Source organism: uncultured Erythrobacter sp., assembly GCF_947502395.1.
GTDB lineage: Bacteria > Pseudomonadota > Alphaproteobacteria > Sphingomonadales > Sphingomonadaceae > Erythrobacter.
Genome location: NZ_CANMZM010000001.1, coordinates 459967 through 574005, shown reverse-complemented (window position 1 = coordinate 574005; position 114039 = coordinate 459967). Strand labels below are relative to the sequence as shown.

The 114039-nt window shown below is 56.3% G+C and carries 112 protein-coding genes (1 of these 112 only partly in view); 85 read left to right on the top strand and 27 right to left on the bottom strand.

The features are described 5' to 3' along the window. Positions 1 to 23 precede the first annotated feature (23 nt). From Q0778_RS02675 to Q0778_RS02645, 7 genes are all read left to right on the top strand, one after another. Positions 24 to 776: a 3-hydroxybutyrate dehydrogenase gene (locus Q0778_RS02675; protein WP_298304738.1), complete on the top strand. Its 753-nt coding sequence runs from the start codon at positions 24 to 26 to the stop codon at positions 774 to 776. Between the two features lie 62 nt (positions 777 to 838). After that, positions 839 to 2257: a M20/M25/M40 family metallo-hydrolase gene (locus Q0778_RS02670; RefSeq protein WP_298333804.1), complete on the top strand. Its 1419-nt coding sequence runs from the start codon at positions 839 to 841 to the stop codon at positions 2255 to 2257. A 97-nt stretch (positions 2258 to 2354) separates the two neighbouring features. Further along, positions 2355 to 3809 (top strand): IMP dehydrogenase, encoded by a 1455-nt coding sequence (gene guaB / locus Q0778_RS02665; RefSeq protein WP_298333802.1) that lies wholly within the window; start codon positions 2355 to 2357, stop codon positions 3807 to 3809. An 11-nt stretch (positions 3810 to 3820) separates the two neighbouring features. Continuing rightward, positions 3821 to 4093 (top strand): hypothetical protein, encoded by a 273-nt coding sequence (locus tag Q0778_RS02660; RefSeq protein ID WP_298304746.1) that lies wholly within the window; start codon positions 3821 to 3823, stop codon positions 4091 to 4093. Beyond that, positions 4090 to 5271: an RsmB/NOP family class I SAM-dependent RNA methyltransferase gene (locus tag Q0778_RS02655; protein WP_298333800.1), complete on the top strand. Its 1182-nt coding sequence runs from the start codon at positions 4090 to 4092 to the stop codon at positions 5269 to 5271. The genes Q0778_RS02660 and Q0778_RS02655 overlap by 4 nt, the downstream gene beginning before the upstream one ends. A gap of 74 nt (positions 5272 to 5345) precedes the next feature. Next, positions 5346 to 5852 (top strand): tetratricopeptide repeat protein, encoded by a 507-nt coding sequence (locus tag Q0778_RS02650; RefSeq protein ID WP_298304750.1) that lies wholly within the window; start codon positions 5346 to 5348, stop codon positions 5850 to 5852. A 23-nt stretch (positions 5853 to 5875) separates the two neighbouring features. Continuing rightward, positions 5876 to 6550, top strand: a complete 675-nt coding sequence (locus Q0778_RS02645; RefSeq protein ID WP_298333798.1) for a glutathione S-transferase family protein — start codon at positions 5876 to 5878, stop codon at positions 6548 to 6550. Positions 6551 to 6556: 6 nt separating this feature from the next. Here the strand turns inward: Q0778_RS02645 and Q0778_RS02640 are convergent, their stop codons facing one another. Next, entirely contained in the window at positions 6557 to 7030 is a 474-nt protein-coding gene (locus Q0778_RS02640; protein ID WP_298333796.1) for an RNA pyrophosphohydrolase, read from the bottom strand. After that, positions 7031 to 7975 (bottom strand): alpha/beta hydrolase, encoded by a 945-nt coding sequence (locus Q0778_RS02635; RefSeq protein WP_298333794.1) that lies wholly within the window; start codon positions 7973 to 7975, stop codon positions 7031 to 7033. Positions 7976 to 8049: 74 nt separating this feature from the next. Here Q0778_RS02635 and Q0778_RS02630 point away from each other — a divergent pair, with 74 nt between their 5' ends. From Q0778_RS02630 to Q0778_RS02610, 5 genes are all read left to right on the top strand, one after another. After that, complete coding sequence (locus Q0778_RS02630; protein WP_298333792.1) at positions 8050 to 9006, top strand: metal-dependent hydrolase; 957 nt, start codon at positions 8050 to 8052, stop codon at positions 9004 to 9006. A 15-nt stretch (positions 9007 to 9021) separates the two neighbouring features. Next, positions 9022 to 10416, top strand: coding sequence for a deoxyribodipyrimidine photo-lyase (locus Q0778_RS02625; protein ID WP_298333790.1), 1395 nt, complete (start codon positions 9022 to 9024; stop codon positions 10414 to 10416). A 69-nt stretch (positions 10417 to 10485) separates the two neighbouring features. Then, complete coding sequence (locus Q0778_RS02620) at positions 10486 to 11736, top strand: cyclopropane-fatty-acyl-phospholipid synthase family protein (RefSeq protein ID WP_298304768.1); 1251 nt, start codon at positions 10486 to 10488, stop codon at positions 11734 to 11736. 22 nt (positions 11737 to 11758) lie between these two features. Continuing rightward, the gene (locus Q0778_RS02615) at positions 11759 to 12982 is read left to right on the top strand and encodes a serine hydrolase (protein WP_298333788.1); all 1224 of its coding nucleotides are present in this window, start codon (positions 11759 to 11761) and stop codon (positions 12980 to 12982) included. A gap of 26 nt (positions 12983 to 13008) precedes the next feature. Continuing rightward, entirely contained in the window at positions 13009 to 14202 is a 1194-nt protein-coding gene (locus tag Q0778_RS02610) for a serine hydrolase domain-containing protein (RefSeq protein WP_298333786.1), read from the top strand. A 33-nt stretch (positions 14203 to 14235) separates the two neighbouring features. On the opposite strand, the gene Q0778_RS02605 is transcribed toward Q0778_RS02610, so the two are convergent. From Q0778_RS02605 to purF, 3 genes are all read right to left on the bottom strand, one after another. Beyond that, on the bottom strand, positions 14236 to 14583 hold the full coding sequence (locus Q0778_RS02605) for a PilZ domain-containing protein (RefSeq protein WP_298304776.1): 348 nt from the start codon (positions 14581 to 14583) through the stop codon (positions 14236 to 14238). Positions 14584 to 14723: 140 nt separating this feature from the next. After that, positions 14724 to 15437, bottom strand: coding sequence for an SDR family NAD(P)-dependent oxidoreductase (locus tag Q0778_RS02600; RefSeq protein ID WP_298333783.1), 714 nt, complete (start codon positions 15435 to 15437; stop codon positions 14724 to 14726). Positions 15438 to 15449: 12 nt separating this feature from the next. Continuing rightward, positions 15450 to 16967, bottom strand: a complete 1518-nt coding sequence (gene purF, locus Q0778_RS02595) for an amidophosphoribosyltransferase (protein ID WP_298304782.1) — start codon at positions 16965 to 16967, stop codon at positions 15450 to 15452. Positions 16968 to 17201: 234 nt separating this feature from the next. On the opposite strand from purF, the gene Q0778_RS02590 reads away from it, so the two are divergent. From Q0778_RS02590 to Q0778_RS02575, 4 genes are all read left to right on the top strand, one after another. Further along, on the top strand, positions 17202 to 18440 hold the full coding sequence (locus Q0778_RS02590; protein ID WP_298304785.1) for a lipoprotein-releasing ABC transporter permease subunit: 1239 nt from the start codon (positions 17202 to 17204) through the stop codon (positions 18438 to 18440). Beyond that, positions 18433 to 19107: an ABC transporter ATP-binding protein gene (locus Q0778_RS02585; RefSeq protein WP_298304789.1), complete on the top strand. Its 675-nt coding sequence runs from the start codon at positions 18433 to 18435 to the stop codon at positions 19105 to 19107. The genes Q0778_RS02590 and Q0778_RS02585 overlap by 8 nt, the downstream gene beginning before the upstream one ends. Before the next feature lie 94 nt (positions 19108 to 19201). Continuing rightward, positions 19202 to 19744, top strand: a complete 543-nt coding sequence (locus tag Q0778_RS02580; protein ID WP_298333781.1) for a hypothetical protein — start codon at positions 19202 to 19204, stop codon at positions 19742 to 19744. Continuing rightward, the gene (locus tag Q0778_RS02575; protein WP_298333779.1) at positions 19741 to 20220 is read left to right on the top strand and encodes a glutathione peroxidase; all 480 of its coding nucleotides are present in this window, start codon (positions 19741 to 19743) and stop codon (positions 20218 to 20220) included. The genes Q0778_RS02580 and Q0778_RS02575 overlap by 4 nt, the downstream gene beginning before the upstream one ends. 6 nt (positions 20221 to 20226) lie before the next feature. Here Q0778_RS02575 and Q0778_RS02570 read toward each other — a convergent pair whose 3' ends face one another. Further along, positions 20227 to 20517: a hypothetical protein gene (locus Q0778_RS02570; protein ID WP_298333777.1), complete on the bottom strand. Its 291-nt coding sequence runs from the start codon at positions 20515 to 20517 to the stop codon at positions 20227 to 20229. Between the two features lie 100 nt (positions 20518 to 20617). On the opposite strand from Q0778_RS02570, the gene dnaE reads away from it, so the two are divergent. Next, entirely contained in the window at positions 20618 to 24118 is a 3501-nt protein-coding gene (dnaE, locus tag Q0778_RS02565) for a DNA polymerase III subunit alpha (RefSeq protein WP_298333774.1), read from the top strand. After that, positions 24118 to 24927 (top strand): DUF4019 domain-containing protein, encoded by an 810-nt coding sequence (locus Q0778_RS02560; RefSeq protein WP_298333772.1) that lies wholly within the window; start codon positions 24118 to 24120, stop codon positions 24925 to 24927. The genes dnaE and Q0778_RS02560 overlap by 1 nt, the downstream gene beginning before the upstream one ends. A gap of 67 nt (positions 24928 to 24994) precedes the next feature. On the opposite strand, the gene Q0778_RS02555 is transcribed toward Q0778_RS02560, so the two are convergent. Continuing rightward, positions 24995 to 25153, bottom strand: a complete 159-nt coding sequence (locus Q0778_RS02555; protein WP_298333770.1) for a hypothetical protein — start codon at positions 25151 to 25153, stop codon at positions 24995 to 24997. 136 nt (positions 25154 to 25289) lie between these two features. Here Q0778_RS02555 and Q0778_RS02550 point away from each other — a divergent pair, with 136 nt between their 5' ends. Next, positions 25290 to 26075: a DUF4019 domain-containing protein gene (locus Q0778_RS02550; protein WP_298333768.1), complete on the top strand. Its 786-nt coding sequence runs from the start codon at positions 25290 to 25292 to the stop codon at positions 26073 to 26075. A 79-nt stretch (positions 26076 to 26154) separates the two neighbouring features. On the opposite strand, the gene Q0778_RS02545 is transcribed toward Q0778_RS02550, so the two are convergent. Next, on the bottom strand, positions 26155 to 27282 hold the full coding sequence (locus Q0778_RS02545; RefSeq protein ID WP_298333766.1) for an outer membrane beta-barrel protein: 1128 nt from the start codon (positions 27280 to 27282) through the stop codon (positions 26155 to 26157). 354 nt (positions 27283 to 27636) lie between these two features. On the opposite strand from Q0778_RS02545, the gene Q0778_RS02540 reads away from it, so the two are divergent. From Q0778_RS02540 to Q0778_RS02530, 3 genes are all read left to right on the top strand, one after another. Continuing rightward, a complete protein-coding gene (locus Q0778_RS02540; RefSeq protein ID WP_298304824.1) occupies positions 27637 to 29247 on the top strand; it encodes a long-chain fatty acid--CoA ligase in 1611 nt (536 codons plus the stop codon). Between the two features lie 3 nt (positions 29248 to 29250). After that, on the top strand, positions 29251 to 29691 hold the full coding sequence (locus Q0778_RS02535) for a DUF1330 domain-containing protein (RefSeq protein ID WP_298333764.1): 441 nt from the start codon (positions 29251 to 29253) through the stop codon (positions 29689 to 29691). 128 nt (positions 29692 to 29819) lie between these two features. Next, positions 29820 to 30377, top strand: coding sequence for a hypothetical protein (locus Q0778_RS02530; protein WP_298333762.1), 558 nt, complete (start codon positions 29820 to 29822; stop codon positions 30375 to 30377). Between the two features lie 85 nt (positions 30378 to 30462). On the opposite strand, the gene Q0778_RS02525 is transcribed toward Q0778_RS02530, so the two are convergent. The 6 genes from Q0778_RS02525 to Q0778_RS02500 form a co-directional block, all read right to left on the bottom strand. Beyond that, positions 30463 to 30624, bottom strand: a complete 162-nt coding sequence (locus tag Q0778_RS02525) for a hypothetical protein (protein WP_298304833.1) — start codon at positions 30622 to 30624, stop codon at positions 30463 to 30465. Between the two features lie 276 nt (positions 30625 to 30900). Further along, positions 30901 to 32013, bottom strand: coding sequence for a hypothetical protein (locus Q0778_RS02520; protein WP_298333760.1), 1113 nt, complete (start codon positions 32011 to 32013; stop codon positions 30901 to 30903). 143 nt (positions 32014 to 32156) lie between these two features. Further along, positions 32157 to 33269 (bottom strand): PA0069 family radical SAM protein, encoded by a 1113-nt coding sequence (locus Q0778_RS02515; RefSeq protein WP_298333758.1) that lies wholly within the window; start codon positions 33267 to 33269, stop codon positions 32157 to 32159. Between the two features lie 30 nt (positions 33270 to 33299). After that, on the bottom strand, positions 33300 to 33830 hold the full coding sequence (gene moaB, locus Q0778_RS02510; protein WP_298304845.1) for a molybdenum cofactor biosynthesis protein B: 531 nt from the start codon (positions 33828 to 33830) through the stop codon (positions 33300 to 33302). 11 nt (positions 33831 to 33841) lie between these two features. Next, a complete protein-coding gene (locus Q0778_RS02505) occupies positions 33842 to 35593 on the bottom strand; it encodes a lytic transglycosylase domain-containing protein (protein ID WP_298333756.1) in 1752 nt (583 codons plus the stop codon). 11 nt (positions 35594 to 35604) lie between these two features. After that, a complete protein-coding gene (locus Q0778_RS02500; protein WP_298333754.1) occupies positions 35605 to 36390 on the bottom strand; it encodes a hypothetical protein in 786 nt (261 codons plus the stop codon). Between the two features lie 106 nt (positions 36391 to 36496). On the opposite strand from Q0778_RS02500, the gene Q0778_RS02495 reads away from it, so the two are divergent. The 8 genes from Q0778_RS02495 (at position 36497) to Q0778_RS02460 (ending at position 44707) form a co-directional block, all read left to right on the top strand. Next, positions 36497 to 38143, top strand: coding sequence for an electron transfer flavoprotein-ubiquinone oxidoreductase (locus tag Q0778_RS02495; RefSeq protein WP_298304853.1), 1647 nt, complete (start codon positions 36497 to 36499; stop codon positions 38141 to 38143). Between the two features lie 114 nt (positions 38144 to 38257). Then, positions 38258 to 38479 carry a hypothetical protein gene (locus Q0778_RS02490; RefSeq protein WP_298333752.1) on the top strand — a complete coding sequence of 74 codons (222 nt, stop codon included), beginning with the start codon at positions 38258 to 38260 and terminating at the stop codon, positions 38477 to 38479. Then, complete coding sequence (locus tag Q0778_RS02485) at positions 38479 to 39303, top strand: 4-(cytidine 5'-diphospho)-2-C-methyl-D-erythritol kinase (protein ID WP_298334862.1); 825 nt, start codon at positions 38479 to 38481, stop codon at positions 39301 to 39303. Before Q0778_RS02490 ends, Q0778_RS02485 begins: the two co-directional genes overlap by 1 nt. Continuing rightward, positions 39300 to 40016: an N-formylglutamate amidohydrolase gene (locus Q0778_RS02480; protein ID WP_298333750.1), complete on the top strand. Its 717-nt coding sequence runs from the start codon at positions 39300 to 39302 to the stop codon at positions 40014 to 40016. Before Q0778_RS02485 ends, Q0778_RS02480 begins: the two co-directional genes overlap by 4 nt. Positions 40017 to 40058: 42 nt before the next feature. Beyond that, positions 40059 to 41774: a dihydroxy-acid dehydratase gene (gene ilvD, locus Q0778_RS02475; RefSeq protein ID WP_298333748.1), complete on the top strand. Its 1716-nt coding sequence runs from the start codon at positions 40059 to 40061 to the stop codon at positions 41772 to 41774. Continuing rightward, complete coding sequence (locus Q0778_RS02470) at positions 41755 to 42111, top strand: hypothetical protein (RefSeq protein ID WP_298333747.1); 357 nt, start codon at positions 41755 to 41757, stop codon at positions 42109 to 42111. The genes ilvD and Q0778_RS02470 overlap by 20 nt, the downstream gene beginning before the upstream one ends. Next, positions 42048 to 43502 (top strand): NAD(P)H-hydrate dehydratase, encoded by a 1455-nt coding sequence (locus Q0778_RS02465; protein ID WP_366519509.1) that lies wholly within the window; start codon positions 42048 to 42050, stop codon positions 43500 to 43502. Before Q0778_RS02470 ends, Q0778_RS02465 begins: the two co-directional genes overlap by 64 nt. Beyond that, the gene (locus tag Q0778_RS02460; protein WP_298333745.1) at positions 43499 to 44707 is read left to right on the top strand and encodes a class I SAM-dependent RNA methyltransferase; all 1209 of its coding nucleotides are present in this window, start codon (positions 43499 to 43501) and stop codon (positions 44705 to 44707) included. The genes Q0778_RS02465 and Q0778_RS02460 overlap by 4 nt, the downstream gene beginning before the upstream one ends. A 6-nt stretch (positions 44708 to 44713) precedes the next feature. Here the strand turns inward: Q0778_RS02460 and Q0778_RS02455 are convergent, their stop codons facing one another. The 4 genes from Q0778_RS02455 to Q0778_RS02440 all read right to left on the bottom strand — a co-directional run bounded on the left by Q0778_RS02455 (position 44714) and on the right by Q0778_RS02440 (position 47650). Next, positions 44714 to 45499 carry a hydrolase 1, exosortase A system-associated gene (locus tag Q0778_RS02455; protein ID WP_298333743.1) on the bottom strand — a complete coding sequence of 262 codons (786 nt, stop codon included), beginning with the start codon at positions 45497 to 45499 and terminating at the stop codon, positions 44714 to 44716. Further along, complete coding sequence (locus Q0778_RS02450) at positions 45496 to 46200, bottom strand: hypothetical protein (RefSeq protein ID WP_298333741.1); 705 nt, start codon at positions 46198 to 46200, stop codon at positions 45496 to 45498. Before Q0778_RS02450 ends, Q0778_RS02455 begins: the two co-directional genes overlap by 4 nt. Before the next feature lie 5 nt (positions 46201 to 46205). Further along, on the bottom strand, positions 46206 to 46472 hold the full coding sequence (locus Q0778_RS02445) for an acyl carrier protein (RefSeq protein ID WP_298334858.1): 267 nt from the start codon (positions 46470 to 46472) through the stop codon (positions 46206 to 46208). Between the two features lie 80 nt (positions 46473 to 46552). Continuing rightward, positions 46553 to 47650 carry a GNAT family N-acetyltransferase gene (locus Q0778_RS02440; protein ID WP_298333739.1) on the bottom strand — a complete coding sequence of 366 codons (1098 nt, stop codon included), beginning with the start codon at positions 47648 to 47650 and terminating at the stop codon, positions 46553 to 46555. On the opposite strand from Q0778_RS02440, the gene Q0778_RS02435 reads away from it, so the two are divergent. The 13 genes from Q0778_RS02435 (at position 47628) to Q0778_RS02375 (ending at position 63951) form a co-directional block, all read left to right on the top strand. Beyond that, positions 47628 to 49175 carry an acyl-CoA ligase (AMP-forming), exosortase A system-associated gene (locus Q0778_RS02435; RefSeq protein ID WP_298333737.1) on the top strand — a complete coding sequence of 516 codons (1548 nt, stop codon included), beginning with the start codon at positions 47628 to 47630 and terminating at the stop codon, positions 49173 to 49175. The genes Q0778_RS02440 and Q0778_RS02435 overlap by 23 nt on opposite strands. Before the next feature lie 2 nt (positions 49176 to 49177). Then, positions 49178 to 50404, top strand: a complete 1227-nt coding sequence (locus Q0778_RS02430) for a pyridoxal-dependent decarboxylase, exosortase A system-associated (RefSeq protein WP_298334856.1) — start codon at positions 49178 to 49180, stop codon at positions 50402 to 50404. 180 nt (positions 50405 to 50584) lie between these two features. Then, a complete protein-coding gene (locus Q0778_RS02425) occupies positions 50585 to 51226 on the top strand; it encodes an XrtA/PEP-CTERM system exopolysaccharide export protein (protein WP_298333735.1) in 642 nt (213 codons plus the stop codon). A 17-nt stretch (positions 51227 to 51243) separates the two neighbouring features. Continuing rightward, positions 51244 to 52767 (top strand): XrtA system polysaccharide chain length determinant, encoded by a 1524-nt coding sequence (locus Q0778_RS02420; RefSeq protein ID WP_298304887.1) that lies wholly within the window; start codon positions 51244 to 51246, stop codon positions 52765 to 52767. 10 nt (positions 52768 to 52777) lie between these two features. After that, positions 52778 to 53761, top strand: a complete 984-nt coding sequence (locus Q0778_RS02415) for a P-loop NTPase (protein ID WP_298333733.1) — start codon at positions 52778 to 52780, stop codon at positions 53759 to 53761. Between the two features lie 2 nt (positions 53762 to 53763). After that, positions 53764 to 55377, top strand: coding sequence for a preprotein translocase subunit YajC (locus Q0778_RS02410; protein WP_298333731.1), 1614 nt, complete (start codon positions 53764 to 53766; stop codon positions 55375 to 55377). A gap of 24 nt (positions 55378 to 55401) precedes the next feature. Next, a complete protein-coding gene (locus tag Q0778_RS02405) occupies positions 55402 to 56634 on the top strand; it encodes an XrtA/PEP-CTERM system-associated ATPase (protein ID WP_298333729.1) in 1233 nt (410 codons plus the stop codon). Between the two features lie 3 nt (positions 56635 to 56637). Continuing rightward, a complete protein-coding gene (locus Q0778_RS02400) occupies positions 56638 to 57570 on the top strand; it encodes an XrtA system polysaccharide deacetylase (protein WP_298333727.1) in 933 nt (310 codons plus the stop codon). Then, the gene (locus Q0778_RS02395) at positions 57567 to 58628 is read left to right on the top strand and encodes a FemAB family XrtA/PEP-CTERM system-associated protein (RefSeq protein WP_298333725.1); all 1062 of its coding nucleotides are present in this window, start codon (positions 57567 to 57569) and stop codon (positions 58626 to 58628) included. The genes Q0778_RS02400 and Q0778_RS02395 overlap by 4 nt, the downstream gene beginning before the upstream one ends. A 10-nt stretch (positions 58629 to 58638) precedes the next feature. Beyond that, the gene (locus Q0778_RS02390; RefSeq protein ID WP_298333723.1) at positions 58639 to 59865 is read left to right on the top strand and encodes a TIGR03087 family PEP-CTERM/XrtA system glycosyltransferase; all 1227 of its coding nucleotides are present in this window, start codon (positions 58639 to 58641) and stop codon (positions 59863 to 59865) included. Next, complete coding sequence (gene xrtA / locus Q0778_RS02385; RefSeq protein ID WP_298333721.1) at positions 59855 to 60886, top strand: exosortase A; 1032 nt, start codon at positions 59855 to 59857, stop codon at positions 60884 to 60886. The genes Q0778_RS02390 and xrtA overlap by 11 nt, the downstream gene beginning before the upstream one ends. A gap of 14 nt (positions 60887 to 60900) precedes the next feature. Then, positions 60901 to 62799 (top strand): XrtA/PEP-CTERM system amidotransferase, encoded by a 1899-nt coding sequence (locus Q0778_RS02380; protein WP_298333719.1) that lies wholly within the window; start codon positions 60901 to 60903, stop codon positions 62797 to 62799. 228 nt (positions 62800 to 63027) lie between these two features. Next, the gene (locus tag Q0778_RS02375; protein WP_298333717.1) at positions 63028 to 63951 is read left to right on the top strand and encodes a crotonase/enoyl-CoA hydratase family protein; all 924 of its coding nucleotides are present in this window, start codon (positions 63028 to 63030) and stop codon (positions 63949 to 63951) included. Positions 63952 to 63970: 19 nt separating this feature from the next. On the opposite strand, the gene zapE is transcribed toward Q0778_RS02375, so the two are convergent. Genes zapE through Q0778_RS02360 form a run of 3 tightly spaced genes read right to left on the bottom strand, consistent with a single transcriptional unit; the run spans position 63971 to position 66368 of the window. Further along, positions 63971 to 65101, bottom strand: a complete 1131-nt coding sequence (gene zapE, locus Q0778_RS02370) for a cell division protein ZapE (RefSeq protein ID WP_298333715.1) — start codon at positions 65099 to 65101, stop codon at positions 63971 to 63973. Further along, positions 65098 to 65574, bottom strand: a complete 477-nt coding sequence (locus Q0778_RS02365; protein ID WP_298333713.1) for a PaaI family thioesterase — start codon at positions 65572 to 65574, stop codon at positions 65098 to 65100. The genes zapE and Q0778_RS02365 overlap by 4 nt, the downstream gene beginning before the upstream one ends. Before the next feature lie 11 nt (positions 65575 to 65585). Next, positions 65586 to 66368, bottom strand: coding sequence for a succinate dehydrogenase iron-sulfur subunit (locus tag Q0778_RS02360; protein WP_298304926.1), 783 nt, complete (start codon positions 66366 to 66368; stop codon positions 65586 to 65588). Between the two features lie 273 nt (positions 66369 to 66641). On the opposite strand from Q0778_RS02360, the gene Q0778_RS02355 reads away from it, so the two are divergent. Both Q0778_RS02355 and Q0778_RS02350 read left to right on the top strand, forming a co-directional pair. Continuing rightward, positions 66642 to 67409 (top strand): SDR family NAD(P)-dependent oxidoreductase, encoded by a 768-nt coding sequence (locus Q0778_RS02355; protein WP_298333711.1) that lies wholly within the window; start codon positions 66642 to 66644, stop codon positions 67407 to 67409. Between the two features lie 62 nt (positions 67410 to 67471). Further along, positions 67472 to 68107, top strand: a complete 636-nt coding sequence (locus Q0778_RS02350; RefSeq protein WP_298333709.1) for a class I SAM-dependent methyltransferase — start codon at positions 67472 to 67474, stop codon at positions 68105 to 68107. Between the two features lie 54 nt (positions 68108 to 68161). Here the strand turns inward: Q0778_RS02350 and Q0778_RS02345 are convergent, their stop codons facing one another. Next, on the bottom strand, positions 68162 to 70807 hold the full coding sequence (locus tag Q0778_RS02345) for an Rne/Rng family ribonuclease (RefSeq protein ID WP_298304936.1): 2646 nt from the start codon (positions 70805 to 70807) through the stop codon (positions 68162 to 68164). 468 nt (positions 70808 to 71275) lie between these two features. On the opposite strand from Q0778_RS02345, the gene Q0778_RS02340 reads away from it, so the two are divergent. The 11 genes from Q0778_RS02340 to Q0778_RS02290 all read left to right on the top strand — a co-directional run bounded on the left by Q0778_RS02340 (position 71276) and on the right by Q0778_RS02290 (position 82151). Continuing rightward, complete coding sequence (locus Q0778_RS02340) at positions 71276 to 72160, top strand: N-acetylmuramoyl-L-alanine amidase (RefSeq protein ID WP_298333708.1); 885 nt, start codon at positions 71276 to 71278, stop codon at positions 72158 to 72160. A 69-nt stretch (positions 72161 to 72229) separates the two neighbouring features. Then, positions 72230 to 74752 carry a transglycosylase domain-containing protein gene (locus tag Q0778_RS02335; RefSeq protein WP_298333706.1) on the top strand — a complete coding sequence of 841 codons (2523 nt, stop codon included), beginning with the start codon at positions 72230 to 72232 and terminating at the stop codon, positions 74750 to 74752. Continuing rightward, positions 74752 to 75282, top strand: a complete 531-nt coding sequence (locus Q0778_RS02330; protein WP_298333704.1) for a peroxiredoxin — start codon at positions 74752 to 74754, stop codon at positions 75280 to 75282. The genes Q0778_RS02335 and Q0778_RS02330 overlap by 1 nt, the downstream gene beginning before the upstream one ends. A gap of 82 nt (positions 75283 to 75364) precedes the next feature. Then, the gene (gene prfB, locus Q0778_RS02325; RefSeq protein ID WP_298304947.1) at positions 75365 to 76492 is read left to right on the top strand and encodes a peptide chain release factor 2; all 1128 of its coding nucleotides are present in this window, start codon (positions 75365 to 75367) and stop codon (positions 76490 to 76492) included. Continuing rightward, positions 76482 to 77507 carry a hypothetical protein gene (locus tag Q0778_RS02320; protein WP_298333702.1) on the top strand — a complete coding sequence of 342 codons (1026 nt, stop codon included), beginning with the start codon at positions 76482 to 76484 and terminating at the stop codon, positions 77505 to 77507. Before prfB ends, Q0778_RS02320 begins: the two co-directional genes overlap by 11 nt. 8 nt (positions 77508 to 77515) lie before the next feature. Continuing rightward, positions 77516 to 78334, top strand: a complete 819-nt coding sequence (locus Q0778_RS02315; protein WP_298334854.1) for a caspase family protein — start codon at positions 77516 to 77518, stop codon at positions 78332 to 78334. Continuing rightward, positions 78331 to 79059: a class I SAM-dependent methyltransferase gene (locus Q0778_RS02310; RefSeq protein ID WP_298304956.1), complete on the top strand. Its 729-nt coding sequence runs from the start codon at positions 78331 to 78333 to the stop codon at positions 79057 to 79059. Before Q0778_RS02315 ends, Q0778_RS02310 begins: the two co-directional genes overlap by 4 nt. A 119-nt stretch (positions 79060 to 79178) precedes the next feature. Beyond that, positions 79179 to 79685, top strand: a complete 507-nt coding sequence (gene fabA / locus Q0778_RS02305) for a bifunctional 3-hydroxydecanoyl-ACP dehydratase/trans-2-decenoyl-ACP isomerase (protein WP_366519520.1) — start codon at positions 79179 to 79181, stop codon at positions 79683 to 79685. Between the two features lie 47 nt (positions 79686 to 79732). Further along, positions 79733 to 80962, top strand: coding sequence for a beta-ketoacyl synthase N-terminal-like domain-containing protein (locus tag Q0778_RS02300; RefSeq protein WP_298333697.1), 1230 nt, complete (start codon positions 79733 to 79735; stop codon positions 80960 to 80962). Between the two features lie 8 nt (positions 80963 to 80970). After that, positions 80971 to 81423 (top strand): GNAT family N-acetyltransferase, encoded by a 453-nt coding sequence (locus Q0778_RS02295; RefSeq protein WP_298333695.1) that lies wholly within the window; start codon positions 80971 to 80973, stop codon positions 81421 to 81423. Next, the gene (locus tag Q0778_RS02290) at positions 81423 to 82151 is read left to right on the top strand and encodes an alpha/beta fold hydrolase (protein WP_298304967.1); all 729 of its coding nucleotides are present in this window, start codon (positions 81423 to 81425) and stop codon (positions 82149 to 82151) included. Before Q0778_RS02295 ends, Q0778_RS02290 begins: the two co-directional genes overlap by 1 nt. 14 nt (positions 82152 to 82165) lie before the next feature. Here the strand turns inward: Q0778_RS02290 and Q0778_RS02285 are convergent, their stop codons facing one another. Then, positions 82166 to 83185: a D-glycerate dehydrogenase gene (locus Q0778_RS02285; protein ID WP_298333693.1), complete on the bottom strand. Its 1020-nt coding sequence runs from the start codon at positions 83183 to 83185 to the stop codon at positions 82166 to 82168. Positions 83186 to 83277: 92 nt separating this feature from the next. Between Q0778_RS02285 and Q0778_RS02280 the strand changes: the two genes are divergently transcribed. Further along, positions 83278 to 83799: an SH3 domain-containing protein gene (locus Q0778_RS02280; RefSeq protein WP_298304973.1), complete on the top strand. Its 522-nt coding sequence runs from the start codon at positions 83278 to 83280 to the stop codon at positions 83797 to 83799. A 41-nt stretch (positions 83800 to 83840) separates the two neighbouring features. On the opposite strand, the gene Q0778_RS02275 is transcribed toward Q0778_RS02280, so the two are convergent. Beyond that, complete coding sequence (locus tag Q0778_RS02275; RefSeq protein WP_298304975.1) at positions 83841 to 85037, bottom strand: acetyl-CoA C-acyltransferase; 1197 nt, start codon at positions 85035 to 85037, stop codon at positions 83841 to 83843. Positions 85038 to 85205: 168 nt separating this feature from the next. On the opposite strand from Q0778_RS02275, the gene Q0778_RS02270 reads away from it, so the two are divergent. Continuing rightward, positions 85206 to 86636 (top strand): coniferyl aldehyde dehydrogenase, encoded by a 1431-nt coding sequence (locus Q0778_RS02270; protein WP_298333691.1) that lies wholly within the window; start codon positions 85206 to 85208, stop codon positions 86634 to 86636. 21 nt (positions 86637 to 86657) lie between these two features. On the opposite strand, the gene Q0778_RS02265 is transcribed toward Q0778_RS02270, so the two are convergent. Beyond that, positions 86658 to 87431 carry a glutathione S-transferase family protein gene (locus tag Q0778_RS02265; protein WP_298333689.1) on the bottom strand — a complete coding sequence of 258 codons (774 nt, stop codon included), beginning with the start codon at positions 87429 to 87431 and terminating at the stop codon, positions 86658 to 86660. 201 nt (positions 87432 to 87632) lie between these two features. Between Q0778_RS02265 and Q0778_RS02260 the strand changes: the two genes are divergently transcribed. The 23 genes from Q0778_RS02260 to Q0778_RS02150 all read left to right on the top strand — a co-directional run bounded on the left by Q0778_RS02260 (position 87633) and on the right by Q0778_RS02150 (position 106779). Next, positions 87633 to 88019 carry an NADH-quinone oxidoreductase subunit A gene (locus tag Q0778_RS02260; RefSeq protein ID WP_298333687.1) on the top strand — a complete coding sequence of 129 codons (387 nt, stop codon included), beginning with the start codon at positions 87633 to 87635 and terminating at the stop codon, positions 88017 to 88019. Between the two features lie 10 nt (positions 88020 to 88029). Then, the gene (locus Q0778_RS02255) at positions 88030 to 88605 is read left to right on the top strand and encodes an NADH-quinone oxidoreductase subunit B (RefSeq protein ID WP_298304986.1); all 576 of its coding nucleotides are present in this window, start codon (positions 88030 to 88032) and stop codon (positions 88603 to 88605) included. A gap of 11 nt (positions 88606 to 88616) precedes the next feature. Further along, a complete protein-coding gene (locus tag Q0778_RS02250; RefSeq protein ID WP_298333685.1) occupies positions 88617 to 89321 on the top strand; it encodes an NADH-quinone oxidoreductase subunit C in 705 nt (234 codons plus the stop codon). Beyond that, positions 89318 to 90529 carry an NADH-quinone oxidoreductase subunit D gene (locus Q0778_RS02245; protein ID WP_298304991.1) on the top strand — a complete coding sequence of 404 codons (1212 nt, stop codon included), beginning with the start codon at positions 89318 to 89320 and terminating at the stop codon, positions 90527 to 90529. The genes Q0778_RS02250 and Q0778_RS02245 overlap by 4 nt, the downstream gene beginning before the upstream one ends. Then, positions 90526 to 90732 carry a hypothetical protein gene (locus Q0778_RS02240; RefSeq protein WP_298333683.1) on the top strand — a complete coding sequence of 69 codons (207 nt, stop codon included), beginning with the start codon at positions 90526 to 90528 and terminating at the stop codon, positions 90730 to 90732. Before Q0778_RS02245 ends, Q0778_RS02240 begins: the two co-directional genes overlap by 4 nt. Further along, positions 90725 to 91393: an NAD(P)H-dependent oxidoreductase subunit E gene (locus Q0778_RS02235; protein WP_298333681.1), complete on the top strand. Its 669-nt coding sequence runs from the start codon at positions 90725 to 90727 to the stop codon at positions 91391 to 91393. The genes Q0778_RS02240 and Q0778_RS02235 overlap by 8 nt, the downstream gene beginning before the upstream one ends. 6 nt (positions 91394 to 91399) lie before the next feature. Next, positions 91400 to 91540: a hypothetical protein gene (locus Q0778_RS02230; protein WP_298333679.1), complete on the top strand. Its 141-nt coding sequence runs from the start codon at positions 91400 to 91402 to the stop codon at positions 91538 to 91540. 88 nt (positions 91541 to 91628) lie between these two features. Beyond that, on the top strand, positions 91629 to 91805 hold the full coding sequence (locus Q0778_RS02225) for a hypothetical protein (RefSeq protein ID WP_298333677.1): 177 nt from the start codon (positions 91629 to 91631) through the stop codon (positions 91803 to 91805). Then, positions 91802 to 91987, top strand: coding sequence for a hypothetical protein (locus Q0778_RS02220; RefSeq protein WP_298333675.1), 186 nt, complete (start codon positions 91802 to 91804; stop codon positions 91985 to 91987). The genes Q0778_RS02225 and Q0778_RS02220 overlap by 4 nt, the downstream gene beginning before the upstream one ends. Continuing rightward, positions 91974 to 93269, top strand: coding sequence for an NADH-quinone oxidoreductase subunit NuoF (gene nuoF / locus Q0778_RS02215; protein ID WP_298333673.1), 1296 nt, complete (start codon positions 91974 to 91976; stop codon positions 93267 to 93269). Before Q0778_RS02220 ends, nuoF begins: the two co-directional genes overlap by 14 nt. Further along, positions 93266 to 93481: a hypothetical protein gene (locus tag Q0778_RS02210; protein ID WP_298333671.1), complete on the top strand. Its 216-nt coding sequence runs from the start codon at positions 93266 to 93268 to the stop codon at positions 93479 to 93481. The genes nuoF and Q0778_RS02210 overlap by 4 nt, the downstream gene beginning before the upstream one ends. Beyond that, positions 93474 to 95489 (top strand): NADH-quinone oxidoreductase subunit NuoG, encoded by a 2016-nt coding sequence (gene nuoG / locus Q0778_RS02205; protein ID WP_298333669.1) that lies wholly within the window; start codon positions 93474 to 93476, stop codon positions 95487 to 95489. Before Q0778_RS02210 ends, nuoG begins: the two co-directional genes overlap by 8 nt. Before the next feature lie 112 nt (positions 95490 to 95601). Beyond that, a complete protein-coding gene (gene nuoH, locus Q0778_RS02200) occupies positions 95602 to 96741 on the top strand; it encodes an NADH-quinone oxidoreductase subunit NuoH (protein WP_298333667.1) in 1140 nt (379 codons plus the stop codon). Continuing rightward, positions 96738 to 97226 (top strand): NADH-quinone oxidoreductase subunit NuoI, encoded by a 489-nt coding sequence (gene nuoI / locus Q0778_RS02195; RefSeq protein WP_298305021.1) that lies wholly within the window; start codon positions 96738 to 96740, stop codon positions 97224 to 97226. The genes nuoH and nuoI overlap by 4 nt, the downstream gene beginning before the upstream one ends. Positions 97227 to 97265: 39 nt before the next feature. Next, positions 97266 to 97889: an NADH-quinone oxidoreductase subunit J gene (locus Q0778_RS02190; protein ID WP_298333665.1), complete on the top strand. Its 624-nt coding sequence runs from the start codon at positions 97266 to 97268 to the stop codon at positions 97887 to 97889. Beyond that, positions 97889 to 98200: an NADH-quinone oxidoreductase subunit NuoK gene (gene nuoK / locus Q0778_RS02185; protein ID WP_298333662.1), complete on the top strand. Its 312-nt coding sequence runs from the start codon at positions 97889 to 97891 to the stop codon at positions 98198 to 98200. Before Q0778_RS02190 ends, nuoK begins: the two co-directional genes overlap by 1 nt. Before the next feature lie 7 nt (positions 98201 to 98207). Further along, positions 98208 to 100202 (top strand): NADH-quinone oxidoreductase subunit L, encoded by a 1995-nt coding sequence (nuoL, locus tag Q0778_RS02180; protein WP_298333661.1) that lies wholly within the window; start codon positions 98208 to 98210, stop codon positions 100200 to 100202. Positions 100203 to 100217: 15 nt separating this feature from the next. Next, complete coding sequence (locus Q0778_RS02175) at positions 100218 to 101762, top strand: NADH-quinone oxidoreductase subunit M (RefSeq protein ID WP_298333659.1); 1545 nt, start codon at positions 100218 to 100220, stop codon at positions 101760 to 101762. 2 nt (positions 101763 to 101764) lie between these two features. Next, positions 101765 to 103243, top strand: coding sequence for an NADH-quinone oxidoreductase subunit NuoN (gene nuoN, locus Q0778_RS02170; protein WP_298334851.1), 1479 nt, complete (start codon positions 101765 to 101767; stop codon positions 103241 to 103243). Further along, entirely contained in the window at positions 103240 to 103986 is a 747-nt protein-coding gene (locus tag Q0778_RS02165; protein ID WP_298333657.1) for a biotin--[acetyl-CoA-carboxylase] ligase, read from the top strand. The genes nuoN and Q0778_RS02165 overlap by 4 nt, the downstream gene beginning before the upstream one ends. A 5-nt stretch (positions 103987 to 103991) precedes the next feature. After that, positions 103992 to 104789, top strand: coding sequence for a type III pantothenate kinase (locus Q0778_RS02160; protein WP_298305039.1), 798 nt, complete (start codon positions 103992 to 103994; stop codon positions 104787 to 104789). Positions 104790 to 104824: 35 nt separating this feature from the next. Further along, positions 104825 to 106489: a ribonuclease J gene (locus tag Q0778_RS02155; RefSeq protein ID WP_298305042.1), complete on the top strand. Its 1665-nt coding sequence runs from the start codon at positions 104825 to 104827 to the stop codon at positions 106487 to 106489. Continuing rightward, entirely contained in the window at positions 106489 to 106779 is a 291-nt protein-coding gene (locus tag Q0778_RS02150; RefSeq protein WP_298305044.1) for a DUF1467 family protein, read from the top strand. Before Q0778_RS02155 ends, Q0778_RS02150 begins: the two co-directional genes overlap by 1 nt. Before the next feature lie 8 nt (positions 106780 to 106787). Here Q0778_RS02150 and Q0778_RS02145 read toward each other — a convergent pair whose 3' ends face one another. Continuing rightward, the gene (locus tag Q0778_RS02145; protein WP_298333655.1) at positions 106788 to 109379 is read right to left on the bottom strand and encodes an ATPase; all 2592 of its coding nucleotides are present in this window, start codon (positions 109377 to 109379) and stop codon (positions 106788 to 106790) included. A gap of 53 nt (positions 109380 to 109432) precedes the next feature. Between Q0778_RS02145 and Q0778_RS02140 the strand changes: the two genes are divergently transcribed. The 4 genes from Q0778_RS02140 to Q0778_RS02125 all read left to right on the top strand — a co-directional run bounded on the left by Q0778_RS02140 (position 109433) and on the right by Q0778_RS02125 (position 113500). Beyond that, positions 109433 to 109750, top strand: a complete 318-nt coding sequence (locus tag Q0778_RS02140) for an Hpt domain-containing protein (RefSeq protein WP_298305048.1) — start codon at positions 109433 to 109435, stop codon at positions 109748 to 109750. A 107-nt stretch (positions 109751 to 109857) separates the two neighbouring features. Further along, positions 109858 to 111072, top strand: coding sequence for a hypothetical protein (locus tag Q0778_RS02135; RefSeq protein ID WP_298333652.1), 1215 nt, complete (start codon positions 109858 to 109860; stop codon positions 111070 to 111072). Between the two features lie 35 nt (positions 111073 to 111107). Further along, positions 111108 to 112067: a hypothetical protein gene (locus Q0778_RS02130; RefSeq protein WP_298333651.1), complete on the top strand. Its 960-nt coding sequence runs from the start codon at positions 111108 to 111110 to the stop codon at positions 112065 to 112067. Continuing rightward, on the top strand, positions 112064 to 113500 hold the full coding sequence (locus Q0778_RS02125; RefSeq protein WP_298333649.1) for a HAMP domain-containing sensor histidine kinase: 1437 nt from the start codon (positions 112064 to 112066) through the stop codon (positions 113498 to 113500). The genes Q0778_RS02130 and Q0778_RS02125 overlap by 4 nt, the downstream gene beginning before the upstream one ends. A gap of 61 nt (positions 113501 to 113561) precedes the next feature. On the opposite strand, the gene Q0778_RS02120 is transcribed toward Q0778_RS02125, so the two are convergent. Then, positions 113562 to 114039: the final stretch of a citrate synthase gene (locus tag Q0778_RS02120; RefSeq protein WP_298333648.1), read on the bottom strand. Its footprint extends 809 nt past the window's final position; 478 of the gene's 1287 nt are visible here — the last part of the coding sequence; its start codon lies beyond the right edge, outside the window — the gene reads right to left on this strand; the stop codon is at positions 113562 to 113564.

Here is a 114039-nt window from a genome sequence, read left to right as displayed (position 1 = left end):
TATGAACGTTGGGAAAAACAGTAATGCTTGAAGGTAAGACTGCATTGATCACTGGATCAACTTCCGGGATTGGCCTCGCGATTGCGCGCGCATTGCGAGCGGAAGGGGCTGAAGTGATCCTCAACGGATTTGGCGAAGAGGCTGAGATTGCGCGCCTGTGTGAAGAGCTTGGCGCAAGTCATCAAGGAGCAAACCTGCTTGACCCGGCCGCTATTGAAACGATGATGGCGGAGGTCGGACCGATCGATATCCTCGTTAACAATGCGGGGATGCAGCATGTTTCGCCTGTAGAGGACTTTCCGGTACAGAAATGGGATCAGATTATCGGGCTTAACATCAACGCAGTCTTTCACACCACACGGCTCGCCGTTCCGCAGATGAAAGAGAAGGGCTGGGGGCGCATCATCAACACGGCGAGCGCTCACTCAAAAACGGCGTCGCCATTCAAGAGCGCTTATAATGCGAGCAAACACGCGGTTGATGGCTTTACCAAGACTATCGCGCTTGAACTTGCTCAGACCGGCGTGACAGCGAATTGCATATCGCCTGGCTACGTCTGGACACCGCTGATTGAAGGGCAGATACCGGATACAATGGCAGCGCGAGGCCTCTCGCGAGAAGCCGTGATCAATGATGTGTTGCTCGCGAAACAACCAACCAAGAAGTTCGTGCAACCGGATGAGGTCGGTGCGCTTGCGCTGTTCTTGTGCCGCGAAGAGGCGGGGAATGTGACGGGCGCGAATTGGAGCATTGATGGAGGCTGGACAGCCGAATGATTGCGCGGGGGCGTATATTTCTTGTTGGTGTGATTTGCGTATGCCTTGCGGCCTGCGCAACCGTGCCACGTGGGCCCGATCCGCAAGCTGTACGCGACGCCATCGCCGCACGGATGATGCGCGATATCGAGGTGTTAGCAAGCGACGAATTCGGCGGACGAAAGCCTGGCACACCGGGCGGTGAGAAGACGATTGCGTATATTGTCGACCGGATGCAGCAGATCGGCCTTCAATCGGGCACCAATGATCCTGGCAGCGCATGGCGTGCGCCAGTCGAACTGGTGAGCACAAAGCCGCTCAACCATGAAATCACGGTGCGCACGGCCAAAGGGGCCAGCGTTCTCCCAATTGCCAGCAGTGCAGCGTTCTCGCTCAGCAGCCGGGTCCTTATTGACGGGGTCGAAGTAGTCTTCGTGGGTGACGGCAAAGGCCAACTCGTGGACACCGAACTTGTTGGCCGGATCGTCGTTGTGACCCAATCGAACAGTGATCCGGACGTGCGCGAAACGCTCTTCGCAGCAAGGCCCGCGGCCGTTCTGACTGTCGTTGCCGATTCGGTCGCATTGGAACGAGAGCGGGGCCAGTTTCAACGCGAGCGATTGCTTCTGACAAGTGAGGATTCAAACAATCTCTCTGCCTTTGTTACAAACGAAGCTTTTTCGAACACACTACCGGATGGTGAATGGAACAGGCTCTTGGAGAAGGCATCCCGCGAGAATTTCAGCCACGAAATGCTCGCAGCTACGATTGCGATCGACGTTCATTCGACCCGACGCGAGTTCACGAGTTCGAACGTAATCGGAATGATTCCCGGTCAACTGCCGGGTTCTGGCGCTGTTTTGTTGATGGCGCATTGGGATCATTTTGGGGAATGCGCGCCAGGTACGCCTGACCCAATCTGCAATGGCGCTGTCGACAATGCTTCTGGAATTGCGCTGATGCTTGAGCTGGCTGCCAAACTTCAGCTGAACGGCCCCCATGACCGTGACATCTATCTGCTTGCGACCAGCGCCGAAGAATCCGGTCTGCTGGGTGCGAAGTCCTTTGTGGATGCGCCGCCAATCCCGCTTGAGAGTATTGTCGCGGCCTTTAACTTCGACACGGTTGCCGTCGCACCCGCAGGCGGCCCGTTTGGTTTCATCGGAGAGGGACAAACGCCGCTTGATGACGTGGTGCGAGAGGCTTTGCGAGAACAGGGCGCAGAACTGGGCAGCCGTGAATATGCACAGAGCTTTCTGCGCCGCCATGATGGCTGGACGTTGCTCCAAGAGGGTGTGCCATCCGTTTTGGTCTCGACCGCATTTGCTTCGGAAATAGTTCTTGGGCCTTATTTGGCGACGAACTATCACCGCCCGACTGATCAAATCGAGGGCCTCGAATTGGGCGGCGCTATCGATGACCTTTTGCTGCACGAAACGTTGGTGAAACGGATCGCGAACACCCAAAGCTATCCCGCGTCCGCAACGCTCCCGTCACAATAGTCGGCGATTACCTGCGCTCCTACTCTAGCGCGGCGAGCAATCCCGTCCTACAGGGGCGTGCACGATTCGCTCACCTCAATGAAAGATGCACGTGCATATGGAAATCCCCCTCGGCCTTACATTTGATGATGTCCTTCTCCGACCCGCGGAGAGCAATGTTCTGCCGAGTATGGCAAATACGGCAACGCGGCTGACTCGCGATATTGCACTCAATATTCCCGTTCTGTCCTCTGCGATGGATACTGTGACAGAGGCCGATATGGGCATTGTTATGGCGCAGCTTGGCGGCATCGGTGTCCTTCACCGCAATCTGACAGTCGACGAGCAAGTGGCCGCTGTGCGCGTGGTCAAACGCTTTGAAAGCGGCATGGTGGTGAACCCGATCACAATCGGCCCTGATGCTGTGCTGGGCGATGCACAGGCGCTTATGGATCAGCATAGGATTAGCGGTATTCCTGTGACAGATGACGCAGGCAAGCTCGTTGGCATCGTCACAAACCGCGACGTGCGTTTTGCCGAAAATCCTGCTCAGCCCGTTCGCGAGTTGATGACCACTGAAGACCTAGCCACCGTCCCCCTTGGCACCAGCCAGGAGGATGCGCGGCGTCTTCTGCATCAACGCAGAATCGAGAAGCTTCTGGTGGTGGATGATGATTACAAATGCATCGGCCTGATCACAGTGAAAGACATTGAGAAGGCCGTAACCTACCCAGATGCCACCAAAGACAGCGCAGGCCGACTTCGCGTAGCAGCAGCGAGTACGGTTGGTGACAAGGGCTTTGAGCGCACCGAAGCTCTGGTTGACGCAGAAGTCGATGTGGTCGTGATCGACACCGCACATGGCCACAATCAAGATGTCAGCCGCGCGGTCGAGCGGGTGAAGGCCCTCTCCAATTCGGTTCAGGTGATTGCTGGCAATGTTGCGACAGCCGAAGCCACTCGCGCGCTGATTGATGCAGGCGCAGATGCAGTGAAGGTCGGCATTGGCCCCGGCTCAATCTGCACTACGCGCGTTGTTGCCGGTGTTGGCGTCCCGCAGCTGACCGCCGTGATGGAAAGCGCTGAGGAAGCGGCCAAGTCTGGCGTACCCGTGATTGCAGACGGCGGCCTTCGCACCTCCGGTGATGCTGCTAAAGCGCTCGCTGCAGGCGCGTCATCCATTATGGTTGGCTCGATGCTCGCAGGTACAACAGAGAGTCCGGGCGAGGTATTCCTTTACCAAGGGCGATCTTACAAAGCCTATCGCGGCATGGGCAGCGTTGGCGCAATGGCGCGAGGTTCGGCTGATCGATACTTCCAACAAGATGTCTCAGCGCTTAAATTGGTGCCAGAGGGGATTGAAGGACAGGTGCCGTTCAAGGGCCCTGCGGCCGATGTGGTTCATCAACTTGTGGGCGGTGTTAAGGCGGCGATGGGCTACACGGGCTCTGAAACCATCGCTGACCTTCAAGAACGCGCACAGTTCGTTCGCATCACCAATGCAGGACTTTCCGAAAGCCATGTGCACGATGTTGCGATCACCCGCGAAGCCCCGAACTATCCGACGCGCTAGGAGGTCTTATTGTGGTTGAGTGGATTCCTTGGCTTTTGATTCTAGTGGGCTGGCATCAAGACACGCCAGACAATCAATCCGTGGTCAAAATCGAAGTGGCGGTCGATCAAGAAGAATGCGAGGCCATTGGTGCGCGCTATCTTGGGGAAGGCGAAGGGAGCGACCGTTTGTCTGACAGGTATCAATATCGTTATTTGTGTGCGCCCATGCCTGATCGCGCGTCCTTCAATGCAGCTGTTGAGCGTTGGCAAAACCAGCTGACTAAAGCCCCTCATCCCAAATGACCCCATCAGCCCGTGTCCAAGCCGCGATAGAGCTGCTCGATCAGATCATCGAAGGTGCGCGCAACAAGGGCGCGCCCGCAGACCGGCTAATTTCGGCCTATTTCAAAACACGTCGCTATGCAGGCTCAAAAGATCGGAGGGCGGTGCGCGACTTGGTGTATCAAGCGATCCGATTGTGTGGAGAAGTGCCTTACGATGGGCGCTCAGCCATGTTGGCGGTGGCAACGCAAGAAGAGGCATTGGTGCCTTTGTTCGACGGCTCTGCCCATGGGCCTGCAAAGATTGGCGGCGGCGAGATGGCTGCTTTCATCGGGACGGCTCCTGAGTGGCTTGACAAGAAGCTCGCAGCGGCAGGGATCTACGGCAAGGAGGCGGAAGCTCTGCTTCGACGCGCAGCACTCGATATTCGGGTGAATGCTCTAAAGGCGAACCGTGAGAGCATTGAACTGCCAGAAAATGGCGAGCCTCTATCGGCTCCCAATGCACTGCGGTTTCCAAGTGGGACGCAAGTTGAGCAATGGTCGCAATATCGCGAAGGCCAGATCGAAATCCAAGACCACGCCAGCCAGTGGGTGTGCGAGAGTTTTGAAGCGCAACCGGGTGAAACGATCATCGACCTTTGTGCTGGCGCTGGCGGTAAAGCCCTCGCTCTGGCGGCCAAGCTTGGCAATGCGGCGAGCCTCGTAGCGTGCGATACTGACAAGCGGCGCCTTGGTAATCTCGCACCGCGTGCTGCGCGGGCTGGTGCACAGATCGATCACACAGTCCTGCTCGATCCGGGACGTGAGCGCGAGGCGCTGGCACCATGGTTGGGCAATTCGGACCGTGTGCTGGTCGATGCGCCATGTTCAGGAAGCGGCACCTGGCGGCGCAGCCCTGAAGGGCGCTGGCGGCTTGATCCTGCCGAACTTAAGCGCCTCACCAAGCTGCAAGATCACGTGCTGGACATTGGCGCGGAATTGATAAAGCCCGGCGGCACACTCACCTTCGTCACCTGTTCCGTTCTCGATGACGAGGGCGCAAACCGGATTGACGCTTTTCTCGCCCGCCATGAAGGATGGTCGGTAACCAAACCAACGATTCCCCTGGGACGCTCACGCGGCAAAGGATTGCGCCTCACTCCGTTCCATGACGATACGGATGGCTTTTTTGTCGCCAATCTCGTTTCCGGGTGTTAGTCGTTGGTGTTATGGCTAAGCCTTCACCTCTAGGCCCATCTGACTTAGGGAAAACAAACTTCAAGGAGCTGTTCATGCGTTTCGCGCCGATTGCCGCTGCCCTCTCACTGTTTCTTGCAACCACAGCAAGTGTGACGAGCGCCGGTGATAAGGTGCCCGAACCGCGCGCGGTGCAATTGATTGCACTCGGTGAGGCAGCGCTTGCCAATGGCGACACTCAAGGGGCGATTGACGCGTTCGAAGCTGCCTTTGCGGTGGATCCGGCTTACACGCCGATTTTCTTGCAATTGGCTGAAGCGGCTCGCCAAGACGGTCTGCAAGGTAAGGCAATCGGTTATTACCGCGAAGCTTTGCAACGTGACCCGGACAATTTTGCCGCGATCTCAGGTGAGGGTGAGGCTTTGGTTGAGAAAGGCGCAGTCGAAAAGGCTCAGCGCAATCTTTCGCGGTTAGAGAGCCTTTGCGGATCTTCGTGTCCTGAAACAATGGCGTTGCAACAGACGATTGCCGCAGGTCCACCTGCGCGCTTAGCGGTAGAAACAATGGTGGACACCGCCGACGACGGTGCTGTTTCCAATTGAGTTAGCGCGCTATTCTGGCGCGCATGCTGACACTTCATCATCTCGAGTATTCGCAAAGCTTTCGCATCCTCTGGCTGCTTGAAGCCTTAGGCGCTGAGTATGAGCTTAAGAGCTATAATCGCGATCCGGAAAGCAATCTTGCGCCTGATGATTACAAGGCGCTTTCGCCTTTGGGCACCGCGCCGGTTGTGACCGATGGCGATCTGGTGCTCGCCGAAAGCAATGCGATCATCGACTATATTCTCGATAGCTATCCCGAAAGCCCGCTCAATCCGGTTGCGGGTCATAAAGATCGCGCACGGCATCTGTTCTGGTATCACTCATCGCCCGGATCGTTGATGAATTTGCAGAGCATTGCGATGATCTTGGGTCTGCTTGAGGCGCGCAGCCCGTGGCCGATCAGTTCCTTGCTGAAGTCGGTATTTGGTCAGGTGCGCAAGCTCTTCCTCAACCCGCGTTTGACTGCGATGTTGAAGCTGATGGAACACGACCTTGGCACGCAACCCTTCTTTGGCGGCGACCAGCTGACGAGCGCAGATATCACGCTGGTCTACCCAATGTATGCCGCGCGCGACAAAGGGCTCTTCGAGGACGGTTTTCCCAATGTCGCGGCATGGTTTGACCGGATCGAAGCAATCGACAGCTTCAAAGCCGCGCGTGCCAAAGATGACCGCCCGCACATCGCGTTCCGTTTCTGAGCAAGCTTAGATCAGGGGCGCGAATTCCGCGACCAGTTCTTCGTAAACTGCGCGTTTGAACGGGATGATAAGCTTGGGTAGATCGTGAACGTTTACCCAGCGGAAGGACTGAAACTCGGCTTCATGATGGGCGTTGAGGTCGATGTCGGCATCGCTTCCGGTAAAGCGACCAAGATACCAATGCTGTTCCTGACCGCGATATTTGCCCTTCCAAATGCGACCCAAGAGCTCTGGCGGAAGGTCATATTTGAAGGTCCTGTCCCCGCCAGCAATGATCTCCACCAAATCTGCGCCAACCCCAGTTTCCTCCTGAAGCTCTCTAATTGCCGCAGCCCTAGGCTGTTCGCCCGGATCAATGCCGCCCTGGGGCATTTGCCAAAAGCCATGTGCGCGCTTGTCGATGCGCTCGCCCACGAAAACGTGGTTTTCTTGGTTTACGAGCATGAACCCAGCACAAGGACGGTAAGGAAGGTCGCTCACTTAGACGCTCCCCAGCATCAGCGTCATCGCGCCGATTATCCGCTCAAGGTCTGATTGTGTGCTTGGCACAGCGGCGCGGATATTGGTGAAGGAATGAGTCACACCTTGCATCTCCAAATAGACCACATCGCGCCTCGCCTCGACCAAGGCCTTGGCGTAGTCGCGACCCGAATCGCGGATGGGATCAAGGCTGGCGGTTGCGACAACCGTTGGCGGAGCGTTGGAATGATCGCCAAGGATCGGAAAGCCGCGCGGATCGGTGCGGTCAGCCTGATAGGCTGCATCGAAGAACTCGATTGCAGCCTTGGTAAGCACATGGCCTTCGGCGAAAGTTTCAAGACTATCAGAGCCGATGGCATTGCTGGCGAGCGGGAAGATGGGAACTTGCAACACAATCGGCACATCGGCGGGCGAGGCACCCAACACTTGCCCGACCACAATCGTTGCATTCCCGCCTGCGCTGTCGCCCATGGAGATGATCCCGGTTGCTTTGCGGTCCAGTTCTGCCGGTGAGGACGCGACCCAGCGCGTGGCTGCCTCACAGTCTTCAATCGCTGCGGGGAAAGGGTGTTCGGGCGCGCGGCGGTAATCGACCGCGATCAAGGGTAGGTCCATCAGCGCAGCGATCTCTGTGCAAAGATTGTGATGGGTTTCCAGATCGCCAATCACAAAGCCACCGCCGTGATAAAACGTGATGAGCGGCCCGGGATCACGGCTCTCGCGCGCATCGTAGAGGCGTAAGGGGATATCGCCCGCAGGTCCGGGGCACGTCAGATCGCGAATAACCGCAAGGTCGCGGGCCGGGCGGTCGGCCATTGCGTGCAGCGCGACATAAGACTGGCGTGCCTCTTCGAGCGTCATATCAGCCAGTGCTGGACCACCCACTGCTGCAAGTGCGTCTAGAAAGGCCTTCATATCCGGGCGCGTATAGGGGCTTTCGGTCATTACTTGGGGTTCTCCCGCTTGGTCTTTGACGGACCTATGCACCATCGCTAATCGCCAGCAAATGGAAATCACAAATGGATAATTTGACGCATAGCCTCGTCGGCGCAGTTATGGGACAGGCGGGCCTTAAGAAGAAGACCGGGCTTGGAATGCCTGCGCTCATCATCGGGGCGAATCTGCCCGATGTTGATGCGGCGTGTTTCTTCTGGCTCGAGGGGACCGAGCATTTGGGGTTTCGGCGTGGGATCACCCACGGACCGCCTGCGTTGGTCATCTTACCGCTGATCTTGGCGGGCATCCTTTGGTATTATGACCGTTGGCAAACCAAGCGGGGTAAACGACCAGAGGGGCGTTTGCCGGTCCATTTTGGCTGGCTTTATGGTTTGAGTTTTCTGGGAGCCTTGAGCCATCCCTTGCTCGATTGGTTGAACGTTTATGGCGTTCGATTTTGGGAGCCGTTTGCGCCCACTTGGGCCTATGGCGATACGCTGTTTATTATCGACGTGTGGCTATGGGCGCTTCTCTTAGTCTCTGTCTGGTGGGGTTGCGCCCGAGAGAAGTCTGGCGGTAATCAGCGACCAATTGCGCGTGGCGCGATCGCAATAATGCTTGCCTACATCGCTATGAATTGGGCCATTACATGGATAACTTATCAGACGAAGGGTGTTCTCGCAGAACCTTATCCGACTGAGTTTATTGCCTCGCCTGAGCCCATTACATCACTCAGCCGGGAACGGATTGCTAAACTCGAAGATGGTCGATGGGTTTCCAACCGGTGGGACGGGGATGACGCAGGGTATGGTTATCGCCATTCCGCCGCTACGCAGTGTGTGCTTCCGGACTTTGGTGATGGGTATCATCACAATGCCCAGCTCGAAGCATTCCTCTTCTGGTCGAGAGCGCCCATGGCAATGCGCGCTGATGACGGATCATTGAACTTGTTTGATGCGCGTTTCTATGACCCTCTCACGCGGGACCGGTTCACCGTACCCGTCCCTGATTTGCAATGTGAGGAACTTGGGAGCGACTAAAGCGCTTCACCTCGCATGAGTGACACACAAATCGTCTGGCTGAGGCGCGACCTGCGCATGGCGGACAATCCTGCCCTGTATGAAGCCGCCAAACGCGGCCCGGTGATCGCAGTTTATGTACTCGATGATGACCGAGCCAGTACCCATGCCTATGGCGGCGCTTCACGCTGGTGGTTGCACCATTCGCTGGAGAGCCTTCAACGCAGCTTTGCCCAGCGCCATGCAAAGATCGTGCTTCGGTGCGGTGATGCGGTGGAACAATTGCTGCAGATTGCTGCGGAGACCGGCGCGATCACCATCCACGCGAACCGCCATTTCGAACCTTGGTGGCGCAATGCGGAAAAAGCGCTGGGCGAGAAGATTGACTTGCAGCGATATGACGATGCGAACTTTCTGACCGTCATGGGATCAATCAAAACGGGTTCGGGCGGGCAATACAAAATCTACACTCCATTCAGCCGCGCTGTGCGCTCACAGTTTCCACCACGCGATATATTGCCGGAACCTGAGAGTTTGTCGTCGCCCGAGAGCCTCCCGGTAAGCGATGCGCTAGAGGACTTGAACCTGCTTCCAACCAAGCCTGATTGGGCAGGTGGTATGCGCGATTTCTGGAATGTGGGTGAGGCCGCGGCTCACGAGCGGCTCGATTGGTGGGAGACCCACGTCGATGATTATGACGACAAGCGCAATCACCCTTCGGTCGAGAAGACATCTCGCCTGTCACCTCACCTTCATTTTGGTGAGATCACCCCGTTGCAGATTTGGCATAAGTTGAAGCACAAACGCTCAAAAGGGTGGGACACTTACGAGGGCGAACTGATCTGGCGAGACTATGCCCAGAACACCGTGGCGCAGTTCCCGCTTTACGCGCGGAGTAACTACCGCGAGGACTTCGACCAAATTCAGTGGCGCAATCCTGAGACCGATCCGCAAGCTGCACGCGATCTTAAGAAATGGCAGCAAGGTCGCACCGGTTACCCGATTGTGGATGCTGGCATGCGCGAGCTTTGGCAGACCGGGTGGATGCACAACCGTATCCGAATGATCACGGCGAGTTTCCTTATCAAGCACCTGTTGATTGACTGGCGACACGGGGAACAATGGTTCTGGGACACACTAGTCGATGCCGATTACGCGTCGAACGCCACCAATTGGCAATGGACCGCTGGGACTGGAGTCGATTCGAATATGTTTGTGCGCATAATGGCACCGCTCTCGCAGTCGGAGAAATTCGACGCGGCTGCCTATATCCGCAAATTCGTTCCCGAGCTCGCCAGCCTTGATGAGCCTTATATCCATGATCCGGAAGACCACGGCTGCTTGCCCAAGTCCTATCCTTCCAAGATGATCGCCCATAAAGCCGCCCGCGAGCGTGCTTTGGCAGCATACCGGGCGATGAAAGGCGATTGAGCCCACGCTGGCGGTAAAACCGCTAAGCCTCTCTTGCTCAGGCCTTTCTCCCGGGCCTATGGGTGAGACATGACGGTGCAGGGCGCGACACATGAAGAGGTAAGGGGCAGTGCGCTTCTCCATGCAGGCGAGCGTTTTGCCTCTGCCCCAAGCCTCCTAACACGCCTGATCTCTCCCGGTTTTCGGACTATCGTGCGTCGAATTGACACCGGTCTCGAACGGGGTTCGTTGCTGGCGCATCTCCCTGATGGCACGACCGAGATGCTGGGCGGGCGTTCACCCGGGTTCGATGCAGAGATTTGGCTGAAGGATTGGCGCGCGCTTTTGCGGCTTGCGGCAAGCGGGGTAATTGGGTTTTACCAAGGCTATGAAGCGGGCGAGTGGGAGACACCTGATATGGTGGCCTTGCTCGCGCTGATGTCCGCCAATGTGCGTACCTTAGGTGACGCGGCGCGCAGCACCGGTCCGTTCAAATGGGCGGCCAAATTGGCACATAGGCTCAACCGCAACAGTAAGGTCGGTTCGCTTCGCAACATCGCTGCGCATTACGATATCGGGAATGATTTCTACCGTGCATGGCTTGATCCAACGATGGCCTATTCGAGTGCCTTTTCGATTGGGTCTGATGGGCTCGAAGCTGCTCAACGCCGCAAATTTTCGGCATTGTCCGAGAGGCTAGCGGACCCTGATTCCGCCCTCGAAATTGGGTGCGGTTGGGGCTCTTTGGCGGATCATTTGGCGAAGGGTGGAGCACACGTTACTGCGATCAGCCTTTCCGATGAGCAGCTTGGATATGCACGCGCATCTGCCAGCGAAAATGTCGACTTCCTCAAGCTCGATTACCGCGATGTCACCAGCCAGTATGACGCTATTGTCTCGTGTGAGATGGTCGAGGCTTTGGGCCGCGAGTATTGGCCTGACTTTATGGATTGCGTTGCGCGCAGTCTGAAACCTGGTGGACGCGCCGCGATCCAATATATCTCCATCGCGGACGACCTTTATGATGCTTACGCGCAAACCGTTGATTTTATTCAGGCCTATATCTTCCCCGGGGGCATGCTGATCCGCACAAGCGAGTTTCGTGCGTTGGCGGAAGAGCGTGGTCTGGAATGGCGTGATCAGGTCGATTTCGGTCTCGATTACGCTGAAACACTGCGCCTTTGGCATGCGAACTTTGATGCAGCAGTACATGAGAAACGCTTGCCAGCAGGGTTTGATCACCGATTTGTCCGGCTTTGGAAGTTTTACCTCACCTATTGCGAGGCGGGATTTCGCGCAGGCAATATCGATGTGCATCAGGTAACGCTGATCAAGGCATAGAAACGGGGGCAGGGGTCTACCCATGAAGAAAGCAGTTTTGGTGATTGTGGGACTCGTCGCAATAGGGCTTGGTGGGGCTTGGTTCTCCCTTGATGAGGACGCGCGCGCGTTTCTCGCAAAGGGACAGACAGATCCCAACGTCCTGTTCTGGTCGATCGAGGAGCGTGATGCGGGTTTCCGAGTGCTCGACGGTTTTCCGGTGCTCGCGGGCGCACACACAATTGCGGCCGGGGATGAGAGGCTAGAGCTGCCTAAAGGCGATCCGCTCCCTCTCGATATTGATGTTACGGACTATATGGCAAACCAGCGTTCAGCGGCATTGGTGATTGTTCACAAAGGCAATGTGGTGCTTGAAGAATACGGTCTGGATTTCACTGCTGACGCCAAATGGACCAGCTTCTCGGTCGCCAAGAGCCTTACCTCGACCCTAGTCGGAGCGGCCATCGCCGATGGTGCCATTCGGTCGGTTGATGATCCGGTCACCGACTATATCGTCGATCTCAAGGGCTCTGCGTATGACGATGTATCGGTTGCCCAATTGCTTACCATGACCAGCGGAGTGGCTTGGAACGAGGATTACGGTGACCCAAATTCCGATGTCGCCCAGTTCAACAATCACCAACCCGAAGAGGGCATGGACACCACCGTTAGCTATATGCGCAGCCTCCCACGTGAGGCTCCATCGGGTGAGAAATGGGTCTACAAGACTGGCGAGACGAACCTGATTGGCATTCTGGTGAGCGAGGCAACGGGCAAGTCACTCGCGGATTATCTCTCCGAGAAAATTTGGGCACCTTTCGGTATGCAGCAGGACGCGACCTGGCTGCTCAACAATGCGGGCAATGAGATCAGTGGTTGCTGCATCCAGGCCGCGACGCGGGACATGGCGCGATTTGGCCTCTTTATGCTCGGCGGTGGGCGCGTTAACGGAAAGGCGATCTTGCCAGAGAACTGGATTGCGGCAGCAACCACGAAACAAGCGGAGATTGGCACTCCTGGCGAAGGCTACGGTTACCAATGGTGGACTTATGATGATGGTGCCTATGCGGCTCAAGGAATCTTTGGGCAGGGTATCTTCATAGATGAGGCTCGCGACCTCATCATTGCGTCCAACGCCAATTGGCCCAGCGCGGTGCCAACCGAACAGGATGCTCAGCGGCTTGAATTCTATCGCGCAGTGCAAAGCGCGGTGGACGCTTTGAATGAAGACACGGAAGAGCAGGAAAACACCGAAGCTGCGGCGTAAGCTGCACGGATAGGGGAGCGGGTAGAATGAAGCGGATACCAACTATGTTAGCGAGTGTTGCAACGCTCGCCCTGAGTGCTTGCAGTTTTGGTGCCGCCGAAGGATTTGAAGGCGTCTCTGAACCGCTTGCCGCCGTTACCGATGTCACGCCACCGGAGCGCGCACCGTCTGAACTTCAGGTGCTGTTTTGGAGCGATGAAAAGCGCTCTACACGGTTCCGCGAAATGGAAAACTGGTTTGCCGGTAAGGAGGTGCCAGCCTCAACCAACCCGCGTGCGCTAAGCACGGGAGAGCCGCTCCCAGATGAACTTGCTCACGCCATTCGCAAGGTAATCGCAGATACCAATGCGGCGGGCGTCATGGTGCACCATAAGGGCGCTGTGCGGTTTGAAGAATACGGACTTGGCTTCGGGCGCGATCAGCGCTGGACCAGTTTCTCGGTCGCCAAGAGCTTCACTTCGACCCTTCTGGGGGCAGCGATCCAAGATGGCTTTATCGCTAATCTCGACGATCCAGTCACGCTCTATGTGCCCGGTCTGGCAGGATCGGCCTACGAAGGTGTCACCGTTCGTCAAATTGCAACCATGACCAGCGGTGTCGCGTGGAATGAGGATTACACCGATCCCAAAAGCGATGTTGCCCAGATGAATCAGTTCATCCTCGAATTTGGCGCGGAGGCTACGGTCGCCCAGATGCGCGGGCTCTCTCGCGAGGCTCCCGCCGGTGAGAAATGGCTCTACAAGACCGGTGAGACCAATCTCATCGGACTGGTGATTGAGAACGCGGTTGGTCTTTCCCTGGCCGAATATGCGCAGGAGAAGATTGTCGAGCCTGCCGGTCTGGCAGATGGCCTTTTCTGGATGGCCGATGCCCGGGGCGGAAGCATTGGTGGTTGCTGCCTGTCGCTGTCCTTGGGCGACTATACTCGTATGGGTGTCTTCGCACTCGAAGGCGGCGGTGGCTCAGTACCTGAGGGCTGGTTTGCCGAAGCGGGCGACAGTCTGGTAGACTTCGATAACAATCCCGGTTTTGGCTATGGCTACCAATGGTGGACCTATCCCCAAGGCTTTGGAGCGCAGGGGATTTTTGGGCAATCGATTACGATTGTTCCGGAAAAGGAATTGGTTGTTACAGTAGTCGGCAATTGGTCGACCGCAACCAGTTTTGCGCACCGCGCCACATGGCTTGATATTACATATCGGATTGCGGCTTTAGATTAAGGCAGGAGGTCTCGACGCCTCGCGCCCCTCAATTCAGATCATTGGGCGACTAACACCGGTGCTGGTGTAACGCTGCAGAATGTTGTCGTGGACGATTGGGCTGAGAAGCTCTTCGAACGCACAACCAACGATGCAGTTCTCCCACCAAACAACCTGTGCCTGAAGCGATTCGAGCCCGGGCAGGGTGAGCCAGCACATCTGACCTTCGTGCATGCGGTTGATTGAGCTCGCGGAGAAACCCGAGATAGAAAGATCCTGCACATTGGTTTGGAATGCGCGACCGCCTGATGCCCGTAGGGTCGCAGGGATCGTCAGTCGCGTGCGCGGTGAACAACGATCTTCCTGAGCGGCGGTGTGATAGCGGTTATCTCCGATCGGCATAGCCGTACAACCTTCTTCCAATCAGCGGGGGCTTCTATGATTGAAGAAGGGATGCCCGAATCTCCCTTATCGAAGGTTTCAGGTCTTGGTTAATCGGTCGATAAGGAATGATCGCGGGGACGAAGAGAGCCCCCGATTAGTCAGTCGAACCGCTCACGGTGGCCGGTTTCGAACCCTTCGCTCGCGAGTGTGACAATGCGCTCGGCAACGACTTCGGGAACTTTGAGTGTTTCGGGATTCTCACCAGGATAGGCACGAGCACGCATGGCTGTTCGGGTTGCGCCGGGATCGACGATAGCAACGCGCAGCTCGCTCAGCTTTTCGACTTCCGCGCCGTAAGTCTCGAGCAAATTGTCGAAGGCTGCCTTAGTTGATCCATAGGCACCCCAGAATGCACGAGGGTCAGCACCAACACTGCTCGTCAGGCCAATCACTTTGCCCGCGTTGGCACGGCGCAAAAGCGGATCGAAGGAAGCCAAAAGAGCCTGCGTCGCGACCACATTGGTGAGGATCGCGGTGTTGAACTGCTTTGGTTCGATCTGACTAAGCGGTGTGAGCTCGGGCAAATAGGCCGCTGAAATCACCATGATATCCAGTGTGTCCCAACGTCCAGCAATGGCCGAGGCCAAGCGGCTGATCGCGTCTGGTTCGGTCAGATCGACCGGCGCGATAGTGGATGTCCCGCCAGCCTCGTGGATCTTGTCTTCGACCGCCTCGAGCTCTTTGACCTTACGAGCGGAGACGATAACATGTGCGCCTGCATCGGCGAGCGCGATTGCGGTTGCTGCACCGATGCCTCGGCTCGCGCCAGTGACGAGGGCGGTCTGTCCCGCGAGAGGTTTTGTGTCTGCCATATATTCCGAGATTTATGCCGCTTTTGGATCAGCGAAAGGGAGCTCATCGCTGCCTTCCTGATTTCTTGCAAGATCGGTGAGTGAAGTTGGGTAGTCACCGGTGAAGCAGGCATCGCAAAATTGTGGGCAGGAACTGTCGCGGCCCTTGGCGCCCACGGCCCGGTAAAGTCCGTCGATTGAGATAAAGGCGAGGCTGTCTGCTTTGATGAATTCGCGCATGGGTTCAATATCCATACGGGCCGCCAGCAATTTGGAGCGTTCAGGTGTGTCCACGCCGTAGAAACAGGAATGTGCGGTTGGCGGGCTGGCGACGCGAAAGTGGACCTCGGCCGCGCCTGCATCACGCATCATCTGGACGATTTTCAGGCTGGTTGTCCCGCGCACAATCGAATCGTCGATCAGCACTATGCGTTTGCCTTCAACAAGTCCGCGATTGGCGTTGTGCTTGCGCTTCACGCTCGAATCGCGCGCGCCATCGCTCGGTTGAATAAAGGTCCGGCCGACATAGTGTGATCGGATAATGCCAAGCTCAAATGGCACACCCGATTCCTGCGCATAGCCAATTGCGGCAGGCACACCGCTATCTGGCACGGGTACAATCAGGTCGACATCGCATGGCGCTTCGATAGCCAGTTCGCGTCCGATGGCTTTGCGGGCCTCGTATACGCTGTGGCCTGCGAAAATGCTGTCAGGACGGCTGAAATAGACGTGCTCAAAGATGCACGGACGTGGCGCAGGGCTGCCGAATGGGCGCATGCTATCGATCTCGCCGTCAAAGCCGACTTGAAGCATTTCACCCGGCTCAACTTCGCGGACCATTTTGGCTCCAACAACGTCGAAGGCGACACTTTCGCTGGCGAACAGAACCGACTCAGAGCCATCGCTGTTTTCCATCGTTCCCATCACGAGGGGGCGAATGCCCAGCGGATCGCGGCAGGCAATCATGCCCTCAGGGGTCATGACGATCAATGCATAGGCACCCTCAACCAGTCGGAGCGCATCGATCAAACGATCTGCGACCGTGGGATAGCGCGATGTAGCCACAAGGTGGATGATTACCTCGGTGTCAGAAGTCGACTGAAAGATCGACCCCTTGCCAACCAGGTCCTTCCTCAGCGCAAGCGCGTTAGAGATATTGCCGTTATGGGCAATCGCGAAACCGCCACTGGCAAGCTCTGCATAGAGCGGCTGCACATTGCGAAGGCCCGCGCCGCCAGTGGTCGAATAACGCACATGGCCCGCCGCCATGTTACCGGGGAGCTCATCAATCGCTTCTTGTGAAGAGAAATTCTCAGCCACATGGCCAAGACCGCGACGAGAGATGAAGTCTTTCCCGTCGAAGCTGGTTATACCTGCGGCTTCCTGTCCTCTGTGCTGGAGGGCGTGAAGACCCAGCGCTGTCGCAGCGGATGCTTTCTCCGCATTTATTGCGCCAAAAACGCCGCACTCTTCGCGCAGCTTGTCGCCGTCCTCATCAAGGAAAGGATGAGTGAGATTGCCTACCAATTGACCCGATCCGGTAAGTGCCATCGCTTATTCGCCCGCTGCGCTGCCCCGCCGATTGCGCGGTCAATGGCTGTGTTACGGCTCAATTACAAGCATTGTTACGGGAGGCTCCCCGAGATTCTGCGTTCCCTAGGTGCATCACGTGCTGAGTGATGCCTTGCGATTACACACAGATAGCACCGATCTGCACATTGTGCGGATGAGCCTTGCTGCTTAAAGCCTGCGTTCACCTAGCACTGTTCAAGAGCGCTCTCACCCATGCTCACTCCTTTCGAAAGAATGATTGCCAAGCGCTATTTGTGGCCGGGCAAAGGCGAGGCCTTTATTGCGCTGGTCGCTGGGATTTCAGTGGGCGTTGTGATGCTCTCGGTTGCCATGTTGGTACTTGTGATGAGCGTCATGGGTGGATTTCGGGCAGAGATGCTGGACAAGTTTTCCGGCCTCAATGGCCATGCCATCATACAGGCGTATGGCGGCGAGCTTGACGGTTGGGAGGGTGTGCTCACGGAAGTTCGCGCAACCGAAGGGGTTGTAAGCGCCTCGCCCTTGATCGAGCAGCCGCTCATCGCCGGCTATAATGGTCGCAACAACGCGATCTTTGTGCGCGGCAACACCGCAGAAGACATCGCCTCGATGAGCGACAAGGTAATCATGGGCGATATGGCCAACGTCACCGCTGGCAGTGGTAGAGTGGCCCTGGGCGTGCAGCTCGCGACAAATCTGGGCATTCGAGTCGGCGACACGATCACCATCATCAACCCCCAAGGGCGGGCGACCCCCTTTGGAACATCGATTCGACAAGTGGGATATGAGGTCGGCGCGATCTTCGAGATTGGCCTTTATGATTTCGATGAAACTTTCGTGATCATGCCCATGTCCGATGCGCAGACATTGCTGCTGCTGGGCGACAAAATCGGTTTGATAGAAGTTACGGTGACCGATCCGGACAATGTCGGCGATATCCTCGGCGGGATAGAGCAATCGCTTACGGGCCGAGCGGTGATCGCTGATTGGAAGACCATCAACTCGACCCTTTTCGAGGCACTTGAGGTTGAACGTGTAGCAATGTTTTTTGTGCTCAGCTTTATGGTGCTGGTCGCCTCATTTAACATCCTGTCCAGCCTGGTGATGCTGGTGCGAGCCAAGACGCGCGATATCGCAATCATGCGTACGATGGGGGCGACACGGCGGTCTTTGCTCAAGATCTTTGTGACCACCGGAACAACGATCGGCACACTAGGGACGGTCACAGGACTAATCGTCGGCTTTGTGCTGCTCTATTTCCGCAACCCCATCGTAAACGGCATTGCGGCCGTGACCGGCGTCGAGATTTGGGACCCTCAGGTGCGGTTCCTGACATCGCTCCCAGTGCGTGTTGATCCGTGGGAGATTATTGGCATTACGGCCTTGGGTATTGGTCTCAGCTTCTTGGCGACGCTTTACCCTGCGCTAAAAGCATCCAACACGGATCCTGTGCAGGTGCTGCGCTATGAGTGAGCCAATTGTTGCGCTTCGCGATCTGCGCCGTTCCTTCGAACAGGGGGAAACGCGGATAGACGTTCTTCGCGGGGTCAATCTCGACATTATGCCGGGGGAAATCGTTGCGCTGCTAGGGCCGTCAGGTTCGGGGAAGTCAACCATGCTTCAAGCGGTGGGGCTGCTAGAGGGCGGGTTCGAAGGTTCGATCCATATTGCTGGTGAGGCGGCGGAAAGTCTGCCGTCCGATGGCCGCACTCGTGTGCGCCGTGAGCACCTAGGCTTTGTCTATCAATTCCACCACCTGCTCCCCGATTTTAACGCGACCGAGAATGTCGTGATGCCACAAATGGTGGCGGGCACGTCTGAGACCGAGGCAAAGGCGCGCGCCGAAAGCTTGCTCGACAAGCTCGGTCTTGGTCATCGCCTGACCCATCGACCCAGCCAGCTTTCGGGCGGCGAGCAACAACGCGTTGCGGTGGCAAGAGCGCTTGCTAATCGGCCGACATTGGTTCTTGCAGACGAACCCACGGGCAACCTTGATGAGGCCACCTCTGATACAGTGCTCGGACAATTCCTTGAACTTGTGCGAGGCGAAGGGAGCGCAGCACTGGTCGCAACCCACAACGAGCGATTGGCGGCACGAATGGACCGAGTGGTTCGGCTTCACGACGGGGTGCTTGAGTGAAGGTTTAGCCGCTCCATATCGCCAATTTGCAGATTGCCACTCGCGTTTGGCTTAAACTCAAGGCATTGTTTAGGCCTGAGGGAGGGACCTAACCATGCTCACATTTTTCTACCCAATTGCGCTGCTACAGGCTACCGCTACGCCAGCTGAAACGGCGGCAACTCCGCCACCGGCTCCACCCCCACCATGCGAAAGCGAAGCCCATGCCGGCTTTGATCTGTGGGTGGGCGAATGGAATGTCTTCCCTAATGGAAGCGACGCTCAGGTTGCGAACAGTGGCATCGAAAAACTCTCTGGTGGCTGCACTATCCGTGAACAATGGATGCCGTTCCAAGGCGCTGGCGGGATCAGCCTATCGGCGGTCAATCATAACAGCGGACGCTGGGAACAGACCTGGGTCGGCAGCGACGGCAAGCGTGTTGATTTCGAAGGCGGCGTAGTCGATGGCAAGATGGTCCTCATGGGGTATTGGGATGATATCGGTGGACCTGGTGTCGATGCGCTTGTCCGGATGACCTACTCGCGCGAAGAGGATGGCAGCGTGCGCCAACACGGTGAAGCCTCGACGGACCATGGTCTTTCATGGCAAACGAGCTTTGATCTGATTTATCGACCAAAGGAAAATGATACACCATGACCACCGTCGCCGATTTCACCGTCACCACCAATCGGGGAGAAACGCTCGACCTTGCGACCAAGAAAGGTAAGGTCCTGCTGGTGGTCAACACGGCGTCCAAGTGCGGTTTTACTCCGCAATATGATGGGCTTGAAGCGTTGTATCAGCAATTCAAGGATCAGGACTTCGAGGTTCTTGGGTTTCCCTGCAACCAATTCGGCGCACAGGAGCCGGGCAATGCCGACGAGATCGCCGAGTTTTGCAAAGTGAACTTTGGCGTTACCTTTCCATTGATGGCGAAGATTGATGTGAATGGCGCGGACGCCTCACCTTTGTTCGATTGGATGAAATCGGAGAAGAAAGGCCTGATGGGATCGACCTCGATCAAATGGAACTTCACCAAGTTCCTGATCGACCGGGAAGGTAATGTGGTGAAACGCTATGGCCCACAAGACGCGCCCAAGGCTATCATCAAGGATATCGAGAAGCTGCTCTAGGCTATTTTACTTCCAGTGCCAGCGAAGCGGCTTCGTTGCCTCGCGAATAAGAAGTCCCTTTGCTTCGAGGTCGAGCTGGACAGTCTTGGCCCACCAGCCACAGGTCTTGCCTTGTGGGAACAGGTCTTCGCTCAGAAGAAGCTTGGCAGCTTCCCGTATTTCGTTCTGATTGAGACCGGGAGAATCCCTCGGCACAGCCTTTTCAAGTGCGGCACGCATATCTGCATATTTTGTAGCGTTGACCCTAGTGGTCTTGCCCGGCGTGTTTACGTTTTCGATCTCGATCATGTCGGCCATGGCTTCCCTCCATTCAATCCTGAATAGCTTGCCCCCAGCTTATCCCCAAGAGGGCGTGGTGCAAGCTTGAATGCTGGTCGGCGAAGCGTACTTTCAAATCATGCCATACGCTCCATTTGTCCCATTGCGCGTGCTCTCGTCCTATTCAATGCTTGAAGGGGCAATTGATCCCAAGGCGATTGCCAAACTCGCGAAGGAACGCAGATATCCTGCGGTGTCCATTTGCGACCGCAACGGCCTTTATGGCGCGGTCATGTTTGCTGGTGCTTGTAAGAGTGAGGGCGTGCAGCCGATTATCGGCACACTTTTGGGTGTCGCGCGCGAGGGGTCGGACGGCAAGCTTGTCGATTACTTCCCGCTCTTTGCCAAAGACGAGACAGGGTATGACAACCTCTGTCATCTGGTGTCGGCCGCACACCTCGATCGACCGCTGGAGCTGGAACCCCATGTGCAGATGGCTGACCTTGATGGTCACTCAGATGGGCTTATCGCCCTGACCGGGGCAGGCGAGGGTGCGCTGACCCGGCTGTTGGCTGAAGGGCAGAGGGATGCAGCGCGTGAGTTGATCGAACGTCTTGAGCATCTTTTTCCGAACCGGCTCTACATTGAGCTTGCCCGCCATGGCGATCCAGCATGCGCGCGGGCTGAAGAGTCGCTTCTTGAGATGGCCTATGCGAGAAATCTTCCGCTTGTGGCCACCAACCCTTCCAACTTTGCCGAGCCTCATATGCACAAGGCGCATGACGCCATGTTGTGCATTGCGAACTCGACCTATGTTGAGAACGAAGACCGCCCGCGCACCAACCAAGAAGCCTATGTGAAGTCAGCGCACATGATGCGCGACCTGTTTATTGATTTGCCAGAGGCGATTTCCAACACTCTCGTCATTGCACAGCGTTGTGCCTATGCGCCGCCTTATCGCGATCCAATTTTGCCCAGCCTTGCTGGCGATTTGGAAGGCGAGGCCAAGATGCTCGCCGACCTCTCTAAGTCTGGTCTCGAAGACCGTCTGGCATCTTACGAAGACCTCTCGGATGAGGATCGCGCGACCTATTTTGAACGGCTCGATTATGAGATCGGTATCATCGTCAATATGGGTTTTCCGGGTTACTTTCTGATCGTTGCCGACTTTATTCAGTGGGCCAAGGATCAGGGTATTCCGGTGGGGCCAGGTCGTGGGTCTGGTGCGGGCTCGATTGTGGCTTGGGCGTTGACTATCACCGATTTGGACCCCATTCAGTTGGGCCTGCTGTTTGAGCGTTTTCTGAACCCCGAACGCGTGTCCATGCCCGACTTCGATATCGACTTCTGCGAAACGCGGCGCGGGGAAGTAATCCGCTATGTGCAAGAGAAATACGGTTCCGATCACGTCGCGCAGATCATCACTTTTGGTAAGATGAAAGCGCGCGCTGTGCTGCGTGATTGCGGGCGGATTCTACAGATGAGCTATGGTCAGGTGGACCGGTTGTGCAAAATGGTGCCCAACCATCCGACTGACCCATGGACGCTGCCGCGCGCTCTGAATGGTGCTGCGGATTTCAAGAAGGAATATGACAACGACAATGAGGTGAAACGCCTCGTTGATCTGGCTTTGCAGCTCGAAGGGCTTCCAAGAAACAGCTCCACCCACGCCGCCGGCGTTGTGATCGGCGACAGGCCATTGGCGCAGCTCGTGCCGCTCTACCGCGACCCGCGCTCGGATATGCCAGTGACGCAATACGACATGAAAAATGTCGAGAGCAGCGGTTTGGTAAAGTTCGACTTCTTGGGCCTCAAAACGCTGTCCGTTTTGCGCAAGGCAGTGGACCTGCTTGCGGAGCGAGGGATCGAGATTGATCTGGGCGCGCTGCCATTGGACGATACGGGCGTTTATGACCTTATGCAGTCAGGTAACACGGTCGGCGTGTTCCAGCTGGAATCGGAAGGCATGCGCCGAACTCTGAAAGCGGTGAAGCCATCCAATTTCGGTGACATTATCGCGCTTGTCTCGCTCTATCGTCCAGGGCCAATGGATAACATCCCTCTGTTTGGTCAGCGTAAGGCGGGGGAGGTGCCGATCGAATATCCGCACCCGAAACTTGAAGGCATCCTGGCCGAAACCTATGGCATCTTCGTCTATCAGGAACAGGTGATGCAGGCCGCCCAAATCTTGGCAGGATACTCGCTGGGTGATGCTGACCTTCTTCGTCGTGCGATGGGTAAGAAGGTCCAGGCTGAAATGGACAAGCAGCGTGGACGCTTTGTCGAGGGTTGCAAGGAAGTTTCTGATATTGAGGCGAAACAAGCCAACGAATTGTTCGATTTGATCGACAAGTTCGCAGGCTACGGCTTCAACAAATCGCACGCCGCCGCCTATGCGCTGCTCGCCTTCCAGACCGCTTGGCTCAAAGCGCATTATCCAGAAGAATTCTACGCCGCTTCCATGTGCTTCGACATACATCAATCCGACAAGCTTTCGATCTTTGTCGATGACGCGCGGCGATATCCGGCAGAGCGGGAAGGGGGGGCAGGTGTCGAAGTCCTCCCGCCCGACGTGAACTATTCTCAGGCGAAATACACGACCGAGCAAACCGACCATGGATACGCGGTGCGATACGCACTCGCCGGTATCCGCAATGTCGGCGAAAAGGCGATGGACGCCGTCGTTGCCGAGCGCGAGGCCAATGGGAAATTCGAAAGCCTCAAAGACTTTTTCGAACGTATCCCGCAAGGTTCAATGAACCGGCGTCAGTTGGAGGGGCTGATTTGCGCAGGCGCGTTGGACGGCCTCCACCCGAATCGCGGGGAACTGTTTGCCAATGCTGACCTGCTGCTTGCAACCGCCGATGCTGCCGCGCGTGAACGCTCCAGCGGGCAGGGCGGCCTGTTCGGAGGAGACAATGCTCCGCAAGACGATCTGCGCCTTCAAACTAGCGAGCCATGGCCCCGTATCGAGCAAATGGCGAAAGAGCGTGAGAACTTCGGTTTCTATTTCTCAGCCCACCCGGTCCAACAATTCCGAGAGGCCGCCAATGCCCATGGTGCGCGCACCTATCAAAGCCTGATGGAAGGCGGCGCGCCAGCAGGAGGCCGCTCCACCGCTATGATCGCCGCTATGGTCGAGGGTGCGAGCAAAGGACGCACCAAGCGCGGGGCTGAATTCATCCGCGCCGATTTCTCTGACGCATCCGGCCAATTCTCCAGCGCTTGCTTTGAAGAATCGCTGGTCGAAAAATTCCCCGAATGGGCCGCGTCTGGCGAATGCGTGTTGCTGACCGTAGAGCTCGACAGCCCCAATCCGGGCGAACCCCCAAGGCTTACTGTTCGCGGCGCGCGGCCATTGGCGGCCGTCTCTGGCTCAATCCCCATGCTGCTCAAAGCCGACGTGCACAGCCTTGATGCAATCGCACAGCTCAAGCTTGAGCTGGCCACCTCGCAAGGCGCGCAAGGTGAGGTGCTGTTGAAACTCATCCTGAGCGACGAAGAGGAGGCGCATGTTCGTCTTGGCGCGAATTACGTCCTCAATGGCGATCTTGCCGAGCGATTGTCCGACATGGAAGGCCTTTCCAATGTCACACTGACCCCTGCTCGCGGGCGGGCCAGTCTTAAACTGGTGGCGTGATGCCTGACGACATTGTTGCGCTCACCGAGAAGGAAAAAGAGACCCCGCGGCTTCTTCTTGCAGGCTATGATGCCAAATCGAGCGCACATGAACTTGATGTTTCGGTCCACACACTGAACCATCGGTTGCGGAGCGCACGACGGAAATTGGGCGTCACCACCAGCAAGGAGGCTGCACGCATTGTGGCCCAGGCCAAGGGTAATGCCATTCAAACCTCTCCCAAACCTCTTGTGCACAAGGGATTAGGGATAAGAGAATCCGAGGAAATTCTAGAAAGTGTTTCTGCCGCGGATCGAAGTGAGGTGGGGCTGTTCCCTCTCATGACGCGGCGGAAAGGTATCTTGATTATGTCAATTTCTATCGCACTTGTCGCAGCCGTGTTGGTGGGCATTACTCCTACTGCCCTGACCGACTCCGTCGACAGCGGCAACACCGTTTCTACACCCTCACGCCCAGCAGATTCTGAGCTGAAGGCTCGCCGGTTTGTAGGACTGATTGACGCAGGTCTGTTCGATGAGAGCTATGCGGAAGCCGGGCAGGCCCTGCGTGATGAGTATGCCCCCAACAAATGGAAATTCGGGCTTACTCTGCGCATGACCAATGGAAAAATCCAGTCCAGGGAACTCGCAAGACTCAAGCAAACCAGTGAGTATGCAGGGCGAGAAAGCGGTCGGTTTGAGATCGTGGAATTCAACTCGCTCTTCGAGAAAAACAATCGAATGACTGAGCGCATTGTTCTGCGGCGGGGTCCCGAAGGCTGGGAAGTCGTGGACTATGAAATTGTTGGGGCTAGCGGCGCTGCAAATTGAGGCCTCGTCCCCGAAGACTTGCTATCGAGAATGGGGCCGGACTGTTCCGGCCCCTCTGTTTCTTGCTTCAATTGATCCATCGATGTCCATTTCGAGGGAAGGCGACATCCGAAAGGGGAAAGTTGCGCAGTAGCTGTGCACCGTGAAAATCAAGATCAAGATTGCCAAGAAACTGCGCAAAGGCCATGATCGCCATCGCGAATGATGCCTTTACAAATGGCTGCATGATCTAGGGGAGACAGAACGATTTTGCCGGCTCAACCTTTTGATGCTGTGCAGGTTGGGCCGATCCACATCGCCCTTGCTTTTAATCAGGTGGCTCGCAAAGCAAATGGGCAAGGCAATCTCGAATTGGCTGCCTCGTGACCGACGCATTGGAAACACTCACTGATAAAGAGAAAGAGGCGTTGCGCCTTTTGCTCGATGGTCACGATGCGAAGTCCAGTGCATCATCGCTTGGAATATCGGTCCACACCATCAATGATCGACTTCGCAATGCCCGACGCAAATTGGGTGTGTCGAACAGCCGGGAGGCCGCAAGAATTTTGGGGGCTGCCGAGGAGCAATTACCCCAAAATCATGCGCACACATCTTTCGGGATGGAAGACGGAAGCAGTGCCGATGACAATGCAATCCTCAATGAAATACGCCGAAGCGGCCTATCGCGGGCCGCCTGGCTGACTGGAGGAATGCTAATCATGTCTATCGCAATTGCTGCCGCCGTTGTTTTTCTTACTGCAGGAGTATCTGAGAGCACCACAACCAGAGCTTCGGGTGCTGCACAGGAGACCACGAGTCACGAAGCCGATGTGGCCGCACTCAACCGCGCCAACGCCTTTTTGGATCGCACTGACGCGTTTGATTGGCAAGGCAGTTGGGACGTTTCCGGAGGTCTTTTCCAATCGGATGTCTCGGCAAGCCAATGGGCGACACAGGTGGCGCCAGTCCGTGAACCGCTTGGCAAAGTCCGAAGCCGGTCACTTGCTTCAGTGGAACGTCAAAGCAGCCTACCGGGTGCGCCGGGAGGCGAGTTTCAGGTCCTTCAGTTCAACACCATGTTCGAAAATGAGCGAGGCCGTTCGATCGAGACCGTAGTAATGATGAAGGGGCCGAATGGATGGGAAGTGACGGGCTATTTCATTGCCTGAAGCTTCATCGTGACACGCAAGCCCAAAAAAAGGGGCCGGATTTCTCCGGCCCCTTCCTCATTTCTCTGCGTGCAAGGTCTTACATGCCCGAGCCCGGACCGTAAGTGACTTCCACACGGCGGTTCTGCAATTCGCGCACGCCATCTTCGGTGGGGACACGATTTTGTGTTTCGCCGAAGGCCTGACTTGATATCCGACCCATCGGGACGCCCTTACCAGCCAGATATTGGGTGACGCTCACATTGCGGCGCTCTGCAAGTGCCTCGTTATAAGTCGCACTACCCGAGCGATCGGTGTGACCGGCCAGCATGACCGCAGCCGTTCCACAATTTGCATAGGCGGTTACCGCATTGTCCAGGATGGTTGCTGCATCCGACGTGATCACTGATTCATCAAAATCAAAGAACACAATGTACGGCCCCGTGTTGCACGGTGGCGGTGGAGGCGGCGGCGGAGGTGGCGGAGGAGGAGGCGGCGGTGGAGGTGGCGGAGGAGGAGGCGGAGGAGGAGGCGGTGGTGGTGCTTCAGCGCCGAAGTTGTAGATGATGCTTGCGAGGATTGAGTGTGTTTCAAAATCAGGATCAAGCCCAGCGCCAGTGCTCGTCTCAAGATTGACACTATCAGCCCGGAAGTACCGATACTTTAAGCCAAAATCGACGTTCTTATTTACAGCAACGCGTGCTCCGGCGATGCCTTGGTAGGCAAAACCGGTGTCAGTGTCGTCGACAGGCGTGCCAATCGCGGCGTTACCGGCCTCAACGTCAATCCGTGCGATGCCGATTCCGCCACCTGCGAACACGGTGATTCCGTCATCATCACCAAATTCAACGAGGCCATTGACTATTCCGGCAAGTACACTGGCTTCATCAGAATCGAGCGTGTTTATCCCGCCAGGGATACCGGTGGCAGCCACAAAGTTGGGTGTGATCGCCTCAAGTTGTGTTGCGTCCTGTTCGCGGTAGCTCACATCAGCTTCAAGTCGGAAGAAACCAAAGTCATATCCGGCCAATACGCCAAAATCGAACCCGCTATCGCGATCAATACGGGCGGCCCTGTCTTCTTCAACCGGGCTTTCCAGATCAATGTCGATATCGCTATCAAAGGCAAAACCAGCGTCGACGCCAATGTATGGCTGGCCTTCGCGTGCTTGTGCAGGAGCAGCAATAACTGCTGCGGTGCCTGCCAACAAAAGTAGTTTTCTATTCACAATAGCCCTCTCTTAGGTTTCTTTAGGGAGAATAATTTTCGGCGCTGGCATTTGCAATGAAATGAGACGAAGCGGTGAAAAATTACGAAAAATCGAGTTGTAACTGGACAAAATGCCGATCTCTTCGGCGTGTGTCTCTGGATTTTGGTCGAAAGACGATACGAAAAGGCTTCATGCCGCGCCTCAGGCGGGATTCGCTAGCCGACTAGTTGAATCTTTGGCGGCTTCGTCTCCCGCCACTGCTTGCTCCAATTGGTAATATCGCGATTGCCAACCATCTTTGCGCACGGCATGGTCTTCGCCACATATGGGCCTTGGAGAGGGGCCGTCTACATCTGAGGAGAGCGATTTATCATGCCGACACAAACTCTTGGTGCCATGCAAGATCAGTCGATGCGCATCACCAACGTAATTGATCATGCCGCGCGCGAAGCCAGCGGCCGGGAGATTGTCACGCGCTGGGCCGATGGCAAGGAGACTCGCACCGATTGGGCCGGGATTCGCCGTGATGCGCTCAAAATGGCACAGGCTCTCGAAGCGCTGGGTCTCAAGCCAGGCGAGCGTGTCGCAAGCCTGGCGATGAACCACTCGCGCCACCTGGTGAGTTGGTACGGTGTCGCTGGCATGGGCGGTGTGCTGCACACCGTTAACCCGCGTCTATTCGATGATCAGCTTGAATACATCGTCACCCACGCTGAAGACCGCGTGCTACTCTACGATGCGGCGTTTCAGCCGATTGTCGACAAGATGAAAGATCGATGGCCAACGGTCGAGCATTACATTTGCTTCGATTCCGCCGATCACACGACGGCTTTCGAGGATTGGATCGGCGAACAGGATGGTGAGTACGACTGGTACCGGGGCGATGAGCGTGACCCCTGCATGATCTGCTACACCTCTGGGACGACCGGCAATCCCAAAGGCGTTCAGTACGAACATCGTTCAACCCTTATGCACGCGGTCGCTGGACTTCAGCCCGCCGCGTTCAATTTCTCGAGTGCATCTTGCATGCTCCCCGTTGTGCCGATGTTCCACGCGGCATCCTGGGGCCTTCCCTATGCTGGCGCGATGGCGGGGATCAAGTTCGTGTTCTCCGCCGTCAATGATCCGGCTGTCTTGCATGATTTGATGCTGCGCGAGGGCGTGACCGACAGCGCTGGCGTGCCCACGGTTTGGCTCGCCCACTTCCAATATTGCGACAAGGAAGGTCTCGATCTTCCGCCGCTAAAATCCGCCACCATAGGCGGCTCTGCTTGTCCGCGTTTTATGATCGAGCGGCTGATGAAGAACGGCACGCGGGTTCAGCACGCTTGGGGCATGACCGAGACATCGCCCATCGGTACGGTCGGCGGTCCAACTTGGGATTGGGATGAGCTCACCTTCGAAGAAAAGGTCGACAAGACTGCCATGCAAGGTCGCCCGATCTTTGGCGTCGAACTGCGCATCGTTGAGCTCGACGATATGACAACCGAGCTTCCGCGCGATGGTGTTGCTTCTGGCGCGCTCCAGATTCGTGGGCCTTGGATCATCCGACGCTATTTTAAAGCGGAGACTGATGCGACAAACAACGATGGCTGGTTTGACACCGGTGACGTGGGCATCATCCATCCCGATGGCACCCTGCAACTGACCGATCGCACCAAAGATGTAATCAAGTCGGGCGGAGAGTGGATCAGCTCAGTCGAGCTCGAGAATGCGGCTGTGGGCCACCCCGAAGTCGCAGAGGCGGCCTGTGTCGGCATGTACCACTCCAAGTGGGATGAGCGTCCTGTTCTCTTCGTCGTCAAGAATGAAGGTTCTGAGGTTACTGGCGAGCAAATTGTCGACCACTTAAAGCCGTTGATCGCCAAATGGTGGCTCCCCGATGCAGTGGAGTTTGTGGATGACATTCCGCACACGGCGACTGGCAAGATCTCGAAGAAAGACCTGCGCGAGCGCTTCTCTGACTACAAGCTGGAGGCATAAGCCATGGCCAAAGCCTATATTGATCCATCGCCTTCAAATTTTCAGGCGTTCAAAGACCTGCCGCGTGATGAGCCGATCCATATGCTCAACCTGTTGCGCTACCGGGAGTTGGCCGAGTACCCGGAGGGGCATCAGCACCACGGCAATGGCTGGAGTGGGCGGCGCGCTTATCAGGAGTATGGCACAACTTCCGGACCAATCTTTTCAAGCGTAGGAGGCAAGGTCGTCTGGCGCGGCGGGTTCCAGACCATGGTCACAGGGCCAGAGCCCGATGACAAGGTCTGGCACGATGGATTTGTTGTGGAGTATCCCAACTCGGGCGCCTTCTTCGCGATGATCAAGAACCCGGAATACCAGATCGCAGTGCAAAATCGGACGGCCGCGCTGCTGGATAGTCGGTTGATGCGGTTCAAGCCTGGCGAGGTTGGCGGGAGTTTTGGGTGAGCGAGAAGAGCCTCAAAAAACCAGCTAGTGACGGACACTCTTTAGTTCGGTCGGGTGGGCTCGTTACTGTAGCGTACATCGCTGTAATGGTTTGATATGCATTCGATCAGCTATCCAACCTATTGGAAATGAAGCCAAACGAGTTTGGTGATTTCTTAGCTGGCGTATTTGCGCCGTTGGCTTTCTTTTGGCTCGTCTTGGGATTTTTCCAGCAAGGACGGGAGCTTCGCAACAGCTCAGAAGCGCTCTGGCTTCAAGGAGAAGAGCTTAGAAACTCTGTTGAGCAGCAACGTGATCTCGTGACTGTGACACGCGAACAACTAGCTTTTGAGAATGAGCTTCTGTCACAACAGCGGGACGAGATGAAACGAAACGCTCAGCCAATACTCAGAGTAGTACCTGCTGGCACAATAGGTGGTGCACCTGGGGGGCTGACTTATCGTTTTCGAGTTTGGAATCATGGGAAGCTTTGTACTGACGTTCGCTTGCTTCGCGATGGCACGGAAATGACGGCTAGACCTTCATTAGATACGGGCGAGAATTTTGAATTTAATGCCCTTATGGACCCAAAGGTCGACACCGAATTCAGCATTGAAATTCGATATCTCGATTCTCGTCTTCTTGCGGGTCACGCAAAGTACAAAGTCCAGAAGAATGGACCAGACTTTTTGATCAACGATTTGTAATTGACCAGATTAAGAGCATCTGGCCTCCCAAATCTGGCAAAAAAGAGGCCCAGACAATTGCGCCTAATTCGGGCGGAGCAAAGGATCAGGTGCGCGGATGCTTCCGTCGCTCTGGCCCGGTGTAGGGCACATCGCTCTGGCGACGTTCGCCCTTGCGACGATCTTCTTTGTCGCGTGCGGTAATTCTGCGATCGCCTTTGCGGCGATCAATTTGACCACCAGCCTCGTTCTCTTGAGTATTCGCCATGCCCTACTCCCCAATTACGGAGTTTTAATAGACGAATTTAGTGAGAGAGTCCTTAATTGAGGTTTATTCTGGGTTAAGGTGGGACTTGCGTGCGTCACTTTGAGATCGCGGCGACTCTAAACGGTGCACTCCGCGGACGAGCGCTCATATATCCGTACATGGGCGCAAAGCCCGAGAAATCTTGGCTGCGTTGCGATGAGCCCAGCTCTGATCGCTGGTTCGACGTGCAGCCTAAGTTTCTCCGACGCTACCCACGTATCCTCGTCTGCGTTCGCGCTAGAAATCGATATCGTCTACCCCGTTAATCTGGGCCATACGTTTGTCCAGCATGAGAACAGGCTCTTTCAGCGCAACATAGCGCGTCAAATCGCGGCAATCGACGCGAACCCAGTCTTGTGCGCCCCAGCGCGCGACATCCGGGTGGCCGGTGCCAGTGACATTCATGTCCTTGCACCTTGCACGCAGATTAAGCTCAGGCCCAGGCGCTGACTGTTTATCAGCGACCTCGGGGAAGCATTGTGATCGCAGTTGCCCTTGGGGCACGCGTTCAGCCTCCGCGATGCATCGTCTGCGTGGAATCCATGCTTCCCACCGCGTCATTCCGTATTCGCGAGTAAAATAGAAACTCTCAAGCGCATTGCTGCGCGATGAGAGATTTCGTGACCCAAAATGGTCTGAGCGAATGGTGAGGAGGGTTTTGCGAACGCCGTCCTCATTGCCTTCGTAGGAATAGGGGGCGGGCGCATTCCAGTATGTCACACCGGTGCTTCCACCTGCATTGCAGCCGCTGATCCTTTGCAATGGTGTCCGCGTGTTGCGATGTGTGTGCGAGCTTGATTGAGGCCATTGGCTGGGCGCGAGTTCAAAAGGAAATAAGATCCAGCCCCCGGCTCGGGCTCTGGGAGCATAAAGCGCGGACCTCGAATACGATCGCCTTCGATTGAAGCGCGTTCCACGCTTGATATTCCGGGCAAGGCGCGGGGCAAAAAGTTGATCGAGGCATCCACCGTCCGATGTCCGAATGATTGACGCGTAATCACTGTGGCTCAAATCGATAAGATCGTAGCCGTCCTTTTCTTCTGAGTAAGAGAATGTGAAGTCGGCATTGTATTCGCCCAACAAGCTTTTCGATACCATCACCCGCACTTGGCTATCTTCGCCTCGAACTGGAATTGAGTTCCAGGCGGCGTAGCTAACACCTTGCACCGTATCCCAATCGGTAAGGAGATAAGGCGAAGGCTCGCCAATCTCGATATTCCGATGAGTTTGACAAGTGGCCGGATCGCCCTTGATGACATCACCAGAAGGGCCGACGCAAACATCTTGCACGAGGTAGTCATACAGTTCCAGAGATGCACTGGACTGCGCGAAGGCTTGGCTCGTGGACAAGGCGGTAGCCAAGCAGAATAGCAAGAGAAAGGGTCTCAAGTTTTGTCCTCCAAAGCGTGTGTAGTCTGAGTAAGTGCCCGCCAATGAACGGTGCATGTTCAGAATGATCTGCGATCTCATCGGAATATCCATAGCTGTGTGGATCAAAATAGGCGCATCTGACCACCTATCTCCGGTGGCCGGAATTTTGCACAATTGAGTTCAAAGCTTGGCGCGGTTCTGCCGTGACCAACACCTGCACGCTTGCACGCGATCCTAAATCTTGCTCGGAACATGTCTGCCCACACGCCTTGGGGCTTCATACGGGTGAAGAAATCTGGATCGTTGTCTTTGCCGCCTCTAATGGAGCGAACAATGCTCATCACCTTGCTTGCACGGTCGGGATAATGGACGGCGAGCCATTCGCGGAACAGTGGGGCGACTTCGTGGGGCAGACGCAAGGGGATCCAGTTTGCGCTCTTGACGCCAACCGCTGCAGCCGCCTCGATAATGCCTTCCATAAACTCATCGGTGATCGCCGGGATGATGGGGGAGATCGAGCAATGCACGGGAACACCCAATTCCACCAATTTGCCCAGCGCCTCGATCCGTTTGGCTGGCGAAGTGCAGCGAGGCTCAAGCTTGCCGGACAGTTTTGCGTCGAGGGTCGTCACCGAAATTGCGACTGCCACCAGCTTGCGCCGCGCCATCTCTTTGAGGAGGTCTGCGTCGCGCAGAAGACGGTTTGATTTGGTTGTGATCGTCACCGGATGGCGAGCGTCCAAACATACTTCCAGGATCTGTTTTGTTATCTCGTAGCGTTTCTCAATCGGTTGATAGGGATCGGTGTTGGTGCCCAGCGCAATAGGTGCTGGTCTATAGCCGCTCTTGCTCAGGGTCTTACGGAGAAGGTCCGCAGCACCGGGTTTGGCAAAGAGCTGCGCTTCAAAATCGAGACCCGGCGACAAGTCGTGATAAGCATGGGTAGGGCGGGCATAACAATAGACACAGCCGTGTTCGCACCCACGATAGGCGTTGATCGAACGGTCAAAGGGCACGTCTGGCGAGTTGTTAAACGACAGGATTGTCTTGGGGTGCTCTTCTGTCACATGGGTCCGCAGCTTCACGGGAGGGCCATCGAGGCTTTCCATATGATCGCGCCAGTCGCCATCCACCTTGCGCACTGGAAGGCCAAAGCGGGTTGACACGTTGGCAGAAGGCGCGCCGCGTCCATGAGCGGCTTCGGGATGATGGGGCGTTCTCACCTTGGATTGCATAATCAGAACATATATAGAACATAAGAGTGTTTATGTCTCTAGCAATCTAGGCATCAATTCAACAAAGTTGCAGGGGCGATTGCGGCTGTCGAGTTGTTCAGCAAGGATACCATCCCAACCATCTTTGACCGCTCCGTTGGAGCCGGGAAGGGCGAATAGATAGGTTCCGCGGGCGACGATGGCGCAGGCGCGTGATTGGACTGTGCTGGTGCCGATGGTCTTGTAGCTGAGCCAGCGAAACAGCTCGCCAAAGCCGGGAATATCGCGTGCGCCACCGATGAGTGTGAACGCTTCGGGGGTGACATCGCGGCCTGTTAGCCCAGTGCCTCCTGTCGAGATCACAGCGTCAATCTGAGGGTCGTCGATCCAATCCTCAAACTGCTTGGCAAGAAGGGCGGCGTCATCTTTGACGATGGTACGAGTGACCAGTGCATGCCCTGCACCGGCGACCCGATCTGCGAGGATGTCGCCCGAGGTGTCGGTCTCCGGGCTGCGCGTATCAGAAACGGTAAGTATGGCGATGTTGATGGGCGTGAAAATGCGGGCTCGGTCAATCGCCACGTGTCGTTTTCCTATCGGTTGAGGTTTGCAGACCTCGTCCTAGCGGGAAGGGGAAAAGTAGGCCACTGCCCTTGTGCAAGCGCGCGGCGGCTTGGTGAAGGCGCACCGGCGGCACGTTCATACATCCAGTAATTGCGCATGACGATGGCGACGTAGCCGCGCGTTTCCCAATAGGGGATCGATTCCATCCAGAGCAGCGGATCGCCTTGATCGTTGATCTCATAATTCCAGCGGCTGACCGGAGTTAGCCCAGCGTTGTAGGCCGCCATAATCTTCGGAAGGAGCCCCTGCGTCGCGCCCGAATCGCGCAGCATCTCAAGGTGCTGCTGACCGTAGGCAAGGTTTACCTCTGGCTTGTTAAGGTCGGCGTAGCTCGCGCCGAGGTTCAACCGGCGATTGTGATCGCGCGCGGTGCCGGGCATGATCTGCATTAGGCCGCGCGCGTTGGCGGGGCTCACGGCGCTTGCCCGGAAATTGCTCTCTTGCAGCGCATGAGCGAAGGCGAGCGAAGGGTCAACTCTCCATCCAGTGCTAGGCTGCCAATGCGCAACTGGGAAGCGAAGCGAACTGTCTGCGCGCATTCCGCGCGGCGCGTAATTCGCCATGAAGAGCTGGGTCGAAGGTAGGCCAAGATCGCGCGCCAATCTGGCAATAGCGTAATAGTCTTGCGCCCGGCCGATGCGCGCCTCGTGGCGGAGAACTTCGTCGGCCAGCGCAGGGCGACCAATCTCGACAAGTGCCTTGGCGATGCGGATATTGGGTCGATCGGAAATGGCGCTCCATTCCCCGCTGGAGAGTCGTTGAACAGGAGCGGCAGAAGGCAGCTCAATACCCAGCTGATCTACCGCGAGTAGGCCGTAGAGGCTCTCGTCAAACCGTGCTGCATTCTCCAGGTGCGCTTGCGCTGCGCCCGGTTCACGGCAGCGGATATAGGAACGATGTGCCCAATAATGCGCGGCCGACGTAAGTTCGACATTGGTCGATCGGTCAGCGGCCCTTGAGAAGGCTTCGGCAGCGACTTGGCAAGAGCCCAACCGCCAAGCGGCCAGCCCGGCGACCCATTCGCCCTCGGCCACCCAAGCGCCCGATCCTTCGGCAACGGTTTGAGCCAGAGCCAGAGCATTCTGGTCGTCATTCTCAATGTAGAAGCTCCAGGCAACGCGCTGACGCCATTCGGCACGGGATTCGGGGCTGAGATAGGGATCTGCTTCGAGAAGCACATTATACGCGCTGATGGGGTCGTCATTCTTGATCGCGTCGAGGATCGCTGAGCGGCTCTCGGCAAACAGTGTTCCATCGTCCACCGTGCGAGGGCGTGTGCGTTTTGTGATGCCGGGCTGCCGGGCCAGATTGAGCGTGCGCGGGAAGGTCGGAAGCCACTCTAGCCCACGATTGGCCCCGATTCGACCAAGTTGCTCTGACTGAGGCAGATGGACACCGTCGCGAAACCAATTAGAGATTTGTTCGGCAGAGACCTTGGGGCTTTTGGCGTGAGTATAGAATTCCGCCACCGCAACTTGGTGAAGCACGCTGTCGGTACGCTGGTTGAGAAGCGAAGTGGCTTGATCCCAGCGCTCAGCATCAATCGCTGCAAAGACTTGGGCATAGTGCGCGCGCTCATCTGCATTGAGTTGAGCCGGAATCGAACTCTGGTGAGGGCCATCGCGATCATACCGCGCGACTAGCCCGTCAGTCTGCGCCGAAGCGGCAGGGGCAAAAGCCAATGCGGAAAGCAAACCAAGACCAGCAATTAAAGCACGCATAGAATTCAACGTTATTCCTTGGCCGACCATTCGATCCATCTCCGCCAGAATCGTGCTTTCAAACGGGGCATCGCCATCATGGCGTCGAGCCCCTCGGTCACGAACAACGGTATTGATGAAGGTTTTCGGTTGATTTCGCGTAAATGCGAGAGGTCATTCGTTAATGTGTGGCCCAAAAGCGGTGGGATGCCTGCGCCAAAGGCCAAGAGCCTCTGCGGATTCACATGGTTAACATGAAACTGCGTTACCTCATCCATTCCTGTTGCACTTAGGGTCGCGGTGTCGGCCATTGGCGTGTGACGTGGCAAAGCCGAAGCCAAATAGATCGAATCCTCGGCTAGTCCCATCGCCGAAATGATTCGAGATAGGAGTCGTCCTTGCGGTCCGCTCAGCAGTCTTTCTTTATCGCCCTGCTCAGGATCAATCACGAGCACCATAAGTTCGGCGCCTTGTGGGCCCCTCGGTGCAACCCGCCCCCGCGGTCCAATCGCGTCCAGGCCGGGGGCAGAAAGCCACCACTCTTGAAACTCGCTGAGGGTTGTTGGAGGATTTGGACCTAAGAGATCTACGCGCTTCGGCGCAATTGGCTCTGGCTGCGCGTCTTGCGGCGAAGACAGACCATGCTGAACTTCTCGGATGACCGGAGCACCACTAACGGAATTCGCAGCCTGAGAGCTTCCAGCACTTTTGAGCCAGTCCGTAGCTTCATCGGCAAAGTCACTGTCGACTCCCGCCAACTGCCACCACCCAAGCGCGGCACGCATTTCGTCAGTCAAAGAGGGTGTATCAATGGTCATACGATTCAACGCTCCCCCTTGACTGTGAGCGGCCTGCTTAGCAAGTGCAGTCAGGCACAAAAGATGCGAGATCACTCGCAACAAGATGATTGGGATACAAAAGCTCATGAGCGAACGCGAATCAATGCCATGCGACGTCGTGATTGTGGGTGGTGGGCCAGCCGGCCTTTCCGCTGCGATCCGTTTGAAGCAGCTGAATGAAGAACTCGAAGTCGTTGTCCTTGAGAAAGGCTCAGAGATCGGGGCACATATTCTTTCGGGCGCAGTGGTAGATCCCAAGGCTCTGGGTGAACTTTTCCCCGATTGGCGCGATATGGATTGCCCGATGGCTGAGACCCCAGTGACCGACAACTGGCATTGGTCGCTCAGCAAAACCGGCAAGACTTCGATCCCGCACATCATCATGCCGCCTTTGATGAGCAACAGTGGGTGCTACACTGGCTCTCTTGGCAATATGACGCGTTGGCTTGGTGAGCAGGCTGAGGCTCTTGGCGTCATGGTGTTCCCCGGCTTCCCAGCCTCTGGCGTGATGTATGACGACAATGGCGCGGTCAAAGGCGTTGTCACCCAAGACATGGGCATCGCCGAAGATGGCAGCCAAAAGCCCGACTATCAGCCGGGCATGGAAATCGAGGCGAAATACACTCTGTTTGCAGAGGGCGCGCGTGGGAGCCTTACCAAGGGCATCAAAGCGAAATACGACCTAGAGGCCAATTGCGAGCCACAGGTTTACGGCCTTGGCATCAAAGAGCTGTGGGACGTTGATCCATCCAAGCACGTGCCCGGTCGCGTGATCCACACCCAAGGCTGGCCGCTTAGCGAGAGCGGCACATGGGGCGGGGGCTTCTTCTACCACCAGGCAAACAACCAAGTGGCGATCGGCTTCGTGACAGCACTGGATTACAAGAACCCATGGGTCTCGCCCTATCAGGAATTCCAACGCTGGAAACAGCACCCGGCGATCCGCGAATATCTCGAAGGGGGCACCCGTGTCGCTTACGGCGCGCGTGTCATCAACGAGGGCGGCTGGCAGTCTGTGCCAAAGCTTGCCTTCCCGGGCGGCGCACTGATCGGCTGTGCGGCTGGTTTCGTAAACGTACCGCGCATCAAAGGCAGCCACACGGCGATGAAGAGCGGTATGCTGTGCGCCGAAGCCATCGTGGCGGAGATCGCAAACCACGGAAATCAGCCAGAGCTGCAAGGTTATGAGCCAAGCGTTCGTTCAAGCTGGATCGCGGATGAGCTGAAGCTGGTTCAGAATGCAGAGCCTGCTGTCGCCAAATATGGCGAGGACATTGGTACTATCCTCGCTGGTGCCGATATGTGGATGCGCACTCTGAAGATCGGTCTGCCCATCAGTATGAAGCACCACGCCGATTATACCCAAACGGGCCGGGCTGACCTTTATCCGAAGATCGACTATCCCAAGCCCGATGGCGAGATCAGCTTCGATCGCCTGACCAATGTGGCGTATTCCTTCACCAACCACGCAGAGGACCAACCTGTTCACTTGCAATTGGGTGATGCAGACCTTCAAAAGTCGAGCGAATACGACATCTTTGGCGGGCCATCCTCACGGTACTGCCCGGCGGGCGTGTATGAGTGGGTAGAGGAAGAGGGCAAAGAGCCGCGCTTCCAAATCAACTCGCAAAACTGCGTCCACTGTAAGACTTGCGACATCAAAGACCCCAATCAAAACATCAACTGGGTGACACCAGAAGGGATGGGCGGGCCTAACTATCCGAATATGTAGTGGTTCGGCTGCTTCGTCATTGCGAGAAGCGTAGTGTCGAAGCAATCCAGAGTTGCACGCGAGACGCCCTGGATCGCTTCGCTTCGCTCGCGATGACCAGTGATTGAGCCAAGCATGAGACGCTTTTTGATCATATCTAGAGTGATTGTTTGCTTATTAATCTTCCTCGTCGGTTTGATGTTTGCAGGCTATTCCAGCGAGCTGGTCAAAGTGACTCTTACAGACTTGGATCGGTTTATTTTGGTAGCTGGTTTTATTGTTGGTTTGGGGTCTACCTTGCGTTGGATTCACGACCTTGAGTTTTGGGCACCCCCTGAAACCACTGGTGAAGAGTGATGCAAGAAACCGCCTACGCCAAGATCAACCTTGCGCTGCATGTTCGCAGGCGGCGTGAGGATGGCTATCACGAGCTTGAGACGCTGTTTGCCTTTGTGGATGGCGGCGACACGCTGAGCGCTAAGCCCGCTGATTCAGACCGGGTGACCACCCTTGGCGAATTTGCAGGGGGTATCGACAATCCCTTCGACAACCTTGTGGCAAAGGCCTTGTCCGGGCTCCCGCGCACTGGCGGGCTCGATATCACGCTTGAAAAAGTGCTCCCCGTGGCGGCTGGCCTTGGGGGAGGGTCTGCGGATGTGGGCGCCGTGTTCCGGCTGGTGGAGGCACTCCACGGCCTTCCCGATGATTGGCATGAGCGTGCAGCCAAACTTGGCGCAGATGTGCCATGTTGTGTGCGCAGCGAAACGGTAATCGGGCGGGGCACTGGAACAGAATTGGAGCCGCTGGACAGCGACCTTGTCGGAACACCCGTGCTGCTGGTGAACCCTCGCGTGCCGCTTTCAACGGGCCCTGTATTCAAAGCGTGGGACGGACATGATCGAGGGGCCCTGCCGCAAGAATCCGCCAAGGAAATCGCGCTTGCGGGCCGCAATGACCTTGAAGCGCCTGCGTTCAAGCTGTGCCCAGCCATTGTGCAAGTCTTGGACGCTCTCAAAGCGGACAACCCTTGCAAAGCGGACAACCCTTGGCTCGCCCGGATGTCGGGCTCTGGTGCGACTTGCTTTGCGCTTTACGACACGCTTGAGGCCCGCGATGCGGCGCGGGAGCGTTTGAACACAGTGCACCCCGATTGGTGGACGCTTAGCGGGAAGCTGCGGTGACCCTGCCTTACCGACAGATCGGAGAGGCCACATGCGGCGGTATCGTCTGTGTCTCCGACCACGCCTCAAACCAAGTGCCCGAAGGCATAGACTTGCGGATCGACCCCGCCTTGGTGAACGAACACATCGGCGTGGACATTGGGGTTGAGGGTATCGCCGAAGAAATGGCCGCCAACCATGGAGTTCCAGCCCACCTAGCCACCGTCAGCCGCCTCGTCGTCGATCTCCACCGTGAGGAAGAGCACCCCGGAGTGGTCCCTCAGACAAGCGACGGTCATGTCATCCATGGCAATGTAGGCGCGGATGTTGAGGAGCGTCTCAGCAGCATCTACCGACCCTATCACGAGGCAATGTCCAAGTGGCTGGATGAGCGCGCACCTAGCCTCATCATCTCGCTTCACAGCTTCACGCCAAAACTCGCCACAAGCGATGAGCCACGCCCTTGGGAAGTCGCACTGCTTTACAATGAGGATGATCGCGCAGCACGCCATGCAATTCAGCTCTTTGTCGAGGAAGGACTCAATGTTGGTGATAATGAGCCATATTCCGGCAAGCAGTTGAACGCGACGATGAACCGCCACGCGGAACCCTTTGGTCGTCCCTATTGTGCGATTGAGATCCGTCAGGACTTGATTTCGACCACAGAGGACCAGAACCACTGGGCAGCATTGCTTGCCAAAGTGAGTACAAGGGTTGCGCTCACGCTCGACTAAAGGCAGTGCCCGTGTCTCACGCTAAACCTTTCGAGTAACATTATGTCTTTCGACAAATCCAAACTGCCAAGCCGTCATGTCTCTGTCGGCCCTGAACGCGCGCCACACCGCTCGTACTACTATGCGATGGGTATGACCGAGGAAGAGATTGCGCAGCCGTTCGTGGCTGTAGCGAGCGCCGGCAATGACAGCGCGCCGTGCAATACGACTTTGAACGCGCAGGCCGATATCTGTCGCGAAGGTGTGATTGCGAACGGAGGCACACCGCGCCGCTTCAACACGATCACCGTGACCGACGGCATCGCCATGGGCCACCAGGGCATGAAAAGCTCGCTTATCAGCCGCGAAGTGATTGCGGACAGCGTTGAGGTGTCGGTGCGCGGGCACTGCTATGATGCGCTGGTGGGCTTTGCGGGCTGTGACAAAAGCCTGCCCGGCATGATGATGTCGATGCTGAGACTCAATGTACCGTCGATCTTCGTTTACGGCGGTTCGATCCTTCCCGGCACGCACAAGGGCGAGGATGTCACGGTTGTCGATGTGTTTGAGGCCGTTGGTCAGCACGCTGCGGGGAATTGTCCTCTGCAAGAGCTGATAGCGCTCGAAAAAGTCGCATGTCCGGGCCACGGCGCGTGCGGTGGTCAGTTTACCGCGAACACCATGGCTTGTGTGGGAGAGGCCATCGGACTTTCTTTGCCAAACAGCAATATGGCGCCTGCTCCTTTCAGATCACGCGAAGAAATCGCGCGAGGGGCCGGGGCTCAGGTGATGGAGCTCTTGAAGATCAACCTGCGCCCCCGTGATATCTGCACCCGCGAAGCGTTCGAAAACGCTGCGCGCGTGGTCGCGGCAACCGGCGGTTCCACCAACGCCGCGCTGCACTTGCCAGCCATGGCGAGCGAGGCGGGGATCGATTTTGACCTGTTCGATGTCGCCGAGATATTCAAATCAACACCTTACATCGCTGATCTCAAACCCGGCGGGAAGTATGTGGCGAAGGATATGCACGAGGCAGGCGGAATCTACATGGGGATGAAGACGCTCCTCGAAGGCGGTTTCCTTGATCCCAATCCGATCACTGTCACGGGCAAAAGCTTAGGTGAAAACATCGAAGAGATCACTTGGAAGCCCGATCAAAAGGTCTTCTACGATGTGAAGACACCGATCACTCCAACCGGCGGCGTGGTAGGGCTGATAGGTTCGCTTGCACCAGAAGGCGCCATTGTGAAAGTCGCTGGTATGGAACGCCTGCAATTCACTGGCACCGCGCGTGTGTTCGACTGCGAGGAAGATGCTTTCGCCGCCGTTGAAAAGCGAGATATCACAGAAGGTTCCGTTATCATCATCCGCTACGAAGGCCCTAAGGGCGGCCCGGGAATGCGCGAGATGCTCTCGACCACGGCAGCCCTCTACGGACAGGGCATGGGCGAAAAGGTCGCGCTTATCACCGATGGCCGTTTCTCAGGGGCAACGCGTGGCTTCTGCATCGGACATGTTGGTCCAGAGGCAGCGGACTGCGGCCCGATTGCTCTGGTCCAAGATGGCGACACCATCTCTATCGACGCCGAAGCGGGCACGATTGACCTCGAGGTTGAGGAGGCGACCCTCGCTAAACGAAAAGAGGCGTGGCAACCGCGCACGAATGACTACCAATCCGGCGCGCTTTGGCGCTATGCTCAAAATGTGGGGCCAGCGCGCAACGGTGCGCTTACCCATCCCGGAGCAAAGGCAGAAACTCATGTATTTGCGGATATTTAGCAGCCTTCTTGTAATCGGAGCCTTAACCGCTTGCGAGGCGACTCAATCGCCGGAACCGCAGGGTACAACGCTCGATTGCGCAATTGGCTCGGGCGCGGAATTTGACGCAGTCTGCACGCTCGAATGGATTGACGAAGAGTGGGGGCAGGAGTTTCTAATACACCATCCCGGAGGCGGTTTTCGCCGGTTTTTGATAAAGGAAGATGTCAGCGGCGTAATCGTCAAGGACGGCGCAGAAGATGTTGAAATGGTTGACCCATCTCCGAAAGGCTTGTGGCAATTCTCCGTCAATGGGGACCGCTATTTGATGCCTACACCACCGCCATCGCAAGTGTGATGGGTCCAGAGCAAATACTCACAACACAGCAAATGCGCGATGCCGAGCAGCGTATATTCGATGCTGGCACTCCCGTGTTTGACCTGATGAAGCTTGCCGCTAGCCGAGCGGCAGAATGGATCCGTCGCATTGCCGCAGGACGAAACGTTACTGTATTGTGTGGCTTCGGGAACAATGGCGGCGATGGCTATGTGATCGCCCATTGTCTGCAAAAGGCAGGGTTGGTGGTCCAAGTGATCGCGCCCGAGCCTCCCAAGACATCTGCAGCGAAGCAGGCACGCGCACTTTGGGGAGGCGAAGCTCTGACATCGGGCGGAGGCGCACATGGCGAAGTCTTGGTCGATTGCCTGTTTGGTTCAGGACTCACACGGCCTCTAAGTGGTGCGCTTGCCCTGCTGCTGAGGGACTTGGCCGAGCGTCACCAGACCTTGATAGCACTCGACGTGCCCAGCGGGATCGCAAGCGACACGGGCGAGCTTCTGAATGAGAGCCTACCGCGTTTTGACGTGACTCTTGCATTGGGTGCGTGGAAAATTGCACATTTCACGCTTCCAGCCCGCGATTGGATGGGCGAAGAGAGGCTAGTCCCGATTGGGATTGACCTGGTGGAAGGGGCGATGGAGCCGCTTTGCAAACCCCATATCCTCGCGCCGTCTAGCGACTCTCACAAGTATCTGCGCGGTCTTGGAATTGTAGTGGGTGGTGCCATGCCAGGGGCGGGTCAGTTAGCGGCCGAAGCGGCCATGAGAGCGGGAGCGGGATATATCAAACTTGCGTCGCAAGCAGCCGATCAGGCGCCAAATTCCGGCCTCGTGCAAGAGAGCGGGCCGCTCGATTCTGTCTTATCGGATGAACGCATCGCCGCCCTGCTTGTGGGTCCCGGCCTTGGACGCGATGATCGCGCACGGGAGCGGCTTGAACTGGCCCTCGCAATGAAGAAACCGATCGTGCTCGATGCGGATGCTCTCCATCTCATTTCTCCAGAGATGTTGGACGACGGTGTACCCGTGCTCGCCACTCCGCACGATGGAGAGTTGCAGGCCCTGTGTCGCCAGTTCTCGGTTGTAGCGGATACTCGACGAGGGCGCGCTCAAGCGCTTGCATGCGCCGCCAATATAGTTGTGCTCGCGAAGGGCCCCGACACCGTGATTGCTGGCGTTGATGGCCGTGTGACGCTCGCACCGGCTGCGCCCGCTTGGCTTTCGGTTGCGGGAACCGGTGATGTGCTCGCCGGGATTGCGCTTAGCCGCATGGCGACGGGTACCGATGCCTTCAGCGCAGCCTGCGAGGCCGTGTGGTTGCACGGTGAGGCAGCAAGGATGTGCGGGCCAGCCTTCACTCCGCTTGAGCTCGCCAAAGCCGTGCGCAATGCTTTGGCAAAACGCTTGTGAGCAGCGCCCGCGAGATTGTGAGAATTGCTGCGAAGGGCGATGGGGTTACCGAAAACGGTGAACATTTCGCGCGCGCCGTACCCGGTGACCTGATCGAAACCGACGCGACTCTCTCCCGTGGCCCACATCATATCGACCCAGTGTGTCGCCATTTCGGCATCTGCGGCGGATGCCAGTTGCAGCATGGGGATGACACCGTACTCAGACGTTTCGTGCGCGAGCGGGTAGTCAACGCGGCCGAAGGACAAGGCCTGAAGATTGGCGAGCTGCTGGACGAGCACCTTTCGCCCACGCATTCGCGCCGCAGGGCAGGGCTTCATGCCCTTCGAGTGAAAGACGGAGCGGTTCTCGGCTTTAAGGAGGCTGGCGCGCACCGCTTGGTCAATCTCTCCGAATGCCCTGTGCTTGCTCCTCAACTGGTTGATTTGATCGATCCATTGCGCGAATTTGTCGCGAACCATGGACCCAAGGGCAATGTCGATCTGGCGCTAACGCAGTGCGATCAGGGGATTGACCTTGGCCTCACTCATTTCCCGCTTGATGGTTTATCTGCGATCGAAGCGGTGTTGGATTTCGCGCAGACGCATGGCCTTGCAAGACTCACCGTTGATCAAGGCTATGGTCCTGAAACCCAATGGGAACCTGAGCCCGCTACGGTGACCCTGTCCGCACTGCCGGTGTCGCTACCACCCGGTGCCTTCTTGCAAGCGACCCCAGATGCCGAGGCGCGGATGATTGCTGATGCAGCTGAGTGGCTTGGCGGTGCACGTATAGTCGCGGATCTGTTTTCGGGGCTAGGGACCTTCGCATTTGCTTTGGCAAGAGCCGGGAAGGGCGATCGCAAGGTTTTGGCTGCGGAGGCTGACCAAGCCGCTCATTTGGCGTGCAAGGCGGCGACAGCGCGTACTGGTGGGAGTGTGATTGCGTTGCACCGCGACCTCTTTCGCAATCCGTTGCAAGCCTCAGAACTCGGCCGCTTTGATGCTGCGCTGCTGGATCCGCCGCGTGCCGGCGCGAAAGCACAAATCGCCCAGATCGCCGCAAGCTCCCTTTCCCGTGTGGTCTATGTCAGCTGTAACCCCTCAAGTTGGGCGCGCGATGGAGCAGTTTTGGCTGAGGCGGGCTTTAAGCTCAAACGCCTGCGACCCGTTGGCCAGTTTCGGTGGTCCACCCATGTCGAGCTGGCGAGCTTGTTTGAGCGCTAAGCGCCGTTAGCTCCGCAACGCGGCGAGGATTTGGTTCTCCAACCACTCTCGATGCTCGGGTTCAACGTAGGAATGTCCGGCACCTTCGCAGCGCCTAATTCGTGGATCGTTTTTGTCCCAAGTGCTTTCAAAAAGCTGCGCAGTTCTGTCATTTCCTGCCAGAACGAAGTGGACCTTTCCGGCGAAGCCCTCGAGCCCTCTTCGCATATCCTCTGCAAGGCCACTGGGCTCGGGCGTGGATCGCAGGGATGCGACGACTCCTCTTGTGAGCTTGCGGAAATTCACGCCGCCCTTGAGCAGTCGCAAAATCTCCTTCGGGTCTTTGAGCTTGGCGGCATAGCGTGACCGGATTGCTTTGGCGCTATGTTGAGGGACGATCTCCGAACTGCCTTCCTCGATCGTCCAAGGGTTGGATAGGATAAGCCCATCAAACCCGGCACCGCTTTGGAGCATCAGAGCAGATGCGGCATCGCAATTGCCAAAGGCGAAGACTCTGTCGAGCTGTGGTGCGACCGCACGAAAGGACTCATGCGCGGCTCTGATATCATCCGTCGTTTTGCGAAAGCCGCGATTTTCACCCTCGCTGTCACCTGTACCGCGACGGTCAAAGCGAAACACGGGAAAACCCTTCTTTGCCACCCGAGCTGCGAGCTGGGATTGACCCGAAAACGCCCCAGAACGAATTTCATTGCCGCCGTTTACTATCAGCAGACCTGTGACCCCTGGGGCTGTGTCGAGCGAGCCCGCAAGCGTAAGCCCTCGGCAGCCAAATTCGAACTGCAGGCGGCTCATCCGGCATCCTCCAATTCGCCAGCTATAATGGCCGCGAGCGCCTTGGATGCTTTGTAATCATCATCTGGTTCGGCACGGAGCCAGAGGCCTCTGCCACCAAGGTCCTTTTGCGTAACAACTGTCTGAAAGTCGGTTTGAACCGGCTCAGCTGTCTCCAATTCCCTGAACATTTTCGAGCCGATATGCCAGCCCGCCAGCATCAATCCTTCCTTGCGTCCTAACTCGATCAGTCCTTCTGAGCTTTCCTCGCGTCCAGCCTCGCGCGCGGCGATTGTCCGGGCTCGGATCATGGCTCTAAGCAATTTGGGCCCTGAAAGCGGTGCAAAGTGCCAAGTAGGCAAGGATGGTGGGGAGAGGAGGGTGCCGGCTCGGATCGTCAGCACATCGGTGATGTCGAAGGCCTCCATTGCGGCCTCAACAACGGTGCGCCAGCTCTCAAGCGTTTGGAGTTCAAGCGGCTCGAGACTCTCATTGCATCCGGGCAGATCGGGTAGGAAAGAGTCCACGCCCCTCTCTTTGAGCGCATGCATCATCTGGACTGTGAACCGGCGCATCTTGTTGGCTTCGTCAAACAGCGCAGGCAGGACCAGAACACGCCGCTCTCTCGCGCGATTAAACGTGAACAAGAGTTCATCAGAGCTACCACCGCACGCAAGTGGGGCTTGCCAAGTCGCGATCGTGCGCGCCCCGGACCCGGACACTTGGGTTAGGCCTCGCTCAACTTGGTCTCGGCAAAGGCGAGAAGGCCGCCGTAAGTCTCGAGCATTTCCGCGTCGACGTCTTCATCCTCGACGATTATCTCGAGACGATCTTCGATCTCGGTGAGGAGGCCAGCGACAGCCATAGAGTCGAGCTCGGGCAAATGCCCAAACAGACCGCTTTCTTCATTCAGGGCTTCGGCTTGCTCTGCATCAATACCCAACACGTCGGCAATAATCGACTTGAGCTCGCTATCCAGCGTCTCTTTACTCATCGCGGCGCTGGTTTCGGCCGGTTCCGAGCTCGTCGCCTGACTGTCCTGTTCTAAAGGCATTTAACCCTCAAATCTCGCAATTACACTTCAGCGTCGGGCCCTTTACCACGTGGAGGACAAGGTGCAAGCGCGGGCGGGTTCGGGAGTGTCAGCCTTTTTGCGGTTAGGCGCGCAAGATCAAGCCACGCTCTTGGCGAGGAAAGGTCAAGACAATCAATCTGGTAGCGTGGCCGAGTGCTCTCCATCCAGTCCGACTTATAACTTTGCGTGCCCGTCCCAAAGTCGACCACCTCCACGTGATCTATGTCTATCACATGCTGGAAGAGAGCGGCTGACAGCGTCGTACCAGCCGAGATTTTTCGCGCGCTTTCGAGATGCGCGAGTTTGTGGATGTAAGCTGTCCCTGCTTCCACTGTCCAGAATTGGGCGGCGACGGGATCTTCATCGCAGAATGCCAACCCAAGGCGAAGTCGTCCGGCATGGCCTTCTTCACGAGCGAATTTACGCAGCATTTCGGGCTGATCTTCGTCGGGTTTCCAACTCGCTTGGTAGGTTGCCTCAAAAGCGTCCCACAAAGCTGGGTCGAAGTGCGAAACAATCAGGGTCTCGACCTTTCTTGCCTTACGCTTCAGAGTTGTCCGAAGTCTGCCGGGGCGCGATGCCCAATACTCATCGAAACTGCGCTCTTGAACATGGAGAACGTGGTTGGTGTCGCATTGGGTGACTTCCACACGCCAACCGGCCTTGGCGAAGGCGCGAGAAAGGCGTGTGGCTGAACTGTCCTCTTCGGGTACTGGCGATAGTGTGACGCGATGCGATCGTGCTTTGAGCTGCCGAGCGATCTGTTCAAGCAATCGGTCCCCTTGCTCGCCATCCGACGCCAAGTGGCGCCAGGTAAAACTGTACCAATTTCTTAAAGGTGTTATGTGGCCGTTTACCTCGTGGAGAGCGAGCGCTGCGGTGTTCTCGGCATCGCTTGCAATGGCAATAAGAGGGGTGAGCCCGGTCTCGGCGAGAAGCTCATACCACTCGGCGCGGTCGAACGGGGCACGCGCTTCACCTGCCGAGCCGTTGGCAATCAGCTCTTGCAAGACGTTAACCCTGTCGTGATACCGCGCTTCGATCACTCGCAATGTGCCCTTCAAAAGGATCCCAATGACTGAAAGCCCCGATCCCACGCCGTTTCCGCTTGATCACCTCGTTGAAAGAGCGTGTGAGAACGGTATGGGCGAGCGACCTGCATTGGTGCTTCGGGATAAGGTCCTTAACCACAAGGCGTTAAGAGAGCGTGTGGCTTCTCTAGCCGGATGGTTGGCGCGAGAAGTGCCGGAAAAAGGAGCGCGGATTGCCTCTTGGGCTGCTAAAGGCGAGCTTACTTGTCTTTTGCCATTGGCTGCAGCGAGGGCGGGGTTGGTGCATGTGCCCATCAATCCACTCCTGAAGCGCGCGCAGGTTGCGCATATCCTTGCCGATAGCGGCGCAGGAATGTTGATCGCAACGCCTTCGCGCCTGAAATCGCTTGAAGGAGGCGACGTGCCGAACGCCTGCTTAGCGCTGGACGAAGGCTCTGCGCTTGCAAAAGCGGATGAGACTGAGCTCAAAATTGGTCCGTCAGAGGCTGATGCGAACGAGCTTTGCGCAATCCTCTACACGAGTGGTTCCACCGGTCGTCCCAAGGGCGTGATGTTGAGCCATGCCAATCTGTGGCTCGGCGCGGTGAGCGTCGCACATTATCTCAAGCTTGCCAGTGATGATGTGACGCTCGCGGTCCTGCCGTTGTCGTTTGACTATGGACAGAATCAGTTGCTTTCCACCTGGTATGCGGGCGGTAGCGTGGTTCCGCTCGATTTCCTCTTCCCGCGTGATGTATCGAAGGCCTGCGCAAAGCATGGTGTGACCACATTGGCGGCCGTCCCGCCGCTTTGGGTGCAGTTGACGGAAATCGATTGGGCTGAGGAAGCTAGCACTCCCTTGCGAAGGCTAACCAATAGCGGCGGTGCGCTAACCACGGATTTGGTGGAAGATTTACGTGGAACTTTCCCGCAGGCAGATCTCTATCCGATGTATGGCCTCACTGAGGCGTTTCGCTCGACTTATCTTGAGCCCGAACTCGTGGACATCCACCCCACAAGCATGGGCACCGCGATCCCTTTTGCCGAGATTTTGGTTATCAATGATGGGGGCACGGTCGCTGGTTCGGATGAAGAAGGCGAGCTTGTCCATTGCGGGCCGCTGGTCGCACAGGGCTACTGGAAGGACGAGAAGCGCACTTCCGAACGGTTTAAGTCTGCGCCTGAGTTCTCTGCCCATGGCGGCACTTCTGTTTGGTCAGGAGATCGAGTCAAACGAGACGAAAATGGGCTGCTCTATTTCGTCGGACGGCGGGATGCGATGATCAAGAGCGCGGGCAATCGCATAAGCCCACAGGAGATCGAAGAGGCCGCTGTTGCCGCTGGCTTGGTGGCCGAGGCTGTCGCGCTTGGCATTCCAGATGATCGGCTTGGTCATGCCGTCCATCTGGTGGTAAGGGGCAGCGGGGATGATCAAGAGCAAGCCAATCTTCCCAAGGCGTTACTCAAGGAACTTCCAAACTTCATGCAACCACAAGTGATCCATTGGCGGAAAAAAATGCCTCTCAATCCCAATGGAAAAATTGATCGCACAGCGCTCTATCGTGAGTTGAGCCAGGGCGCTGCCCAATGAAGATCAAACCTCTTGGGCCAATTCCCGTAGGATACAGCGCGCTCGATGGAGAATTGGCGATTAGCGGCCATAAGGTGAGCGATCTGGTCGAGACAGCTGGACGTACGCCGCTCTTCGTCTACTCCAAATCGCTCATTGATGCTCGTGTGGCGCAATTGCGCGATGTATTGCCTGGGCGCATTGGGATTAACTACGCGGTCAAAGCCAATCCACACCAAGATGTGATCTCGCATATGGCTGATCTGGTTGACGGTTTTGACATCGCGTCATCGGGTGAGCTTTCGATGATCGAGCGCGCTGGAATAGACCACTCGCGTGTAAGTTTCGCCGGGCCTGGGAAGCGCGATGACGAACTTGAAGCGGCGATCACGGCAGGCGTCACGTTAAACTGCGAGTCCGAAAGTGAGGCGCAGCGCTCGCTTGCTATTGGGCAAAGCGTTGGAAAAGCCCCGCGCATTGCTATTAGGGTCAATCCCGACTTTGAGCTCAAAGGTTCGGGCATGAAGATGGGTGGAGGCGCAAAGCCCTTTGGCGTTGATGCTGAGCGGGTGCCAGCGCTAGCCAAGTCGCTGATTGCGGAAGGGGCAGAGTGGCGCGGGCTGCACATCTTTACGGGCAGCCAGACGCTTGATGCTGATGCAATCATAGAAGCGCAAAGCAACGTGCTGAATTTGGCGCAAAAGTTATCCGAATCCATTGGAGAGGTGCTGCCCAAACTCAATATGGGTGGCGGGTTTGGCATCCCTTATTTTCCGGGAGACACTCCTCTCGATCTGGCAGCTGTCGGTGAGGTTCTCCATAATCTAGTCGAGGCCCGAGCGGAGGCACTTAAAGACACGGACCTTTGCATTGAGCTAGGGCGTTTTCTGGTTGGCGAGGCGGGGGTCTATCTGTGCCGGGTGGTCGATCGCAAGGTTAGCCATGGGCAGACCTACCTTGTCACAGATGGCGGACTGCATCACCAACTCGCGGCCTCGGGCAATTTCGGCACCGTGGTGCGCCGCAATTATCCGGTCGCCATAGCTTCACGCTTTGACGCTCAACCGGATGAGGTGGTTAACGTGGTTGGGTGCCTGTGCACCCCTCTTGATCGACTTGCAGACTTAGCGGAAATGCCACGTGCACACGTTGGCGATCTGGTCGCGGTGTTTTGCGCCGGTGCCTACGGAGCAAGCGCCTCTCCAGCGAACTTCCTTGGGCATGGTCCAGCAGCTGAGTTCCTTGTTTAAGCTTCGTTAATGCCGCTGTCCCGTAATGGGATTGCCCTCGATTAGTCCCATTATCACTAACATTATATTCACCATTATGGGCGAGAAACTCCGGGTCATTCGCGGATAAAGCCGATTGTGCAGGTCGCTCCTGCAAATTTGCATCGGTTTCCGCAGCAACTGACCTGAGGAATTGCATCGATGCCCATTTCGCCCTCTTTTGCACGCCTGGCCGGCGCTCTTTTTGCGACGACGACGCTCGCCGCGTGCGCAGGAACTGGACCCGAATTACCTTCTGCAAGCTATGCAGAATCGCAGTCCGAGCCCACCGAAGAGTACATCATTGGCCCGCTGGATCAGATCACGATCCACGTGTGGCGTAACCCTGAACTGAGCGCCGAGGACATCCAGGTTCGTCCCGACGGGCGGATCACCATTCCGCTGGTGCGTGATATGCCTGCTGTCGGCAAGACTGCTACACAGCTTCAAGATGATATCCGTGATGTGCTTGTGCAATATATCGAGCAGCCGATCGTCTCGGTGATCGTGAATGAGTTCAATTCGACTTTCGATCAGCAGATCCGTGTGGTTGGCTCGACAGAGCAACCCTCAAGCTTGCCATATCGCGCCAATATGACCGTGCTAGATGCCATGATCGCCGTTGGCGGTCTCGGAGAGTTCGCTGCGGGCAATCGAGCAAAGTTGCTGCGCATCGACCGTAATGCGGGCACCCAAAAGGAATATCGTCTGCGCCTCGCTGACCTTCTTAAGCGCGGGGACAGTAGCGCCAACGTCATGCTCAAGCCAGGTGATACGATAATCATCCCTGAGAGCCGGTTCTAGGGGGCGTCGCCGGGAGGATGAACGAGCTCTTCGAAGAATTGCGCGCGGCGCTTTATTCGGTCTGGCACCGCCGCTGGATCGCGCTTGCTGTTGCTTGGGGCGTTTGCCTGTTGGGCTGGCTTGCCGTCGCCCTTATTCCGAATTCCTACGAATCCAAGGCACGGATATTTGTCGATGTCGATGATGTGCTGTCCGAACAACTTGGCATTGCGGGGGACGGCAAAGAAGAAATCACGCGCGTTCGTCAGACGCTGTTGAGCTCGGTAAACCTCGAAAAGGTCATCACCACATCAAGGCTAGGCGACGGGATTTCTGATCGTCCTGGTCTCGAGCGCGCGATCGCGTCACTTTCCGAAGATGTGAAGATTGAGAGCGAGGAGGATAACCTTTTCTCGATCACCGCATCGGTTGGTGAGGGTGGTTTGAGCGATTCTCAGAATGCCGTTCTTGCTCGTGATATCGTGCAGAAGCTGCTCGATATCTTCCGCGAAGAGCACATCTCGGGAAATCGAGCCGAAATCAGCGGCGCGATCAACGATCTCAATGATCAACTTGAAGAGCGCAAACTTGAGCTTGAGCAGGCGGAACAAAGACGTCTCGCTTTCGAAGCACAATATCCTGACCTGATTGGAGGCACCGCAACGCTTTCGACCCGGGTTCAGCAATCGCGCACTGAGCTGCGTGATATCGATGCTGATTTGGCTGCTGCGCAAAGCGCGCTTGCAGCCATGAACAATCAGATTTCGAGCACGCCTCGCACCATTGTGAGCGGCGCAGGAGCCTCAGGTCCACAGGCAGCTTTGCTGCAGGCGCAGACACAATTGGCTGGATTGCGTGCGCGTGGCTTGACCGATGAACATCCTGATGTGGTTGCAACGAGCCGCCAGGTTGATTTGCTCACTCGCCAAGTGGCGGCGGCGGGCCCTAACGACGTGACTGGCACTCCCAATCCCGCTTACACACAGCTTTTGGCCCTTAGAGCTGACCGTCAGGCCTCGATTGAGTCGCTTCAATCGCGAAGGGCTGCGCTGCAATCACAGCTGGCATCACTGGCTGCAAGCCAAGCGACCGAACCTGCTGTGGCTGCCGAAGCGAACCGTATCAGCCGCGATTATGAAGTTTTGCGCGATAATTATGAGCGACTCCTCGAAGACCGCGAGAAACTGCGCACGCGCGGTGATGTGGTCGATGAGACCAGTCAATACAAATTCGATTTGATCGATCCGCCAGTCGTTCCGCAGCAACCCGCGGCACCGAACCGTCCTCTTCTTCTGCTGGGTGTGCTGATCGCAGGCATTGGCGCTGGAGCAGGCGTGGCCTGGATCATGGGTCAATTGCGTTCGGGCTTTGCGACCACGCAAAGGCTTGAAAAATTGATGGGCCTGCCAGTGATTGGATCGGTCTCGCTGAACCTCTCGGACACAGCTGAAGCCTTGCGCAGACGGCGCTTCAAGCAGTTCGCCGGAGCTAGCGCGGCCCTTGTTGGTGTGCTCGCCCTTCTTCTGGTCATCGAGGTCGTCTCGGTAGGGACGATCGCGTGAGGAGACCCTGATGACTGAGCATTCAAACTTCTCTCGCAAGACTGCGCGCAAAGCATCGCTCCTGGAGCGGGCTGATGCGGTATTTGGACTGGACGGGTTTGGTGCGAAACCAGTGCCCGCTAACTTACCCGCCACGCCGCGGGCCATTATACCACCAAACAAGCGCGCGGCGGTCAAAGGGAATCAGCAGTTTGAGGTGCCTTCAGACGACGCGAGTGAAATTGCGCCTAGGCAGGCCGAACCCAAGGTAGAGCGCGCTGTCGCTCTTCGGGGCCCACGTGTCCAGATTGATCGTGATGTGCTTGAGGCAGAGGGACTAATCTCGCCAGAAGCGCCTGTGACCGGGCTTCTAGAAGAATTTCGCATCGTGAAGCGCGAGCTTCTCGCCGATGCGCGTCATTCTGGCGATGACCTTGCGCGCCGTGTATTGGTGTGTTCGCCGCATGCGGGTGAGGGCAAGACCTATTGCGCCACCAATCTGGCTATCGCGCTGGCGACTGAACGTGACATTGAAGTCATCCTGGTGGATGCCGATGTGATCAATCCATCGGTAACCCGCCGTCTAGGCGTTGAAACTGGTTCCGGACTGATGGATGCGCTGGCCGATAAGAGCCTGCGTCCCGAAGACCTTGTTTCCCCGACCGATATCAAGGGGCTCTACATCCTGCCCGCTGGCGCAAGCAGCGCACGCGATGCCGAGTATCTGACCAGCAAGCGTACAGGCCAAGTCCTCGATCGTTTGACCCGCGGTGCGCCAAACCGGTTCCTTATCTTCGATACACCACCAGCACTTGCTGCATCGCCTGCCGCTGAGTTGGCTGCGCACGTTGGTCAGGCGCTCGTTGTGGTGCGTGCAGATGAAACAAGCCGGGCTGCGCTCGACGATGCTGTCCAGCTCCTATCCGCGTGTGACGACATCAAGCTCTTACTCAATGCAACACAATTCAGCCCGTCCGGTCGCCGATTTGGCGACTACGGCGAGAGGGAGGGATGACAATGCGTTATCTGAACAAATGTCTAGTCGCCATGGTCGCTGCAATGGCAGTAACCACCCCTGTAGCGGCTCAAGAAGGCGGAGACCGTGCAGTCACCTTACAGCCCTATATTGAGGTTTCACAGATCGTATCGGCAGAGCTGTCGCCTGGAAGTGAAACGCTTACGTTCACGCAGCTTGCTGCCGGCGTGGATACTGCCATCCAAGGACGCAATAGCGGGGCTTCGGTCTCGGTGCGATATGAGCGCAATATCGGCTATGGTGACGATTCTGTAGACACCGACACCGTCAGCGGCATTGCACGCGGCTATCTTTCGGTCATCCCACAAAGCCTGACGCTTCAGGCTGGCGGGCTTGCAAGCCGCACTCGCGTGGATGGCAGCGGTGCCGTGTCGCCAAACCCGCTGGTAAGCGATGATGCGACGAGCGAGATTTACAGCGGCTACATTGGCCCTGATTTCCGGACCCGTGCCGGCGCCTTCGAGATCGCTGGCAATGCGCGCGTTGGTTACAATCGGTTTGAAGCGAATGATGCGGTGTTCAACTCCGCTGGTGAACAGGTTGATATCTTCGATGACAGTGTGACCTATTCAGGCCGTGTCGCTGTTGGTACCCGTCCGGACGACCTCCTGCCAATTGGGGTGGCCGTCAGCGCTGGAGGCTTCCAAGAAGATCTATCCAACCTCGATCAGCGTGTCCGCGATGTCTATGTACGCGGCGATGTGACCGTGCCGGTATCGCCCACTTTGGCGATTGTAGGCGGCGTTGGCTATGAAGATGTAGAGATTTCAAGTCGCGATGCAGTCCGCGATGCCGATGGCAATCCAGTCTTTGGCGATGATGGCCGACTGATCACCGATAGCGCTTCGGATCGCCTGCTCGCATTCGATGTCGATGGCCTTTTGTGGGATGTCGGTGTCCTTTGGCGCCCAAGTTCTCGCACCAGTCTCGAAGCGCGTGTGGGGGAACGCTATGACAGCACCACCTATTACGGGACCTTCACCTATGTCCCGAGCAGCCGTAGCTCGTTTGCGGTTCAGGTCTATGACGGAGTTTCCGGCTTTGGCGGTGTACTCAACAACTCGCTGGCGCAGCTTTCGAGCGACTTTACAGCGCAGCGCAACCCGCTTTCAGGCGATTTCGGGGGTCTTGTGCAAAGCGAGGACGGAGTTGGCCTGATCAATCCGCTTGGCTCAATTCGCAGTGCTGCCTTCCGGGGTCGCGGAGTGGCCGCGAGCTATCAGCAGCGTATCGGTCGACTGAACGCGGCTCTTGGCATTGGTTATGACCGTCGCACTTTTATTGCAGCCGAAGGAACCGCGCTCGCAGGCATCGATGGGCTTCGTGATGAAAGCTACTACATTACAGGCTCGCTGAGCCGCGAGATCGGCCGAAGCGGTGTGTTGGCAGCCAATGCCTATGCCAACCGGTTTGAGACCGGCGGCGACGAAAACGGCGATTTAACCGCCTTTGGTGCATCCGCCGCCTTTAGTCGCACAATCGCCAGTCGACTGTCTGCACGCGCAGCGGTCGCAGTGGATTATTTCGACAGCGAATTCACTGATGAAGATTTTGCCACAGCCACAGCTCTGCTGGGCCTCCGGTATGACTTCTAAGGGATCGATGGAGCGTTAGGGAAAATGTACGATCAATATTACGGCTTTAGTGGACGACCGTTTCAGCTGACCCCTGATCCAGAGTTCTATTTCGAGAGCGCGAGCCACAAAAAGGCGATGAGCTATCTTGGATACGGGCTCAATCAGGGTGAAGGTTTTATCGTCATCACCGGCGAAGTGGGCGCAGGGAAATCAACACTTGTTGCGCATCTAATGGAACGCATTGATCCAGAGGCGCTGACTGTGGCTCAGATTGTCACTTCCGCGCTCGATGGCGAAGAGCTTATTCATGTTGTGGCTCAGTCCTTTGGAATTGCGCTAGAAGGCAACGACAAGGCGGGCGCGCTTGGTGCAATTGAGTTATTCCTCCAGGAAGAAGCACGCGCGGGCCGCCGTTGTTTGCTCATCGTGGATGAGTGTCAGAATTTGGATTTCACCGCGCTCGAAGAGCTGCGCATGCTTTCCAACTTCCAACTGGGCTCGCACCCGCTTTTGCAGAGCCTGCTTCTGGGTCAGCCCGAGTTTCGCAAGACATTGGCGCATCACCCAAACCTCGATCAACTGCGACAGCGTGTCATCGCATCGCATCATCTTGAGGCGCTCGATGAAGAGGAACTGGAGGACTATGTCCACCACCGTCTGACGCATGTGGGCTGGGAAGCTCAACCGGTTCTGGGTGAGGGGCTACTGCCTGGGCTCTATGCCGCGACCGATGGAATCCCGCGTCGTGTGAACCAGATCATGAACCGCATCCTCCTTCTCGGAGCGATCGAGGAGCGTGGTGAGGTGGGCGTTCAGATGCTGGACGCTGTTCTTGACGAGATGCAGGAAGATCAACTGCGTGGAGGAAACCGGGTTAAAGCATCGGAAGCTGCCGTTGAGGTGATCTTAGAGCACTCGGAAGAGACTCGCCATTTAGATCCTGCGCCAAAGCCCACAGTGCATCTCGATGTTCCTGCTGAGCCGGTAACTCCCGAAGCCCAGGCTGAGATTGAAAGCGTGCCCGCAACCGAAGTGGCCGCGATTATGGCGCAGCGTGATGCCCGTACTGCTGAACTCGAAGCGGCAATTGGCGAGCTTCAAGCGGCAGGTGCCGACCCCGAGCACAAATTGACTTTGACAAGTGATGGCGAGGACGTGAGCGAAGCCCTTGGCCGCATCGAAGCTCGGCTTGAAGAGCAGGAACGTTCGTTCCGTCATGTGCTTACAATGCTGATCGAATGGCTCGAGGACGACAAGCCGCGCGAGGCGGCCTGATAGATGAATGCCGAAAGCCCATTCCCTTTCCCGGATGCTATAAGCGAGCCCATCGTCAACGGATTATCCGTCGATGTTGAGGATTGGTTTCAAGTGGGTGCGTTTGAGGAAGTCATTGCCCGCAGCGATTGGGACAGTCTTGATGCCCGCGTTGAGGGCAATGTGGATCGTATTCTTGATCTGTTTGCCGAGGCGGATGTCAGCGCGACCTTTTTCACTCTTGGATGGGTCGCCAAACACAGCCCGCATGTGATCCGCCGTATCGCCGACGCGGGCCATGAGGTGGCGAGCCATGGGCTTGACCATGCGCGAGTCTTCACTCTTGAACCATCGCAGTTCGCCGAGGACATTCGTGTCACTCGCGAAATTCTTGAAGATGTATCGGGGCAGGCGGTCACGGGCTACCGCGCACCGAGTTTCTCCATTGACCTACGTTCGGCATGGGCATTCGATGTGCTGGCCGAACAAGGATACCGATATTCATCAAGCGTCGCCCCGATTGTGCATGACCATTATGGTTGGCGCGATGCTCCGCGATTTGCATTTCGCCCTATCCAAGGCGCGGAGTTGGTCGAGATTCCCGTGACGACAGCACAGTTCGGTTCGAGGAGGTTAGCCGCTGGGGGAGGGGGATTCTTCCGCGTACTGCCGTATGCATTTTCGCGTTGGGCAATCGCGCAAGTGAACCGCGAGGATGACCGTCCGGCGGTGTTCTATTTCCACCCTTGGGAAGTGGACCCGGAACAGCCTCGTGTGGGAAATGCATCACTCCGCTCGAAGCTTCGTCACTACACCAATCTTGAAAAGATGGCGGGCAAACTGCGAAAGTTAGTGTGCGAGTTTGAATGGGGGCGGATGGATGCGCTAGCTGAGATTGAGGCGCGTCGAGCTATCGAATTCCCGGTATCGCCGGTTGGTGGTGGAGGGGTAAGATGAATGCACCCGTCCGCCTTTCGCTCAAGGCTTCGCCAGTTGATCTTAAGGATGCGAAACTCCTCAAGCGGATTGATGGCTTTGTGGCCGAGCAAGGCGCAAGCCTCTTTCACCGACCACAATGGCTGAAGGCTGTGGAGTGGGGGACGGGCCGACGCGCTGGCGGCTTTGTGGTTGAACAGCTTGGGGTAATCCGGGGCTGGCTGCCCATTACCGAGGTGCGATCATTCCTTTTTGGCAAAGCGCTCGTTTCAAGCGGTTTTGGTGTAGGCGGCGGGATTGTGGCCGAAACTCCTGAGGTTGCGAATGAGCTTGCAAGGGTGGCACAAAAACACGCGGTCAAGCTTGGTTTCGGCAGTGTTGAGCTGCGTGGCGGTGCGGTGCCCGAGGGTTGGGAGGCTGTCACTGACAAGCATTGTGGGTTCGAACGTCCCCTCGCCGCCGACGACGAAGCTGAACTGCTCGCCATTCCGCGCAAGTCACGTGCCGAAGTGCGCAAAGGTGTCAAAAACGGGCTCGAGGTGCGAATTGGGCGATCTGTTGAGGACTTGGCGGCGCATTATGCGGCCTATTCGGAGAGTGTTCGAAACCTAGGCACTCCCGTGTTTCCCAAATTGCTGTTTCGCGCCATGCTCGAATCCTTTCCTGACGCAAGCGACATTCTTACGATTGCACGCGATGGCGAACGACTGGCAAGCGTGTTTTCGTTCTACCACAATGGGGCTGTCATGCCGTTTTGGGGCGGTGGGAGTTTTGCCGCTCGAGGCGCGAGAGCCAACGAACTCATGTATTTTGAGCTGATGCGACATGCGAGGGCGCGTGGGATGGATCGCTTCGATTTCGGACGCTCGAAAACGGGAAGCGGGCCGGCAAAATTCAAGAGAAACTGGGGGTTCGAACCCAAGCCGCTGACCTATTTTATTTGGACACCGCCTGGTGCCAAAGCCCGAAATGTCGATCCCACAAGCGAAGCATACAACCGCAAGATTGAGCTTTGGAAAAAGCTCCCTCTTCCCGTGGCGAACGCACTAGGGCCCGTCATAGCCCGAGGCCTTGCCTAGGGCTACGTTTATGAGCGAGATTCTCTTCCTTGCACACCGGGTCCCGTTCCCTCCCAACCGAGGCGACAGAATCCGCTCTGCACATCTACTTACTAAGTTGGCAAGCTTGGCTCCGGTCCATGTTGGCTGCTTCGCGGAGTCTGATGAAGATCGGGCAGGAGGCGAAGAAGTTAAAGCGCTGGCCGCCTCACATCGTATCGTCAATCGTACAAAGCCGTTGGTGCTTGCAGGTCTCGAAGCTGTTCTCTCGGGCAAGCCTGTCAGCCTCACAGCCTTTCACAGCGCCCGCCTGCAGAGCTGGGTCCAAAAGACCATTGCATATCGGCCCATCACCACGATCTTCGTCTTCTCTGGCCAAATGGGACAATACATCCCGGCCGACTTCAGCGGCAAAGTGATCGTCGATCTATGCGATGTCGATAGCGCTAAGTTCGAAGGCTATGCAGCGGCAGGGCAGCGTGTCTGGCTCAACTCGCGTGAGGGTAGACTTCTCTCATTTGAAGAGGAACGACTGGCTCACCGCGCAGATGCGACGATCCTGATTAGCAACAATGAGGCGCAGCTCTTCAGTTCGCGTCTTAATGACAGTTCGAATGTTAATGTTCGCATCCTTGGGAACGGGATCGATTGTGAGGTCTTTGACCCGGACCAGACTGAACCACATCCTGTGCTGTCTTCCCGCTCGGGCCCTCATTTTGTCTTCACCGGGCAGATGGACTATCCGCCCAACGAGCAAGCAGCCCTTTGGGCCATCCAATCTTGGTGGCCGGTCTATCAACGGGATAACCCCGCCGCAGAACTCCACATAGTTGGCCGCAATCCGACCGAGGCATTAATGGCCCGAGGGAAGGTCCCTGGAGTGACCATTTGGGGCGAGGTTCCCGATGTGTGTCCATTTATCGCTGCAGCCGACTGCATTGTGGTGCCGCTTGCCATAGCGCGGGGTGTTCAGAACAAGGTGCTAGAGGCTATGGCCATGGCGAAGCCGGTCGTTCTGACACCAGAGGCTGCGACCGGAATCGACGCTATTGATGGTACGCACTGGTTGCATTGTATGGCTGATCCGGAAGCATTCACTGCTAAAATCAATGCGCTGACAACCGATCCAGGCAAGGCTCGAACACTTGGGGATGCTGCAAGACAATTCGTGATCGATCATCACGATTGGGCGGCGATGCTCGCACCGCTGGACGGGTTTGTGAACGCTCAAGGCGAGGAGGCGCGCGATGCAGCCTGAAGCTTCCATCCAAGTCGAGCGTGGAAGCCCAGCGCGTACGTGCATGAGCAAAGCTTGGCGTGAGGCTTTGGGGTTGTTCGTCCTCGGGGTGGTCGCGACATTTGCCGTCACTATGCGCGAATGGGACGAGATGCTGCACCAATGGTGGAACATCGACACCTATTCGCACATCCTGCTTGTCCCGGTCATTATCGGTTGGCTGATCGCCTTGAAATCAAATGAGCTTGCCAAGGTCGATCCGCGTCCATGGTTACCCGGTCTATTGGTCGTCGTAGCAGGGTTGGGGCTTTGGCTTATCGGCAGGGTCACCGGAGTAAACCTGATTGCCCATGCCGGCGCAGTTGGAGCGCTACAAGGTGTCGTCATCGCAGCCTTTGGGCCGCGGGTCTGCACCATGATTGCATTACCGCTATGCTTCGGGGTGTTCCTGGTCCCCTTTGGCGACGAAATCATTGGGCCTCTCCAGATTATTACTGCCCAAATTGCCATATCGCTAACGCAATGGAGCGGTATCCCTGCGTTCTTCGACGGCATATATATCGATACGCCGGTTGGTCTATTTGTCGTCGCAGAGGCCTGTTCAGGTGTCAGATTTCTGATTGCAATGTTAACGCTTTCGGTGCTGGTTGCGTTCACAAGGTTTACCAAGTGGTCGCACCGCGCCGCTTTCATGGCGATTTCGATCATTGTGCCGATCATCGCCAATGGCATCCGAGCCTGGGGAACGATCTATGTTGCGCAAAGTCAAGGCGTGGAGTTTGCCGCAGGGTTCGACCATGTCTTCTATGGCTGGTTCTTCTTCGCTTTCGTCGTAGTCTTCATTCTCGGTATCGCCTGGCGCTTCTTCGACCGTGATCCGGAGGACTACGGCTGGTCCACTCAAGAAATTGATGATTTTGGCCTGATTCAGCGGCTAGAGGTCGGCTTCGCGAGGCCCATTGTGGTAATTGCAGGGTTGTTGGCGCTTTCCATCCTCGCTGGTGCAGCGGCAACGATTGCCGCTTCAAACGCAATCAGCTAACCGCTCTTTCCACAATGTGCGGGATCGCCGGAATATTTCATGCTGAGACGCCAAAACCGGTCGATCCCCTTAGGGTTGAGCGAATGTGCGAAGCGTTGGTTCATCGCGGCCCGGATGGCGCCGGGGTTTGGACCGAGCTTGGTATAGGGCTTGGGCATAGACGCCTTTCAGTCATCGACCTAGAAGGGTCGCCGCAACCGATGCATTCAACCGACGGAAGGGCGGTGATTGCCTTCAATGGCGAAATCTACAATTTTCGAGAACTTCGCGATGAGTTAGTGCGGGAAGGCGCGAAGTTTCGCACCCAAGGTGACACAGAGGTCATTCTTGCAGCTTGGCAGCGGTGGGGCCCTGACTGCCTTGCACGGCTCGACGGCATGTTCGCCTTCGCGATTTATGACTTGGATAAACGACAACTTTTTCTGGCGCGCGACCGATTGGGAGTGAAACCGCTTTTCTTGAGCCAATTGTCTGATGGAGGTTTGATCTTTGCGTCAGAATTGAAGGGGCTTCTTGCGCATCCTCTCATGCGCAAGCGACTGAACCCGCAGGCGCTCGATGCCTATATGGCTTGGGGTTATGTGCCAGACTCTCATTCCATCCTTGAAGGTGTGACCAAGCTCAGGGCGGGGCACTTCCTTTTGCTCGAACAAGGGAGAGCTTTGCAACCTCAAAGGCGCTGGTGGGACATCAGTTTTGCCGAGCGTAGCAAGGGTAAAGAGGCTGACCTCTCGGCCGAACTGGTCCATCTCTTACGCGAAGCGGTCCAATCTCGAATGGTTTCCGACGTTCCACTGGGTGCGTTTCTGTCGGGCGGTGTTGATTCCTCAAGTGTCGTTGCTTTGATGAGTGAGGCAAGTCCAGATCCTGTCCGCACATGTTCTATCGGTTTCGATGTCGCAGAGCTGGACGAGACAAGCTACGCCAAGAGAATTGCTCACCAATTTGGAACGGCACATGAAGCGCGAACCGTCAGCCAAGACGAATTTGGGGAGATCGGTGCGCTGGCTTCCATGTTTGACGAGCCCTTCGCCGATGCTTCCGCCTTGCCGACATGGAGGGTGTGTCAGCTGGCTCGTGAAAAAGTGACTGTGGCGCTTTCGGGTGATGGGGCAGACGAGGCTTTTGCTGGCTATCGTCGGCAGGTGTTTCATCACAATGAAGAGCGATTGCGTTCGCTGCTTCCAGCAGGATTACGCGGGACACTGTTTGGATCATTGGGACGAGTCTGGCCCAAAGCCGATTGGGCCCCGCGGCCCTTGCGTGCAAAGACCACCTTGCTTTCACTCGCTGAAACTGGCGAGGCAGGATACGCCCGTGCACTGTCTGTTACTCCACCAGAGATCAGGAATTCGCTTTACTCTGCTGAGCTAAGGCGAAAGCTTGATGGTTTTAGGCCAGAGGATGAACTGAACCAGATTATGCGAGATGCCCCTGCGCAAAGCGGGCTCGATCGTGCACAATACGCCGACCTCACTTTTTGGCTGCCCGGCGATATTTTAACCAAGGTCGACAGAACCAGCATGGCAGTGAGCTTAGAAGCGCGCGAGCCACTGCTCGATCATCGGTTGGCAGAATTTGCGGCTCGCTTGCCCGATAGCATGCGCGTGAGAGGGGCTACGGGCAAATATCTACTGAAGAAATGCATGGAGCGCTATCTTCCCCAAGATGTGCTCTACCGACCCAAGCAGGGATTCGTGACGCCCATTGCTGAATGGATGCGCGGACCATTGGCGAGTGAAGTCCAATCTATCGCAGCGGCATCGACTTTGGTCCAGTCAGGTTTGATGAGCGGTCGCAGCGTGGCCGCTCTTGCTGAGGCGCATATCTCCGGTCGTCGCGACCATTCACGGACGCTTTGGCAAATACTGATGCTTGAAAAATCGCTCTCGCGAATTGGCGTGGGAGGTTAGGCAAACGTTTGATTGAGGACGGAATATTTTTTGGCGTGTAATATTCTTGCCGCTAACTGTCCCATATTGTCACAGTGATGATCTAGACTGTCTAGAAAGTGAAAATATTAATTTGCAAAATTGTGCAATATCGGACTACCTTCCTTTCCGACACGGCGCTTAAGAAGTCGTGCAAAAGCGTTAGGTCATAAGGCCAACGTATCAGGGTCAGGTCCGGAGATTTATGCTATGGACAGCGGCGCGGGGAATGCAATCCCGCTAACAGGAGACGAAGACGCACTCGCTGAGAGCGTTCTTAACAGTGCTGTTCCGGGAGGATTGTTCGAGCTTGATGAGCTAGACGTTCTCTATGATGATAGCTTCGCAGCTTTGTGGACGTTTATGCGCCCTTCGGGCCGACCAAGCTTTACCCCAGCCATGCTTGCTGACTTTGAGCGGTGGCAAGACTTGATCGCTGACGGCTTTGGTTCAAAAAAGGTGCCGCTTCGCTATCTTGTTCTGGGAAGTCGGTCGCACGATGTCTTTTGCTTTGGAGGCGATCTTGAGCTTTTTCAGCAATTGATCCGTTCTAAGGATCGGAAGGGACTTGTCGAGTACGGCCATCGTTGCTGCGCAATACTTGAGCGCAATGTGAAGTCGCTCGACTTACCCATGCTAACAATCGGGTTGGTGCAAGGCGCCGCGCTAGGCGGAGGGTTTGAGGCTCTCCTTTCATTCGACCATATCATTGCGGAGCGGCATGCAACGTTTGGTCTCCCCGAAATTATGTTCGGTCTTTTCCCTGGGATGGGAGCGCACGCATTCCTTTCACGCAAGCTTGGGACAGCGATGGCGGATCGCATCGTTGTCTCGAACAGGACTTACACTGCGGAAGAGATGTTCGAACTTGGCATTGTCCACCAGGTTGTTGAGCCTGGCGAAGGCGAGAGTGCCGTTCGCGAGTTCATAAAGAAGTCCGAGCGCCGTCATGCAGGCTTGGTCGGTGCACGCAAGGCCACGGATCGCGTCTGGCCGATTGAGTTGAAAGAACTCACTGATATTACAGAGCTTTGGGCTGATGCTGCGCTTCAGCTTTCTGAGACAGACTTGAAGGTCATGAGCCGTCTTGTATCAGCGCAAGCCCGTATCGCTGATCGTCTTGCGGCCGCTTGACTGTCGGTGCCTAAACCAGTCAGGCCTCGATTGCTTCCGCATCCTCACCATGGCCCAATGCCATATACTCATCGCTTTGCATCTCATTAAGGCGGCTAACAGTTCGTTCAAATTCGAAACTGCCGTCGCCTGATTGGTACAAGTCCTCTGGTGTGCTTGCGGCAGTTACGAACAGCTTCACCCGGTTTTCGTAAAGCGCATCAATCAATGTCACGAAGCGTGCAGCTTCATTGCGCTGCTCAGGTCCCATTTGCGGAATTCCGACAATAATTACTGTGTGATAGAAGCGCGCTATCGCCAGATAATCGGGGGCTCCACGTGCATCGCCGCACAAGCGCCTAAAACTGAATACCGCAACGCCTTTCAGCGATTTTGGCACACGCATGGTTCGTTTGGAACTGACCGCCAACTCGCCCGCCGGCACATTGGCCGCGTCTTCTGGATCGAAGTCGGTGAGACGAAAGAACACCTCCCGAACCTTTGCGGTCGCCTCGTCACCAATCGGGGCATACCAGCTTTCCATGTCGCCAATTCGGTCGAGCCGGTAATCGGTTGGGCCATTGAGGCTAACCACATCAAGCTCGGTATGAATTAGGTCAATGAAGGGCAAGAAATGCTCTCGATTCAGGCCGTCCTTGTAGAGGTCTTCGGGCGGCCTGTTAGAGGTGGTTACGATAGTGACATCGCGCTCCAGAATGAGCTGGGTGAACAAGCGGCTCATGATCATTGCGTCAGCTGAGTTGGTTACCACCATCTCATCGAAGGCAAGCACCCGGACTCCCTCGGACAACTTGGCTGCAACCGGAGGAATAGGGTCGCCCTCGTGGGTCTTGCGCGCCTCGCGCATCGCCTCGTGGACTTCTTGCATAAATGCATGGAAGTGGACCCGGCGCTTTTCTTCGATGCGCAGGCTATCGTGGAAGAGATCCATAAGCATGGATTTGCCCCGGCCAACGCCGCCCCACATGTACACGCCTTGGGCCCGCGGGGTTTTGCGAGAGAAGAGCTGCGTCAGAAGGCCGCCAGGACGCTCTGCTTCCAATTCTTTTTGCAGTGTGTCGAGCCGCGCGGCGGCTCGCCTTTGATCAGGATCTGCTTGCAGTTCGCCATGGGCAATCAGTTGCTCAAAGCGGGCGAGCGTGGATTTCATTGTGTAGCTTCAGAGGGCCGTGGTTTCATTTTACGCACGATTCCGGAATGAGAAGCAACTACGTCATCGGCTTGCACAACCTGCCCGCGAATAAACATGAGTTTGCCGGTTTCGCGTACAATCTCGTTTACGGCATCAAGCGGCTTTCCCGGATCGCCACCGCCAACAAATTGGGTCGATAGCTCCAGTGTGACCGAGGGACCGGCATCTCCGCTACCGATCATATGCATGGTGGTGAACATCGAGATGTCGATCAGCGCGAGAGTCACTGCGCCATGGATAATGCCCTGCAAGTTCTGATGCTTGCGGTCAGGAAACATGCGCAGGCGAGACTTACCGTCGTCATCGACTCGGGTTATGAGATGTCCCATCACCACGCCGTTGAAAATTGTGTCATCCTTGATGTTCCATTGCCGCCATCCCGGGTTGTCGGGGCAGGGACCATCCTCGAAATACTCTTCGCGCGCGACCATCCCAAGCCTGCCTAGATGGCGCGCTCGGCCATCATCTTTTTCGTTTCAGCAATCGCTTTTGCTGGCGACAGGCCTTTCGGGCAGACATTCGCACAATTCATAATCGTGTGGCAGCGATAGAGGCGGAACGGGTCTTCCAATTCATTTAGGCGCTCGCCAGTCATCTCATCGCGGCTATCGGCAAGCCAACGGTACGCCTGAAGCAAGATAGCCGGTCCCAGGAATTTGTCTGAATTCCACCAATAAGATGGGCATGAGGTGGAGCAACAGGCGCACAAGATACACTCATACAATCCATCCAGCTTCTCGCGTTCTTTCGGGCTTTGCAGGCGCTCTTTGCCAGATGGAGTAGTGCTGACGGTTTGCAGCCACGGTTTGATCGATGCGTATTGCGCGTAAAAATGAGTGAAATCGGGGACAAGATCCTTGATGACATCCATGTGTGGCAGAGGCGTAATGCGAATTTCGCCCTTCAAGTCTTCAATCGCGGTGGTGCAGGCGAGACCGTTTTGGCCGTTCAAGTTCATCGAGCACGACCCGCAAATCCCTTCTCGGCATGACCGGCGAAATGTCAGCGTTGGGTCAATCTCATTCTTGATCTTAAACAATGCATCCAGGACCATGGGACCGCATTCATCAAGATCAATCTCAAACTTGTCATAGCGAGGATTCTCGCCAGTGTCGGGATCATAACGATAGATCTTGAATGATTTGATCCGCGATCCTCCTGAGGCTTTATGGACTTGTCCTTTGCCTTTGATCTTCGAGTTCTTCGGTAACGTGAAGGTCGCCATGATCGCCTATTCCTGTTTGCTTTAAGGCCGTTCTAGCGCCTTGGCTGAGAGTGGCAAGAGAGAGGGTGTTGCGAGGATTGATATGGGACTTGCTTCTCACTCAACGAGGCAATGCTAAAGTGCGTTAGTGGAACACCACTGTTGTGTTAATGACGGCCCGAGAGACCCAAAATTGTCGCTTATCAATACTTTGCCAGATTCGCCTAAAGCAACACTTTTCCCACTCGCCTGTTTTCGCGGGAACTCAATCGCTTTCATTTCGCTGTAGCTGCGATGACCAATGTAGGAAACCAAACCACTCGTCTGATGCTGGGTGAAGGCACGATTCCACCAAAGCGTGCTGCGATCTTTGGAGCAAGCGGAGGAATCGGGGCTGCACTATTGGAGGAGTTGAAGGGAATCGGATGTGAGTGCATCTATGCCGGTTCGCGTTCGGGAGGGGTGACTTCGAGCAATGTCACCCGCTTTGCTTTTGACCTCACCGATGAAGCCAGCATCGCGGAAGCAGCGCGGTTGATGCGTGAAGAGCCACCTCAATGGGTGATCGTAGCGAGCGGGGTGCTGACGCTGGAGGAGGGATCCGGCCCTGAGCGAACTATCAAGCGCTTGAATCCCGAAGTTATGGCAAAGGTTTTTGCGATCAACACGATCGGCCCGGCGCTGATTGCGAAACATATACTACCTTTGATGCCTCGTAATGAGCCGTTTGTCTTTGCAGCGCTTAGCGCACGCGTTGGTTCGATATCGGACAATGGCCTTGGTGGATGGCATTCCTACCGCGCGTCAAAGGCTGCGCTCAACATGCTCATCAAGAATTTTGCGATTGAGGTGGGGCGCACGCACCCGCACAGTGTCGTGGTTGGGCTTCATCCCGGGACCGTCGATACTGATTTATCAGCACCGTTCCAAAAGGGCCTTGCTGAAGGTCAATTGACAGGTCCCGCTAAGGCTGCCGGTAATTTGATACGGGTTCTGTCTCATCTGAAGAGCGAAGACAGCGGCGAGATCTTCGATTTCGCTGGAAAGGAAATCAGGCCTTAGGGGCTTGGCAAATGCGTCATTTTCGCAGAATCTGCCTCCAGACCGAAGAGGAGGGGATATTCATGGGACTTGGAGATTGGTACGACGCGCATATCATGCCACGTGTCATCGGCTGTGCTTGCAGCACTGGCCAGGTTCTGAAGCGCCGAGCAATGGTTGTTCCTCTTGCGCGTGGAGACGTGTTTGAGCTCGGTTGCGGCTGCGGGATCAATCAGCAATTCTACGATGTCGATGCGGTGACGAGCTACGCTGGGATCGATCCCCATGAAGGGATGCTGGAGACGGCCAGGGAGGCTGCTACCGGGAATGGTTGGTCGGTCGATATGCGCCAAGGGGTGGGAGAGGACATCCCGTTTGCCAGCCGTACATTCGATACCGTGGTGTGCACATTCACGCTTTGCACGGTCGAGGACCCTAAGCAGGTTCTTTCAGAAATGCGTCGCATCCTGAAGCCGGGTGGGACAGCGCTATTTCTGGAGCATGGGCGTGCGCCAGATGCCAATGTCGCCAAGTGGCAAGACCGGATTGAGCCAGTTTGGAAAAAGCTCGCTGGGGGTTGCCATCTCACTCGCCCGATCTTTTCAGCCTTCAGGGGGGCTGGGTTTGAGGTGAATGAGCTGGGGGAGGGCTATATGCCCAAAACCCCCAAGTGGGTGATGTGGAACGAATGGGGTGCGGCAAGAAAAGCGGAAGTGTGAGCCACAACCCCCGCTTCAAGGCCTAGTCCATAAAGTGGGGGTTGCGCGAGACGGCTATTCTCCGAAAGTGCGTTGCCACCAGCCTCGTTTTTTTGGAGCATCTTCGCCTGCATCTTTAGACGCGCTTTCTGAAGTTTCGGCGGGAGCCGTTTTGTCCTTTGACACCGGCGCCTCCACCTTCGCAGTTTCTGCGTCTGGCGCTGGATCAACCTTCTTTTTGCGGGGCGCGCGTTTTCGTTTTGGCTTGGGCTCTTCCTCGGCTTTAAGTTCAGGTGCTGCGGGTTCTTCACCGGCGGCCTCTGGAGCTGGCGCTTCCTCGGCCTTTTCATCACCCTTCTTCTTGCGTGGTGCGCGTTTGCGCTTGGGCTTTTCCGGCTTGGCTTCGGTTTCTGCCTCGCTTGCCTCTTCGCTCGCTGCTTCAGTCTCAGATGGATTTTCGGCTTCTGGAGTATCGGATTCTATAGCGTCACCATCGGTTGCGGCTTCCTCTGCGGAATCTTCTCCATCACCATCCTGCTTGCGACGACGACCTCGGCCACCGCGGCGACGGCGACGTTTTGGTTTTTCCTCGTCTTCTGAAGCACCGTCTTCAGAAGTGGTATCCTCAACTGAGCCCTCTTGAGCATCGCCGTCTTCTGAGGCTTCTTCATCTTCGGCGGCGTTTTCATCCTGACGTTTCTTGTTTCGGCCACGCCCACCGCGACGCCGGCGGCGTTTCTTTTTCTTCGGCGCATCGTCATCGTCTTCGTCCAGATCGTCCTCAGCGGGCAGATCGTCCTCATCGTCTTCATCGACTATGGGTTCAAACTTGGGCGCTTCTGCAGGGCGAGGGCCGGAGCTGGAGACGTGCATTTTGGCGCCTTCATCCTCACCTTCGGGTGAGACTTCGATGGTGACACCGTAACGCTGTTCGATCTCGACCAACTCGCCACGTTTCTCATTGAGCATGTAGATCGCCGCTTCGGTGCTGGCGGCGAGTTTGATGATCGTGCCTTTGCCCTTGGCCGCTTCGTCTTCGATCAAGCGAAGCGCAGAAAGACCGGCAGAAGACGCCGTGCGTACAAGGCCAGTCCCGTCACAATGCGGGCATTCGCGTGTGGTTGCTTCAAGGACGCCAGTGCGCAGACGCTGACGGCTCATTTCCATCAGGCCAAAGCCCGAAATGCGACCTACCTGAATGCGAGCGCGGTCGTTCTTCAATGCCTCTTTCATCGCCTTTTCGACCTTACGGACGTTGGAGTTATACTCCATGTCGATAAAGTCGATCACGACGAGACCAGCCATATCGCGAAGGCGCAACTGGCGGGCGATCTCGCGTGCCGCCTCAAGGTTTGTGTGAAGCGCGGTCTGTTCGATACCATGCTCTTTGGTCGAACGACCCGAGTTGATGTCAATCGATACCAGAGCCTCTGTCGGATTGATGATCAGATAGCCGCCCGATTTCAGCTGGACCATTGGATCATACATCGCACGCAGCTGGTCTTCTGCGCCGTAGCGTTGGAACAATGGCACGGGGTCGGAATAGGCTTTCACCCGGCGCGCGTGGCTGGGCATCAGCATCTTCATAAATGCCTTTGCCGATTTATAACCCTCGGCACCCTCTACGATCACTTCCTCAATCTCACGATTGTAGATATCGCGGATCGCGCGTTTGATCAGGTCGCTGTCGGAATGGATCAGTGAAGGCGCTGTCGAGGAAAGCGTGTTCTGGCGAATGCCGTCCCACAACCTTGCCAAATAATCAAAGTCGCGCTTAATTTCGGTCTTGGTGCGTGAAAGTCCTGCGGTACGAACGATGAGGCCCATAGATTTGGGTAGATCGAGTCCGCTCACAACATCCTTCAATCGCTTACGGTCGCTTGTTGAGTTGATCTTGCGGCTGATCCCTCCACCGTGGCTGCTGTTAGGCATAAGCACGGTGTAACGACCGGCTAGGCTCAGATAGGTCGTGAGGGCCGCACCCTTATTGCCGCGCTCTTCCTTGACCACTTGAACCAGCAGAACCTGGCGGCGTTGGATCACATCCTGAATTTTGTAACGGCGGCGAAGTGCCATGCGTTTGGCGCGCACTTCGTCGACTTCTTTCGCACGGCTACGGCCGCCTTTCTTGCCTTTGCCCTGACGGCGACGCCCACGGCCCCGACGCCCACGACGCGGTTTCTTGTCGTCGTCTTCATCAGAGGCCGTTTCTTCGTCGTCTTCAGTTTCGTCATCATCGTCGCCATCATCATCAGATGCGCCGTCTTCGATGGTCGAGACCTTGTCTTTGTCCGATGTGTCGATCTCTTCAAGGCCGTCTTCGGCAAGATCTTCTGCCAGAGCCTCAGCGCTCTCATCCTCAGCGTCGTATTCTTCGCCGGGAGTAAAGCCCTCTTCTTCCTCTTCAGCGCGAAGGCGAGCTTCTTCTTCAGCAGCCTCAGCCTCTTCAGCAAGCAGCGCTTCGCGGTCGCTCTGCGGGATTTGGTAATAGTCCGGGTGGATCTCGCTGAAGGCCAGGAATCCATGACGATTGCCGCCAAAGTCTACAAAAGCTGCTTGCAACGAGGGTTCGACCCGCGTGACTTTGGCTAAATAGATGTTCCCTTTGATCTGCTTGTGTTCAGCAGATTCGAAATCAAATTCCTCAATCCGGTTGCCTTTGAGGACCGCCACCCGGGTTTCTTCCGAGTGGCGCGCATCGATTAGCATGCGCGTTGCCATTAGTAATTCTCCAAACGCCCAACGCGTCAGTCGCTCGGCCAGCTATTGGGCCAGCCGCTCGGGAAAGGGTGGGGCGTGTATTGTGTGGGTAAACGGCGCTTCTTTTCAGCCTGTTGCTGTTCGCGCCGGTAGTCAGAAAAGCGCCCGCTGATTTTCCAGTGAAAGACGCCATGAACGTGTCTGCTGTGATCGAGTTGCGGATAGTTTCCGTGCTGCGACTCGCGATCTGGCCAGCACCAAAGCGCTGTGCGTAACCTTGCGAGGAGGAGCTTCTCGTCACTGCATCAACCTGTGTAGGGCCATGGGCGCGATGCGAGTGCCTCGCGCTTGGCCTTGTGAACAAAGCGAAAATCCATTGTCCCAAGAATTGGGCAACCCTTTCGCTTCCGCAAGATCAGTTAGCATCGTGGGTAGCTTGCCGCAACACTATTGCGCTCTCCATGCGCAACATTCTAATCCAATCCCGGTATGAGTGTCCGGACGCTCCTTTTGATTATCGTCGCTCTGCCTGCACTACTGCTCGGCGGAGCGACCGCTTTGGGTATGGCCATACCGGTCCCTGAATGGGGACGTGATTACGTGATGCGTTTCGTTTTCGCACCGGAAGTACCTCCGCTCGAGCTTCCTGACATTACTGGACCCAGCGACACCACCCGCCCTTTGGTGGTAATTGATGCGGGCCACGGAGGGCGCGATCCGGGCAAGGTGCAGAGCTTGCCGGATGGCAGTGAGGTCTATGAAAAGGATCTGGTCCTCGCTCTCAGTCTTGAGCTTCGCGATCTACTGCTCGAGCGCGGCGGAGTGCGGGTGGCCATGACACGTGAGGATGATCGCATCATTCCCCTGGCATATCGGCCTGAGATAGCCAGGCAATTGGAGGCTGACCTGTTCGTGTCAGTCCACATCGATTCCGCTGGTGACAGAGAAGAGGTTTCGGGGGCCACCGTTTACACACTGTCCAATGAGGCATCGAGTGAAGCAGCTGCGCGTTTCGCAGAACGTGAAAATGCCGCCGATCGGCTGAATGGTATCGAGGTTGAGACTGACAATAGTCAAGTGAGTGAAATTCTTGTCGAGTTGTCGCAGCAGCGCACGCAAGAAGACGCGGTTGTGCTGGCGGACCTAATTCTTCGCGAGGGGCAGGGCCAGATTAACTTCCACCCCTTCGCCAAACGCTCCGCCGCATTGGCTGTTCTGCGCGCACCTGATGTTCCGGGTGTGCTGTTTGAAAGCGGCTTTGTCACCAATGACGAGGATTTAGCTCGTCTCATGACGCAAGAGGGGAGACGGGCTTATGCGGACGTTCTTGAACGTGCAATCCGCGTTTACCTTGCCAGGCAGTCAAATCGTTGACGATTGCGAACACCCCTTAACCTCAAGGCGCTAGCAATTCTCGTTGAACCCTCGTAAATCAAAAAAGCTATGTCCAGCGACACTACCCCTGAAACCAGCAGCGATCTTCCCTTCTTTGCGTATGTGCGTTTTCGCATGGCGCGGGATTTAGGAGGAGCTGCCTCTTGGTTTGCCAAGAAATGGCGCGCCAGCCTTTTGTTTAAGCTTGGCGCTGCTGCGATGATCGGTCTGATTGCCTTGTGGTTTGCTCTTTGGTTCTGGCTTGCCAGCGATTTGCCGGAAGCTGGAAGTCTGGTTGAGTACCAAACGCCACTTCCCACGGTGGTGCGTGGCGCGGACGGCGAAATTGTCCATTCTTATGCGCGAGAACGCCGGGTTCAGTTGCAGTATGCTGATTTTCCGGACCGACTTGTCGAGGCCTATCTTTCTGCTGAGGACAAAACATTCTTCTCACATGGCGGGGTCGATGTAACCGGGACCGCTAACGCGGTGTTCGATTACGCCACCAAATATGGCTCCGGTGAGCGTGCTGTGGGAGGATCCACCATCACCCAACAGCTCGCGAAGATATTGCTCCTAGGTGACGAGTACTCAGTCACGCGCAAACTCAAGGAGATGATCCTTGCAAGCCGTATCGAAGGCGTTCTGAGCAAACAGGAAATCCTTGAGCTCTATCTGAATGAGATACCGCTGGGTCGGCGCTCATTTGGCGTGCAAGCGGCCGCTCGGGCCTATTTTGACAAGGATGTAGGTGAGCTTGAACTTCACGAAGTGGCATTTCTTGCGATTCTTCCAAAAGCACCTGAACGTTATGGTCGTTCAGGCCAGGAAGAGGCGGCCATGACCCGGCGTGACTTCGTTCTCGAACAGATGGAAGACAACGGTTTTATCACCATTGCGGAGCGCGATGCCGCTGCGGGTCAGCCTCTTGGTCTGGTACAGCAACGGAGCCAGCGCAGCGCGGATGCGGGTTACTTCCTCGAGGACGTTCGCCGCCAGCTGATTGCCGATTTTGGCGAGACAGCCGAAGATGGCGAGAACAGCGTCTATGCTGGAGGACTCTGGGTACGGACTTCGCTTGACGTGGACATGCAGAACGCCGCACGTGAGAGCCTGCGCCGCGGACTTGTGCGCTATCACGGGCGAAGAGCCTGGTCAGGTCCCATTGCGACAATCAATGTGGGCGAGGGCAATTGGGCCAGTCAGCTCGCGAGCTCATTTCTCTCGGTGAACTATGATGATTGGCGCGTTGGTGTTGTGACCACACGAACCGGTTCTTCCGCAACAATTGGCTTTAGCAATGGTGATGAATCCCCATTGTCGAATTTGCCAAATGCACTCAAATCAGGTGACGTGATTGCTGTGAGCCCGGTGGGCAATGGCTTTAGAGTTGAGACTATTCCCGAAGCGCAAGGCGGTATGGTCGTGCAGAACGCTCAAAGCGGAAGGGTGCTCGCGATCCAGGGCGGGTTTGATCACCGCCTTTCCGACTTTAACCGTGCCACGCAGGCGATGCGTCAGCCGGGTTCGACTATCAAGCCCTTCGTCTATGCGACAGGGCTCGATAATGGGATGACCCCTTCGACCGAAGTCGATAACACCCGGTATTGCTATTATCAGGGTCGCCAGCTTGGCGAAAAGTGCATTCGCGGCGGGCGTGCTGGGCAATTCCCCATGCGGTATGGGCTTGAGCAATCACAGAACATCATGACTGTGCAGATTGGCATGCAAGCGGGCATGGACAATGTGGTCGATACGATCAAAGCGCTCAATATTAGTGACGATGCAGACCCCTATGCGGCCACGTCCTTGGGTTCAGAAGAAACCACCGTCTCGCGCATTGTTGCTGCGTACGGTGCTCTCGCGAACCACGGCAGGCTCAACCAGCCTACGGTCATCGACTATGTGCAGGACCGTTACGGCAAGGTCATCTGGCGCGCGGACAACCGTCCGTGCAACGGCTGTAATATGGCCGCCTACGATGGTTCGTCTATGCCGCGCTTCGGAATTAAGGGCGAGCAAGCAATGGATGCTCGCACCGCGTTTCAGATTATGCATATGCTTGAGGGGGTGGTCTCACGCGGCACGGCCACGGTTCTTAATGATCTCGGCCTGCCTCTCTTCGGTAAGACTGGTACGACCAGTGGTCCAAAGGATGTTTGGTTCGTAGGGGGGACACAGCGGATTGTTGCAGGCGCATACATGGGCTTCGACACACCGCGCAATATGGGCGGCTATGCCTACGGTGGGACGATTGTTGCGCCGATAATCAAGGATCTTATCAGAAATTCGCGTGACCACTGGTCCGACTTGCCTGCGGTTGCTCCAGAGGGAATACGCATGGTGCGAGTTGATCGACGGACGGGCAAACGCGTGCTTGATGGCTGGCCAACAGGTGATCCACGTTCCGATATTATTTGGGAAGCGTTTAAGCCGGACACTGAGCCGGACCGCTCTACCCGGCAAGACGAGATTGCAGCCAAACGCGATGAGATCCTAGCTCTTATTGCAGCGGGCCGAGAGGGTAATGTCTATCGCCAGCGCGAAGGTGAACCTGCCAATTTTGCCGAGGAACAAGGCGGAATCTACTAATGCGTAAGATGTTGATCGCCGTCGCTGGCGTTCTTGCCGGACATGCGCTTGCCACACCGGCGAAAGCGCAGTTGCCTGTGGGCGTTGATGCGCCGGCCTTTACAACACGGGCCGCCTTGGCCGGGAAGGAGATGGGCTTTTCGCATGCGGCGACTCTTCGACGTGGGCCCGTCGTACTCTATTTCTATCCTAAAGCGTTTACGTCGGGCTGCACGCCGGAAGCCAATGCATTTGCTGAGGCCATGCCGGAGTTTCGCCAGGAGGGCTCAAGCGTGATCGGCATGTCCAATGACGACATCGAAACGCTCGAGCGGTTCAGCAAAGAGGAATGCCGCGATGCATTTCCAGTTGGGGTAGCGGACGAGCGCTTGATCGAGGCTTACGATGTCGCGCTCAGAGATTCAGGTCTCGCAAGCCGAACTTCCTATGTGATCGCACAGGATGGAAGTATCGCATTTGTCCATTCAGACAGCGATTTTCGTAGCCACGTAGCAAAGACGCTTGAAGCGGTGCGCGCGCTCTCTAACTGAGGACAAATACGCCGCTCTGTGCCTTTACAATCGGCTCGCTCGCGTTAATCGGGCCCACCAAGTTTAAACCAAAGGAATTCCCATGCGGGCCGAGGCCCAAGCCCATATTGACCGGATCGAAGCAGCGCTCGATCTTGTTCGCCAATCGCTCGATTGGGAAAGCGCGTTGCGGCGTCTTGATGAACTCAATGCGCGGGTTCAGGACCCCACGCTTTGGGACAATCCCAAGGAAGCACAAAAGATCAGCCGGGAGCAAAAGCTGCTAGAGACTGCGGTCAACACCGTAAACGAAATCAGCGCCGAAATGGGCGATGCAGTTGAGTTCATCGAGATGGGGGAAGCTGAGGGCGAAGAGAGCATAGTCAATGATGGTCTTAGCAGCCTTGAGAAACTCGCTGCGCGAGCCGATGCTGATAAGGTGCAAGCGCTGCTTTCAGGCGAGGCTGACGGCAATGACACCTACCTGGAGATTCATGCCGGCGCGGGTGGCACGGAAAGCCAGGATTGGGCCGAAATGCTCTTCCGGATGTACAGCCGTTGGGCTGAACGGCGCGGGTTTAAGGTCGAAACGGTTGAGTATCAGGCAGGCGATCAGGCGGGCATCAAATCGGCGACTCTGCTGATCAAAGGTGAAAATGCTTACGGCTATTCCAAAACAGAAAGCGGTGTGCACCGCCTCGTCCGGATCAGCCCCTATGACAGTGCAGCCAAGCGTCACACCAGCTTCTCCTCGGTCTGGGTCTATCCTGTGATCGAAGACGACATCGATATCGAGATCAATCCAGCGGACCTCAAGATCGATACTTACCGCGCCTCAGGCGCAGGCGGTCAGCACGTCAACACAACAGATTCCGCTGTCCGCATCACCCACCAGCCTACAGGCATAGTGGTGGCGAGTCAGAACGACCGTTCACAACATAAGAACCGCGCCACCGCAATGAATATGCTCAAAGCACGGCTATTCGAACGGGAAATGGCCGCGCGTGAGGCAGCGGCTTCAGGTGAGTATCAGGAAAAGAGTGAGATTGGCTGGGGACACCAAATCCGCTCTTACGTCCTCCAACCCTATCAGATGGTCAAAGACCTTCGCACGGGCGTCACCAGCTCCTCACCTGACCGGGTGCTAGACGGTGATATTGATGATTACATATCTGCGGCATTGGCGCAGCGCGTGACAGGAGAGACCGTTGATGTCGAGGATGTCGAGTAAGAACTGGATTAAGATCGGACTGTGCGCAATCGTGGCCGCAAGCGCTCACCCCGCTGCCGCAGATGTGATTGTCGGGCCGCGCGTTGCCTATTATTTTGATAACTCTAATCTGCGTACCTCCGATGGAAGTGATCAAGCTTTGATCGCGCGCCGGGGCGATGAAGTTTTCTTGCAAAACTTGCGCGACGTTTTTCAGACCGATGACGTAACCTTCGATACGACCTTTGAGGGTGAAGGTGTGACTGCAAACCAAATTGGTTTCGCAATGGTTGGAGGGATGATCAATTTCGGCGATGACCGCGATCGTTTCACTTTGTCTGCAGGATATGGTGAAGGCTCGGGCACGATTGATCTTCTTTCTTCGACAACATCGACTCTTACGGTGGGCGATACGAGTATCACAGACATCGCCACTCAAATACTTGCCGGGGCGGTCGATTATGAGAGAATTGACCTGGAGGCGACTTGGCAAAGGCGTCAGAATGAGCAGTTTGCCATCTTTGCCGGCGTTCGCTTTGAACGGATCGAGGCCGATGCAGAGATCAATATTCGCAGTGCGCAGACCGGTAACATCCCCTCGGAAATTCTGACCCAAGAAATGGGCATGTTTGTTCCGCCGGAGTCCGGAGTGTTGGAGTTCGCGACCACGAACGAAGCTGAACTCACCACATTCAGCGCAAGAGCCGGGGCAACAATGTTCGCGCCCTTCGCGGAGAATGCGGTGGCCTTTGCCAATGGTATGCTCCACGCAAGCTATCAGCCCGCTTACACGGCAAGGATTATCACGAGGCCGCTCAGCATTGCAGCTGACGAAGTGAATTCCGATTTCGAGAATCCGGACGAGATTAGCTTTGGCCCTGATATCGCGGTCGGAGCACAGTTCATTCTCTCTGATTCTCTAGCGCTTGATATGCGATATCGCGCAGTTCTCTTTTTTCCCGTGTCTGGCGATCAGAGCTTTTCCGACGCTCGGGTCAATCATGGGTTCAACTTAGGCCTATCATTTAGACTCTGATGGTGGTGATGCGTTTCTTAAGTGTGCTGATGCTGGCTTTGGCGGCTCTGCCAGATGTGGCGCAAGCGGAAGTCAAAGTGCTCCTGATCGCTTCGAATTATGAGGAAGCTGGGGACGAGGACTTGCGTCTTGCCAATCCATTGGCTGATTTGCGGCTTATCCAATCCTCCCTTGGTTCAACCACTGTCAGGGATATGACTGTTCTGGAAGAGCCGACTGCCGAAGAATGGCAGGTGGGCTTTAATGCGTGGCTCGACACGCTGTCTGGTGATGACATTGGCATGTTCTACTATGCCGGTCATGGGTTTCAGTTTGACGGACTGAACTACCTACTGAGTTCCGACGGCGTCTCACTCATACCGCTTGATGCCCTAATCACTCAGATTACCAATCGTGCCCGCGGAGCGGTAATCGTGATCGACGCGTGCCGGGATAATCCCTATTTTGATGCGGAACCTGAAAAGGACCTGGATATCGTTGCAATCGACGGGGCGAGCCGCAGCCTTGGGTTCATCCGTTTGGAAGATATGTCAGACGCTGGAAATGGGCTTGCCCAGCTCGGCAATCTGCGTGGACTTTCTGCTGTTGCATTTTTTTCGACTGAACCAGGAAATGTGGCCGAGGATGGCGATCAACCAGGAAAAGGCAGCCCTTTTGCAATTGAGTTTGCAAAACAAATTGATCGTCGCCAGTCGCTAGACGAAGTGTTTCGGAAGACGGCCGTCGCCGTGAATAGGCGTACAAATGCTCGACAATCTCCTTGGCGACAGGGCGATCTTGCGTTTGATGTGTTTGTCTCAGGAATGCGGACGCTCCCAATCCCATGACCTCTCGTCGCGCCATGTTCAGTTTGATTGGGGTGGCAGGTTTGTCGCTTGCCGGTTGTGATACTCCTGTTTCGGACAGACCGGAAAGTGTAGCAGAATTCCCGCCACCTGATCGTCCGGTACCCAACGGGGCAGCTGCCGGCGTGGATCCATTCCCTAATGAGGATGCCCGGGAAGAAAGGGGCGAAGCGCAGGCGGTGATGGATTTGGCCAATATCACAGATGGGATGACCGTCGCCGATATCGGGGCCGGAGAGGGCTACTACACCGTGCGCCTTGGCACCCGCGTCGGCGAAGCAGGCCGAGTGCTTGCTCAAGATATTGATCGCGAAGCGCTGGAGCGGCTCGGCCGAAGGGTAGAGCGCGAACGGCTTGAAAATATCTCGATCAAGCTCGGTGAGACCGATGACCCCCAACTTCCCACAGATAGTTTTGATAGGATTTTTCTTGTCCACGTCTACAGTGAGGTGACCGAGCCCTATGCCTTTATGTGGCGTATGTGGCCTGCGCTTGCTGAGGGCGGACAGGTGATAATTGTCGAGTATGACCGGCCCACCAATGCAGGGGGTATTCCCCCGAAGCTTCTTTTCTGCGAGCTTGAAGCGGTGGGCTACAAACTGGTCGAGTTTGTCGAGCGCCCGGACCTCACAAGCTATTTCACTCGATTTGAACGTAGTGAGAAACGTTTGGAACCCGACCAAATTGAGGCCTGCTCCAACGCCTAGCCCTAGCTTACCCCAACAGTTTTCAACGAGCTAACCTTGCGGTCTTTCCATCACCCATGCGGGGTGCTAGTCGCCGCCCTAACACTAATGTCAGTAATCGAGGAGCCCGGACGGGCATGATGGACTTTCCAACCCATTTTGATCGCGAAGATCTGTTGAAGTGCGCCCGGGGGGAACTTTTTGGCCCCGGCAATGCGCAATTGCCTGCTCCACCAATGCTGATGATGGACCGGATTACCGATGTTTCCGGCGATGGCGGCGAGCATGGGAAGGGCCATATTGTCGCCGAATACGACATAAATCCTGATCTCTGGTTCTTCGATTGCCATTTTCCTGGCAACCCGATTATGCCGGGCTGCCTAGGCCTTGATGGCCTTTGGCAACTCACTGGATTTAATCTGGGATGGCGCGGTTGGCAGGGGCGCGGATATGCTCTTGGAGTGGGTGAAGTGAAGCTTACCGGGATGGTACGTCCTGATCGCAAGATGCTGAAATATTTTGTGGATTTCACCAAGGCTGTGCAGACTCGGCGCCTCACAATGGGGGTGGCCGATGGCCGGGTCGAGGCCGACGGTGAGGTCATCTATCAAGTCAAAGATATGAAAGTTGCGCTGTCTGAGGCATGATCGCCACAAGGGTATTATCAGGTCGCTTGGCAAATTAAGGGGACATAATGCGCCGCGTAGTAATAACAGGGCTGGGGATTGTCTCCTCAATCGGGAATAATGCCGAAGAGGTGAGGGCATCACTCAAGTCCGGGAAATCGGGCATCACCTTCAACGAAGACATGGCCGAACACGGTTTCCGCTCGCAAGTTGCGGGTGCAATTGATCTCGACATCAAAGAGCAGGTGGACAAGCGCACATTGCGCTTCATGGGTCCGGGCGCGGCCTACGCTTATATCGCGATGGGTCAGGCAATCGCAGATGCGGGACTTGAAGAAAAAGACGTGATCAACCCGATGACTGGGGTGATCGCTGGGTCTGGCGGCCCTTCTACTTCCGCGATGCTGGCAGCACACCAGACAGTTTTGAAAACAGGCGCGACGAAGCGTATCGGGCCGCTTGCAGTGCCAAAGACCATGTCTTCCACCGTGAGCGCAAACCTTGCAACGGCGTACCATATCAAGGGAATGAACTTCTCGATCACGTCAGCGTGCTCAACTTCACTTCACTGCATCGGCATGGCCGCGCAGCAGATCGCTTTGGGCTTGCAGGATGTGATGTTTGGCGGGGGCGGCGAAGAGCTCGATTGGACACTTTCCTGCCTGTTTGATGCAATGGGCGCGATGTCGAGCAAATACAATGACACGCCCGAGCGCGCGAGCCGTGCTTTCGATGCAGACCGCGATGGCTTTGTGATCGGCGGGGGCGGTGCCATGGTTGTGCTTGAAAGCCTTGAACACGCTCAAGCGCGCGGAGCGAAGATTTATGCTGAAGTCACTGGCTTTTGCGCCACATCGGACGGTGCAGACATGGTTGCTCCATCGGGCGAGGGTGGTGAGCGTGCGATGGCCGGTGCCCTCAGGACCCTGCCAGAGGGTCGCAAGGTCAGCTACATCAATGCTCACGGCACTTCGACCCCAGTCGGCGATGTCGGCGAGATCGAAGCTGTGCGCCGCGTATTTGGCGATGGTTCAACTCCACCAGTTAGCTCGACAAAGTCGATGACCGGGCACAGCCAGGGCGCAACCGGAGCACAAGAGGCGGTTTATTGCCTGCTTGCTTTGGAGAATGACTTCATCATTCCATCCATCAACGTAGAAACTCTTGATCCAGCGCTCAAGCCCGAAGAGATCGCGACTAGCCTCATTGAGAACGCTGGGCTCGATACAGTTATGACGAATAGCTTTGGATTTGGTGGGACCAATGGCTCGATGCTGATGTCAAAGTACCGGGGTTGATTTAGGCAATGGAGATTCGGCGGACTGACTTATCGGAACCCGAAGTCATTGCGCTGCTGGAGCTCCATCATGATGAGATGGAGGCGTTTTCTCCGCCGGGTACTTGCCATGTGCTCGATCTAAGCGGCTTGAAGCAACCCGATATTGATGTGTTTGCGGCGTGGGAGGGGGATCAGTTGCTTTCCATCGGTGCGCTTCGATCCCACGACGACTTTGGCGAAATCAAGTCAATGCGTGCGCATCCTAAAGCCAGAGGGAATGGCGCTGGGAAGGCTATGCTGACACATCTGATCGAACACGCACGCCAATTGGATTTATCTGAGATCAAGCTGGAAACAGGTTCGGGCGATGTTTTCGAGGCTGCTGTGGCGCTCTACAAGAGTTTTGGGTTTGAGCCTTGCGGGTCCTTTGCTGGCTATCAACCGGGTGAGTTCAACAAGCTTTATTCGTTAAGCATCTGATGAGCAGGGTAAAACCTCCGTCCTTTGGGCTCTTGGTGAGAGAGCTGCCATGGCTTCCAGTGATCGCGGCAAGCCAGTTCAGAAGCGCAAAAATGGTTGAACTCGATTTCAAGCTCGAGGGCGATCCGCCTCCGGTTATGGTCATACCAGGCCTGCTATCAAATGATGGCACAACCAGCCTGCTTCGCCGTACTTTGGCTGCGAGCGGTTTTCCGACCTATCCTTCAGGCTTTGGGTTCTTGACTGGCGTCACTGCTGAGAGGCTTGAGAGAGGGCGGATCGGACTCGAACAAATGCACGAACGCCACGGTGGACCTGTGGTGATCGTCGGGTGGAGCCTTGGCGGTATCTACGCCCGCGTATTAGCGCAGAGGCATCCAGAACTAGTGAAAATGGTTGTAACGCTGGGCACCCCTTTTTCAGGCGACCGGCAGGCTAACAATGCGTGGAGGATTTATAATGCACTTAATGACCACACAGTGACAAAGCCCAATCTGCCTGATGATCCAAGTGTAAAGCCGCCGGTTCACACGGTTGCGATCTGGTCTCACAAAGACGGCATTATTGCCCCTGGATGCGCGTCAGGCAAAGGTGACGAGCGTGACGCAGAACATCAGGTGAATATCCCACATTTGGCCTTCGGCTCCGGTCGGGTCGCGGCTCAACGAATCGCTCAAATCATTGCTTTAGAGCTAGCTGAATGTCGTGATGGTACTGTGACCGACTAAGCGTTGGAAGACGACTAGCCGCCCACCAGTGCGGTCAGCACTTGATCTGGCGGCCTGTGGCCATCAGCCCAGAAGCGAATGTTGGCGATGACCTTTTCGCCAGAAGCTTCCCGACCTTCGACCGTGGCGCTGCCGATATGCGGGAGAGTCATCACATTGGGGTGTTTGATCAACCGAGAATCGACCTTGGGCTCTTCCGGAAAGACATCAAGGCCAGCACCGACGAGATGCCCGGACTGGAGCGCTTCAATCAGTGCCTCCTGATCGATGATCTCTCCGCGCGCCGTGTTCACTATACTCGAACCCGGCTTCATCAAAGCGATACGGCGGGCGTCGATGAGCCCCCGCGTGGCGTCGGTCAGAGGGCAGTGAAGTGTCAGGATATCGGCCTCAGCCACCAAGTCGTCGACATCTGCAACAAACCGCGCGCCTAGCATCGACTCCATTGCCGCGGGCAAAGGCTTGCGGCCCGTGTAAGCAATCTCCATCCCAAACGCGCGAGCCCGGTGCGCCACCGCCTGTCCAATACGCCCCATGCCAATAATGCCGAGAACTTTGCCACCGATCTTGCGGCCCAACATCCCCGTGGGTGCCCAGCCAGTCCAGCGACCGGTACGGATAAGGTCCACTCCTTCCCGAATGCGACGCGGTACTCCGATGATCCCTGCCATCGCCAAATCGGCCGTATCATCGGTGAAGACGCCCGGCGTGTTGGTGACCATAATCTTGCGCGCAGCTGCGGCTTCGAGGTCGATATGCTCTGTGCCCGCTCCAAAATTTGCGATCAGGCGAAGGTGGTCTCCCGCCCCGTCGATCATCTTGGCATCAATGGTATCGGTCACCGTTGGGACCAGCACATCGCAAATGGCCATTGCTGAGATGAGTTCTTTGCGTGTCATCGGCTCATCCGAAGTGTTGAGCGACACGTCATAAAGCTCGCCCATGCGTGCCTCCACGGTGGGGGCCAAGTGGCGAGTAACAACGACCTTGGGTGTACCAGAGGCAAAATGCGGTGGATTGTGGTTTTGAGACATTGTTCGCCTAGCGCTAATGGCTTTGGGACCAAAGCGTCAAGCGGGCTCATCCCGGATTGGCACACAGGACAAACGCCCTGAAGGACTACGGCTTGAAATTTGCCGCTGAGCTTGGTTATCACGGCAGTATGAAAGCGCTGCGATTTCTTGCCATCTTTGCCTTTACGATTGGGTTCTCGGTTGTTTCATGGCCTGAGGCAATTCAGGCTCAGGATCGAGAGGTGCCTTATTGGGCTACTCTGCGCTTCGATCAGGTCAATATGCGTAAAGGGCCAAGCCAGGATTACCCGATCGATTGGGTTTACAAGCGCAAAGGCTTGCCGGTGAGGGTAGTGCGCTTGCGTGAGGGATGGCGTTTGGTGCAGGATCCCGAAGGCACACAAGGATGGATCGCATCAAGCCAACTGAGCCCAAATCTCGGCGCATTGATCATTGGCGACGGTTTGGCCGAATTGCGCGCGGAGCCGGCCGCAAGCTCGCTGGTACGTTGGAAAGCTGAACCGGGAGTGGTGGGTGATTTGCTAGGTTGTCGTCAGAACTATTGCGAGATTGATGTCGGCGGCCGCACCGGATGGGTGCTGGCCGAAAGGGTTTGGGGTAGCGGCGAAATGTAGGATTGAGCCCTCCGGTTTAGGCAGAGGGCTCTGGGTATCCCTTAAACCAATTCTACGGCCACAGCTGTTGCCTCGCCACCCCCAATGCACAGACTGGCGACTCCGCGCTTTTTCCCCTGCGACTTGAGAGCGTTGAGCAGGGTCACGACGATCCGGGTGCCCGATGCGCCGATTGGGTGACCAAGTGCCGTCGCGCCGCCGTTCACGTTGATCTTTGCGTGATCGATGCCGATGTCGCGCATGGCGAACATGGCCACACAAGCGAACGCTTCGTTTACTTCCCAAAGGTCAACGTCGTCGATTGACCAACCAGCGTTCTTGAGAACCTTCTCGATTGCGCCCACTGGTGCAACCGTGAAGTCCTTAGGCTCACGCGCATGGGCAGCCATAGAAATGATCTTGGCAACGGGTTCTTGACCGTTTTCCTTCGCAACGCTTTCGCGGGTCAGAACAACAGCAGCGGCACCGTCTGAGATTGAGCTTGAAGTGGCCGCTGTGATGGTGCCGTCCTTGGCAAAGGCAGGGCGCAGAGCCGGAATCTTGTCGGGGCGCCCTTTGCCGGGTTGCTCATCAGTGTCGACAGTCACCTCGCCCTTACGGGTTTTGAAAGTTACCGGAACCACTTCATCAGCGAACGCTCCACCTTCGATCGCAGCATTGGCGCGGGAGAGCGATTCAATCGAGTAAGCGTCCTGTTCTTCGCGGGTGAGCTGGTATTCATTGGCTGTGTCTTGAGCAAAAGTGCCCATCGCGCGGCCTTCTTCATATGCGTCTTCGAGCCCATCCAGGAACATGTGATCGTAAGTCGTGTCATGACCGATCCGCGCGCCCGAACGGTGCTTTTTGAGGAGGTAGGGCGCGTTGGTCATGCTCTCCATTCCGCCCGCAATTACGTAATCAATGGTACCGCTCGCCAGTGCTTCTGCGCCCATAATGACGGTCTGCATGCCGCTTCCGCACACCTTGTTGACGGTCGTGGCCTGGACAGACTTAGGCAGGCCCGCTTTCAGCGCGGCCTGGCGGGCAGGGGCCTGGCCCAAACCGGCGGGGAGGACGCAGCCCATATAGGCGCGGTCAAACTGTTCACCGGCAACACCGGAACGCTCGACAGCAGCTTTCACGGCGGTTGCACCAAGTTCGGTTGCCGATACATCGGATAGTGCGCCTTGCATTCCGCCCATCGGGGTACGGGCGTAGGATAGAATGACAATTGGGTCAGAAGCAGCAAACTGGGTCATGGCTTTTGGTCCTTTGGGGAGAGGTCAATGGATTGCTTGTGCAGTTAGTAATCGCTTGGCCGAAAGGCAATGTGGGAGCACGCTACATTTTCGCAATTGCCTTGCGCGCTTGGCTGAGTTCGCGCAAGGTGGGTCTCAAATCAAAACGTGATAAAAGAGAGGGTGGCAATGGCCGACGACCTGCGAGAAAAACAAGAATCGCTGCTGAAACTGCAGCGCGAGGCTTTCACAGCATCACGTCCCGAAACGATGGCTATGCGCAAGGACCGGATCAAGCGGGCGATCGCACTGCTAAAGGATCACGGTGAGAACCTTTGCAAAGCCATGGCGGCCGACTTTGGCAGCCGTTCGATGGACCAGTCCATGATAACCGACATCGCCGCAACGGTTGGTGCCGGAAAACACGCTCTCAAACACATGGACAAATGGGCCAAAGCTGAGAAACGCTCGCCGCAATTTCCTCTCGGTCTGTTGGGTGCAAAAGCAGAGCTACGCTATGAACCAAAGGGCGTGATTGGTATCCTCTCGCCTTGGAACTTTCCGGTTCAACTCGCATTTGGGCCACTTATGCAAATCTTCGCCGCGGGCAATCGTGCGATGATTAAGCCGAGCGAGTTTACTGAGCGTACCAGCCTATTGATGGCTGAACTGGTAGAGGAGTATTTTACTCCGGACGAGCTTGCCGTTGTGACTGGTGGACCAGAGGTTGCTGCGGCTTTCTCTTCGCTTCCTTTCGACCATTTGGTTTTCACTGGCTCTACCGCAACCGGTCGCCGCGTTATGGAAGCAGCCTCAAAGCATCTTGTGCCGGTGACCTTAGAGCTTGGCGGAAAATCGCCTGTCATCATGGGGAAAAGCGCAGACTTTGCCAAGGCGGGAGAGCGTATTGCACTCGGCAAGATGATGAACGCCGGACAAATCTGCTTGGCGCCCGACTATATGTATGTGCCTGAGGATAAACAGGATGATGCCGTTCAGGGTGTCGTCCAGGGTGCGACTAATATGTACCCGACGGTGCTCAAGAATGATGACTACGCGTCGATCGTTTCGGATCGACATTTTGAGCGCTTGCAAGGCTTGGTTGAAGATGCCCGCGATAAGGGTGCCGAGGTGATCGAGGTTAATCCTGCGGGAGAAGACTTTGGCAATGCCAACCAGCGCAAAATGCCGTTGACGATCCTCAAGAATGTCAACGAAGAGATGACCGCAATGCAGGAGGAGATCTTCGGTCCGGTCTTGCCGGTTAAGACATACCGTGCTGTCGATGAGGCGGTTGACTACGTAAACGAAAATGATCGCCCGCTTGGCCTTTATTATTTCGGCGATGACAAGTCTGAGCAAGAGCGCGTGCTCACTCGAACAATATCAGGTGGCGTGACGACTAACGACGTGATCTTCCATATCTCGATCGAGGACTTGCCCTTTGGTGGTGTCGGTCCATCGGGGATGGGTAGCTATCATGCGATAGAGGGCTTTAAAGAGTTCAGCCACGCACGATCAGTCTATCATCAACCCAAGATCGACATCGCCAAGCTTGGCGGGTTCAAGCCACCCTATGGTAAGACAACTCGCAAGGCGATTGCCGGTATGATGAAGTAAGCCGGGGACAGCGCTGCCAGCCTAGGCGAGTGCTTCCTTCAATGGTGTTACAACAAATGCATCAGGAATGAGGGTTGGATTGGGTGGCAAATGTTCTGTCACTCTCTCCAGCCACGCCTTGACAGGAGGCAATGCAGCAGCGCTTAGTTTCTCCTCAAGTCCTCCCATTACTCCAAAGACAACTTGCGGAAAGATGGACAGGTCGGCGATACCGGGTTCGTCCCGCCCACCAAGAAATGGTCCGCTACCAATCCGCTCGACCAATTCACCCGCAAGCTGCATGCGATTTGTCATCGCATCAGCTTCCATGTTCATTTGCGGTCTCATCGATTGGATGAACTCGGCGGTCTTTAGAACGTTGGGCCAGTTGTGACGGATTTCTTCCGGCATTGGCGAATGGCTTGAGACCAAAGCAGCGAGCCTCCATGCAACGCGGCGAAAGTCGAGATTTAGCTCCGCATCGAGAGCGCCGCGGAAGATCGAAGGCATAAAGCGATCGCTTACCCAGCGATCGAGCTCCAGCACCGCGTTGCGGCCCGCTTCATCCTCTGGAACAAGTCGTTTTTCCGGATAGAGTTCATCCAACCAGAGACCGATCGGAGTGGAGTCGCGTTTCCACTCTTCGTCAATCTCTAGAACAGGGACCTGGGTGCCGCCAAATTTGGCCAGTCTTTGCGCGGCTTCGAGCGGGCTGATGCCGACAAATTCAAAGTCGAGCCCCTTGTACATGAGGAAGGCACCGACCTTTCGTACGTAGGGACTGGTGCAATATCCATAGAGTTTAATTTGGGTCATATGTCCCTGTTCTCACGAGATGAGCTGACGGTTACAGCAATTGATGAAAGGCGCTTAAGATCGCACTTTCGATGATCGGGTCAATGCCAATTGCGCAGAGCGCAACACATATGCGCTGCTTTAAGCGTTTGTGCCTCTTGCGCGGTGCGCGCGACCGGCCTAGGGGCTTGCCCACTGGGATAGAAACACATGGACAGAGTGATGATCGGCCAATCCGTCGACCTAAGTCAGTATCTTCCGATACTTCTCTTTATCGGCATAGCTCTCGGACTTTCGGTCCTGTTTGTTTTCCTGCCGATGGGTGTCTCACGCCTGACCGGAGCGCACAATCCGGATGCTGAGAAACTCTCTGAATATGAATGCGGATTCCCCGCCTTTGAAGATTCGCGCAGCCAGTTTGACGTTCAGTTTTATCTAGTCGCGATCAGCTTCATCATCTTCGACCTTGAGGCGGCGTTTCTCTTCCCCTGGGCTGTAAGCCTCGGAGAGACGGGCTGGGACGGTTGGATCGGTATGATGACCTTCCTTACCATCCTCGCCATTGGCCTTGCTTATGAGTGGAAGAAGGGTGCCCTGGATTGGCAATGAGGAATTGGCAATGAACACAATCACCCCTCCTGCAAATCTCTCCGACGTAAGCGCTTTGGAAACCGCCAAGGGCGGCGAAGTGCGCGCGCCTGATCAAGATTACTTCCGCGCGCTTCAATCCGAAGTGAATGACAAAGGCTTCCTCATCACTTCGACGGAGGATCTGTTCCAATGGGCGCGCACGGGTTCGCTTTGGTGGATGACCTTTGGTCTAGCATGCTGTGCGGTGGAGATGATCCACGTCAACATGCCGCGTTATGATATGGAGCGGTTCGGTGCCGCGCCGCGTGCTTCGCCGCGTCAATCAGACGTGATGATTGTGGCGGGCACGCTGTGCAACAAAATGGCGCCGGCTCTGCGCAAGGTTTACGACCAGATGTCTGATCCAAAATATGTGATCAGCATGGGGTCATGCGCGAATGGCGGCGGCTATTACCACTATTCCTATTCCGTCGTGCGCGGATGCGATCGGATTGTACCGGTAGATATTTACGTCCCGGGTTGCCCTCCGACAGCCGAGGCGTTGCTTTACGGCGTGATGCAATTGCAGCGGAAAATCCGCCGTGTCGGCACGATTGAGCGTTAGGAGATAGACCTGTGACTGTTGTTCACTCCGCTCCAAAATACGCCTCTAACGAGGGCGTGATTGATGCGCTTGCCGGCTCTTTGAGTGTTTGGCTTGAAGGCAGCACTGAGCAGCATGGTGAGATCATCCTCACGGCAAAGCGCGAAGAAATTGCGACCGTCCTTCGTTCGCTCAAAGACGATCACGATTATCAGCAGCTGATGGAAATCGCGGGCGCTGATTATCCGGATCGTGCTGAGCGGTTTGAGGTTGTCTATATGCTCCTCTCGCTCACCAAGAACCACCGGGTTATGGTCAAGTGCTCGATCGATGCGGATACGCCTGTGCCCACGGTCACAACGCTTTGGCCCAACGCGGGTTGGCTCGAGCGTGAGGTGTTCGACCTTTACGGCGTCGTATTTGAGGGCAACCAAGACCTTCGCCGCATTCTCACAGATTATGGCTTTGAGGGGCATCCGTTCCGCAAAGACTTCCCGATGACGGGCTACACTGAGCTGCGCTATTCCGAAGAGGAAAAACGCGTTGTTTCTGAGCCGGTTGAACTGCCGCAGGATATGCGGACCTTTGACTTCCTCTCCCCATGGGAGGGCGGCGAATATGTTCTTCCCGGAGACGAAAAAGCTGAGGAGCCTGCTCCTGCTGGGGAAGAAGCGAAGGACGAGGCACCCAAGGATGGTGTCGTCTTTGAGATCGACGAAGAGGAGGATGACAAATGAGCGTCCAAATCGAAGAATCGCCCACCAATGACGGCGATGTCATCCAGAATTATACTCTGAACTTCGGGCCTCAACACCCCGCAGCGCACGGCGTGCTTCGCATGGTGATGGAGCTTGATGGCGAAGTGGTTGAGCGGGTGGACCCGCATGTGGGCCTGCTTCACCGCGGCACTGAGAAGCTGATTGAGCAGAAGACTTATCTGCAAGCGCTGCCATACTTTGACCGCCTCGATTACTGTTCGCCGCTGTGTCAGGAGCACTCATACGTGCTTGCGATTGAGAAGCTGCTGAACATCGAGGTTCCAGAGCGGGCGCAGTATCTGCGTGTGCTGTTTGCTGAGCTTACCCGCATCTGCAACCACATGCTCAACATCGGCGCTCACGTGATGGACGTGGGTGCGATGACGCCCAACCTCTGGGTGTTTGAGCTGCGTGAAGACTGCCTGAACTTCTTTGAACGGGCGTCGGGCGCGCGCATGCACTCTGCATGGTTCCGTCCCGGCGGTGTGCACCAAGATGTGCCTGAGAAGCTGCTCGTTGATATCGGCGATTGGCTCGACAACCGTTTCTTCCAACTGTTCGACGACGCGATGAGCCTCGTGATGGACAACCGCATCTTTAAGCAGCGCAATGTCGATATCGCCATTGTGGGCCGCGATGATGCGATTGCTTGGGGCTTCTCAGGGCCAATGATCCGGGCCGCTGGCATTCCGTGGGACCTTAGGAAATCGCAGCCTTACGATGTCTATGACCGGATGGAGTTCGACATTCCGGTTGGCACCAATTCGGACTGCTACGACCGCTTTATGGTGCGGGTCGCCGAAGTGCGTGAGAGCGCCAAGATCATCAAGCAATGTATCCGCGATATGCCGCAAGGCCCGATTGCGAGCACAGATGGCAAAGTCTCCCCGCCCAAGCGCGGCGAGATGAAGCAGTCGATGGAAAGCTTGATCCATCACTTCAAGCTCTACACCGAAGGCTTCCACGTGCCAGCGGGCGAAGTCTACGTCGCAACCGAAAGCCCTAAGGGCGAATTCGGCGTCTACCTCGTCAGCGACGGGACCAACAAACCCTACCGCTGCAAAATTCGCCCGACCGCATTTAGCCACCTTCAAGCCATGGAGATGATGACCAAAGGCCACATGCTGGCCGATGCGACCGCCATCCTTGGCGCGATTGATGTTGTGTTTGGGGAGTGTGATCGGTGAAGGCGGCAGGATCAAAGATTGGTGAGTTTCTATCGGTTGGTTCGATGACCTTCACGACGCTAACTCTGGGTGATTATTTCTTCAATTTCAGTTTTGGAGTGCCGGAACACTTGCTTGTCGCGGCGGCTGCTGGATTTGGTGCCGTTGCGGCGCCCCTCCTGCGCGAAGAAGGTCCTAAGGTTCAGGAAAAATCTAATGGCTGACCGTACACCCGCACCCGATACCCCTGAACTGCGCGCGCGTTGGGGCTCTTTTGAGTGGTCGAAAGAGAATAAGAAAAAGGCCGATTACCACATCGCGAAATACCCGGAAGGTCGGGCGAAGTCGGCGACTATGCCGCTGCTTGATCTGGCTCAACGCCAGGTTGGCGAAGAGACCGATACGCAAGGCTGGCTCCCGCTGCCTGTCATCGAATATGTCGCGAAATATATCGACGTGCCGGTGATCCGCGTGCTCGAGGTCGCGACCTTCTACTTCATGTACAATATGAAGCCGGTCGGGAAATATCACGTGCAAGTCTGCGGCACGACGCCGTGTATGCTGCGCGGTTCTGACGACATTATTAGCGGGTGTAAAAAGCGCGGTATGAAGATGGGCCATGTCTCCGAAGATGGCCTTTGGACCCTGACCGAGGTTGAGTGCATGGGCAATTGCGCTACTGCTCCCATGGTCCAGATCAACGATGACAATTACGAAGATTTGACGCCTGAGCGCCTTGACGCGGTGCTTGATGCTTTGGCTGCGGGTGAGACGCCGAAAGCGGGCACGCAGGAGCCGGGGCGTCACACATCAGAACCTTCGGGTGGTCCGACCACTCTCAAGGAAATGGTCGATGCCAATCATGACTACAGGAGTGGTTGGTAGATCGCGATGGGCTTCGTCTCGATTCTTCTTGCGCTTGGGATAGCCTTCATCGCCTACAGGGTGCTGATGGGCCTTTTGCGTGTGGCAGTGATCGTGCTGATTTTCGGCGTTACATTTGGGCTTTGGCAGCAGGGGGCGATCGGATGAGTGCTGTTTGGATTGCGCTTGGTGCGGTCGCCATGGCACTCGCCGTGGTGCTGTTTGTTATCAACGCCAAGACCATGGATGATGACCAGTGAGCGGGGGCGTAATTCTCTTAGTGCTCGCCGGTTTTGCGGCGTTTGGCGCGGGCGCTTACCTGTCAGCTACGGGTCACCGTGAGGTTGGCATAGCTTTGATGGGAGTGGGGCTGATTTTCCAGGTTCTGACTTTGCGTCAGTTACGCATTGCACGCAAAGGGCAGAAGCAATGAGCAAACTTAGTCTTCTTGGCTTTGTGCTTGGTGTAGCGATCATATTCTACGGTATCTATGCCCTGGCAATCGGGGGCAATTCGTCCGCATTTATCTTTATCGCAGGCGGCTTTGTGATCACTTCGCTGGCGGCCGGCATTTTCAGCAAAACACACAGTAAGGGATCAAATGATGCTGGCTGATAAGGACCGCATCTTTACCAATGTCTATGGCTTCCAGGATTGGGGCCTCAAAGCAGCACAGAAGCGCGGCGATTGGGATGGCACCAAGGCTCTTATTGAGCGTGGCCAGGATGCGATCATCGAAGAGATCAAGGCATCTGGCCTGCGTGGCCGGGGCGGGGCGGGTTTCCCGACGGGTCTCAAATGGTCGTTTATGCCAAAGCAAAGCGCCGATGGCCGGCCAAGCTTCCTCGTTATCAATGCCGACGAATCTGAGCCGGGTTCGTGTAAAGACCGTGAGATTATCCGCCACGATCCGCACAAGCTGATCGAAGGCGCTTTGGTTGCTGGCTTCGCCATGCGTGCTCGCGCCGCCTACATCTATATTCGCGGCGAATATATCCGCGAGGCGGAAACGCTTCAGGCGGCGATTGATGAGGCGTATGACGCGGGGCTGATTGGTAAGAATGCCAGTGGCTCGGGTTATGATTTCGACGTCTTCATGCACCGGGGCGCAGGCGCATACATTTGCGGTGAAGAAACCGCGATGATCGAGAGCCTTGAGGGCAAAAAGGGTCAGCCGCGCTTGAAGCCGCCTTTCCCGGCGGGTGCTGGGCTTTATGGCTGTCCGACGACCGTCAACAATGTTGAGAGCATTGCGGTTGTGCCCACCATCCTTCGCCGCAGTGCCGAATGGTTTGCGAGCTTTGGGCGTGAGAACAACAAGGGCACCAAGCTCTTCCAGATCAGCGGCCATGTGCACAAGCCTTGCGTGGTCGAAGAGGCCCTGAGCATCCCGTTCAGCGAGCTAATCGAGAAACACTGCGGCGGCATTCGCGGCGGCAAGGACAATCTCCTCGCGGTTATTCCCGGCGGTTCATCGGTCCCCCTGGTCCCTGCTGAGCAGATCTGGGACGCTCCGATGGATTTCGACGGTCTCAAAGACTTGGGCTCAGGGCTGGGGACCGCTGGCGTTATCGTGATGGACAAGTCCACCGATATCGTGCGCGCCATTTCTCGCCTTAGCTACTTCTACAAGCACGAGAGCTGCGGCCAATGCACGCCGTGCCGTGAGGGCACTGGTTGGATGTGGCGCATGATGGAGCGGCTTCGCACTGGCGATGCAGAGATCGAAGAGATCGACATGCTGCAAGAGGTGACCAAGCAGGTCGAAGGCCACACTATCTGTGCGCTTGGCGACGCAGCCGCATGGCCGATCCAAGGCCTGATCCGCCACTTCCGCCCCGAGCTTGAGCGCCGGATCGAAGAGCACAACGCACAATTCCGGGAGGCAGCGGAATGAGCGCCCTCAAGAAGACCACGGGCTATTTGATCAGCGCGGCCTTTGCTGCGGCCGCGATTGTGCTAACCGTTGATCGCTATGGCGAATTTGCCGTTGGCGCAGAGAGCTTTGCCAGTTGGGTTATCCCGCCACTTGCTCTTGCTGTGTTGACTGTTGCTAGCTTTACGGCCGTGAAACTTGGCTATCCGAAAAGGGATGAAACCCATGCCTAAGGTTACCGTAGACGGCCAAGAGATCGAAGTCCCACAAGGGGCGACCGTGCTTCAGGCGTGCGAGGAAGCGGGGAAGGAAATCCCGCGCTTCTGCTATCACGAGCGCCTGTCGATTGCGGGCAATTGCCGCATGTGTCTGGTCGAAGTGAAGCCGGGGCCGCCTAAGCCTCAGGCGTCTTGTGCACTTCCGGCTACCGAGGGTCAGGAAATCCGCACCGACAGCGCCATGGTCAAGAAGGCGCGCGAAGGGGTGATGGAGTTTCTCCTGATCAACCACCCGCTCGATTGCCCGATTTGCGACCAGGGCGGTGAGTGCGACCTGCAAGACCAGTCCATGACCTATGGCAAAGGCGCCTCGCGGACCTCTGAGAACAAGCGCGCGGTGTCTGAAAAGTATATGGGGCCGCTGATAAAGACGGTGATGACCCGCTGCATTCACTGCACGCGCTGTGTGCGGTTCTCTGAAGAGATTGCGGGCGTTGATGAAATCGGCGCGCTGTATCGCGGCGAAGATATGCAGATCACAACCTATCTTGAGCAGGCCGCGGCGCATGAGCTTTCCGCAAATGTGATTGATCTTTGCCCTGTGGGTGCTCTGACCTCGCGTCCTTATGCGTTTGAGGCTCGCCCTTGGGAATTGAAGCGGACGCTGAGCATCGACGTGTCTGATGCTGTTGGCGCGAACATTTCGCTGCACTCCAAGGGCCGAGAAGTGATGCGCGCCCTGCCGCGTGTAAACGATGATGTGAACGAAGAATGGCTCTCGGATAAGGCTCGCTATCAGGTCGATGGTTTGACCAAGCGCCGCTTGGACCGCGTTTTTGTGCGCAAGGACGGCAAGCTTGCGGCTTCTGATTGGAATGAGGCGTTCGGAACGGTTGCTTCCGCGCTAGAGGCGGACAAATCCTCCGTCGCAGCGGTCGCTGGCGATATGGTCGATTGTGAGACCATGTTCGCGGCCAAGGCGCTGCTCAAGGCTTGCGGTTCGACCCTGCTCGAAGGTCGCCAGACGGGCATGACCTATGACGTGTCGAACCTTGCTGCGGTGAACTTTAACTCAGGCCTTGCTGGGATTGAGACGGCGGACTGCATCCTGATCGTCGGCTCGCACATCCGCTGGGAAGCGGCGCTGGTGAATGCTCGCATTCGCAAGGCTGTGAAGGCGGGCGCGAAAGTGTTTGTGGTCGGGCCGGAGTGGGAGACCACTTATCCGGCAGAATTCCTTGGTGAAGACCTCAAGGTTCTGAATCGTGTGCCAAAAGCCCTCGGCGATGCCATGAAGGCAGCTGAGCGTCCTGCGGTTATCCTTGGCGGTGCGGCTTTGGCGGCCGGCGCATTGGGCGCTGCGCTGAAGCTCGTCGACAAATTTGGCCTCGTAAAAGATGGCTGGAACGGCTTTAATGTCCTTCACATGAGCGCGGCTCGCATGGGCGGCTTGATGCTTGGTTATGCAGCTGAGGGTGGCATGGCGGATATCGCTGCTGCCAAGCCAAAAGTGCTCTTTAGCCTTGGCGCGGATGAGATGGACTATGCAGCCTTTGAGGGCAGCCTCAAAGTCTACATCGGTCACCACGGCGACAAAGGTGCACATAACGCTGACATCATTTTGCCAGCGGCGTCTTACGCTGAGAAAGATGGCACTTACGTCAACACGGAAGGGCGCGTTCAATTCGCTGAAAAAGCAGTGTTCGCACCCGGTGATGCGCGTGAGGATTGGACAATCCTGCGCGCGCTTGCCGATGCGATAGGTGTGAGCGTCGGCTTTGACAGTTTTGCACAGTTGCAAGGCGCGATGATCGCCGAAGTGCCTGCTCTGGGTGAAGAGGCTCTTGCCGATTACGGCGCGCTTCCCAAGGCGGACAGCAAGGCCAAGGCGGAAGGCACAATCGCAGCCTATCCGGTCAAAGATTTCTACCTCACCAACCCCATCGCCCGCGCGTCCTCTGTGATGCAACAATGTTCGGCAGAACTGCTCCACGGCGATGAGATCAAGGAGGCTGCGGAATGAGCCTTCACTCACGCACAACAGTCATTCCGGCGAAGGCCGGAATCCAGCTTCCAACCGCAGTGGCTCCCCACTGGACCCCGGCCTTCGCCGGGGTGACGAAAGGGGCATATCAATGACCGCGTTCTTTGAAGGTCTTGGCCTCCCGTATGAGTGGGCCTGGGGTGTCGCCACGATTGCGGGCATCCTCTTGATCGCGCTTCCCGTTATGCTGGCGGTGGCCATGGTGATTTATGTCGACCGTAAGGTGCTGGGCGCGATTATGCTTCGGCGTGGGCCCAATGTGGTGGGGCCGTTTGGCCTGCTTCAGAGCTTTGCGGACGGGCTCAAGGTCTTTTTGCAAGAGACCATTATCCCAAGCGCTGCCAACAAAGGCATCTTCCTGCTTGCGCCGATCATCACCTTTACCGTGGCTTTGGCCGCGTGGGCGGTGATCCCATTTGGCGATGGCGTGGTGCTGGCCGACATCAATGTCGGGCTCCTCTACATCCTCGCGATCAGCTCGTTGGGCGTTTATGGCGTGGTGATGAGCGGGTGGGCGTCGAACTCGAAGTACCCCTTCTTCTCCGCCATGCGGGCCGCAGCGCAAATGATCTCTTACGAGGTATCCATCGGCTTTATTCTGGTGTGCGTTGTCTTGTGGGCGGGCACGTTCAATATGAGCGGCATCGTCGAGGCACAACGCGGACACGGGCTTGGTTTCGTCAACGGGTTCTTCTTTAACCCGCTGCTTTTCCCGATGTTTGTGGTGTTCTTTATCTCGGCTCTGGCTGAGACGGCGCGCGCTCCGTTCGACCTGACAGAGGCCGAGTCCGAACTCGTTGCCGGCTATCAGACTGAATATTCGTCGATGGCTTTCGCGCTGTTCTGGCTGGGCGAATATGCGAACATCCTGCTGATGTGTTCGCTGTGCACGATCCTGTTTATGGGCGGGTGGTTGCCACCAATTGAGTGGGCACCGCTCTACTATGTGCCGGGCTTTATCTGGTTCCTCTTGAAGACCTTCTTCTTCTTCCTGCTGTTCAGCTGGATTTGGGCCACCGTGCCGCGCTATCGCTATGACCAGTTGATGCGTCTTGGCTGGAAGGTGTTCCTGCCGATGAGCCTTGTGTTTGTCGCAGTGATCAGTGGTTACCTGATGGCGACCGGGCATTTCACCGACGCTCCGTCGCTTGTTGACCCAGCAACCGTAACTCCCGACCAAATTGTTGAAGCTGTCGAGGCCCCGACCCCAGCTGTGAGTACTGCATCATGACCACCGCAACCCAGCTCCTAAAGAGCTTCACCCTTTGGGAATTCCTGAAAGCGCATGCGCTGACCTTGAAGTATTTCTTCAAGCCCAAGGTGACGATCAACTATCCGTTTGAGAAATCGCCGCTTAGCCCGCGTTTTCGCGGCGAGCATGCGCTGCGCCGTTATCCGAACGGTGAAGAGCGCTGCATCGCTTGCAAGCTTTGCGAAGCAGTGTGTCCAGCGCAGGCGATCACGATCGAGGCCGAACCGCGCGAGGACGGATCGCGCCGCACCACGCGCTATGACATTGATATGACGAAATGCATCTATTGTGGATTTTGTCAGGAGGCCTGCCCGGTGGATGCCGTGGTAGAGGGGCCAAACTTTGAATACGCCACCGAAACACGCGAGGAACTGCTCTATGACAAGGCTAAGCTTCTCGCGAATGGTGACAAATGGGAGCGGGCCATCGCGGCCAATCTTGAAGCCGATGCGCCCTATCGCTAGGGGCCCATCAGACCGGACGGCCGACGGACAACAGGGATTATGATACAAACTCTCGCCTTTTATCTCTTCGCGACGCTTGTTGTTGCCAGTGCGGTCATGGTGATCATGGCGCGAAACCCCGTACACTCCGTGCTGTGGCTCATCCTTTCCTTCTTCAACGCGGCAGGATTGATGGTGCTGGTAGGCGCTGAGTTCATCGCGATGCTGCTTGTTATTGTATATGTCGGCGCGGTTGCAGTGTTGTTCCTATTCGTGGTGATGATGCTTGACATCGACTTTGCCGAGATGCGAGCCGGATTTATCAAGAACTTCCCGCTGGGGATTGCCATTGCGCTGATCTTGCTGGCTGAACTGGGGCTTGGCCTTGGCGCTTACGGCGCTGGCGGAATTGAGCTTGGTACCCCCGATGGAACCGCTGCGGTAAGCGCAAGCACCTCAAACATCGCGGCAATCGGCGCGCTGCTTTATGGCCGATATATCCTGCTGTTCGAGATCGCCGGGATCATCCTGCTGGTTGCGATGATCGGCGCTATTGTGCTGACCTTCCAGGCACCGCCTCCTGGAAGTCGCGCACAGCAAGACATCGGCAAACAAATCGCCCGCCGCCCGGAAGAGGCGACGGTTATGAAAAACCCAGATATAGGTAAAGGGGTCGAGCTCTGATGGGACCCGTGGGTATTGAACACTACCTTGTCGTGGGCGCGATCCTTTTTGTGCTCGGCGTGCTGGGTATCTTCCTCAATCGGAAGAATGTCATCGTCATTCTGATGGCGGTGGAGCTGATCCTTCTGGCCGTTAATATCAACCTTGTCGCGTTCAGCGCCTTTATGGGCGATCTGGTGGGGCAGGTGTTTGCTATGATGGTTCTCACCGTTGCGGCTGCTGAAGCGGCCATCGGGCTTGCCATTCTCGTCATCTACTATCGCGGCCGCGGCACGATTGCGGTCGATGATGTAAACCGGATGAAGGGATAAGCGACGCATGGAAACGCAAATCCTCATTATCGTCTTTGCCCCGCTGATCGCTGCGATCATTGCAGGGCTTGGCAACCGGATGCTGGGCAACGCACTTGCCAAGTCGATTACGACGGGCGGGCTGTTTCTGTCGGCGGCGCTAAGCTGGCCGATCTTTATCGGGTTCCTGAGCGGTACGCACACCGCCGAAGTCGTCCCCGTCCTACAATGGGTGCAGTCGGGTGATTTGACCTTTGACTGGGCTTTGCGAGTTGATGCTCTGACCGCCGTGATGCTGGTGGTGATCAACTCGGTCTCTGCGCTCGTGCACTTGTATAGCTGGGGCTATATGGAGGAAGACCCGGATCAGCCGCGCTTCTTCGCCTATCTCTCGCTCTTCACCTTCGCCATGCTGATGCTGGTGACGGCCGATAACCTCGTTCAGATGTTCTTCGGTTGGGAAGGGGTGGGGCTTGCCTCGTACCTGCTCATCGGGTTCTGGTTCAAAAAGCCGTCTGCTGGCGCTGCTGCGATCAAGGCCTTTGTGGTCAACCGCGTGGGCGATCTTGGCTTTATGCTGGGGATTTTCGGCACCTTCCTGGTGTTTCAGACGACCTCTATTCCTGAAATCTTGGCAGCTTCTGCTGGGATGAGCGGGTCTACTATCGGTTTCCTCGGTATGCGTTTGCCGACGATGGATATCCTGTGCTTCCTGCTCTTTATCGGAGCCATGGGTAAATCGGCGCAATTGGGGCTCCACACCTGGCTTCCCGACGCGATGGAGGGGCCGACGCCTGTGTCTGCTCTCATCCACGCAGCGACCATGGTGACCGCAGGCGTATTTATGGTGTGCCGCCTGTCACCGATGTTTGAGGCGGCTCCGACCGCCTTGATGATCGTCACGATTGTGGGCGCGGCGACGTGTTTCTTTGCCGCCACCATCGGGACGACGCAGTGGGACATTAAGCGGGTCATCGCGTACTCAACCTGTTCGCAGCTAGGCTATATGTTCTTTGCAGCGGGCATTGGCGCATACGGCGTGGCGATGTTCCATCTGTTCACGCACGCATTCTTTAAGGCACTGCTGTTCCTTGGCGCTGGCTCGGTCATCCATGCGATGCACCATGAGCAGGACATGCGCTATTACGGCGGTCTTAGGAAGGCGATCCCTATCACCTTTGTTGCGATGCTCTTGGGCACTCTCGCGATTACGGGTCTTGGTGTGTATCACCTCGGCGCAGGCTTTGCGGGCTTCTGGTCTAAGGACGCCATCCTTGAAGCGGCCTTTGCGCGCGGCACCACCACCAGCGCGATTGCCTTCTGGGCCGGTGTTACGGCGGCGCTGCTCACCAGCTTCTACAGCTGGCGTCTGATGTTCCTTACCTTCTGGGGTAAGCCGCGCTGGATTGAGAGCGAGCATATTCAGCACACGGTCCACAAGACACCCGAAGAAGCGGGCGAAGACACAACCGGCGGCTATCACCCGCATGAGAGCCCGATTGCGATGCTCATTCCGCTTGCGGTTCTATCGACCGGAGCTGTGCTTGCAGGGCAGGTTTTCGCGCCAAGCTTTATTGACGATGCGGCCTTCTGGGCTGGTTCAATCTTCTACAACGAGAACCTCATCCACGCCCTTCATGACGTGCCATATTGGGTGAAGTACTCTGCCTTCGTGGTCATGGTTCTGGGCTTTGTCGGAGCCTATATCGCCTATATCGCGAAGCCTGATATTCCCGCCAAGTTCGTCGCCAGCTTTGGGTGGCTACACAACTTCGTGTTCCGCAAATGGTATTTCGACGAGCTGTACGATGCGATCTTCGTAAAGCCAGCCTTCTGGTTCGGACGCCAGTTCTGGAAACTGGGCGACGTCGGTACCATCGATCGCTTTGGACCCAACGGCATCGCTGCAGTGGTTCAGCGCGGCTCGGTTGCGGCCAAGACGATCCAGTCCGGCTATCTCTACACCTATGCGCTGATCATGCTTCTCGGGCTGATCGCCGCTGTCACTTATGTGCTGCTCTAGGGGTCTTTGAGCGTAATGGACTTTCCCATCCTCACCACCATGATGTTGGTGCCGTTAGCGGCAGCCATCGCATGTCTGTTCGCCGGGCAAGCCTCGCGCGTGATTGCGCTTGGCGCGACGCTTTTGACCTTTGGTCTCGGGGTAATGCTCTGGGCCAATTACGAGATCGACGGCGCTCAGTGGCAGTTCCAAGAGAAGTATGAGCTCGTTGCTGGCTTCTCCTACGCTCTCGGGATCGACGGCATTGCGTTGATGCTCATCATGCTCAGTGTGTTCCTCATGCCGATCTGCATCTTGGCGAGCTGGGATGCGATCAAAAAGCGCGTAGGCGAATACATGGCGGCCTTCCTGTTTATGGAAGTGCTGATGATCGGGACGTTTGCAGCGCAGGATTTGTTCCTGTTCTACATCTTCTTCGAGGCGGGCCTGATCCCGATGTATCTGATCATCGGTGTGTGGGGCGGGGACAACCGCATCTACGCTTCGTACAAATTCTTCCTGTACACGCTGATTGGCTCGGTTCTGATGCTGATCGCGATGTTCTGGATGGTGAGCGAGGCCGGCACTTCCGACATTCCAACCCTGATGCAGTACGACTTCCCCGGCGGGGCTCAGACGTGGCTGTGGCTGGCGTTCTTTGCGAGCTTTGCGGTGAAGGTGCCGATGTGGCCGTTCCACACTTGGCTTCCTGACGCTCACGTTCAGGCTCCAACTGCAGGGTCTGTGATCCTTGCGGGCGTTTTGCTGAAACTGGGCGGCTACGGTTTTATCCGTTTCAGTCTGCCGATGTTCCCAGAGGCGTCTGCTGACTTTGCATGGTTCGTATTCATCCTCTCGATGATCGCGGTGATTTACACCTCGCTGGTTGCGCTGGTTCAGGCGGATATGAAGAAGCTTATCGCATATTCTTCGGTTGCTCACATGGCGATTGTGACCGTGGGTCTGTTCGCGTTCAACGTGCAGGGCCTTGAAGGCGCGATGATCGTTATGCTGTCACACGGTCTCGTGTCGGGCGCATTGTTCCTTTGTGTTGGCGTTATCTACGACCGGCTCCACACTCGCGAAATCGAACGCTACGGCGGGCTCAGCATCAACATGCCGTATTACGCGCTGTTCTTCCTGCTCTTCACGATGGCCTCGATCGGCCTTCCGGGCACCAGTGGTTTTGTGGGCGAGTTCCTGTCGCTTGCAGGCATCTACCAAACATCCAGCCTCGTGGCGCTTGTCAGCACCACCGGCATTATCTTGGGCGCAGCTTACATGCTCTACCTCTACCGCCGCGTAGCCTTTGGCGATCAGAAGAACGCCGATGCCGCCGCGATGAAAGACATCACCGCGCGTGAGTGGATTATGATGACCCCGATTGCTGCGGTCGTCCTTTGGATGGGCGTATATCCTGAGAGTTTCCTTGCTCCCATGCGGGCAGATATCGCGGCACTTGATGCGCGGCTTGCAGCGTCAGCGCCAATCAGCGATGCAGCGCTTGCCAGCGGAGAGCCTCTTGAAAAGGCAGCTAACGCGATCGAGTTCGAAGCGCACGAAGGGGAGGGCCAACACTGATGCTGGACTTCCCATCCTCCTTCGGGCTCGTCATTCCAGAGCTAATTCTCACGGTCACTGGCCTAGCGCTTCTCCTGATTGCGGCATGGGTCGGCGATAAGGCTGCGCGTGCTGTTGCAATCATTGCGGCCGCTGCCCTGTTCACCGCAGGCCTTTTCACCATTCCCGGCCTTCACTTTGGAGTGGACGGTCCGGACAGCTACGCGTTTGGCACATTGCTCAAAGTTGACAGCTTTGCATTGTTCTCAAAGGCGTTGATCTATCTGGCGGCCATCGCGGCGCTGATGGTCGCACCGGCATTCTTTAATGGACCTGCTGCGGCCAGCGAGCGTGGATTGCGTGCTGAGTACCCGATCCTGATCCTGTTCGCGACGCTAGGCATGAGTATCATGGTCTCGGCCAGCGACTTTATGACGCTCTACATGGGCCTCGAGCTCAATTCATTGGCTGCCTATGTGCTGGCCGCGATCCTTCGCAAGGATCAACGTTCAGCAGAGGCGGGCCTCAAGTACTTTGTACTCGGCGCGCTTGCTTCGGGTATCCTGCTTTATGGCATGAGCTTGCTATACGGCTTCACCGGAGCAACCGACTTCGCGAGCGTTCGCGCCGGGCTTGAAGGGGAGCTTTCGAACGGTCAGCTTTTTGGCCTCATATTTGTGATGGCAGGTCTTGCGTTCAAGATCGCCGCCGTTCCGTTCCATATGTGGACGCCGGATGTGTACGAAGGCGCGCCAACACCGGTCACTTTGTTCTTTGCCACGGCGCCCAAGGTAGCCGCTGTGGCGCTCACCGCGCGCGTCGTGTTCGAGGTGTTCGGGGGTCAAGTTCAGGCTTGGCAGCAGATCGTAATGTTCACGGCATTGGCCTCTATCGTGTTCGGAGCCCTTGGCGCAATCGGTCAGGAGAATTTGAAACGCCTGCTTGCGTACTCTTCGATCAACAACGTCGGCTTTATCCTGTTGGGTCTGGCTGTTGCCACGCCCGCTGGCGCGAGTTCGATGCTGGTCTATCTCTTCATCTATGTCGTGATGAGCTTGGGGAGCTTTGTTGCTCTCCTTATGCTGCGCGGCGAAGACGGCAGTCTTTTCGAAACTTTTGGCGATATCTCCGGGCTCGCAGTTACCCGGCCAGCGATCGCATGGTCATTGCTGGTCCTGATGTTCAGCCTAGCCGGTATCCCGCCTTTGCTCGGTTTTTACAGCAAGTTTGTTGTGTTCCAGGCTGTGGTTTCCGCCGACCTTGTAGTCTTTGCAGCGATTGCGATAGCCGCCAGCGTTATCGGCGCGTTCTACTATATCAAGTTCGTGAAGGTCATGTTTTTTGATGAGCCAGCTGGTCTTGTGACTGGCAAGAGCGAAACCTCGCACTGGGTGCTCCTCGCAATCTGTGCGGTGATCATCTCACCAATCGGATACCTTCTGACAGGCTCACTAACAGACCTCACCAATAAGGCTGCGTCCTCGCTGTTTCTCGCGATTTGAGCAATGAGCCGCTGATCGAAGTCGTCGAGGAAACAGGCTCGACCAATGCGGACCTTCTGGCGCGTGTGTCTGGCGGAGAAACGGTCCCAGACAACTCTTGGCTCATGGCAGAGCGCCAGACCGGAGGTCGCGGTCGCTTAGGCCGTAAGTGGGATAGCCCCAAGGGTAATCTTCTGTGCAGCACTATTGTAAACTTGGTGCCAGATGACCCGGCTCCATCAACTCTATCATTGGTCGTAGGGCTTGCCGTCTTCGAGACGATTGAGGGTCTGCTTTTGCCCGACACTCCGATGCTTCTCAAATGGCCAAACGATGTGCTGATTGATGGCGCAAAAGTGGCGGGTATTCTGCTTGAGCGCCACGGACAATCTGTGGTTGTTGGCGTTGGGATGAATCTGAGCCACGCGCCAGATTTGCCCGACCGGAAAACCACATGCATCGTGTATGAAAACGGAAAGTTTGAGAACGGGCCGAGGAGTGTTCTTCCCATTCTTGCGCATCATCTAGCTGAGCGATTGGCAATGTGGCGCGAAGCGCCTTTATCGGACACTCTGTTGGATTGGACGGTGATTAGCCACAGGTACAATGATAAGATGCGCATCACCGGTGCCGACGGCGAGGTCATGCACGGTCGATATCGCGGAATCGACCGCGAGGGTGCGCTGAGAGTTCGACCGATTGGCGGGCGCGAAACAATCGTGCATGCAGGCGACGTGACGCTTGATTGGCACGACAAGGAGTAGAAAAAATGCTGCTGGCCGCTGATGTCGGAAACACCAATGTGGTTTTTGCCCTGTTTGAGCCTAATCGGGAGGGCGGCTATGTGACGCCCCCACGCGCACGGTGGCGTATCGCGACCGATCCACGCCGGACGGGTGACGAGTATGCGGTGTGGCTCTTACAACTGCTGACGATTGAGGGTGTGTCGCGCGATGATATCAATCATATCATTTACGCGTCTGTGGTCCCACGTGCCGATCACAATCTGACTGTCCTTAGCCAAAAGTACTTCAACATCACGCCTCTGAAAGCGGGTGAAGGTAAAGCGGCCTGGCCGTTTGTTGCCGATGTCGATCAGCCAAGCTCTCTTGGTGCAGACCGTGCGCTCAATATTTTGGCGGCCCACCACAAGTATGGCGGTGACCTGATTGCTATCGACTTTGGCACAGCCACCAAGTTCGAAGCGATTGATTTTACTGGCGCGTATAAAGGCGGCTCCATTGCGCCCGGGATCAATCTCTCGCTCGATGCATTGGTGGGCAAGACGGCCAAACTTCCGCGTATCGCCATTCGCACGCCGGACAGCGAAAGTGTCATAGGGCGCAACACAGAAGACCAAATGCTCATTGGAGTTTTCTGGGGCTATGTCGCTATGATGGAAGGGATCGTTGCGCGCATGAAAGCGGAAATCGGCCGACCAGCCAAAGTCGTTGCTACGGGTGGCCTCGCAATCCTGTTTGATGACGCAACCGATATTTTTGACGAAGTAGACACTGATCTAACGATTGAAGGGCTCGCTATTCTGGCCAAAACGGCCGCAAGCTGACTGTCAGTCACCCGGGATGGAACGATAACAAACGCGTGAAAAAGAACTACCAACCAGAACAAGAACTGCTGTTCCTGGCCCTTGGCGGCTCGGGAGAAATAGGCATGAACGTCAACCTCTATGGGTGTGACGGCAAATGGCTAATGGTCGACTTGGGCATGACTTTCTCGGGCGGAGAGTATCCCGGAGTGGACCTTGTCTTTGCCGACCTTCAATTCATTGAGGAACGCAGCAAGGACCTTCTCGGCGTTGTCCTGACCCACGCGCATGAAGACCACATCGGCGCGGTTCCCTACTTTGCAGGGGAGTTGGGCGTCCCGCTTTATGCGACCCCGTTCACGGCGGATCTTGTCGCGCGAAAGCTCGAAGAGGCTGGCTTACTGGGCAAAGTAAAGCTTAACATCATTGAGGAAGACCACGGCCAGATCGACATTGGCCCTTTCAATGTGACCTATCTGCCGCTTGCGCACTCCATCGCTGAGGGCAACGCGCTCTTGATCGACACGCCATATGGGAAGGTCTTCCACACCGGCGATTGGAAGCTGGACGAAGACCCCATTATCGGCGAGCCGACGACGGAGGAAGAGCTACGCGCGATCGGTGACGACGGTGTCTTGGCGCTCGTTTGCGACAGCACTAATGCCTTTAATCCAAACCCATCGGGCTCAGAAGGCGCGGTCTACAAGGGTCTTATGGAAGAGGTCGCACGCCATAAGGGAAAGCGTGTCCTTGTCACCACTTTCGCAAGCAATGTTGCGCGACTTCAGACACTTGGTGAAGTCGCGCAGGAAAATGGGCGGCAGGTGTGCGTTGCTGGGCGATCGATCGACCGCATTCTCGAGGTGGCGCAGGACAATGGTTATCTCGAGAACTTCCCGGACCCAATCGACTTTGACACCGCCATGGGCTTGCCGCGCGGCGAGGTGATGATTTTAGCCACCGGCGGGCAGGGCGAACCTCGTGCTGCTTTGTCGAGGATTGCCGAAGAGAACCATCGCTTGGAACTGTCGCCGGGTGACGTAGTCTTGTTCTCATCGCGTCTCATCCCCGGCAATGAAATCTCGGTCGGCAAGATGCAAAACCAGTTGGCGACGCGCGGGATTGAGATGATCACCGACCGTCAGAGCTTTATCCATGTGTCCGGCCACCCCGGACGCCCGGAATTGGAAGCGCTTTATGGTTGGCTTCGGCCAGATGTTCTTGTGCCTGTTCATGGCGAGATGCGGCATATGCAGGAGCAGGCACGCCTCGGGAAAAAGTGCGGCATTGCGGACAATGTTGTTCAGTCGAACGGTGACATCGTTCGGCTTGCTCCTGGTGCACCAGGCAAGATCGCTGAAGTTCGCAATGGCCGGCTAGTCCTTGACGGGGATATCATCTCGGCGGCCGATGGCGATGCGGTGAACACCCGTAGGCGCGTGTCATTTGAGGGGCTTGTCATCGTTGTTTTGGCACGCGGTGAAGCGCCTCTGATCGAAGCGATTGGCCTTCCGCTAGATGAGGATATGCCAGAGTTTGTTGACGAAACACGCGAAGACATTCTCAAAGCGGTCGGCGGGCTCAAAGGCCGAGATGCACGCAATCCGAGCGCAGTTCATGAGGCAGCGAGGCTTGCGGCGCGTCGGGCTGCACGCCGCTGGTCAGGCAAAAACCCGCAAGTGCGGGTTCTGATGCCGGGTCTTAGCGGTGAGCAAGACTGATGCAGTTGACCTCGATTCTCGCGGTTTACTTTCTCATCTGGGTCATGAGTGCCTTCATCATGCTTCCGTTCGGAGTGCGTACGTCTGAAGAAGCGGGTGAGGCTTTGGTCCCCGGTCAGGCTGAGAGTGCGCCGTCCAACTTTAAGCCGGGCCGCATTCTTGTCAGAGCTACGCTGGTTGCAATCGTCCTGACCACTCTTTTTGTTTTGAACTACGAGTATGGTTGGCTGAGCGCGAGCGACTTGGACATTCTGCCCAAGCCCCCAAGCAGCCTTACAGGCGCAGACTAGGGCACTCCTTACTGACGGAGACGCTCAATCGATTGCGCCAATACCACGTAGAGTTTGCCGACATCAGAACCCAGCACGGTGACGCCAAGCGCCTTGCCGTCACGGGTGGACAGAACCGAGCGCAGCATGGACTCAAAGTCGTGGATGTAGCGGCTTACATTGGCGTTGAACTCGTCGTCATTCTGATAAAGCTCAGCAATCTCTTTTGCATCGCCGTTGTCGATTAAGCGCACAGCCCTGCGAGTGAAGATGCCTCGATCTCCTTTCAGATACGCGTCCCAAGAGGTATCTGAAACCTCTTGAGCAAGTGCAGATGTGAGATCGATTGCGGCTGAGTTGAGACTGTCGGTGATAAGAGCCATTCGCCGCGAAAAGTCGTTGTTGACCTGCTCTTCGGCGAGTTCGCGGGCGCGTGCAATGCGTTGTTCCAGATTGACAGTGAGTTCATTTACTCTGGCCAACTGATCGCGGAGTTGAACAGTTGCCTCTCTGCCCACGCCAGAGGCATGTGCAGCCGCTTGCTCCAATTTACCGGCGGCCTCTGCCGAGTTGTTCCGCAAGGAACGTTCAAGCTCAGCGACCGCGCGCTCAGACAGAGTGTTGGCCAAATCATCGACCTTCTCGCGGGCACCGCTTTCGAGAGTCTCGAAAACATCTTTTGTCGCCTCTTCAAGCTTGGTGATACTGGCGCGCAATACATCTTGGTTCTCTCCAGCCAGGTCTTCGCTTTGCTGGGCAAGTTTTGCGAGGCCGCTTTGCAGGCCTTGTACTTTTGAGAGCGCCTCTTCCGATTGCTCGGTAACTCTCGTCTGCAAGGCTTCAATTGACGCGTCGTTTTCGTCTACCTTATTTCGTGCTTCGATCAGATAGTTGTTGAGACCATCTGCTTTCTCATTTGTTGAGAGCATGAGCGTAGAGACTTCTTGTGCACGTTCTTCGACGTTGCTCAGTGCGCCAAGAGCGCCTGCCATAGCTTCAGGAAGATCTTCTCGAGTAAATCTCGCGCTTGATTGAATGATCTCCAAAAGGCGTACGCCCGCTTCGGTCAGATCGCTCAGTTCCGTCTCGGTCCGACGTAGTTTCTCACGCTTGTCTTCTAGCTGTGCATCTAACGCCTCGAGACTTGATGTGAGTGTCTCGCGTGTAGCCACACCCTGCGTGCCCGCGGCCGTGATAAGTTCCGTCAGTTGTTCGATCTGCGTTGACAGTTCACCAGATTGGGCGGTCAGCTTTTCAGTTTCGGCGCTCTGAGCTTCGCGTCTCTGAGCAAGAGCATCATCAAGATCGGCGAGCCGCTGAGCGAGGATTTCGCTTGCCTGCGCTTCGTGAGTTGAGAAGGTTTCCTGGACCCTCGCCACTTGCTCACTGATTTGACGATCCCGTGCATTCAGCTGCTCGGTGAAGTGAATGAATTTTGTGTTGAGTTCGTCGACCCGTGTTTGCGCAAGGCTGGTCGTCTTGGCCTCCACATCGTCCAAGTCTTTGATCGTTTTGACGATTGCTTCGGCGAAACGATCCTTAGAGCCTGCCAATTGCTGCATCGCTTCTTCTTCGGCTTCGCGGAGCTGTGTGCTGGCAACCTTTACTTCCGACTGGAGGAGGCCAACCCGCTCCTTAAGTGATTCTAACGCGACGCTCTCGGCATTCTCGACTTCTCCGCGATACCTTTCTGTGCGCGTCTCCACTTCATCAAGGCGCATTCCAGCGCTTTCTTCAATCCGTTCCAAGCTGCTCTGAAATTTCGCAAGAATCTCACCAACACGGCCATCGAGAGATGTGACTTGCTTCTCGCTCGCCTTGCCAAACTGATTGAGCCTTTCAAAGCCAGAGATCAGCTTGTCTAGCTGTTCTTGCGCAGTGCGTCCGGCAGCTCCGACTTGATTGGATACATCGCGGGCGGAATTTGCGACAACGGGTAGATCGTCGCGCAATCGGGTCATGTTTGCGAGGGCGCTTTCACTTGCGCTGCCTATCGCATCAACTTGTGCGCCGTTGCTTTTGATCAAGCCTTGGAGTGTGTCGGCGTGGGTGGACATGCGCTCGCTCGCGATCCTACCCATTGATTCGAGCTCCCGTGATTGCGCACCCAGGAACTCGCGTGCCAAACTGAGTTCGCGGTTGACTACGGTCAGTCGCGTTTCAAGCTCACGGCTTTCTTGGGACAGCATGGCCGCGCTGTCAGCAAACCGACGCGCCTCGACGCGAGAATGCCGCATCGCAAGCAGCCACGCAACGCCGATCAATATGATCGGAACCGACCAGTCGATTAAGAGCCGGACAACCGTACTTGGAGCTATGCCAGAACCGAGCAGCTGATCCTGCATCGCCCAGCCATAGGCACTAGTCCACAAGACAACGGCGACAATCGCAAGAATTGGAGCGAGCCAGTAGTACCTTGAAGGGGTGATCTCTGCCTCTTCAAGGTCATATTCTGTGAGCTCAAGTTCATCGGAGGGTTCGATCACGTCGCTGAAATCGACGCCTTCGCTCACTCCACCAGTGTCGAGCATTTCATCACTATCGGACTGCGCCTTGGTCTGAGCCTCTTGGCCGACCGCGCGAATGTGTTTCCCGCTTGCCATATTGGGAAGATACCACATGGGAGCGCATGATAAACCCCACATTAACTCGAATCCGGCTATGTGATGCAGTTATGGCTTATGAAAGTGGTGCTCTTGATGCGACATTAGCGGCGGCAGCTGGCGACAATCCGGCTTTGCTCGGGGAGCTGCGTGCCGCTTTTCTTGAAAGTGCGGAGAAGCTTGTCGATCTGCTAAGGCGTTCGCGTTGCGACGGAAATTGGAATGTGGCTGCGCTCCGCCTGAAGGGGCTAGCGGCAAGTTTTCATGCGCAGGAGCTGCTCGATGCGGCTGAGAATGCTCTTGCGGCTGCCCCTGGGGAGCCCGCAGCAATCCGCGAGATTGAGGATGTGATTGCGCGATTCAATGGTGGCAATCGAGGCGGCTTTTAGCTCTAACTGCCTCAAGATCGTGGAAAGCGATGGCCCCAAACGCTTGCAGCGCGAGGCTTATAGCGCGTAGCCAAGGTCAGCTGTCCGCCTTTCTGGGAGCTTCGGCTTTGCGCATCGCTCTTATTTCTGCATTCAAACGAACAAACCTTGGTGAATTGCGCGCAGAAACCGAATTGGTTGGGCGCAGCGTTCTAGCATGGCAGGTTGACCTTGCTTTGGACATTGGTTGTGAACGGATTATTTGCTTTTCCGACAGCAGCCACGGAGAAGTCATCGCACAGCAGCGCCGTATTGAAGGCACTGGTCTCGCCTTTCATGTTGTCCGCAATCATTTGCAAATCGCGAGCCTCGTGCGACCCGAAGATTATGTGTTTGTCCAACTCGATGGGCTGGTTCTTGGCGATGTGGCGCGGGAATTGGTGGGGGCACGCTGTGAGGCTGATGAAACTCATATCTTTGCAATTTCGGCATCTCACAGTCTAAGCAATTCGTTTCCAACTGATTTTGAACGCATCGATAAGGACAGCCATTGGGCAGGCGTCGCATTGTTGCCCGGTGCCTGCACGGCCGCATTGGAGGATTTTCCGGGCGAGGGCGAGGCGATGTCGCTTCTTTTGCGCCTGGGGCTGCAAGCCAGGGTGGGCTGTGCAGATGTGGCCCCAAATGCTCTTGAGAATGATAATTGGCTCTTAGCAAGCGATAACGAAGCGCTGGGAAGGCGCGAGGATGCAGCGATCAGGTCGAGCCTCCCGCAAATCAGTTGGAGCGGTCCTAGTGCATTTGTCGCCACGAAAATTGTGAGTACCTGGTCGCCGCTTCGGCTCAGGTCAGGCAGCGAAATCAGTGCAGGTTTAGGGCTTGTGGTGATGGTCGTCGCGGCTGTGATTGCAGGCCTTGGTCAAGGCATTGTGGGCCTAGGCACGGCGGCAATCGGTGCTTTTGTGGTCAGTCTTTCAGCGCAATCCGTCGCATTGCGCAGCAGAATCTCAGTCCATACCGAGATACCAGCCATTCTGCGCTGGCTCACGCCTGCCACCGGGGGCCTTGCGACAGCCGTATTGATTCTGGCACAGACAGGGGCGAGCCATTGGCCGGTTCATTTTGGAATTCCTTTGCTTACGATGGGTTTGGCATGGGTTGCCGGGATGGATTCTAACTTTAGGCTCCGCGCTTTTTGGGGCGATTTGCCCTTCCATCTTGGAGTCTTCTCAATCTCGGCGGTATTTGGTGTCTTGTTAGAAGTGATGATTTTGTTTTCACTCGGCGCGCTGCTGCAATTGATGATGCGCGCTCGGACTCAATCCGCTAAAAGCCGAAGCTAACGGTGGCTTAACCATGACCCTGTAGGGGGTGCTAAATGGGCAAAATGGCGATTGATCGATCTCAGTCCACCTTAGTGGACGCAATCCTTCAGGATGAAATAGCGCGCGGCAACCGTGCGCTACGCTCGCTCGCGCCCGTCATTGCTCACTTGCTTGATAGCGATGGGCCAAGCCTTGTGAGCGACGCGATTGTCGCGCGTTTACGGGGAATGCTGCGTCATATTGCCGATCAGTTGCTTGCAAGCCTCCCGTTGGACGCAAAGAACGCACTGATTCAATCGCAAGCGCAATCCAAGCTTATCGATCATTTGCGAGGCGATGAGAGCTTGGTAGATCACCTTTATTCTGTCGTGCTAGAGGGGGTTTTGACTAAACAAGTGCAGCAGCGCGTTGGCGTTGACCCCATTCTGAGCCCGCTGATGCAAGAATTGATAGCATCCGAGAGACCCGAAATCGCTGAGGTCGCAATGATGGCATTGGCGGCGCAATCACGCTTTTGCCAAGGCCAAGAGCGAATGGAACTGCCCCTCGGCGAGCTTCCGTCTCAATTGCTTTGGCGGGTTCTAACGCATTTTGAGGCGACTGAACTTGCCTTGCACCCTGAAGGTGTTGCGGGCGCGGTCCAGACAATCAAACGCGACTTCGACGAGGCGCAAAGCAGGATCGGGCTGTTCGCTCGCCTCGCTTCGTCGATGCAGGGAGGGGCGATTGCAGCGCTCGATATCGGCCATGCTGGTCTAGCGCTCTTCGCGAGCGCCACTGCGTCGTTGACTCGGCAAGAGCGGGAGCACGTGGTCTTCGCCTGCCATGAGGGCCAGACTTTCAGATTGGTACTTATTCTTATCGCCGCGGGTCTTAATATCAATGCGATTGAGGGACAACTCGCCTTGCTCGGCGGGACACGCGCTTTGCCCAGTGGCTTCGAGACAATATCCCAAGCACATTCGCAGGAATTGCTTCGCACTTTGACTGGGCCTGAGGGCGAACTGTCATGAACCGTCAGCAATCCATTGTCGCGGCTCATGGCCTGACCGATGAGCACGACCGGCTCATCCGCGCAGATGAGCCGCTCGCAGAGCTCCAGGAGGCATGCGGTGGCAGCTTGCCAGGCGCTCTGGCCGTGCCTGAACTTCTCGAACTGGTTCAGCAGTGCCGTAAGCTTGGCCTGCGGATAGCACGTGAGTTTAGCGCCTTTGACGGGCAAGATACGGTTGCTGGTTTTGTGCGCATTCACCCGGTGGATGAGGGAGATGAAGGGGGCGCCGATGCGCTCGGTGGTTGCGCAATCCTGATAGAGAACTGGCAGAGCGCTGGGCAAGCGAATGGTAACTCGCTCCAGGGTATCGAATGGCTTGACGCTTCGGACCGTGCCTCTGCGGAAATCACCGCACGTCTTGATGCGCGTCAGAAACTCCAGTTCATCACGTCTGTGAGCGCTGACGCACAGGCGCTTGTGAAGGCCGTGGAGCTTGCTCCAGGTAAAGCGTGGAGCGAATATGTCGAGCTTGCTGGTATCACTCACGAGCAACCGCTCCACTGGCGTTTGCTCGACGGGGCAAGGGCCCGTGTGCCGGGCTCAGATCGGATTTGGCGTGTGCGATTGTTGCCTGTTGGCCCCGCGAGCTCAGCGCCACGCGGGTTTGAACTGCTACTTATCACCGATCAGTTGCTAGATGAGGATGCCGCGGACGGTGGTGGTGCTGAGGACACGGCTCCGGAGCATTCACGGTTGATCGGAAGCGCGTTGACACCCGTCCTGCGCCAGCCAATTGCTCGGATAATCGCCAATGCTGAGACAGTGCACGCCCGCCTTGCTGGACCGTTGCGTGACGAATACAGCGAATATGCCGCCAATATTGCCGCCGCAGGTCATCACTTGTCGGGTATGCTTGACGATCTAGCGGATTTGGAAGTGGTCGAGGCACCCGGGTTTACAACAACCAAGGAACGAGTTGATTTGGTTGATGTTGCTACGCGGTCGGCGGGGATTTTAGGTGTTCGCGCTCAGTCGAGAGACATCACAGTCAATATTGAAGAATTGGCCGAACCGATTTTCGCCAACGCAGAGTTTCGACGGGTCTTGCAGATCCTTATCAATCTCATCGGTAACGCCATCGCCTATTCCCCGACGGGCAGCGATGTGTATGTCAAAGTCTCCCAAGAAACAGGTGACCGGGCAACTGTCACTATTAGTGATCAAGGGCCTGGTGTGTCTCAAGATCAAGCGGCAAAGATCTTTGACAAGTTTGAGCGCCTTGGCCGCGATAGTGATGGCGGGAATGATACCGGCTCTGGGCTCGGCCTGTTTATCTCGCGCAAGCTCGCGCTGGCCATGGGCGGTAACCTTGAGGTGCTACCATCGCGCTCTGGTGATCAACTGATCGGAGCCGAATTCAAGCTGAGTTTGCCGTTACATACGGCTACGTAAGGGTCTCAAAACGCGGGCTGCATAACTGCAGACCGCGCCTTTCGAACCTCTCAGTCTCGTCTCAGCGCTGACCAATCGGCACGTAGTCACGCTGAGTTGGGCCTGTGTAAAGCTGACGCGGGCGACCAATGACTTGAGCTGGGTCAGAGATCATCTCGTTCCACTGCGCCACCCAGCCTACAGTCCGGGCCAGCGCGAAGAGCGCGGTAAACATCGTGGTCGGGAAGCCCACCGAGCTCAGAATGATACCTGAGTAGAAATCCACATTGGGGAAGAGCTTCTTCTCTTTGAAGTAGTCGTCATTGAGAGCAAGCTCTTCAAGCTTGAGTGCGGTTTCAAACACGGGGTCAGTCGTTTCGAGTGCCTCAAACACCTCACGCAGAGTCTTCTGCATAACCGTCGCACGCGGGTCGTAATTCTTATAGACGCGGTGGCCAAAGCCCATAAGGCGGAACGGATCGTTTTTATCTTTCGCGCGCTCAATATAGTGTGGGATGCGGTCTGGTGTCCCGATTTCCTGCAGCATGTTGAGCGCTGCT

What these genes read in the sequence shown, in the direction of transcription:
- Q0778_RS02620 (WP_298304768.1), top strand. Translation starts at nt 10,486, where the DNA reads ATGACGGTGCAGGGCGCGACACATGAAGAGGTAAGGGGCAGTGCGCTT.
- Q0778_RS02130 (WP_298333651.1), top strand. Translation starts at nt 111,108, where the DNA reads ATGGGCAAAATGGCGATTGATCGATCTCAGTCCACCTTAGTGGACGCA.
- Q0778_RS02570 (WP_298333777.1), bottom strand. Translation starts at nt 20,517, where the DNA reads ATGGCCGACATGATCGAGATCGAAAACGTAAACACGCCGGGCAAGACC.
- Q0778_RS02375 (WP_298333717.1), top strand. Translation starts at nt 63,028, where the DNA reads ATGGACAGCGGCGCGGGGAATGCAATCCCGCTAACAGGAGACGAAGAC.
- ilvD (WP_298333748.1), top strand. Translation starts at nt 40,059, where the DNA reads ATGTCTTTCGACAAATCCAAACTGCCAAGCCGTCATGTCTCTGTCGGC.
- Q0778_RS02345 (WP_298304936.1), bottom strand. Translation starts at nt 70,807, where the DNA reads ATGGCAACGCGCATGCTAATCGATGCGCGCCACTCGGAAGAAACCCGG.
- Q0778_RS02555 (WP_298333770.1), bottom strand. Translation starts at nt 25,153, where the DNA reads ATGCAGCCATTTGTAAAGGCATCATTCGCGATGGCGATCATGGCCTTT.
- purF (WP_298304782.1), bottom strand. Translation starts at nt 16,967, where the DNA reads ATGGCACTTACCGGATCGGGTCAATTGGTAGGCAATCTCACTCATCCT.
- Q0778_RS02575 (WP_298333779.1), top strand. Translation starts at nt 19,741, where the DNA reads ATGACCACCGTCGCCGATTTCACCGTCACCACCAATCGGGGAGAAACG.
- Q0778_RS02190 (WP_298333665.1), top strand. Translation starts at nt 97,266, where the DNA reads ATGATACAAACTCTCGCCTTTTATCTCTTCGCGACGCTTGTTGTTGCC.
- Q0778_RS02590 (WP_298304785.1), top strand. Translation starts at nt 17,202, where the DNA reads ATGCTCACTCCTTTCGAAAGAATGATTGCCAAGCGCTATTTGTGGCCG.
- Q0778_RS02235 (WP_298333681.1), top strand. Translation starts at nt 90,725, where the DNA reads ATGGCTGACCGTACACCCGCACCCGATACCCCTGAACTGCGCGCGCGT.
- Q0778_RS02390 (WP_298333723.1), top strand. Translation starts at nt 58,639, where the DNA reads ATGAGCGAGATTCTCTTCCTTGCACACCGGGTCCCGTTCCCTCCCAAC.
- Q0778_RS02630 (WP_298333792.1), top strand. Translation starts at nt 8,050, where the DNA reads ATGGATAATTTGACGCATAGCCTCGTCGGCGCAGTTATGGGACAGGCG.
- Q0778_RS02470 (WP_298333747.1), top strand. Translation starts at nt 41,755, where the DNA reads ATGTATTTGCGGATATTTAGCAGCCTTCTTGTAATCGGAGCCTTAACC.
- Q0778_RS02140 (WP_298305048.1), top strand. Translation starts at nt 109,433, where the DNA reads ATGGCTTATGAAAGTGGTGCTCTTGATGCGACATTAGCGGCGGCAGCT.
- nuoL (WP_298333661.1), top strand. Translation starts at nt 98,208, where the DNA reads ATGGAAACGCAAATCCTCATTATCGTCTTTGCCCCGCTGATCGCTGCG.
- Q0778_RS02415 (WP_298333733.1), top strand. Translation starts at nt 52,778, where the DNA reads ATGACTGAGCATTCAAACTTCTCTCGCAAGACTGCGCGCAAAGCATCG.
- Q0778_RS02420 (WP_298304887.1), top strand. Translation starts at nt 51,244, where the DNA reads ATGAACGAGCTCTTCGAAGAATTGCGCGCGGCGCTTTATTCGGTCTGG.
- Q0778_RS02275 (WP_298304975.1), bottom strand. Translation starts at nt 85,037, where the DNA reads ATGACCCAGTTTGCTGCTTCTGACCCAATTGTCATTCTATCCTACGCC.
- Q0778_RS02295 (WP_298333695.1), top strand. Translation starts at nt 80,971, where the DNA reads ATGGAGATTCGGCGGACTGACTTATCGGAACCCGAAGTCATTGCGCTG.
- Q0778_RS02410 (WP_298333731.1), top strand. Translation starts at nt 53,764, where the DNA reads ATGCGTTATCTGAACAAATGTCTAGTCGCCATGGTCGCTGCAATGGCA.
- prfB (WP_298304947.1), top strand. Translation starts at nt 75,365, where the DNA reads ATGCGGGCCGAGGCCCAAGCCCATATTGACCGGATCGAAGCAGCGCTC.
- guaB (WP_298333802.1), top strand. Translation starts at nt 2,355, where the DNA reads ATGGAAATCCCCCTCGGCCTTACATTTGATGATGTCCTTCTCCGACCC.
- Q0778_RS02495 (WP_298304853.1), top strand. Translation starts at nt 36,497, where the DNA reads ATGAGCGAACGCGAATCAATGCCATGCGACGTCGTGATTGTGGGTGGT.
- Q0778_RS02300 (WP_298333697.1), top strand. Translation starts at nt 79,733, where the DNA reads ATGCGCCGCGTAGTAATAACAGGGCTGGGGATTGTCTCCTCAATCGGG.
- Q0778_RS02425 (WP_298333735.1), top strand. Translation starts at nt 50,585, where the DNA reads ATGCCCATTTCGCCCTCTTTTGCACGCCTGGCCGGCGCTCTTTTTGCG.
- Q0778_RS02335 (WP_298333706.1), top strand. Translation starts at nt 72,230, where the DNA reads ATGTCCAGCGACACTACCCCTGAAACCAGCAGCGATCTTCCCTTCTTT.
- Q0778_RS02600 (WP_298333783.1), bottom strand. Translation starts at nt 15,437, where the DNA reads ATGGCAGACACAAAACCTCTCGCGGGACAGACCGCCCTCGTCACTGGC.
- nuoG (WP_298333669.1), top strand. Translation starts at nt 93,474, where the DNA reads ATGCCTAAGGTTACCGTAGACGGCCAAGAGATCGAAGTCCCACAAGGG.
- Q0778_RS02635 (WP_298333794.1), bottom strand. Translation starts at nt 7,975, where the DNA reads ATGACCGAAAGCCCCTATACGCGCCCGGATATGAAGGCCTTTCTAGAC.
- Q0778_RS02125 (WP_298333649.1), top strand. Translation starts at nt 112,064, where the DNA reads ATGAACCGTCAGCAATCCATTGTCGCGGCTCATGGCCTGACCGATGAG.
- nuoH (WP_298333667.1), top strand. Translation starts at nt 95,602, where the DNA reads ATGACCGCGTTCTTTGAAGGTCTTGGCCTCCCGTATGAGTGGGCCTGG.
- Q0778_RS02540 (WP_298304824.1), top strand. Translation starts at nt 27,637, where the DNA reads ATGCCGACACAAACTCTTGGTGCCATGCAAGATCAGTCGATGCGCATC.
- Q0778_RS02580 (WP_298333781.1), top strand. Translation starts at nt 19,202, where the DNA reads ATGCTCACATTTTTCTACCCAATTGCGCTGCTACAGGCTACCGCTACG.
- fabA (WP_366519520.1), top strand. Translation starts at nt 79,179, where the DNA reads ATGGACTTTCCAACCCATTTTGATCGCGAAGATCTGTTGAAGTGCGCC.
- Q0778_RS02605 (WP_298304776.1), bottom strand. Translation starts at nt 14,583, where the DNA reads ATGCCGATCGGAGATAACCGCTATCACACCGCCGCTCAGGAAGATCGT.
- Q0778_RS02560 (WP_298333772.1), top strand. Translation starts at nt 24,118, where the DNA reads ATGCCTGACGACATTGTTGCGCTCACCGAGAAGGAAAAAGAGACCCCG.
- Q0778_RS02525 (WP_298304833.1), bottom strand. Translation starts at nt 30,624, where the DNA reads ATGGCGAATACTCAAGAGAACGAGGCTGGTGGTCAAATTGATCGCCGC.
- Q0778_RS02655 (WP_298333800.1), top strand. Translation starts at nt 4,090, where the DNA reads ATGACCCCATCAGCCCGTGTCCAAGCCGCGATAGAGCTGCTCGATCAG.
- Q0778_RS02645 (WP_298333798.1), top strand. Translation starts at nt 5,876, where the DNA reads ATGCTGACACTTCATCATCTCGAGTATTCGCAAAGCTTTCGCATCCTC.
- Q0778_RS02585 (WP_298304789.1), top strand. Translation starts at nt 18,433, where the DNA reads ATGAGTGAGCCAATTGTTGCGCTTCGCGATCTGCGCCGTTCCTTCGAA.
- Q0778_RS02515 (WP_298333758.1), bottom strand. Translation starts at nt 33,269, where the DNA reads ATGCAATCCAAGGTGAGAACGCCCCATCATCCCGAAGCCGCTCATGGA.
- Q0778_RS02340 (WP_298333708.1), top strand. Translation starts at nt 71,276, where the DNA reads ATGAGTGTCCGGACGCTCCTTTTGATTATCGTCGCTCTGCCTGCACTA.
- Q0778_RS02380 (WP_298333719.1), top strand. Translation starts at nt 60,901, where the DNA reads ATGTGCGGGATCGCCGGAATATTTCATGCTGAGACGCCAAAACCGGTC.
- Q0778_RS02675 (WP_298304738.1), top strand. Translation starts at nt 24, where the DNA reads ATGCTTGAAGGTAAGACTGCATTGATCACTGGATCAACTTCCGGGATT.
- Q0778_RS02360 (WP_298304926.1), bottom strand. Translation starts at nt 66,368, where the DNA reads ATGGCGACCTTCACGTTACCGAAGAACTCGAAGATCAAAGGCAAAGGA.
- Q0778_RS02365 (WP_298333713.1), bottom strand. Translation starts at nt 65,574, where the DNA reads ATGGTCGCGCGCGAAGAGTATTTCGAGGATGGTCCCTGCCCCGACAAC.
- Q0778_RS02290 (WP_298304967.1), top strand. Translation starts at nt 81,423, where the DNA reads ATGAGCAGGGTAAAACCTCCGTCCTTTGGGCTCTTGGTGAGAGAGCTG.
- Q0778_RS02625 (WP_298333790.1), top strand. Translation starts at nt 9,022, where the DNA reads ATGAGTGACACACAAATCGTCTGGCTGAGGCGCGACCTGCGCATGGCG.
- Q0778_RS02210 (WP_298333671.1), top strand. Translation starts at nt 93,266, where the DNA reads ATGAGCGCCCTCAAGAAGACCACGGGCTATTTGATCAGCGCGGCCTTT.
- Q0778_RS02330 (WP_298333704.1), top strand. Translation starts at nt 74,752, where the DNA reads ATGCGTAAGATGTTGATCGCCGTCGCTGGCGTTCTTGCCGGACATGCG.
- zapE (WP_298333715.1), bottom strand. Translation starts at nt 65,101, where the DNA reads ATGAAATCCACGCTCGCCCGCTTTGAGCAACTGATTGCCCATGGCGAA.
- Q0778_RS02505 (WP_298333756.1), bottom strand. Translation starts at nt 35,593, where the DNA reads ATGCGTGCTTTAATTGCTGGTCTTGGTTTGCTTTCCGCATTGGCTTTT.
- Q0778_RS02320 (WP_298333702.1), top strand. Translation starts at nt 76,482, where the DNA reads ATGTCGAGTAAGAACTGGATTAAGATCGGACTGTGCGCAATCGTGGCC.
- Q0778_RS02265 (WP_298333689.1), bottom strand. Translation starts at nt 87,431, where the DNA reads ATGACCCAAATTAAACTCTATGGATATTGCACCAGTCCCTACGTACGA.
- Q0778_RS02355 (WP_298333711.1), top strand. Translation starts at nt 66,642, where the DNA reads ATGACCAATGTAGGAAACCAAACCACTCGTCTGATGCTGGGTGAAGGC.
- Q0778_RS02260 (WP_298333687.1), top strand. Translation starts at nt 87,633, where the DNA reads ATGATCGGCCAATCCGTCGACCTAAGTCAGTATCTTCCGATACTTCTC.
- Q0778_RS02145 (WP_298333655.1), bottom strand. Translation starts at nt 109,379, where the DNA reads ATGTGGTATCTTCCCAATATGGCAAGCGGGAAACACATTCGCGCGGTC.
- Q0778_RS02220 (WP_298333675.1), top strand. Translation starts at nt 91,802, where the DNA reads ATGAGCAAACTTAGTCTTCTTGGCTTTGTGCTTGGTGTAGCGATCATA.
- Q0778_RS02610 (WP_298333786.1), top strand. Translation starts at nt 13,009, where the DNA reads ATGAAGCGGATACCAACTATGTTAGCGAGTGTTGCAACGCTCGCCCTG.
- Q0778_RS02435 (WP_298333737.1), top strand. Translation starts at nt 47,628, where the DNA reads ATGACTGAAAGCCCCGATCCCACGCCGTTTCCGCTTGATCACCTCGTT.
- nuoK (WP_298333662.1), top strand. Translation starts at nt 97,889, where the DNA reads ATGGGACCCGTGGGTATTGAACACTACCTTGTCGTGGGCGCGATCCTT.
- Q0778_RS02535 (WP_298333764.1), top strand. Translation starts at nt 29,251, where the DNA reads ATGGCCAAAGCCTATATTGATCCATCGCCTTCAAATTTTCAGGCGTTC.
- dnaE (WP_298333774.1), top strand. Translation starts at nt 20,618, where the DNA reads ATGCCATACGCTCCATTTGTCCCATTGCGCGTGCTCTCGTCCTATTCA.
- nuoF (WP_298333673.1), top strand. Translation starts at nt 91,974, where the DNA reads ATGATGCTGGCTGATAAGGACCGCATCTTTACCAATGTCTATGGCTTC.
- Q0778_RS02150 (WP_298305044.1), top strand. Translation starts at nt 106,489, where the DNA reads ATGCAGTTGACCTCGATTCTCGCGGTTTACTTTCTCATCTGGGTCATG.
- Q0778_RS02530 (WP_298333762.1), top strand. Translation starts at nt 29,820, where the DNA reads ATGAAGCCAAACGAGTTTGGTGATTTCTTAGCTGGCGTATTTGCGCCG.
- Q0778_RS02230 (WP_298333679.1), top strand. Translation starts at nt 91,400, where the DNA reads ATGGGCTTCGTCTCGATTCTTCTTGCGCTTGGGATAGCCTTCATCGCC.
- Q0778_RS02160 (WP_298305039.1), top strand. Translation starts at nt 103,992, where the DNA reads ATGCTGCTGGCCGCTGATGTCGGAAACACCAATGTGGTTTTTGCCCTG.
- Q0778_RS02490 (WP_298333752.1), top strand. Translation starts at nt 38,258, where the DNA reads ATGAGACGCTTTTTGATCATATCTAGAGTGATTGTTTGCTTATTAATC.
- Q0778_RS02485 (WP_298334862.1), top strand. Translation starts at nt 38,479, where the DNA reads ATGCAAGAAACCGCCTACGCCAAGATCAACCTTGCGCTGCATGTTCGC.
- xrtA (WP_298333721.1), top strand. Translation starts at nt 59,855, where the DNA reads ATGCAGCCTGAAGCTTCCATCCAAGTCGAGCGTGGAAGCCCAGCGCGT.
- nuoI (WP_298305021.1), top strand. Translation starts at nt 96,738, where the DNA reads ATGACCACCGCAACCCAGCTCCTAAAGAGCTTCACCCTTTGGGAATTC.
- Q0778_RS02175 (WP_298333659.1), top strand. Translation starts at nt 100,218, where the DNA reads ATGGACTTTCCCATCCTCACCACCATGATGTTGGTGCCGTTAGCGGCA.
- Q0778_RS02310 (WP_298304956.1), top strand. Translation starts at nt 78,331, where the DNA reads ATGACCTCTCGTCGCGCCATGTTCAGTTTGATTGGGGTGGCAGGTTTG.
- Q0778_RS02615 (WP_298333788.1), top strand. Translation starts at nt 11,759, where the DNA reads ATGAAGAAAGCAGTTTTGGTGATTGTGGGACTCGTCGCAATAGGGCTT.
- Q0778_RS02500 (WP_298333754.1), bottom strand. Translation starts at nt 36,390, where the DNA reads ATGACCATTGATACACCCTCTTTGACTGACGAAATGCGTGCCGCGCTT.
- Q0778_RS02455 (WP_298333743.1), bottom strand. Translation starts at nt 45,499, where the DNA reads ATGAGCCGCCTGCAGTTCGAATTTGGCTGCCGAGGGCTTACGCTTGCG.
- Q0778_RS02285 (WP_298333693.1), bottom strand. Translation starts at nt 83,185, where the DNA reads ATGTCTCAAAACCACAATCCACCGCATTTTGCCTCTGGTACACCCAAG.
- Q0778_RS02245 (WP_298304991.1), top strand. Translation starts at nt 89,318, where the DNA reads ATGAGCGTCCAAATCGAAGAATCGCCCACCAATGACGGCGATGTCATC.
- Q0778_RS02350 (WP_298333709.1), top strand. Translation starts at nt 67,472, where the DNA reads ATGGGACTTGGAGATTGGTACGACGCGCATATCATGCCACGTGTCATC.
- Q0778_RS02270 (WP_298333691.1), top strand. Translation starts at nt 85,206, where the DNA reads ATGGCCGACGACCTGCGAGAAAAACAAGAATCGCTGCTGAAACTGCAG.
- Q0778_RS02400 (WP_298333727.1), top strand. Translation starts at nt 56,638, where the DNA reads ATGAATGCCGAAAGCCCATTCCCTTTCCCGGATGCTATAAGCGAGCCC.
- Q0778_RS02395 (WP_298333725.1), top strand. Translation starts at nt 57,567, where the DNA reads ATGAATGCACCCGTCCGCCTTTCGCTCAAGGCTTCGCCAGTTGATCTT.
- Q0778_RS02445 (WP_298334858.1), bottom strand. Translation starts at nt 46,472, where the DNA reads ATGAGTAAAGAGACGCTGGATAGCGAGCTCAAGTCGATTATTGCCGAC.
- Q0778_RS02315 (WP_298334854.1), top strand. Translation starts at nt 77,516, where the DNA reads ATGCGTTTCTTAAGTGTGCTGATGCTGGCTTTGGCGGCTCTGCCAGAT.
- Q0778_RS02650 (WP_298304750.1), top strand. Translation starts at nt 5,346, where the DNA reads ATGCGTTTCGCGCCGATTGCCGCTGCCCTCTCACTGTTTCTTGCAACC.
- Q0778_RS02255 (WP_298304986.1), top strand. Translation starts at nt 88,030, where the DNA reads ATGAACACAATCACCCCTCCTGCAAATCTCTCCGACGTAAGCGCTTTG.
- Q0778_RS02405 (WP_298333729.1), top strand. Translation starts at nt 55,402, where the DNA reads ATGTACGATCAATATTACGGCTTTAGTGGACGACCGTTTCAGCTGACC.